Origin of the sequence: Bradyrhizobium sp. B097 (genome assembly GCF_038957035.1) — a bacterium.
Lineage (GTDB): Bacteria > Pseudomonadota > Alphaproteobacteria > Rhizobiales > Xanthobacteraceae > Bradyrhizobium.
The window spans coordinates 4,488,815-4,603,188 of record NZ_CP152412.1; the positions used below are offsets into that span (position 1 = coordinate 4,488,815).

102 protein-coding genes, 3 tRNA genes and 1 pseudogene (1 of these 106 cut by a window edge) are annotated in these 114,374 nt (G+C 65.1%); 66 read left to right on the plus strand and 40 right to left on the minus strand.

All coding sequences use genetic code 11. The features are described 5' to 3' along the window. The 9 genes from pdhA to AAFG07_RS21205 form a co-directional block, all read left to right on the plus strand. Window positions 1-271, plus strand: the final stretch of a protein-coding gene (gene pdhA / locus AAFG07_RS21165) for a pyruvate dehydrogenase (acetyl-transferring) E1 component subunit alpha (RefSeq protein WP_342728927.1). 749 nt of this gene lie to the left of the window's left edge; the window shows 271 of its 1,020 coding nt (coding positions 750-1,020); its start codon lies beyond the left edge, outside the window; the stop codon is at window positions 269-271. 45 nt (window positions 272-316) lie between these two features. Continuing rightward, entirely contained in the window at window positions 317-1,723 is a 1,407-nt protein-coding gene (locus AAFG07_RS21170; RefSeq protein WP_342728928.1) for a pyruvate dehydrogenase complex E1 component subunit beta, read from the plus strand. A gap of 5 nt (window positions 1,724-1,728) precedes the next feature. After that, window positions 1,729-2,034: a DUF5076 domain-containing protein gene (locus AAFG07_RS21175; protein ID WP_021079261.1), complete on the plus strand. Its 306-nt coding sequence runs from the start codon at window positions 1,729-1,731 to the stop codon at window positions 2,032-2,034. A gap of 2 nt (window positions 2,035-2,036) precedes the next feature. Then, window positions 2,037-3,404, plus strand: coding sequence for a pyruvate dehydrogenase complex dihydrolipoamide acetyltransferase (locus tag AAFG07_RS21180; RefSeq protein WP_342728929.1), 1,368 nt, complete (start codon window positions 2,037-2,039; stop codon window positions 3,402-3,404). 12 nt (window positions 3,405-3,416) lie between these two features. Beyond that, the gene (locus AAFG07_RS21185) at window positions 3,417-3,593 is read left to right on the plus strand and encodes a hypothetical protein (RefSeq protein WP_171947596.1); all 177 of its coding nucleotides are present in this window, start codon (window positions 3,417-3,419) and stop codon (window positions 3,591-3,593) included. Beyond that, a complete protein-coding gene (locus AAFG07_RS21190; RefSeq protein ID WP_342728930.1) occupies window positions 3,594-3,842 on the plus strand; it encodes a hypothetical protein in 249 nt (82 codons plus the stop codon). Between the two features lie 12 nt (window positions 3,843-3,854). Beyond that, window positions 3,855-5,276 (plus strand): dihydrolipoyl dehydrogenase, encoded by a 1,422-nt coding sequence (gene lpdA / locus AAFG07_RS21195; protein WP_342728931.1) that lies wholly within the window; start codon window positions 3,855-3,857, stop codon window positions 5,274-5,276. Between the two features lie 159 nt (window positions 5,277-5,435). After that, window positions 5,436-6,677, plus strand: a complete 1,242-nt coding sequence (locus tag AAFG07_RS21200) for a threonine synthase (protein ID WP_342728932.1) — start codon at window positions 5,436-5,438, stop codon at window positions 6,675-6,677. A gap of 128 nt (window positions 6,678-6,805) precedes the next feature. Continuing rightward, a complete protein-coding gene (locus AAFG07_RS21205; protein WP_342728933.1) occupies window positions 6,806-7,774 on the plus strand; it encodes a tripartite tricarboxylate transporter substrate binding protein BugD in 969 nt (322 codons plus the stop codon). 139 nt (window positions 7,775-7,913) lie between these two features. On the opposite strand, the gene AAFG07_RS21210 is transcribed toward AAFG07_RS21205, so the two are convergent. Further along, window positions 7,914-10,139 (minus strand): lytic transglycosylase domain-containing protein, encoded by a 2,226-nt coding sequence (locus AAFG07_RS21210; RefSeq protein ID WP_342728934.1) that lies wholly within the window; start codon window positions 10,137-10,139, stop codon window positions 7,914-7,916. Window positions 10,140-10,431: 292 nt separating this feature from the next. On the opposite strand from AAFG07_RS21210, the gene AAFG07_RS21215 reads away from it, so the two are divergent. Together AAFG07_RS21215 and AAFG07_RS21220 are read left to right on the plus strand one after the other, a co-directional pair. After that, entirely contained in the window at window positions 10,432-11,280 is an 849-nt protein-coding gene (locus AAFG07_RS21215) for an SMP-30/gluconolactonase/LRE family protein (protein WP_342728935.1), read from the plus strand. Window positions 11,281-11,390: 110 nt separating this feature from the next. Then, complete coding sequence (locus tag AAFG07_RS21220) at window positions 11,391-11,528, plus strand: hypothetical protein (RefSeq protein ID WP_158231348.1); 138 nt, start codon at window positions 11,391-11,393, stop codon at window positions 11,526-11,528. Between the two features lie 57 nt (window positions 11,529-11,585). Here the strand turns inward: AAFG07_RS21220 and AAFG07_RS21225 are convergent, their stop codons facing one another. Genes AAFG07_RS21225 through dctP form a run of 3 tightly spaced genes read right to left on the minus strand, consistent with a single transcriptional unit; the run spans window position 11,586 to window position 14,514 of the window. Next, window positions 11,586-12,944: a TRAP transporter large permease gene (locus AAFG07_RS21225; RefSeq protein ID WP_212314704.1), complete on the minus strand. Its 1,359-nt coding sequence runs from the start codon at window positions 12,942-12,944 to the stop codon at window positions 11,586-11,588. After that, window positions 12,941-13,495, minus strand: coding sequence for a TRAP transporter small permease (locus tag AAFG07_RS21230; RefSeq protein ID WP_342728936.1), 555 nt, complete (start codon window positions 13,493-13,495; stop codon window positions 12,941-12,943). The genes AAFG07_RS21225 and AAFG07_RS21230 overlap by 4 nt, the downstream gene beginning before the upstream one ends. Then, the gene (gene dctP / locus AAFG07_RS21235; protein WP_342728937.1) at window positions 13,492-14,514 is read right to left on the minus strand and encodes a TRAP transporter substrate-binding protein DctP; all 1,023 of its coding nucleotides are present in this window, start codon (window positions 14,512-14,514) and stop codon (window positions 13,492-13,494) included. Before dctP ends, AAFG07_RS21230 begins: the two co-directional genes overlap by 4 nt. Window positions 14,515-14,859: 345 nt before the next feature. Between dctP and AAFG07_RS21240 the strand changes: the two genes are divergently transcribed. Beyond that, entirely contained in the window at window positions 14,860-15,108 is a 249-nt protein-coding gene (locus AAFG07_RS21240; protein WP_342728938.1) for a pentapeptide MXKDX repeat protein, read from the plus strand. 56 nt (window positions 15,109-15,164) lie between these two features. On the opposite strand, the gene AAFG07_RS21245 is transcribed toward AAFG07_RS21240, so the two are convergent. Next, the gene (locus AAFG07_RS21245; RefSeq protein ID WP_212314696.1) at window positions 15,165-15,521 is read right to left on the minus strand and encodes a DUF6481 family protein; all 357 of its coding nucleotides are present in this window, start codon (window positions 15,519-15,521) and stop codon (window positions 15,165-15,167) included. Between the two features lie 203 nt (window positions 15,522-15,724). Then, window positions 15,725-15,946, minus strand: coding sequence for a hypothetical protein (locus tag AAFG07_RS21250; protein ID WP_342728939.1), 222 nt, complete (start codon window positions 15,944-15,946; stop codon window positions 15,725-15,727). Window positions 15,947-16,095: 149 nt separating this feature from the next. Between AAFG07_RS21250 and AAFG07_RS21255 the strand changes: the two genes are divergently transcribed. After that, window positions 16,096-16,308, plus strand: a complete 213-nt coding sequence (locus AAFG07_RS21255) for a hypothetical protein (protein WP_342728940.1) — start codon at window positions 16,096-16,098, stop codon at window positions 16,306-16,308. Window positions 16,309-16,448: 140 nt separating this feature from the next. Further along, window positions 16,449-16,754 carry a hypothetical protein gene (locus AAFG07_RS21260; RefSeq protein WP_342728941.1) on the plus strand — a complete coding sequence of 102 codons (306 nt, stop codon included), beginning with the start codon at window positions 16,449-16,451 and terminating at the stop codon, window positions 16,752-16,754. Between the two features lie 90 nt (window positions 16,755-16,844). Here the strand turns inward: AAFG07_RS21260 and AAFG07_RS21265 are convergent, their stop codons facing one another. Further along, window positions 16,845-17,021 carry a hypothetical protein gene (locus AAFG07_RS21265; protein WP_171947593.1) on the minus strand — a complete coding sequence of 59 codons (177 nt, stop codon included), beginning with the start codon at window positions 17,019-17,021 and terminating at the stop codon, window positions 16,845-16,847. Window positions 17,022-17,229: 208 nt separating this feature from the next. Between AAFG07_RS21265 and AAFG07_RS21270 the strand changes: the two genes are divergently transcribed. The 3 genes from AAFG07_RS21270 to AAFG07_RS21280 all read left to right on the plus strand — a co-directional run bounded on the left by AAFG07_RS21270 (window position 17,230) and on the right by AAFG07_RS21280 (window position 19,183). Further along, on the plus strand, window positions 17,230-17,445 hold the full coding sequence (locus AAFG07_RS21270) for a hypothetical protein (RefSeq protein ID WP_050402491.1): 216 nt from the start codon (window positions 17,230-17,232) through the stop codon (window positions 17,443-17,445). A gap of 176 nt (window positions 17,446-17,621) precedes the next feature. Next, on the plus strand, window positions 17,622-18,536 hold the full coding sequence (locus tag AAFG07_RS21275) for a 2-dehydro-3-deoxygalactonokinase (RefSeq protein WP_342728942.1): 915 nt from the start codon (window positions 17,622-17,624) through the stop codon (window positions 18,534-18,536). Window positions 18,537-18,547: 11 nt separating this feature from the next. Then, the gene (locus tag AAFG07_RS21280; protein WP_342728943.1) at window positions 18,548-19,183 is read left to right on the plus strand and encodes a 2-dehydro-3-deoxy-6-phosphogalactonate aldolase; all 636 of its coding nucleotides are present in this window, start codon (window positions 18,548-18,550) and stop codon (window positions 19,181-19,183) included. Between the two features lie 27 nt (window positions 19,184-19,210). Here the strand turns inward: AAFG07_RS21280 and AAFG07_RS21285 are convergent, their stop codons facing one another. Next, entirely contained in the window at window positions 19,211-19,516 is a 306-nt protein-coding gene (locus tag AAFG07_RS21285) for a hypothetical protein (protein WP_342728944.1), read from the minus strand. Window positions 19,517-19,775: 259 nt separating this feature from the next. On the opposite strand from AAFG07_RS21285, the gene AAFG07_RS21290 reads away from it, so the two are divergent. Beyond that, a complete protein-coding gene (locus tag AAFG07_RS21290) occupies window positions 19,776-20,189 on the plus strand; it encodes an SRPBCC family protein (protein WP_342728945.1) in 414 nt (137 codons plus the stop codon). 388 nt (window positions 20,190-20,577) lie between these two features. Here AAFG07_RS21290 and AAFG07_RS21295 read toward each other — a convergent pair whose 3' ends face one another. Further along, window positions 20,578-21,051 carry a hypothetical protein gene (locus tag AAFG07_RS21295; protein ID WP_342728946.1) on the minus strand — a complete coding sequence of 158 codons (474 nt, stop codon included), beginning with the start codon at window positions 21,049-21,051 and terminating at the stop codon, window positions 20,578-20,580. A 348-nt stretch (window positions 21,052-21,399) separates the two neighbouring features. Beyond that, window positions 21,400-21,867, minus strand: coding sequence for a DUF992 domain-containing protein (locus tag AAFG07_RS21300; protein WP_342728947.1), 468 nt, complete (start codon window positions 21,865-21,867; stop codon window positions 21,400-21,402). Window positions 21,868-22,737: 870 nt separating this feature from the next. Between AAFG07_RS21300 and AAFG07_RS21305 the strand changes: the two genes are divergently transcribed. Both AAFG07_RS21305 and AAFG07_RS21310 read left to right on the plus strand, forming a co-directional pair. Next, the gene (locus tag AAFG07_RS21305) at window positions 22,738-22,962 is read left to right on the plus strand and encodes a PRC-barrel domain containing protein (RefSeq protein ID WP_342728948.1); all 225 of its coding nucleotides are present in this window, start codon (window positions 22,738-22,740) and stop codon (window positions 22,960-22,962) included. Window positions 22,963-23,528: 566 nt separating this feature from the next. Then, entirely contained in the window at window positions 23,529-23,900 is a 372-nt protein-coding gene (locus AAFG07_RS21310) for a DUF1330 domain-containing protein (RefSeq protein ID WP_342728949.1), read from the plus strand. Between the two features lie 5 nt (window positions 23,901-23,905). Here AAFG07_RS21310 and AAFG07_RS21315 read toward each other — a convergent pair whose 3' ends face one another. Both AAFG07_RS21315 and AAFG07_RS21320 read right to left on the minus strand, forming a co-directional pair. Beyond that, window positions 23,906-24,304, minus strand: a complete 399-nt coding sequence (locus AAFG07_RS21315; RefSeq protein WP_342728950.1) for a hypothetical protein — start codon at window positions 24,302-24,304, stop codon at window positions 23,906-23,908. A 127-nt stretch (window positions 24,305-24,431) separates the two neighbouring features. Continuing rightward, a complete protein-coding gene (locus AAFG07_RS21320) occupies window positions 24,432-24,983 on the minus strand; it encodes a hypothetical protein (RefSeq protein WP_342728951.1) in 552 nt (183 codons plus the stop codon). A gap of 187 nt (window positions 24,984-25,170) precedes the next feature. Between AAFG07_RS21320 and AAFG07_RS21325 the strand changes: the two genes are divergently transcribed. Beyond that, complete coding sequence (locus AAFG07_RS21325) at window positions 25,171-25,377, plus strand: hypothetical protein (protein WP_342728952.1); 207 nt, start codon at window positions 25,171-25,173, stop codon at window positions 25,375-25,377. 23 nt (window positions 25,378-25,400) lie between these two features. Here AAFG07_RS21325 and AAFG07_RS21330 read toward each other — a convergent pair. Beyond that, window positions 25,401-25,477: transfer RNA gene (locus AAFG07_RS21330), tRNA-Arg, on the minus strand. 289 nt (window positions 25,478-25,766) lie between these two features. Between AAFG07_RS21330 and AAFG07_RS21335 the strand changes: the two genes are divergently transcribed. From AAFG07_RS21335 to AAFG07_RS21365, 7 genes are all read left to right on the plus strand, one after another. After that, a complete protein-coding gene (locus tag AAFG07_RS21335) occupies window positions 25,767-30,974 on the plus strand; it encodes an alpha-2-macroglobulin (RefSeq protein WP_342728953.1) in 5,208 nt (1,735 codons plus the stop codon). Then, a complete protein-coding gene (gene pbpC / locus AAFG07_RS21340) occupies window positions 30,971-33,184 on the plus strand; it encodes a penicillin-binding protein 1C (protein ID WP_342728954.1) in 2,214 nt (737 codons plus the stop codon). Before AAFG07_RS21335 ends, pbpC begins: the two co-directional genes overlap by 4 nt. A gap of 61 nt (window positions 33,185-33,245) precedes the next feature. Next, window positions 33,246-34,991 (plus strand): glycosyltransferase family 39 protein, encoded by a 1,746-nt coding sequence (locus AAFG07_RS21345; RefSeq protein ID WP_342728955.1) that lies wholly within the window; start codon window positions 33,246-33,248, stop codon window positions 34,989-34,991. Continuing rightward, complete coding sequence (locus tag AAFG07_RS21350) at window positions 34,992-35,837, plus strand: phosphatase PAP2 family protein (protein ID WP_342728956.1); 846 nt, start codon at window positions 34,992-34,994, stop codon at window positions 35,835-35,837. 40 nt (window positions 35,838-35,877) lie between these two features. Then, the gene (locus tag AAFG07_RS21355) at window positions 35,878-36,681 is read left to right on the plus strand and encodes a glycosyltransferase family 2 protein (protein WP_342729204.1); all 804 of its coding nucleotides are present in this window, start codon (window positions 35,878-35,880) and stop codon (window positions 36,679-36,681) included. Next, the gene (locus tag AAFG07_RS21360) at window positions 36,681-37,019 is read left to right on the plus strand and encodes a lipid-A-disaccharide synthase N-terminal domain-containing protein (protein WP_212314562.1); all 339 of its coding nucleotides are present in this window, start codon (window positions 36,681-36,683) and stop codon (window positions 37,017-37,019) included. The genes AAFG07_RS21355 and AAFG07_RS21360 overlap by 1 nt, the downstream gene beginning before the upstream one ends. A gap of 261 nt (window positions 37,020-37,280) precedes the next feature. Beyond that, window positions 37,281-39,023, plus strand: a complete 1,743-nt coding sequence (locus AAFG07_RS21365) for a peptidoglycan DD-metalloendopeptidase family protein (protein WP_342728957.1) — start codon at window positions 37,281-37,283, stop codon at window positions 39,021-39,023. Window positions 39,024-39,041: 18 nt separating this feature from the next. Here AAFG07_RS21365 and AAFG07_RS21370 read toward each other — a convergent pair whose 3' ends face one another. Beyond that, window positions 39,042-40,724, minus strand: a complete 1,683-nt coding sequence (locus tag AAFG07_RS21370) for a Na/Pi cotransporter family protein (RefSeq protein ID WP_342728958.1) — start codon at window positions 40,722-40,724, stop codon at window positions 39,042-39,044. Window positions 40,725-41,040: 316 nt separating this feature from the next. On the opposite strand from AAFG07_RS21370, the gene AAFG07_RS21375 reads away from it, so the two are divergent. Together AAFG07_RS21375 and AAFG07_RS21380 are read left to right on the plus strand one after the other, a co-directional pair. Beyond that, a complete protein-coding gene (locus AAFG07_RS21375) occupies window positions 41,041-41,286 on the plus strand; it encodes a PilZ domain-containing protein (protein ID WP_021079298.1) in 246 nt (81 codons plus the stop codon). Window positions 41,287-41,458: 172 nt separating this feature from the next. Beyond that, window positions 41,459-42,250, plus strand: a complete 792-nt coding sequence (locus AAFG07_RS21380; RefSeq protein WP_342728959.1) for a tetratricopeptide repeat protein — start codon at window positions 41,459-41,461, stop codon at window positions 42,248-42,250. A 27-nt stretch (window positions 42,251-42,277) separates the two neighbouring features. Here the strand turns inward: AAFG07_RS21380 and AAFG07_RS21385 are convergent, their stop codons facing one another. The 5 genes from AAFG07_RS21385 to metC all read right to left on the minus strand — a co-directional run bounded on the left by AAFG07_RS21385 (window position 42,278) and on the right by metC (window position 48,083). Continuing rightward, window positions 42,278-43,546: an AAA family ATPase gene (locus AAFG07_RS21385; protein WP_342728960.1), complete on the minus strand. Its 1,269-nt coding sequence runs from the start codon at window positions 43,544-43,546 to the stop codon at window positions 42,278-42,280. Further along, window positions 43,543-44,283 carry a CpaD family pilus assembly protein gene (locus tag AAFG07_RS21390; RefSeq protein ID WP_342728961.1) on the minus strand — a complete coding sequence of 247 codons (741 nt, stop codon included), beginning with the start codon at window positions 44,281-44,283 and terminating at the stop codon, window positions 43,543-43,545. The genes AAFG07_RS21385 and AAFG07_RS21390 overlap by 4 nt, the downstream gene beginning before the upstream one ends. A 27-nt stretch (window positions 44,284-44,310) precedes the next feature. Continuing rightward, a complete protein-coding gene (locus AAFG07_RS21395; protein ID WP_342729205.1) occupies window positions 44,311-45,699 on the minus strand; it encodes a type II and III secretion system protein family protein in 1,389 nt (462 codons plus the stop codon). A 91-nt stretch (window positions 45,700-45,790) separates the two neighbouring features. Then, window positions 45,791-46,594: a Flp pilus assembly protein CpaB gene (gene cpaB / locus AAFG07_RS21400; RefSeq protein ID WP_342728962.1), complete on the minus strand. Its 804-nt coding sequence runs from the start codon at window positions 46,592-46,594 to the stop codon at window positions 45,791-45,793. A 292-nt stretch (window positions 46,595-46,886) separates the two neighbouring features. Further along, on the minus strand, window positions 46,887-48,083 hold the full coding sequence (gene metC / locus AAFG07_RS21405) for a cystathionine beta-lyase (protein ID WP_342728963.1): 1,197 nt from the start codon (window positions 48,081-48,083) through the stop codon (window positions 46,887-46,889). Window positions 48,084-48,412: 329 nt separating this feature from the next. Between metC and AAFG07_RS21410 the strand changes: the two genes are divergently transcribed. The 4 genes from AAFG07_RS21410 to AAFG07_RS21425 are packed head-to-tail and all read left to right on the plus strand — an operon-like array spanning window position 48,413 to window position 52,928. Further along, the gene (locus AAFG07_RS21410) at window positions 48,413-49,429 is read left to right on the plus strand and encodes an amino acid ABC transporter substrate-binding protein (protein WP_342728964.1); all 1,017 of its coding nucleotides are present in this window, start codon (window positions 48,413-48,415) and stop codon (window positions 49,427-49,429) included. A 24-nt stretch (window positions 49,430-49,453) separates the two neighbouring features. After that, complete coding sequence (locus AAFG07_RS21415; protein WP_342728965.1) at window positions 49,454-50,659, plus strand: ABC transporter permease subunit; 1,206 nt, start codon at window positions 49,454-49,456, stop codon at window positions 50,657-50,659. Next, window positions 50,656-52,176: an amino acid ABC transporter permease gene (locus AAFG07_RS21420; RefSeq protein WP_342728966.1), complete on the plus strand. Its 1,521-nt coding sequence runs from the start codon at window positions 50,656-50,658 to the stop codon at window positions 52,174-52,176. The genes AAFG07_RS21415 and AAFG07_RS21420 overlap by 4 nt, the downstream gene beginning before the upstream one ends. An 11-nt stretch (window positions 52,177-52,187) precedes the next feature. Continuing rightward, window positions 52,188-52,928 (plus strand): amino acid ABC transporter ATP-binding protein, encoded by a 741-nt coding sequence (locus AAFG07_RS21425; protein WP_029083902.1) that lies wholly within the window; start codon window positions 52,188-52,190, stop codon window positions 52,926-52,928. Window positions 52,929-53,046: 118 nt separating this feature from the next. On the opposite strand, the gene AAFG07_RS21430 is transcribed toward AAFG07_RS21425, so the two are convergent. After that, a complete protein-coding gene (locus AAFG07_RS21430; RefSeq protein WP_092114509.1) occupies window positions 53,047-54,081 on the minus strand; it encodes a cysteine synthase A in 1,035 nt (344 codons plus the stop codon). Between the two features lie 639 nt (window positions 54,082-54,720). On the opposite strand from AAFG07_RS21430, the gene AAFG07_RS21435 reads away from it, so the two are divergent. From AAFG07_RS21435 to AAFG07_RS21460, 6 genes are all read left to right on the plus strand, one after another. Next, window positions 54,721-56,154, plus strand: coding sequence for an efflux transporter outer membrane subunit (locus AAFG07_RS21435; RefSeq protein ID WP_342729206.1), 1,434 nt, complete (start codon window positions 54,721-54,723; stop codon window positions 56,152-56,154). After that, complete coding sequence (locus AAFG07_RS21440) at window positions 56,144-57,595, plus strand: efflux RND transporter periplasmic adaptor subunit (protein ID WP_342728967.1); 1,452 nt, start codon at window positions 56,144-56,146, stop codon at window positions 57,593-57,595. Before AAFG07_RS21435 ends, AAFG07_RS21440 begins: the two co-directional genes overlap by 11 nt. A gap of 48 nt (window positions 57,596-57,643) precedes the next feature. After that, window positions 57,644-60,772: an efflux RND transporter permease subunit gene (locus AAFG07_RS21445; RefSeq protein WP_342728968.1), complete on the plus strand. Its 3,129-nt coding sequence runs from the start codon at window positions 57,644-57,646 to the stop codon at window positions 60,770-60,772. Further along, complete coding sequence (locus AAFG07_RS21450; RefSeq protein ID WP_342728969.1) at window positions 60,769-63,873, plus strand: efflux RND transporter permease subunit; 3,105 nt, start codon at window positions 60,769-60,771, stop codon at window positions 63,871-63,873. Before AAFG07_RS21445 ends, AAFG07_RS21450 begins: the two co-directional genes overlap by 4 nt. A gap of 37 nt (window positions 63,874-63,910) precedes the next feature. Continuing rightward, on the plus strand, window positions 63,911-64,636 hold the full coding sequence (locus tag AAFG07_RS21455; RefSeq protein ID WP_342728970.1) for a tRNA-uridine aminocarboxypropyltransferase: 726 nt from the start codon (window positions 63,911-63,913) through the stop codon (window positions 64,634-64,636). 55 nt (window positions 64,637-64,691) lie between these two features. After that, a tRNA-Cys gene (locus AAFG07_RS21460) sits at window positions 64,692-64,765 on the plus strand. A 43-nt stretch (window positions 64,766-64,808) separates the two neighbouring features. Here the strand turns inward: AAFG07_RS21460 and AAFG07_RS21465 are convergent. Both AAFG07_RS21465 and AAFG07_RS21470 read right to left on the minus strand, forming a co-directional pair. Next, on the minus strand, window positions 64,809-64,991 hold the full coding sequence (locus tag AAFG07_RS21465) for a hypothetical protein (protein WP_342728971.1): 183 nt from the start codon (window positions 64,989-64,991) through the stop codon (window positions 64,809-64,811). Window positions 64,992-65,331: 340 nt separating this feature from the next. Next, window positions 65,332-65,979 (minus strand): TetR family transcriptional regulator, encoded by a 648-nt coding sequence (locus AAFG07_RS21470; RefSeq protein WP_342728972.1) that lies wholly within the window; start codon window positions 65,977-65,979, stop codon window positions 65,332-65,334. Between the two features lie 92 nt (window positions 65,980-66,071). Between AAFG07_RS21470 and AAFG07_RS21475 the strand changes: the two genes are divergently transcribed. From AAFG07_RS21475 to AAFG07_RS21505, 7 genes are all read left to right on the plus strand, one after another. Continuing rightward, window positions 66,072-66,557, plus strand: coding sequence for an anthrone oxygenase family protein (locus tag AAFG07_RS21475; RefSeq protein ID WP_342728973.1), 486 nt, complete (start codon window positions 66,072-66,074; stop codon window positions 66,555-66,557). A 425-nt stretch (window positions 66,558-66,982) separates the two neighbouring features. Next, window positions 66,983-67,057, plus strand: a tRNA-Asn gene (locus AAFG07_RS21480). A 133-nt stretch (window positions 67,058-67,190) separates the two neighbouring features. After that, complete coding sequence (locus AAFG07_RS21485) at window positions 67,191-67,370, plus strand: hypothetical protein (protein ID WP_050404540.1); 180 nt, start codon at window positions 67,191-67,193, stop codon at window positions 67,368-67,370. A 135-nt stretch (window positions 67,371-67,505) separates the two neighbouring features. Then, window positions 67,506-68,171 (plus strand): protein-L-isoaspartate O-methyltransferase, encoded by a 666-nt coding sequence (locus tag AAFG07_RS21490; RefSeq protein ID WP_342728974.1) that lies wholly within the window; start codon window positions 67,506-67,508, stop codon window positions 68,169-68,171. Between the two features lie 215 nt (window positions 68,172-68,386). Continuing rightward, window positions 68,387-69,769 carry a TolC family outer membrane protein gene (locus tag AAFG07_RS21495; RefSeq protein WP_342728975.1) on the plus strand — a complete coding sequence of 461 codons (1,383 nt, stop codon included), beginning with the start codon at window positions 68,387-68,389 and terminating at the stop codon, window positions 69,767-69,769. 329 nt (window positions 69,770-70,098) lie between these two features. Further along, the gene (locus AAFG07_RS21500; RefSeq protein WP_342728977.1) at window positions 70,099-70,836 is read left to right on the plus strand and encodes a DUF2497 domain-containing protein; all 738 of its coding nucleotides are present in this window, start codon (window positions 70,099-70,101) and stop codon (window positions 70,834-70,836) included. Between the two features lie 235 nt (window positions 70,837-71,071). Continuing rightward, window positions 71,072-73,939 carry a valine--tRNA ligase gene (locus AAFG07_RS21505; RefSeq protein WP_342728979.1) on the plus strand — a complete coding sequence of 956 codons (2,868 nt, stop codon included), beginning with the start codon at window positions 71,072-71,074 and terminating at the stop codon, window positions 73,937-73,939. Window positions 73,940-73,957: 18 nt separating this feature from the next. On the opposite strand, the gene AAFG07_RS21510 is transcribed toward AAFG07_RS21505, so the two are convergent. Further along, complete coding sequence (locus AAFG07_RS21510; protein WP_342728980.1) at window positions 73,958-74,563, minus strand: DNA-3-methyladenine glycosylase; 606 nt, start codon at window positions 74,561-74,563, stop codon at window positions 73,958-73,960. A gap of 132 nt (window positions 74,564-74,695) precedes the next feature. Here AAFG07_RS21510 and lipA point away from each other — a divergent pair, with 132 nt between their 5' ends. The 3 genes from lipA (at window position 74,696) to AAFG07_RS21525 (ending at window position 76,742) form a co-directional block, all read left to right on the plus strand. Next, window positions 74,696-75,655 carry a lipoyl synthase gene (gene lipA / locus AAFG07_RS21515; RefSeq protein WP_342728982.1) on the plus strand — a complete coding sequence of 320 codons (960 nt, stop codon included), beginning with the start codon at window positions 74,696-74,698 and terminating at the stop codon, window positions 75,653-75,655. 89 nt (window positions 75,656-75,744) lie between these two features. Beyond that, window positions 75,745-76,284 (plus strand): DNA topology modulation protein, encoded by a 540-nt coding sequence (locus tag AAFG07_RS21520; protein WP_342728984.1) that lies wholly within the window; start codon window positions 75,745-75,747, stop codon window positions 76,282-76,284. After that, window positions 76,284-76,742, plus strand: coding sequence for an SRPBCC family protein (locus AAFG07_RS21525; protein ID WP_342728985.1), 459 nt, complete (start codon window positions 76,284-76,286; stop codon window positions 76,740-76,742). Before AAFG07_RS21520 ends, AAFG07_RS21525 begins: the two co-directional genes overlap by 1 nt. A 177-nt stretch (window positions 76,743-76,919) precedes the next feature. Here the strand turns inward: AAFG07_RS21525 and AAFG07_RS21530 are convergent, their stop codons facing one another. The 3 genes from AAFG07_RS21530 to AAFG07_RS21540 form a co-directional block, all read right to left on the minus strand. Then, window positions 76,920-77,306 carry a BA14K family protein gene (locus AAFG07_RS21530; RefSeq protein ID WP_342728986.1) on the minus strand — a complete coding sequence of 129 codons (387 nt, stop codon included), beginning with the start codon at window positions 77,304-77,306 and terminating at the stop codon, window positions 76,920-76,922. A gap of 173 nt (window positions 77,307-77,479) precedes the next feature. Then, entirely contained in the window at window positions 77,480-78,079 is a 600-nt protein-coding gene (locus AAFG07_RS21535; protein WP_342728987.1) for a CinA family protein, read from the minus strand. Window position 78,080: 1 nt separating this feature from the next. Then, window positions 78,081-79,277, minus strand: a complete 1,197-nt coding sequence (locus AAFG07_RS21540; protein ID WP_342728988.1) for a bifunctional 2-C-methyl-D-erythritol 4-phosphate cytidylyltransferase/2-C-methyl-D-erythritol 2,4-cyclodiphosphate synthase — start codon at window positions 79,275-79,277, stop codon at window positions 78,081-78,083. 285 nt (window positions 79,278-79,562) lie between these two features. Here AAFG07_RS21540 and dusB point away from each other — a divergent pair, with 285 nt between their 5' ends. The 9 genes from dusB (at window position 79,563) to mgtE (ending at window position 92,011) form a co-directional block, all read left to right on the plus strand. Continuing rightward, window positions 79,563-80,564, plus strand: coding sequence for a tRNA dihydrouridine synthase DusB (gene dusB, locus AAFG07_RS21545; protein WP_342728989.1), 1,002 nt, complete (start codon window positions 79,563-79,565; stop codon window positions 80,562-80,564). Then, a complete protein-coding gene (locus AAFG07_RS21550) occupies window positions 80,561-81,727 on the plus strand; it encodes a nitrogen regulation protein NR(II) (protein ID WP_342728990.1) in 1,167 nt (388 codons plus the stop codon). Before dusB ends, AAFG07_RS21550 begins: the two co-directional genes overlap by 4 nt. A 9-nt stretch (window positions 81,728-81,736) precedes the next feature. After that, window positions 81,737-83,179 (plus strand): nitrogen regulation protein NR(I), encoded by a 1,443-nt coding sequence (gene ntrC, locus AAFG07_RS21555; RefSeq protein ID WP_029084144.1) that lies wholly within the window; start codon window positions 81,737-81,739, stop codon window positions 83,177-83,179. A 177-nt stretch (window positions 83,180-83,356) separates the two neighbouring features. Next, entirely contained in the window at window positions 83,357-85,831 is a 2,475-nt protein-coding gene (locus tag AAFG07_RS21560) for a PAS domain-containing sensor histidine kinase (RefSeq protein ID WP_342728991.1), read from the plus strand. Window positions 85,832-85,848: 17 nt separating this feature from the next. Next, a complete protein-coding gene (locus AAFG07_RS21565) occupies window positions 85,849-87,219 on the plus strand; it encodes a sigma-54 dependent transcriptional regulator (protein ID WP_342728992.1) in 1,371 nt (456 codons plus the stop codon). 389 nt (window positions 87,220-87,608) lie between these two features. Beyond that, entirely contained in the window at window positions 87,609-87,857 is a 249-nt protein-coding gene (hfq, locus tag AAFG07_RS21570) for an RNA chaperone Hfq (protein ID WP_006020546.1), read from the plus strand. Window positions 87,858-87,934: 77 nt separating this feature from the next. Continuing rightward, the gene (hflX, locus tag AAFG07_RS21575) at window positions 87,935-89,263 is read left to right on the plus strand and encodes a GTPase HflX (protein WP_342728993.1); all 1,329 of its coding nucleotides are present in this window, start codon (window positions 87,935-87,937) and stop codon (window positions 89,261-89,263) included. Window positions 89,264-89,307: 44 nt separating this feature from the next. Further along, on the plus strand, window positions 89,308-90,483 hold the full coding sequence (locus AAFG07_RS21580) for an FAD-dependent oxidoreductase (protein WP_342728994.1): 1,176 nt from the start codon (window positions 89,308-89,310) through the stop codon (window positions 90,481-90,483). A gap of 157 nt (window positions 90,484-90,640) precedes the next feature. Then, window positions 90,641-92,011: a magnesium transporter gene (gene mgtE, locus AAFG07_RS21585; RefSeq protein WP_342728995.1), complete on the plus strand. Its 1,371-nt coding sequence runs from the start codon at window positions 90,641-90,643 to the stop codon at window positions 92,009-92,011. A gap of 503 nt (window positions 92,012-92,514) precedes the next feature. Here the strand turns inward: mgtE and mazG are convergent. Continuing rightward, window positions 92,515-93,369: a nucleoside triphosphate pyrophosphohydrolase gene (gene mazG / locus AAFG07_RS21590; RefSeq protein WP_342728996.1), complete on the minus strand. Its 855-nt coding sequence runs from the start codon at window positions 93,367-93,369 to the stop codon at window positions 92,515-92,517. A 128-nt stretch (window positions 93,370-93,497) separates the two neighbouring features. Between mazG and queC the strand changes: the two genes are divergently transcribed. After that, the gene (gene queC / locus AAFG07_RS21595; RefSeq protein WP_342728997.1) at window positions 93,498-94,211 is read left to right on the plus strand and encodes a 7-cyano-7-deazaguanine synthase QueC; all 714 of its coding nucleotides are present in this window, start codon (window positions 93,498-93,500) and stop codon (window positions 94,209-94,211) included. Between the two features lie 619 nt (window positions 94,212-94,830). Here the strand turns inward: queC and AAFG07_RS21600 are convergent. The 3 genes from AAFG07_RS21600 to nthA are packed head-to-tail and all read right to left on the minus strand — an operon-like array spanning window position 94,831 to window position 96,493. After that, window positions 94,831-95,208 carry a nitrile hydratase accessory protein gene (locus tag AAFG07_RS21600; RefSeq protein ID WP_212314486.1) on the minus strand — a complete coding sequence of 126 codons (378 nt, stop codon included), beginning with the start codon at window positions 95,206-95,208 and terminating at the stop codon, window positions 94,831-94,833. After that, window positions 95,208-95,867 carry a nitrile hydratase subunit beta gene (gene nthB, locus AAFG07_RS21605; RefSeq protein WP_342728998.1) on the minus strand — a complete coding sequence of 220 codons (660 nt, stop codon included), beginning with the start codon at window positions 95,865-95,867 and terminating at the stop codon, window positions 95,208-95,210. Before nthB ends, AAFG07_RS21600 begins: the two co-directional genes overlap by 1 nt. Next, a complete protein-coding gene (gene nthA, locus AAFG07_RS21610) occupies window positions 95,864-96,493 on the minus strand; it encodes a nitrile hydratase subunit alpha (RefSeq protein WP_342728999.1) in 630 nt (209 codons plus the stop codon). The genes nthB and nthA overlap by 4 nt, the downstream gene beginning before the upstream one ends. A gap of 74 nt (window positions 96,494-96,567) precedes the next feature. Between nthA and AAFG07_RS21615 the strand changes: the two genes are divergently transcribed. Then, window positions 96,568-97,374: an enoyl-CoA hydratase/isomerase family protein gene (locus tag AAFG07_RS21615; protein ID WP_342729000.1), complete on the plus strand. Its 807-nt coding sequence runs from the start codon at window positions 96,568-96,570 to the stop codon at window positions 97,372-97,374. A gap of 9 nt (window positions 97,375-97,383) precedes the next feature. On the opposite strand, the gene AAFG07_RS21620 is transcribed toward AAFG07_RS21615, so the two are convergent. Beyond that, window positions 97,384-98,631, minus strand: coding sequence for a DUF763 domain-containing protein (locus AAFG07_RS21620; RefSeq protein WP_342729001.1), 1,248 nt, complete (start codon window positions 98,629-98,631; stop codon window positions 97,384-97,386). 235 nt (window positions 98,632-98,866) lie between these two features. On the opposite strand from AAFG07_RS21620, the gene AAFG07_RS21625 reads away from it, so the two are divergent. Further along, entirely contained in the window at window positions 98,867-99,568 is a 702-nt protein-coding gene (locus AAFG07_RS21625; RefSeq protein ID WP_342729207.1) for a L,D-transpeptidase, read from the plus strand. A gap of 138 nt (window positions 99,569-99,706) precedes the next feature. Here the strand turns inward: AAFG07_RS21625 and AAFG07_RS21630 are convergent. Beyond that, window positions 99,707-99,784 (minus strand): annotated as a pseudogene (locus tag AAFG07_RS21630) (DUF892 family protein); the annotation flags it as partial. A gap of 550 nt (window positions 99,785-100,334) precedes the next feature. Here AAFG07_RS21630 and AAFG07_RS21635 point away from each other — a divergent pair. The 4 genes from AAFG07_RS21635 to AAFG07_RS21650 all read left to right on the plus strand — a co-directional run bounded on the left by AAFG07_RS21635 (window position 100,335) and on the right by AAFG07_RS21650 (window position 106,205). Next, window positions 100,335-101,354, plus strand: coding sequence for a TRAP transporter substrate-binding protein (locus AAFG07_RS21635; RefSeq protein ID WP_097671909.1), 1,020 nt, complete (start codon window positions 100,335-100,337; stop codon window positions 101,352-101,354). 35 nt (window positions 101,355-101,389) lie between these two features. Continuing rightward, a complete protein-coding gene (locus AAFG07_RS21640; RefSeq protein WP_342729002.1) occupies window positions 101,390-103,276 on the plus strand; it encodes a TRAP transporter large permease subunit in 1,887 nt (628 codons plus the stop codon). A gap of 25 nt (window positions 103,277-103,301) precedes the next feature. Beyond that, the gene (locus tag AAFG07_RS21645; RefSeq protein WP_342729003.1) at window positions 103,302-104,951 is read left to right on the plus strand and encodes an acyl-CoA synthetase; all 1,650 of its coding nucleotides are present in this window, start codon (window positions 103,302-103,304) and stop codon (window positions 104,949-104,951) included. A 312-nt stretch (window positions 104,952-105,263) separates the two neighbouring features. Next, entirely contained in the window at window positions 105,264-106,205 is a 942-nt protein-coding gene (locus tag AAFG07_RS21650) for a transposase (protein ID WP_342725362.1), read from the plus strand. A gap of 47 nt (window positions 106,206-106,252) precedes the next feature. Here the strand turns inward: AAFG07_RS21650 and AAFG07_RS21655 are convergent, their stop codons facing one another. The 8 genes from AAFG07_RS21655 to AAFG07_RS21690 form a co-directional block, all read right to left on the minus strand. Further along, window positions 106,253-106,720: a MarR family transcriptional regulator gene (locus AAFG07_RS21655; RefSeq protein ID WP_342729004.1), complete on the minus strand. Its 468-nt coding sequence runs from the start codon at window positions 106,718-106,720 to the stop codon at window positions 106,253-106,255. Further along, window positions 106,701-107,459: a nitroreductase family protein gene (locus AAFG07_RS21660; RefSeq protein ID WP_342729005.1), complete on the minus strand. Its 759-nt coding sequence runs from the start codon at window positions 107,457-107,459 to the stop codon at window positions 106,701-106,703. Before AAFG07_RS21660 ends, AAFG07_RS21655 begins: the two co-directional genes overlap by 20 nt. 147 nt (window positions 107,460-107,606) lie before the next feature. Next, window positions 107,607-108,413 (minus strand): MBL fold metallo-hydrolase, encoded by an 807-nt coding sequence (locus AAFG07_RS21665; protein WP_342729006.1) that lies wholly within the window; start codon window positions 108,411-108,413, stop codon window positions 107,607-107,609. Continuing rightward, entirely contained in the window at window positions 108,410-109,201 is a 792-nt protein-coding gene (locus AAFG07_RS21670; RefSeq protein WP_342729208.1) for a TatD family hydrolase, read from the minus strand. The genes AAFG07_RS21665 and AAFG07_RS21670 overlap by 4 nt, the downstream gene beginning before the upstream one ends. 14 nt (window positions 109,202-109,215) lie before the next feature. After that, window positions 109,216-111,174, minus strand: a complete 1,959-nt coding sequence (gene metG, locus AAFG07_RS21675; RefSeq protein WP_342729007.1) for a methionine--tRNA ligase — start codon at window positions 111,172-111,174, stop codon at window positions 109,216-109,218. A gap of 73 nt (window positions 111,175-111,247) precedes the next feature. After that, window positions 111,248-112,288: a DNA polymerase III subunit delta' gene (locus AAFG07_RS21680; protein ID WP_342729008.1), complete on the minus strand. Its 1,041-nt coding sequence runs from the start codon at window positions 112,286-112,288 to the stop codon at window positions 111,248-111,250. Continuing rightward, window positions 112,285-112,971: a dTMP kinase gene (tmk, locus tag AAFG07_RS21685; protein ID WP_342729009.1), complete on the minus strand. Its 687-nt coding sequence runs from the start codon at window positions 112,969-112,971 to the stop codon at window positions 112,285-112,287. Before tmk ends, AAFG07_RS21680 begins: the two co-directional genes overlap by 4 nt. A gap of 1 nt (window position 112,972) precedes the next feature. Further along, a complete protein-coding gene (locus AAFG07_RS21690) occupies window positions 112,973-114,232 on the minus strand; it encodes a D-alanyl-D-alanine carboxypeptidase family protein (RefSeq protein WP_342729010.1) in 1,260 nt (419 codons plus the stop codon). Window positions 114,233-114,374 lie beyond the last annotated feature (142 nt).

A 114,374-nucleotide genomic window follows, 5' to 3' on the forward strand; every position in this document is an offset into this window, starting at 1 on the left:
AATCATCCTCGAGATGCAGACCTACCGTTACCGCGGCCACTCGATGTCCGATCCGGCGAAGTACCGCACCCGCGAGGAGGTCGAGAAGGTTCGCCACGACCAGGACCCGATCGAGCAGGTGCGCAACCGCTTGCTGGCGGCAGGCGCGAGCGAGCAGGATTTGAAGGCGATCGATGCCGAGGTGCGCGAGATCGTCAACGCAGCCGCTGACTTCGCGCAGCACGATCCGGAGCCGGATCCGGCCGAGCTTTACACCGACATCTACCGCTGACCCCACCCGCGCAGAAGAATCTCAAGACCGATTTCGGGAGCTGATATGCCCATTCAAGTGCTGATGCCTGCGCTGTCGCCCACCATGGAGAAGGGCAACCTCGCCAAATGGCTGAAAAAGGAAGGCGAGACCATCAAATCCGGTGACGTCATCGCCGAGATCGAGACCGACAAGGCGACGATGGAGGTCGAGGCGACCGACGAGGGCACGCTCGGCAAGATCCTGATTCCGGAAGGCACCGCCGACGTTGCGGTGAACACGCCGATCGCCACCATCCTGGCCGACGGCGAAAGCGCCGCCGACCTCGCCAAGGCACCTGCCGCGCCGGCGCCGCAGCCAAAGGCCGCGGAGGCGCCTGCCGCGGAAGCCAAGGGGGATACAAAGGCGGAAGCGCCGCAGCCCGCGGCGAAGGCGCCGGCCGCGCCGGTCAGCGAAGCATTGCCCGACCCGGAAATTCCGGCGGGTACCGAGATGGTCACCCAGACCATTCGAGAGGCGCTGCGCGATGCGATGGCCGAGGAGATGCGGCGCGACGGCGACGTCTTCATCATGGGTGAGGAGGTCGCCGAGTATCAGGGCGCCTACAAGGTGACGCAGGGCCTGTTGCAGGAGTTCGGCGCCCGGCGCGTGATCGACACGCCGATCACCGAGCACGGCTTTGCCGGCGTCGGCGTCGGCGCGGCGATGGCCGGGCTGAAGCCGATCGTCGAGTTCATGACCTGGAACTTCGCGATGCAGGCGATCGATCAGATCATCAACTCCGCCGCCAAGACGCTGTATATGTCCGGTGGCCAGATGGGCTGCTCGATCGTGTTCCGCGGCCCGAACGGCGCCGCCGCGCGCGTCGCCGCCCAGCACAGCCAGGACTACGCCGCCTGGTACTCGCAGATCCCGGGCCTCAAGGTGATCGCGCCGTACTCGGCCGCCGACTACAAGGGCTTGCTCAAGGCCGCAATCCGCGATCCCAATCCGGTGGTCTTCCTCGAGAACGAGATGCTGTACGGCCACACCGGCGAGGTGCCGAAGCTGCCCGATTTCGTGGTGCCGATCGGCAAGGCGCGGATTGCGCGCGCCGGCAAGGACGTCACCATCGTCTCCTGGGCGATGGGCATGTCCTATGCGCTGAAGGCCGCCGATGAACTCGCCAAGGAAGGCATCGAGGCCGAGGTGATCGATCTCCGCACCATCCGTCCGATGGACACCGAGACGATCATCAACTCGGTGAAGAAGACCGGCCGTGCGGTGACGGTGGAGGAGGGCTGGCAGCAGAGCGGCGTCGGCTCCGAGGTCGCTTCGCGCATCATGGAGCACGCCTTCGACTATCTCGATGCGCCGGTCGCGCGCGTCTCGGGCAAGGATGTGCCGATGCCCTATGCCGCGAACCTCGAAAAGCTCGCTCTGCCCTCCGTCGCCGAGGTGGTCGCAGCCGCCAAGGCCGTGTCGTACCGGTAACGACGATGGCCGGTCCGAAGGAGCAGCCGCTGCCGCCCGACGTGATGGGCCGCGACGACGCCGTCGAGGTGCTGCGCGCCTTCGTCGTCGACGGCGGCCTGTCGATCGCGTTCCAGCGCGCCTTCGAGGAGCCGGACATGTGGGGGCTGATGCTCGTGGACATCGCCCGCCACGCTGCACGCGCCTATTCGCGCGAGAGCGAATACACCGAAGACGAGGCGCTCGCGCGCATCGTCGAGATGTTCGAAGCCGAAATCGCCCGGCCGACCGACATGGGCCAAACCAAACCGCGGTCGCAACAAGGTCACTGACAATGCCGATCAATATTCTCATGCCCGCGCTGTCGCCGACGATGGAAAAGGGCAACCTCGCCAAGTGGCTCAAGAAAGAGGGCGACAAGGTCAAGTCCGGCGACGTGATCGCGGAGATCGAGACCGACAAGGCGACGATGGAAGTCGAGGCGGTCGACGAAGGCACAATCGCCAAGATCCTGGTGCCCGAGGGCACCCAGGACGTGCCGGTCAACGACGTCATCGCCGTAATGGCAGGTGACGGCGAGGATGTGAAGGCGGCGGCCAGCGCCGGAGCGGGCGCTGCACCAGCCGCCAAGCCCGCCGAGGCTCCGAAGCCTGCCGCCCAGGCCGCGCCTGCCTCGGCTCCCGCACCGGCGGCTGCGCCCGCGCCGCAGCCGGCCGCAGCGCCCGCAGCCGCGCCGCAGGCTGCTGCACCGGCCGCGCAGGCCAATGGCCACGCTCGCGTGTTCTCCTCGCCGCTCGCGCGCCGGCTTGCGAAGGAAGCCGGCATCGATCTCGGCCGCATCACCGGCACCGGTCCGCACGGCCGCGTCATCGCGCGCGACGTCGACGACGCCAAGTCCGGCAAGGGCCTGAAGGCGCCGGCGGCTGCGCCGGCCGTCACAGGTCCCAGCATCGCACCGTCGATGTCCGACAAGCAGATCCTGGCGCTGTTCGAGCCGGGCTCCTACGAGGTCGTGCCGCATGACGGCATGCGCCGCACCATCGCGCAGCGTCTCACCGCTTCGGTGCAGAACGTCCCGCACTTCTACCTCACCATCGACTGCGACATCGGCAAGCTGCTCGCCGCGCGCGAGGAGATCAACGCCGCTGCGCAGAAGGACAAGGAGAAGAAGCCGCTCTACAAGATCTCGGTCAACGACTTCGTCATCAAGGCGATGGCGGTCGCGCTGCAGAAGATCCCGAACTGCAACGTCAGCTGGACCGAGGGCGGCATGCTCAAGCACAAGCATTCCGACGTCGGCGTCGCGGTGGCGATGCCGGGCGGCCTGATCACGCCGATCATCCGCAAGGCCGAGACCAAGACGCTCTCGACCATCTCCAACGAGATGAAGGATTTCGCCGCGCGCGCCCGTGCCCGCAAGCTGAAGCCTGAGGAATATCAGGGCGGCACCACCGCGGTGTCGAACCTCGGCATGTACGGCATCAACCACTTCACCGCCGTGATCAACCCGCCGCATGCCTCGATCCTTGCGGTCGGCACTTCGGAGGAACGTCCGGTGGTGCGTGGCGGCAAGATCGAGATCGCGCACATGATGAGCGTGACCCTGTCGTGCGATCACCGCGCGATCGACGGTGCGCTCGGCGCCGAGCTGATCGGCGCCTTCAAGCAGCTGATCGAGAATCCCGTGATGATGATGGTGTGACGGGCATCCGCCATGTACGCGATCTACGGTCCGTACGTCCTGCTCGCCGCCATCGCCGTCGCGTTGCTCTTCGCTGTCAACCGCGACCTGATATCGACGATCCAGTTCAGGATCATGATGATCGGCGCCGCTGTGCTGGCGCTGGCGTGGACCGTGTTCCTCGGTGCGGTATGGCAGGAGTACGGATAAATGGGCGGCACGGCTCGCACGCGCTGGCCCTGGATCTCGCTATTGCTGTCGGCCGCACTGGTGCTCAATCCGGTTGGACTGGATTTTCTGCACTCCGCGTTCTTCGCCGGCGAACAGCTGGCGCGGAACATCGCCCAGCCGATCGTGCTGACGGCCCTGGCCATCATGGCCGTGGTGATCGGGCTCGAATGGCTGGTCAGGTCGTTGATCGCAAGAAGCCGCGCGCGCGGCGTCACAAAATTGAGTTGAACGGGAGCCGCCATGGCCGACACATCCTTTGACGTCATCATCATCGGCTCCGGCCCCGGCGGCTACGTGACCGCGATCCGGGCCGCTCAGCTCGGCTTCAAGACTGCGATCGTGGAGAAATCCTATCTCGGCGGCATCTGCCTGAACTGGGGCTGCATCCCGACCAAAGCGCTGCTGCGCTCCGCCGAGATCTATCACTACATGCAGCACGCCAAGGATTACGGGCTGTCGGCCGACAACGTCTCGTTCGACCCGAAGGCGGTGGTGCAGCGCTCGCGCGGGGTCTCGAAGCGTCTCAACGACGGCGTCGGCTTCCTGATGAAGAAGAACAAGGTCACGGTGATCTGGGGCGATGCCACGATCGACGCGCCCGGCAAGATCACGGTGAAGAAGTCGGAGGTCGAGGCGCCGAAGGGCGCGAGCGGCGAGGGCGTCTATCAGGCCAAGCACATCATCGTGGCGACCGGCGCGCGGCCGCGCGTGCTGCCTGGGCTCGAGCCCGACAAGAAGCTGATCTGGACCTATTTCGAGGCGATGGTGCCGGAGCGGATGCCGAAGTCGCTGCTAGTGGTCGGCTCCGGCGCGATCGGCATCGAGTTCGCCTCGTTCTTCCACACCATGGGCTCTGACGTCACCGTGGTCGAGGTGCTGCCGCAGATCTTGCCCGTCGAGGACGCCGAGATCGCGGGGCTGGCGCGCAAGCGGTTCGAGAAGATGGGCATCAAGATCATGTCCTCGACCAAGGTGACAAAGCTGGAGAAGAAGGCCGACAGCGTGGTCGCGACCATCGACGACGGCAAGGGCCAGCCGCAGACCAAGGAATTCGAGCGCGTGATCTCGGCGGTCGGCGTGGTCGGCAACATCGAGAATCTCGGGCTGGAGAAGCTCGGCGTCAAAACCGACCGTGGCTGCATCGTGATCGACGGTCTCGGCAAGACCAACGTCCCCGGCATCTACGCGATCGGTGACGTCGCGGGACCGCCGATGCTCGCGCACAAGGCCGAGCATGAGGGCGTGATCTGCATCGAGGCGATCAAGGGCCTGCATCCGCATCCGATGGACAAGCTGCTGATCCCGGGCTGCACCTACTGCAACCCGCAGGTCGCCTCGGTCGGCCTCACCGAAGCCAAGGCCAAGGAAGGCGGCCGCGAGATCCGCGTCGGCCGCTTCCCGTTCGTCGGCAACGGCAAGGCGATCGCGCTCGGCGAGGACCAGGGCCTCGTCAAGGTGGTGTTCGACAAGAAGACCGGCCAGCTGCTCGGCGCGCACATGATCGGCGCCGAGGTCACCGAGCTGATCCAGGGCTATGTGGTGGCGATGAATCTGGAGACCACGGAGGAGGAATTGATGCACACCGTGTTCCCGCATCCGACTTTGTCGGAAATGATGAAGGAAGCCGTGCTCGACGCCTACGGGCGCGTGCTGAATATCTAGTCTCTGCTCCGTCATCCTGAGGCGCTCGCGCAGCGAGCCTCGAAGGATGCACGGCCCGGACCGAGCAGCGGGGCTCGTCGCCCTTCGAGACGCGCTTCGCGCTCCTCAGGGTGACGGGTCTGATATGAGTGAACCCAAGAACAAGAAAGAGCGCATCTCGTGAAAGACAACGACAACCTCACCATCGAACGCCCGACCTTTGTGACGCATCTCGAATGCGCGATGGAGGGCGACCACTACGCGGCCGACCAGGTGCACAACCTCTCGAAGGCCGGCAAGCCGCTGCTGGTGCGCTACGACCTTGCCGGCGTGAAGAAGGCGCTGACCAAGGACGCGCTGGCCGAGCGCCCCGCCGACCTGTGGCGCTACCGCGAGCTGTTGCCGGTGCGCAAGTGCAAGGACATCGTCAGTCTCGGTGAAGTCACGACGCCGCTGATCCGGCTGCCGAAGCTCGGTGCCAAGCTCGGCGGCGGCGAGATCATCGTCAAGGACGAGGGACGGCTGCCGACCGGCTCGTTCAAGGCGCGCGGCCTCGTGATGGCGGTGTCGATGGGCAAGGCGCTCGGCATCAAGCACATGGCGATGCCGACCAATGGCAACGCCGGCGCGGCGCTCGCGGCCTACGCCACCTCGTGCGGGATCAAGACCACGATCTTCTGCCCCGCGGATACGCCGGAGGTGAATGTCAGCGAGATCGAGCTGCAAGGCGCGACCGTCTATCGCGTCAACGGCTACATCGACGACTGCGGCAAGATCGTCGGCGAAGGAAAAGCAAAAGTCGGCTGGTTCGATACCTCGACCCTGAAGGAGCCGTACCGGATCGAGGGCAAGAAGACGATGGGGCTCGAGCTCGCCGAGCAGCTCGGCTGGGACGTGCCCGACGTGATCTTCTATCCGACCGGTGGCGGCACCGGCCTGATCGGCATGTGGAAGGCGTTCGACGAGCTCGAGAAGATCGGTTTCATCGGTTCGAAACGCCCGCGGATGGTCGCGGTGCAGGCCTCCGGCTGCGCGCCGATGGTGCGCGCCTATGAGGCCGGCTCCGAGCATGCGGCGCGCTGGGAGGACGCTCACACGATCGCCTCGGGCATCCGCGTGCCGCAGGCGATCGGCGACTTTCTGATCCTGCGCGCGGTGCGCGAGAGCAAGGGATTTGCCATCGCGGTCGACGACGACAAGATCACCACCGCCCTCGACGAGGTCGCGCGCGAGGAGGGACTGTTGCTGTGCCCCGAGGGGGCCGCGACCTATGCCGCCTACAAGCAGAGTCTTGCCGACGGCAGCGTCACCAAGGCCGACCGCGTGATGCTGTTCAATTGCGCCAGCGGCCTGAAATACCCGCTGCCGCCGGTGACCCGCACGCTCGACAGGCACAAGCCGATCGACTTCTCGCAGTTCTGACGCTGCTACTGCGTCGTCATTGCGAGCGTAGCGAAGCAATCCATTGCACCGCTTGCGCTGAAGCATGGATTGCTTCGTCGCTTCGCTCCTCGCAATGACGGCCAAAAATCTTTGGAGAGGTGGGAATGATGCGTAGAGCAATTGTGACTGTGTTGGCGATGCTAGCACTTACAGGTTTTGCGCGTGCGGAAACCTGGCCCGCGCACCCGATCACCATCGTCGTGCCGTTCGCCGCCGGCGGTCCGTCGGATGCGATGGCGCGCATCCTCGCCGAGCGCATGAAGCAGTCGCTGGGCGAGGTGGTTCTGATCGAGAACGTGACCGGAGCGGGCGGCTCGCTCGGCGTCGGCCGTGCGGTGCGCGCGGCGCCGGACGGCTACACCGTCTCGTTCGGCCATCTCGGCACCCATGTTGCGAATGGCGCGATCTACAAGCTCGGCTATGACCTCGTCGATGACCTCGAGCCGGTGGTGCTGCTGCCGAGCAATCCGATGATCATCGTCAGCAAGAACGCCGTGCCGGCGAAGTCGCTGAAGGAACTGTTGGATTGGCTGAAGTCGCGGCCGGCGCCGCCGACCGCGGGCACCGCCGGCGCCGGCAGCGGCAGCCACATCGCCGGGCTCTATTTCGAGAACGTCTCCGGCATCAAGCTGCAATACGTGCCGTATCGCGGCACCGGGCCGGCGCTGAACGACCTCGTCGCCGGCCAGATCGATATCATCGTCGACCAGACGTCGAACTCGATCAACCAGGTCCGCGCCGGCAACATCCGCGCCTATGCGGTCACCGATTCCAAGCGGGTCGCGAACGCGTCGGAGGTCCCGACGGTCGACGAGGCCGGCCTGCCGGGCTTCCACATGACGCTGTGGTCCGGCCTCTGGGTGCCGAAGGGCACGCCTAAGGAGATCGTGGACAAGCTCAACGTCGCGGCGATCCAGGCGATGAACGATCCTGCGGTGAAGAAGCAGCTTGAAAATCTCGGCTTGCAGATGCCGCCAAAGGACCAGCTCAAGCCGGACGCACTCGGCGCCTGGCAGAAGGCGGAGATTGCAAAATGGTGGCCGATGATCAAGGCCGCAAACGTGAAGGTGGAGTGAGACGCGCTCTCTCCGCGTCGTCCCGGCGAAAGCCGGGACCTATACGCCGCGGCCGACGTAAGGGGCAATCGGCTCAACGATCTGCGAACAGCTTACAACGGTGGTTATGGGTCCCGGCCTTCGCCGGGACGACGCTGCATTATTGCGGCGCAATTGCCTCACCGGGCGCCGCGTTGCTCTCCTGCGTCACGACGCGCTCGCCGCTCTTTGCCGCCAGCGCCGTGCCTGCGTCCTCGAACCGCGCCTGATAGACCGCGAAATTCTCCATCACGCGCTGCACGTAGTTGCGCGTCTCCGAGATCGGAATTCGCTCCACCCAGTCGACCGGATCGACCTTGGGATCGCGCGGGTCGCCATAGGCCTTGATCCAGTCGCGAACGCGGCCGCGGCCGGCGTTGTAACCGGCAAAGGTCATGATGTGGCAGCCGCGATATTCCGCCAGCAGCGCACTCAATTCGGCCGCGCCCATCTGGGTGTTGTAGACCGGATCGGAAACCATCCGGCTCCAGTCGTAGCTGACGCCGAAACGCTTGGCGGTGTCGCGGCCGGCTTCGGGCGTCACCTGCATCAGGCCGACGGCGTTGGCCGCCGACTTGTCGCGCTGGTCGAACGCGCTTTCGGTGCGCGCGATCGAGTAGGTCATGCTGCGCCCGATATCCGGGGCGATCGGGGTGTGCTTGGGAATGCCGATGACCGGGAACGCGTAATGGTCGAAGGCAAAGCCCCGCGCCAGCGCGATCTTGCCGATCTGCAGCATGGTGCGGGCATCGTTGCGGCGGCCGGTGAGCTCGCCGAGCGCCTCGAGCATCCCGACATCGGCGCTCTCCTCGGCGAGGTCGGCGGCGAAATAGAGCACGATATCGGGCTCGCCGATCGCATAGAGCATGTCCGCGGCACGCACGCGCTCGTCAGCCGCCATGCTGGCCGCGCTCGCCGCCGGCGAGGGCGCGCGCAGCTCGATGCCGTCACGGCCGAGCCTGGCCAGCGCGAGCTGACCGTAATAGGCGGTCGGGTAGCGCGCCGCGGCCTGGTAGTCGGCCCGCATCGCCACGCTGTTGCCGAGCGCTTCGGCGGCGCGACCGCGCCAATAGGCGGCGCGCGCCAGCACGGTCGGATTGGTCTGGCCTTCGTCGATCCGTGCGAAATGCGCGGCTGCGGTCCTGGCATCGTCGAGATAGCGCAGCGCGATCCAGCCGCGCATGAAGTGCATGTCGGAACGGTAATACGGATTGTCCGGCGGCGCCGCGCCGCGGATGACGTCATAGGCCGCCTGGTACTCGCCTTGGTCGAGCAGCTTGCGGGAGAGGATGCGGCGCTCGCGCCACCACTGGTCGGTGTCCTGCTGCGCCATCGTCTCGGGCGCCGCCGCAATCGTCACGCGCGCCGCGTCGTCGATCCTGTTCTTCGCGAGCAGCCACTGGATGCGGCACAGCGTGTAGCCGAGGTCGCTGCGGGCGTCCGCCGGCACATCGTTGAGCGTATCCTCGGCCTTGCTGGATTGCCCGCGGACCGCGCCGCAAGCCTTCACGATGGCCAGCTCGTCGCTGCCGAGGTGCTGCGCCGCGCGCCGCGCGCCGACGAGATCCTTGGCGCCGATCCGCTTGTCCATGCGCGCGCGATGATCATCGCGCGTCAGCAGGTCCTTGAATGCGTCGTAGGCGTCGCTCTCGGTACGGTCCAATAATTCTTCCGAGCGCCAGGCGTCGCGCACCAGCCGCGCGGCGCCGTCGCGGTCGCCTTCGGCGAGCAGCGTGCGTGCGAGCGCGAACTTGCCCTTGGCGCTGATCGGTTGATCGAGCGTGAAGTCGTGTACCGTTGCCGGATCGCTGCGCTCCTGCCACATCCTCGCTTCAGCCCGCTTGCGCAACAGCGTGACGCTTGGCCAGTCCGGGTTGGCCGTGACGAATGCCGCATAGCGGCTGAACAGCGCATTCGACTCCGAGTGGCGCAGCAGATACCACTCGACGAGCTTCCGCCCGACGGGATCGGTGATCTTTGCCTGGATATCGGATGCGTCGCTGGTCTTGCCCCGGCGTGCCGCGACGATCGCGTCCCTGACCGCGGCGAGATCGCCCGACAATTGCGGTCCGGCGGGCTTCTCCGGCTCGAGCGCCTTGGTGGTCTCAGCCGATTTGGACGAAGCGGATTTGGCCTTCGCTGATTTACGCTTGTCGGCGCCATGCCTGGCATGGCGGCGCTTGCCGGCGGCGCTCTCGCGCGTCGCCTTGGCGCCGTGCGCCTTCTTGTCCCCGTGGCCGCTCTTGGCCTGGTGCTGATGATGCGGTTTGGCGCCTGCCTCAAGCGGAAGCAGCGCGAGCACGGCCACCGTGGCGAGGCACGCCAGCGGACGTAGGCAACGGTTCATTCCCTGGCCCCCCTGAAACGATCAGGCACAAACGGAACGCGTCGTACGCGGCACATCCGCCGCAGATTACTACCACCCTCGATTCTCGAGTATTAACGCTGCCGCAACTCAACAGGGAAAACGCGACAAAATAAGGCGTACAACGTGTGGAACCCCGCGGGAACCGGGGTTTTGCGGGACTTTTTAAGGGGCCGAGGCGCCAGTTTGACCGGTCCCAGCGGGGATATATTCTCGCCAAACGTGCGGCGGGGCGCTTTCTCATGTCAGATCTGTTCTTTCAAGCCGGTGCGTCATGACGGCTCGGCTCAGAACCATCCTGGATGGCGGCCGCTATTTCGAGGGCCCGCGCTGGCATCGCGGGCGGCTCTGGTTCGTCGACTGCATGGCGCGGACGCTGCTGAGCATCAGCCCGTCAGGCGAACGCCAGGAGCATGCGGCGGTGACCGACGACACGCCGTGCGGTCTTGGCGTGCGGCCTGATGGCGACATCGTCGTGCTGACGATGTTCAGGAAGCGGCTGCTGCGGTTTTCCGGCGGCGCGCTGTCGCTGTATGCCGATCTCTCCGGGATCGCGACCGGTACGATCGACGACATGATCGTCGACGGGAAGGGTCGTGCTTACGTCGGCGATCTCGGCTTCAATCTGCCGCCGCCGGAGGGCCGCGGCGCCGTCGGCCGCGTCATCCTGGTGATGCCCGACGGCAGCGCCCGCGTCGTCGCCGACGGCTTGCGCTTTCCCAACGGCATTGCCGTCTCCTCCGACTATCGCCGGCTCGTCGTCGCGGAGATGGATGGTGGTAGTCTCGCCGATTACGACATCGCGCCGGACAGCGGCCTCAGCCTTCGCGGGCGGTTCGGTCGCGTCAATGATCCTGACGGCATCTGCCTCGATGGCGACGGCGCAGTCTGGGTCGCGTCGTTTACCGAAGACGCATTCGTCCGGATCGATCGCGATGGTGTGGAGCGTGCGCGCATCGCGGTGCCCGGCCGCCGCGCTCTCGCCTGTGCGCTCGGCGGCGCGGACCGCAGGTCGCTGTTCTGCCTGAGCGCGGAGACGTCCTACGAGGAGCTCCGGAAGGGCAAATCGGTGTCGCGGATCGACGTGGTCGAGGTCGATACACCGGGCGACGGCTATCCCTGACGGAGCCAGTCGCACGGGCGTCGTCCTGGTTCCAGTGCCAGCGAAGGCATCTTGCGGACTTGAGTTGCGTTCTTGTTTCGTTCATATTGGGCATCCCGGAGAATGCCGCCATGGACGCCGAGCGAGACCGCGAAATCATCAGGCTATGGAATGAGCTCCGCCGGCTGCAGCGCGAGGGACGTCCGACGGCGTTGCTGGTCCGCCGGATCGAGCAGGCTCTTGCGGCGCGCGAGCAGGAGGCGGCCTGAAGCTCCGGCTTGGGCGTTTGCTTCAGGCGAACCGGTATCTGCTTCGTCTGAACGCGCTTAGCGCCCGCCGTCCGGCCCCATCACCAGGTTCGGCAGCCAGGTCGATATCTCCGGGAAGAAGCACAGCATCAGCACGGCGAACATCATCAGCAGCACGAAGGGCAGCGTGCCCCAGATCACCTCGCTCAGCGGGATGTCGGGCGCGACGTTGCGGATGACGAAGATGTTGAGGCCGACCGGCGGGTGGATCAGGCCCATCTCCATCACGATGGTCATGACGACGCCGAACCAGATGATGTCGAACTCGGCGGCGCGGAGCGGCGGCAGGATGATCGGCGCGGTCATCAGGATGATCGAGACCGGGGGCAGGAAGAAGCCGAGCACGATCACCATCACGAGGATCGCAAACAAGAGCTCCCAGCGCGGCAGGTGCATGGCGACGATCGCCTCCGCCGCCGACTGCGAGATGTGCAAATAGCTCATCACATAGGAATAGAGCAGCGACATGCCGATGATCAGCATCAGCATGGTCGATTCACGAATGGTGGATTTCAGGATCGGCGACAGGTCGCTGGGTTTCCACACACTGTAGATCACGGCGATCAGCCCGAGCGCCAGGAGGCCGCCGAGGCCGGCCGTTTCCGACGGCGTGGCGTAGCCGCCATAGAGCGCGATCATCACGCCGGTGAGCAGCAGCACGAACGGGATCACGCGCGGCAGCGCGCTGAAGCGCTCGGCCATGGTGAATTCGTCGCGCTGCAGGATCGCGGCATCCTTGCCGGTCGCGTCATAGACGGCGCGGGCCATGGCGTATTCCTTGCGGAAGCGGAACACGGCGTAGACGCCGAACAACGACACCAGCAGCAGTCCGGGGCCGATGCCGGCGAGAAACAGCCGTCCGAGCGACTTCTCGGCGGCGACGGCGAACAGGATCATCGTGATCGAGGGCGGCAGCAGGATGCCGAGCGTGCCGCCGGCGGCGATGATCCCCGCGGCAAAGCCGCCGGAATAGCCGCGCTTGCGCATCTCGGGGATGCCGGCCGAACCGATCGCCGAGCAGGTCGCGGGCGAGGAACCGGCCATCGCCGCAAACAGAGCGCAGGCGAACACGTTGGCGACGCCGAGGCCGCCGGGCACACGGTGCAGCCAGGCATGCAGCGCCGAGTAGAGATCCTGGCCGGCGCGCGATTTGCCGATCGCCGCGCCTTTCAGGATGAACAGCGGGATCGACAGCAGCGTGATCGAGGCCATCTCCTCGTAGACGTTCTGGGTCACCGTATCGAGCGAGGCCGCCGGCATGTAGATCGCCATGAAGACGACGGCGACCGCACCGAGCGCGAATGCGATCGGCATGCCGGAGAACATCGCAAACAGGGTGGCAAGCCCGTAGGAGATGCCAATACCAAACACGGTCATCGGCGCGCGCCACCGGTCAACGGAATGAGGATTTGCAAAAGGAGCTGCACGCAGAGCAACGTCATGCCCAGCGCCATCAGCCCGTAGGGGATGGCGAGCGGCGGCGACCACATCGAGTTGGACACCTGGCCGTCGACATAGGCCTCGTGCGCCAGGGTCCAGGACTTCCAGGCGAAGAAGGTGCAGAACGCGAAACTCGCGACGTCGACCAGCCACAGTCTGATGCTGTTGGCGCGCGCCGAGAGCAGGCCGACGAACGCCTCGATGCTGACATGACCGCGCTGGCTCTGCACATAGGCCGCGGACATGAAGGTGGCGCCGACCAGAAGGAACACGGCGGCCTCGTCCTGCCAGTAGTTCGGGCTGTGGAACAGGGCGCGGCCGAGCACGCTGTAGCTCAGGATCATGCAGGCCGCGATCAAGGCGAGCGCGGCGAACACCACGATGACGTTGTTGCAGACGGACAGCGCCCGCCCGAGCAGCGCCACGGGTGTATGGCCCGTGGCGATGCTTGGGGTTTCGGCTTGATCCGCGGCCGGACCATGCATCATGCGGCGACGTCGCTTGCGAGCTTCAGCAGGTTGGCTGATGTCACCGTCTTGGCACCGTAGTCCTTCCAGGCGGTGTCGCGCGCGATGTCGCGCCACTTGCCGACGATGGCGGCGTCGAGTGCGCTGACCTTGGCGCCGGCCTTCTCATAGACCTTGGTGACTTCGGTATCGTCGTCCTGCGCCCCCTTGCGGCCGAACGCCTCGAGCTCGGCGCCGACGGCGAGGATGATGTCCTGCTGGTTCTTCGGCAGCTTGTCGAAGATCGCCTTCGACATCATCAGCGGCTCCAGCATGAACCAGTAAGAGGCGCCGGCGCCCGAGGTCAGCGACTTCGCGACCTCCTCGAGGCGGAACGAGATCAGGCTGGTGGAGGAGGTGATGCCGGCATCGCAGGCGCCGGTCTGCATCGCCGCGTAGATCTCGTTGGACGGCACCGACAGCACGGCGGCGCCGGCGGTCTGCAGCACCATGTCCATCTCGCGCGAGCCGCCTCGCACCTTGAGGCCCTTGGCGTCTTCGGGCGCCACGATCGCCTTGGAGCGGCTGGCGACGCCGCCGGCCTGCCAGACCCAGGAGATCAGCAGAATGCCCTTGTCGGCGAGGAAGTCGCTGAGCGCCTTGCCGACCGGCTCCTTCTTCCAGCGCAGGCCCTGGTCGTAGGTGGTGACCAGGCCCGGCATCAGGCCGATATTGGTCTCCGGCAACTCGCCGCCGGCATAGGGCATCGGATAGAGGCTGAGATCGAGCGCGCCCTTGCGCATCGCCGAGAACTGCGCGTTGGTCTTGATCAGCGAGGAGTTCGGATAGACCTCGGCAGCGAGGTCGCCGCCCGAGCGCTTGGCGACCTCGGCCGCGAACATCCGGCACAGCCTGTCGCGGAAATCGCCCTTGTCGATGGTGCCGCCGGGGAACTGATGCGAGATCTTCAGCGTGGTCGCGGCATGCGCAGTCCCGACACCCATCCGCAGGGCGGCGGGGGCGGCGAGGGCGGAAGCGAGGACGTGGCGACGTGTGAGCATGGTTCTTCCCCTGAAGAGCTTCTTGAGCGGCTGTTAGGCTGGCGCGGAGCTTTAGCTTAGCCGGTCTTCGCGCGAAACTTCTCTCATCTGATAGTTCGAGGCGCCCTGATAGTGCGGGCCGATATCAGGCCGCAAGTCGTCAGGCCGCAAGTCTTGCCGTTGCTGCGGCGCACACAGCGTGCCGACGCAGCGTTGCCAGTCGACCCTCGCACGACGAACCGTCGAGCGTACGCCGGCACGCTTCAAGAATTTGTTATTGAAGGTAACAACCGGCCGCGCAAGTGCGTCGAGGAGAGAGCGGCAAGTCGTCGCGCTCACATTTGACCACACAAGGGATCACTCATCATGACCACCAAGACCCGCCTCGGCCTTTCCGCCGCGTTGCTCTCGTTCAGCCTTGCGCTCGCCCCCGCCGCCTTCGCTCAGGACAAGATGGGCAAGGACGACGCGATGAAGAAGGAAGGCACGATGTCCAAGGATGCGATGTCCAAGGATGCCATGAAGAAGGACGATGGCATGATGAAGAAGGACGACGCCATGAAGAAGGACGGCGGCGCGATGATGAAGAAAGACGACGGCATGAAGAAGAACTGACCGCCGCCACCGCTCATCGTTCACGGGCCCGCCGTCGTGGCGGGCCTGGTTACGCCTCAGCGCTTCTTCTTGCCGCGCTCCTTGCGCGCCGCGTAGCGGGCGTCACGCTTGGCCTTCTGCTCGGCCTCGAGCGCAGCCAGTCGTGCGGTTTCCTCTTCCTTCTCCCGCGCAATGCGGATGGCCTCGGCTGCGGCGGCCTCTTCCTCGCGACGCTTCCGTTCGGCCTTCTCGATTTCACGGGCTTCCCTGGCCTTGGCGCGGCGTTCGGCGATAGCCGCGCGCTCCTCGGCCCGTGCCTTCACGGTCGGATCGTCAGCGCCCGGCTGGGTGCGAAACTTGTTGAGGAGGTTTTGCCGCGCCTGCAGGGCCGCTTTCTGGCGGTCGGCAAAACCCGGTTCCTTGAAGCCACTCATAGAGGAAGCCTGCTGCTTTCTGTTCGTTGATGGATGGGGTTCGGTCGGCGTTCAATAAGTGAATGGCGGCGAAAAGGCCAGCGGTGAACGAGGGGCTGTGGAGCAAAGGAGATATGAGCGGACCGCAAATGGCCGACGGCGGTGTTTGCACCCGGCTTTCGGCCGGCGTGGTGAGTGGTTGGTCACCGAACCCGCCGACAGGCCTATCCGCGTTGAAACTGCTCGCGCCGGCCGTTGCCGAGCACCTTGGCGACTGTCTCGGCGGTCATCGCGCTCCGGTCCGAGGCGCGCTGCGCTTCCAGCCTGTCGCGCGCCTTTTCGGTGATCAGGAGGCTGATCAGCCGCAGTCTGCTGGATTCGTCGACAGCTTCCGAGAGCAGCTGCCTGTAACGCTGATAATCGTAACTCGCTTCTTGTTCGCTCACCGGCACGCCCCGCACACGCGCTCAACTCAGCGGGCAGTTTTTCCCGAGTCGCGCCAGCCCGCAATTGAATTGCAGGGCCGATCGCTGCCGGCGCGCATTTCATTGTGCGACTGTTGCAGAATTGATCGCACGCAACCGTGCAAACGGTCATGATGCGGCGATGGCAAAAGGGAACCGAAGCGGCCATGAGCGAATCCGAAGACGGAGGTAACCGCCGCGGGGCGCTGATCGGACTGCTGGTCGCGGTGGTCATGCTCGCGGTCGGTCTCTGGCTTGCGCATGACCTGACGGCGGCGAGCAAGATGCAGGACTGCCTGATGTCGGGCCGGACCAACTGTAATGTGATCGAGCCGGCGCGCTGATCCTGCCTTGCGGCAGTGCAATATCGCTCCCACATCAAGCCCAAAGATTCGGGCTGAACTGTTTGGTCCCGGTTGTGATTCCGGTCACACGCGGACAGGCGGGCTGCCTCGACTCCCAGAGATCGGCGGGAACCAAGGCCATGATGTCCAAGCTGTGGTCCGGAACGGGCGCGGCACTGGCTGCCGCAGCCGCGGTGGGTGCCGTTTTGGTAGCGTATCTATCCCTGACGCTGGCGTCGCCAGAACCGGTGTCGAGCGCAGCGCTCGGGCCGGCCTGGCAATGCAGCCGGGTGGCTTTTGTGCTGACCACCTGCACGCGGGCGGGCGAGGATGAACAAGAGGCCAGAGCTGAGCGCGAGGTGAAGGCTGAGCCCGAGGTCAAGACCGAGGGCGAGGTCAAGGCGATCCCGGTGCGGGCCAAGGACGATTGTCCGCCGGAACCCTAGATCTGACGCGCCGTCGTTAGCGGAGTTCGGTGGCCACTTCGCTCAAACGCGCTCTGGCCGGCCGGGCTGCGGCCGCGGCCGTATTTCAAACTATTTCTTTGTGGCACCACGCGGCTTGATGGAGAGGCCAAGGCGCATCGCCATCTTCTTGATGCGCTCCGGCGAACGGCCGGTCGCCTTCACGACCTCCTCGAGCGACTTGGAGGAGCGCGCCAATTCCATCAGTCGTCGGTCCTCCTTGAACGACCACCGCGGCTTTCGGGCCATCTTGTTGGTATCCTTGTGCATTGCTGGGCAACAAAGCCGCCAGGCGGGGTCGCCTGACGGCCTTGCCGGTGTGGGCCCGGACCTTGGGGAAATGTCCGGTGGATAAGCAATACTGCTTCCGGATCAGGTCGCAATTGAAACCGGAATTTAACCTAACCTATCAAGGTTACTTGCAAGGATACTTGGATAGAGCGTGGCAGGAGGCCTTATGCGCAAGGTCGCCATTTTGAGTGCCGCAGCATTTTTACTGTCCGGTTGCTGGTCCGACCCGGAGGTCACGGGATCGACCAACAGCTGCGCGGCCAATCTTTACAGCCAGTACAATCCCAAGGTCATGGATCAGTGCGTCAACGCCTGCATCAAGTGTGACCATGGCAACGTCACGACCTGCACGACCTCCTGTACGCTGAAGGGCGCGCGGTAACCGATCCGCGCACGCACTGACGCGGACAGGGCCCGGCGGTCGCATGCGCGCGCGTTCGCGTGATCGCGTGGCGGCGCGATATTGGCGCGCCTTGCGCGGCGTCATGAACGCCGTTATCGCGTCTGTTCGGCGGCGCCATCGCCGAGCCGGAAACCAAAAGCGTGGAACAGAGCGCGATGAGCGGGCCTTCCTATGTCGCGGTCGATTGGGGCACCAGCAGCTTCCGGCTCTGGCTGATGAGCGCTGGCGGCGAGGTGTTCGGCGAACGGCGCAGCGACGAGGGCATGATGGCGGCCGCCAGGGCCGGCTTTGCGTCGGTGCTGCAATCGCATCTCGACGCGCTGGGCGCGGCGGCCAATCTGCCGGTCGTGATCTGCGGCATGGCCGGCGCGCGGCAGGGCTGGGTCGAGGCCGGCTATGTCGACATACCGGCGCATCTCTCCGCTATCCTCAAAGGCGCCGTCGTGGTCAGGGGGCAGCCGCGCGATATCCGCATCCTGCCCGGGATTGCGCAGCGCGATGCTGCGGCACCCGATGTGATGCGTGGCGAGGAAACCCAGTTGCTGGGCGCGCTCGGTCTGGATGCGCCGGGTGAGGCCCTCGTTTGCATGCCGGGAACCCATTCCAAATGGGTGCGCCTGCGCGGTGGAGCGGTCGAGCGCTTTGCGACCTTCATGACCGGCGAGTTGTTCAGCGCAGTTGCGCGCGACACCATTCTGTCCCATGCCGTCGCCGGTGCGGAAAAGGCCGTTGATGCCGATGCGTTCCGCTCGGCCGTCGTCGAGGCGTTCGCAGCGCCGGCGCTTTCTGCCAATTTGCTGTTTCGGGTGCGATCCCGGCAGTTGCTGTTCGGCGGCAGCGCGCAGGCGGCCCGTGAGACGATCTCCGGCACGTTGATCGGTGCCGAGCTGGCGGCCGGCCTTGCCGAGCTGGAGCGAGCAACGCCGGTGACGCTGATTGCATCGGGCCGGCTGCAACGGCTCTATCGGATCGCGCTCGAAAGCCTTTCGATTCCGCTCAACGTGATGGATGCGGAAGAGGCGGTTCGCCGTGGCCTCGCCGGCGCCGCGGCGGCGATCTGGAACAATTGAGGGATCAACGCATGAGCATTCAGTTTCCGCCGATGAAGCGTCCGCTGGTTGCAATCCTGCGCGGCGTCCAGCCGGACGAGGCCTTGGGCATCGTGAGCGTGCTGCTCGAGGCTGATATGACCGCGATCGAGATTCCGCTGAACTCCCCCGAGCCGTTCCGTTCGATCGAGATTGCGGCGAAGCGGGCGCCCGCTGATGTTCTGATCGGCGCCGGCACGGTGCTGACCGCGGCAGACGTCGATCGTCTCCATGACGCCGGCGGGCGCCTCATGGTGTCGCCGAACGTCGATGTCGACGTGCTGGCGCGCGCCCGGCACCACGCGATGATCACGATGCCCGGTGTGTTCTCGCCGACGGAAGCGCTGCTCGCCGCACGCGCGGGCGCCTCGAGCCTGAAGTTCTTTCCGGCAAGCGTGCTCGGCGCTTCCGGCATCTCGGCGATCCGCGCCGTGCTGCCGCGGGATGTGATGCTCGCCGCCGTCGGCGGCGTCTCGGACCAGAATTTCGCGGAGTATGTGAAGGCGGGCATTCGCGCCTTCGGTTTCGGCAGCAGCCTCTACAAGCCGGGCATGACGGCCGCGGATGTTGCGGTCCGCGCAAAGGTGACAATCGAGGCGTATGACAGGGCCGTGCAGGGCGCGAGCTAGGCCCGGTCCGTAATTCCTGACCGCGGGCTAGTCGTCGCGCTTTCCGCCGTCGATCACCCTGAATAGCGGGGCTGCCTCGCGAGGATTCTCCAGCAGCTCTTCGACCATGGCGATCGCGGCCGCAACGTATTTCCCGGTCGCGACGTCCAGCGGCCGTTCCGCTTCGTCTGCCAGCGCGAGCTTGGCGCCTTCGAGCAGTTTGCGGGTGCGGATGGCGGACTCGTCGCCGGAGGTCAGCGCGGCGCGCGCGATCGATCGCAGCACGAACAGCTCGCCCTCCAGCCGCAGCAGGCGGTCGTTCAGCTTGCTCAGCACAGTATTCAGGTTCCGCATGTCGTCCTCTCCGGGCGTTGGACCCGTCTTCCATACACGGTCATTCCTGACGAAATTCTTGTGCCGGCCACACACCATTTGGTTTGTTGAACGGCGTCGCCGGCCACCTCATGTTCCCGGCGGCTCTGGCAGGCGCTGTCGTCCGGCGGAGCGGTTTGTGGATCACGGCGAATAGCCCTAGTAGAGTGTCCGCGGTCAGGCGCCCCGGCCGGGCGCCGTGGGCGCATCCGCTTCATTTAGGAACGACGAAGGAACGCATATGAAGATTGCCGTCGAAACGACCGTTGCCGCGCCGATCGCAGATGTCTGGCACGCCTACACCACGCCCGACGACATCAAGCAGTGGAATGCGGCCTCCGACGATTGGCACACCACTGCTGCGACCGTGGACCTGCGCGCCGGTGGCGCATTCTCGTCGCGGATGGAAGCCAAGGACGGCAGCATGGGGTTCGATTTCGCCGGCACTTACACCAAGGTCGAGGCGCCCCGGCTGCTCGAATATGCGTTCGGCGACCGCACCGCGCAGGTTGCGTTCACGCCTGAGGCGGGCGGCGTCAAACTGCAGGTCAGCTTCGACGGCGAGGATACTCATTCGGTCGAGCAGCAGCGCGGCGGCTGGCAGGCGATCCTGGATAGTTTCAAGCGCTACGTCGAGGCAAAGCAGCGGTCCTGATCCGGCCGCTGCCACCAAGCGCAAGCGGATCGACCAGATGCTGGAAGAATTGACAGCCGGCGGGGTCTATATGGGAATGGCACATCGGCCGAGCAAACGGGCGAGGTGATCGTTCTCTCGGCGCGGTCGCGATGGTCGTCAGGAGCAAATGCGATGCGTTGTGTCTTGGCACTTGGCCTGTTGGTCATCCTGTGCGTGTCGGCGAACGCCGCAACACGGCGTCACTCCCACACACGCCAACCCGCAACCGTTCGTTCGCCCGGGGCTGCAACGCCGGCGGCGCGCTTCGCCGTTCCTGGCTGGAGTGACGAGGCGACGCGGCAATGGCTCGACCGTGCATCGGAAAATGCCGGCCGAGGCGGATAGTGCGGTAGCCCCTGGCGCCAACTCAATCGGCGTCGTCGTCCTCGGTTCCCCGAGAGTTCGATGCCGAGCGGCCGCCGTATTGCCGGGGAACGCCCGCGGCCTTTCTCGCGCTCACGCCCTCGCTCTCGCGCAGTTCCTTGCGTGCACGCCGCGCGGTTCGCATCGCGCGCTTGATATTTGAATCGTGCGAATCCTCGTCGAAGAAGAGGACGATCTCGCAGCTCGGGCACTGACGCGAGTAACCGTTCTGCAGCCGCTTGGCGCGATCACGAAAGACGTTCTTGCAGCGAGTGCAACGGATCTGGACGGAGTCTTCCATATCGATCCCAAAATGTCGGCGAACAATGAGAACGCTGGCAATCTCTTTGAGGAGGCAATTCCAGATTAGGATATCACGAAGCACGCCGCCCAAGATCGCTGCGAGAATCGGAACCTGCAACGTGACGAACCAAATACGTTCGGCATCTCGAGCGCTGTCGGAACTTTGTTCACGCACGGAGAACTACGGAATCGTTTCGTGCGCTGAATGATAAAGAACACGGCGCGATTTCAGAGCAGACCGTGGATATCAAAAAAGAAAGGCCTCAGCGCGTGGGCCACGCTGAGGCCAAGTTGACACTTTGGTCGTGAGGCTCCGTCACCGGCGCCTCGGTTCTTAACCTACATTCGTTTTTCTGCAGCCAAATAGCCCATATGGACCATGATCGTTGGCACAGAACGTGCACTCTTGGAGCTGTCAGGATTTTGCATCACCTTCCTGGGGCTAGGAGCAGCGCCGTCCGCGTATATTTCAAGCGGGCGGCGTTGTGCATTCCGGCAGCCGGTACGCGGCTTTGATTAGGGATCAGCGATCCACCGGCCGAATTTCCAGGCTCTCGATTTTGACCGGCGGACTAGAGAAAGCATCCTCGTTCAACGGATGCAGCGTGATCGGAGTATTCGTGCCGCCGGTGAGGACATTGTCGCCCGCGCCGCTTGCGTGGGTGTAACCGCCGGCGAGTTGGTCGAGCCCGATCCACGGCACTGGCGCCATCACCTTCCAGGTCAGTGCGACTTCCTGGTCGCCGATGAAAATGCCGAGGTTGGGAATGGCTGCGACGTAACGACTGTCCGGTGCGCTATCGGCCTGCAACACGCAATCGAGATTGGTCACCGGGCCCAGGATGAAACCGGTATCGGGGCCGCCGCGACACGCGAGCGTTCCGGCCTGCACCTGTTGCGCCTCGGCGGTTGCGATGGGCGTGGCGAGAACGGCCGCGCCCCACACCGCAACGATGACCCAATGACCCGTTGTACGCATGGCGCTGTACAACGCGAACGGACGCGCAATCGGTCCACGCTCTCGCGAGCGGCCTTCGTTGGTGGTTAAGAGAACCTTAGAATTGGGGTCGCCAACGAAACTACGCCGCCGGGCTCGAAATGAATTGTCCCGGCGGCGGTCTGTTTCAACCTGGGCCCGCAATCCCAGTGATGTTCTGTCTGCAAGACCGGCGCCAAGGTTCGAGGACCCCGTATTCATACGGGCGTTAGCGTCTCGCGACAGTCTGGGGTTGGCTGTTGACCTTTTTGTGCCCCGGCGGAGGTCCGACTGTCGCCCAAACCACCGCGGCAATCACCATCGCCGCCAGGATGGCGCCGGCCAAGGGCCGATCGTTATCCATGGTCCGTGCCTGTTCAGATATGATGCTCCAGCTTCCGCATCTCCTGCAGGCGTGCCAGGCAGAAATCCCGATACAATTCGTTGATGAAATCCCACATGACCGAATCCCCTCTTGGTCCAATGGCGGGACGCTACCCCGGGTTTGTTTCCGGCCGGCTTCGCGGCTTCCGGAAAATGGTTTCGCCGAAGGGGAGTGGCATGGCGATCCCGGCAGAAGGGCCAGAACCAAGTCAAGTCAATGGGTTAGGGCGGCTAACAGAACTTAACGGCACCTAGCGCGGTCAAAGGACATCCGAGCGCAGTGGCCAACGGGCGAGGGCAGGGAGAGCCCACGGCCGATACTCATACGTGCGCCCCATGACTTTGGGCACTTCCGGGCTGTTCAGCCCGTGGATGACATTGGATGGCCAGCGTGGTGGAAAGCGCGGTCCCGGCCACCCCACGACTACCCCATGGCCGGGATCGCGCCCCCACGATCTTCAGGCCTATCGCGAGCATGGTGCCGCAACGAGGTGCATGGCAATGCCGGATGAACTTCCGATCGTGCGCGCTCCAAAGCTAGCAGCGGATATCCTGCGCGACTTGCATGCCGCTGAGGAAGAGTTGGTCGGCAAGGCGGCCGTTCTCACCGACGGCAAGGCCGGCACAATCGATCACGTTTATCTCGACGACATGCACGGCCTTCGTTTGTCGATCAGGGGGCACGATGGCAGGTGGCCGGTTTCGACCATCAAATTTATTCTGTGAGGGAGAAGAGTTTCCGCCCAGGAGATGATCTTTGTCGAGAGAGAGACAGTCTAAGGACTCGGCGGACGCTTTTCGACTCTTGTTGGCGTTTCGTAAAATCAAGGATCGGAGTTTAAGACAGGGCGTCATCGAGGCGATCGAGGCGATGGCGGCGCGAAACCGCGCCGGTCATAATGCGGAAGATGAACAAGAGCGCTGATGTGCTGCCGTCCTAGCGCGTCATGGTTCAGCCTGAATCCAAACCGCTCTATAATAGGACGCGATCAGGGTCCTACACGTGGCGCCCGTGATCTTCGGGCGGTCTCGGCGACTTCTCGGCCCCCAGCAAGTCGAGACCCGTCCACCATCACGAAAAAGGCCGCCGGTGACGGCGGCCTCGTCTCATGATGGCGCAGACTCAGCGGGCGATGTTGATCCGCGCACAATGCAATTGGCCTGAACCTTCAGAGCGCCAGCCCGACTTACGTCGGGGGCAATTCATTTTTTAAAGAAATTATCGAATTTGTAAGCCAAAACCGACGGAGGAGAATGCCATGAGATCATCTGGTACTCGACTCGGAATGGTAATGCTCACCGGCGCCGCCCTTGGCGCCCTCGCACTTGAAGGTCTTCACGCACAAGCTCAGGCCCCGGTCTATTTCGTAGCCGAAATCGACGTGAGCAATCCTGACGCTTATGCTGCCGAATACGCGCCAAAGGCCCAAGCGATCATCAAGGCCGCAGGCGGCCGTTTCCTGGCCATCGGAGGAGCCGCCGCAGCTGGCGGAAAGGTGACGACATTTGAGGGGGACCCACCCAAGCGTGTGGTCGTGCAAGTGTGGGATAGCATGGACAAGCTCAAGGCGTGGCGTGCCAATCCTGAATATCTTGCGATCCGTAAGATCGGCGAAAAATACGCGAAGTTCCGCTCTTACGCGGTCGATAGCGTGCCACAATAGAGCGCTCAGAGCGCCCCTCCATAAAACAAAAAGCCCCGCCACCATGGCGGGGCTTGATTTTTCCCGGTGTGCGGCGGCCTAGGCGGCGGCTTGCTCGGCCGGCGCCGCCGGGCCTTGATCCGCTCGCTGTCATGCACGGCCATCCTGTTCAGCACCAGATCGCGCTCGCAGCCTTCGCACCGGGCTACGCGCCACTTGGCGTCAAGCACGGCCTTAGTGTGTGCTGGTGTCGCGATGATCGAGATCGCCAACTGTTCGGCCTCGTCCGCGAGCGCCTGATGCTCCGCGCAACGCTCACGGGCGATCGTCTCGCAGAACACTCCAATCCGCGCGAACATGACATCATAGCGCGCGATCATGTCGAGTAGGGCGGCCTCGGAGTTGGTGGTGGCAGTTTTGATCATGATTTTCTCCTCTAGGGTTTGACACAACGGCGTTGAGCGGCGCGTGCGCCACCCCTCGATCTCGTCGGCCTCCTTTGAGAAAACCCGGGCCTGCGAAACCCGAGTCCATCTGGACCAGGATAGCGTTTCACCAATTTGGCAAACCATCAACTGAAATACAGAAATGCACCGGATTGGTGAAATCGCTCGGTAGCGAAACCACGGTGTCCCGGGTGGGTTCTGGAAGGCGCGCCAGCCAGCGAGCCGGCGGCGCCCATGCGTCTATCCTGGTCGGCCGGACATCAGGGCGGCGAGCGGAAGGCGTATCACGTGGCTCGCCACCCCTGTGAATAAGCGGGATAAGCGTGTAATTGGCTCCAAAAACTCGGGGAGCGTGAAAGGATCGAGCGACACCGCGAATCAAACGAGTGGTCCGCGCGGGCAAATTTTTTCCTTGGGTGATTGAGTCTTGAACACCCCCAAATTTGGAGCCCTTGAACAGCGCGGTCGAGTCATGATCGGCGCGCTGTTTGGCAAACGCGAGGTCGACTTTTCGAGCAATCAGGAAGCAATCCAATTTTGTGAGCGGCAGCCAGATTTGTGGAGGAGATTGCTGACGCAGCTCGCCCAGCAGAGTGCCAATCCGCTTTTCCGCAATCTGAGAATGAGATTGATCAGGCCAAATTCGAAACTGCGTCACGATCGGACGGTGGCTTTGTTGTACGGGCCCGAATCCCCCTTCTGGTCATGCTCAATGCGATTTTCCGACCACTGCCGGGCTCTCAGAGCGATGAAGTAGCCCCGCCGACAATTCTTAATTTCATCAACAAGGGGTCTCACAGCTGAGCGCCCCCCCCGGTCACGATCCAGCATAACCGCTGCGATGCGTGGCGCTTTCCCTCACTTCAACAATGATGGCGATCAGCGGTCACGCCACGCTCGCGCAGGTGCAAGTCTATATCGATGAAGTCGAGCAAGAGACCATGGCCGATGCGGCCACGAACAAGCTTGCAAACAGCGCCCTGCGAACAGCGCAGGAACAACCAGTGGCTAACGCCACAGGTGCAGTGGCTAACATCGGCGTAAGTGATTGAAAAATAAGGGGACGATTCTGATTTGGCGATCCCGGCAGGATTCGAACCTGCAACCCGCGGAGTAGAAATCCGCTACTCTATCCAGTTGAGCTACGGGACCGTGGCCGCCTTGTAGCATCCGCAATATGAAAAATCCGCCTTTCCGCCAAGTCTGTCCGAACCGATTTTTGTGGTCGGACGACAAAGGCGAGCAGGGGTCTCGTCCTGCGTTGGCCAGACCCGCCCGCCGAGCCGGCATGACGCTGCCGCCGGGGCTGGTCGAAGGAATGTCGGCAATGCAATCTGCGACGTTTTCGTCCGTTCATGTCAGCGCCTTCACTCCGTCACCTTTTCGCGCATTTTTTTGCCCCAACGCGGCGTTCGACCGCGGGGCGTTCAGGAGCTCCATCATGATCGGTTTGGTTCGTGCGGCCGCACTTTGCGCCACGCTGGCGCTCGGCCTGGTGAGCGCCCAGGCTGCGGACAAGGCCTTCAAGCGCGACGATCTCGCGGATTCCGCGATCAAGCTGGAGGCCCAGATCAAGAGCGAGGCGGGCGCGGTCAACAAGTCGGCCGCGACCTTGCGCACCGACGCGGACGCAGCCTTCAAGCGCAATGATTTCCGCGGCGGGCTCACGATCCTCGGCCAGATCGCGGCAACCGCGCCCGAGGACGGCGCCAACTGGCTGCGGCTTGCCAGGACCGTCTTCCAGATCCGCTCCGCAAGCTCCAGCGAACAGACCTTTCTGATGGAGCGTGCCTCCACCGCCGCCTACATCGCCTATCAGCGCGCCGGCAATGCGGGCGAGGAGGCCGATTCGTTGGCCGTGCTCGGCAAGGCGCTCGCGGAGCGCAAGCTGTGGCGTCCGGCGCTCGACGCGCTGCGGCTGTCGCTCGACCTGCGCGAGGTCGCCGATGTCCGGGGCCAGTATGAGAAGATGCGCGACGAGCACGGCTTCCGGCTGCTCGATTATACCGTCGATTCCGATGCGGCCTCGCCGCGGGCCTGCTTCCAGTTCTCCGAGGAGCTCGCCAAGCGCGTCGACTTCGCGCCGTATCTCGCACTGGCCGGCACCGACAAGCCGGCTTTGTCGGCGGAAGGCCAGCAGCTCTGCGTCGACGGGCTGAAGCACGGCGAGCGCTACAACATCAATCTGCGCGCCGGCCTGCCGTCTACCGTTAAGGAGACCCTGCCGAAATCCGCCGAGTTCAACATCTATGTCCGCGACCGCAAGCCGTTCGTGCGGTTCACGGGGCGCGCCTACGTGCTGCCGCGGACCGGACAGCGCGGTATCCCGGTGGTCAGCGTCAACACGCCGGCGGTCACGGTCAACGTGTTCCGGATCGGCGACCGCAACCTGATCAACACCGTGATCGACAGCGACTTCCAGAGCACGCTGAGCCGCTATCAGCTCTCCGATCTCGGCGACCAGCGTGGCGTCAAGGTGTGGTCCGGCGAGCTCGCCACCGCCACTACGTTGAACCAGGACGTCGTGACCGCATTTCCGGTCGACCAGGCGCTCGGCGACCTGCAGCCGGGTGTCTATGTCATGACCGCTGCGGCCAAGGGGCCGGGCAGCGACGACGACGGCACGCTGGCCACGCAATGGTTCATCGTCTCCGACATGGGCCTGTCGGCCTTCTCCGGCAACGACGGTATCCACGTCTTCGTCAACTCGCTGGCCTCGACCGAAGCGGCCGCCAATGTCGAAGTGAAGCTGGTCGCCCGCAACAACGAAATCCTGGCCACCCGCAAGACCGACGCAGCAGGCCATGTGCTGTTCGAGCAGGGGCTGGCACGCGGCGAGGGCGGACTGTCGCCGGCACTGCTGACGGTGACGGGCGAGAAGGCCGACTACGCCTTCCTGAGCCTGAAGACCAACGCCTTCGACCTCACCGATCGCGGCGTCGCAGGGCGCGCGATCCCGACCGGCGCGGACGCCTTCGTCTACGCCGAGCGCGGCGTCTACCGCTCCAACGAGACCGTCTACCTGACCGCGCTGCTGCGCGACGGGCAGGGCAACGCCCTGACCGGGACGCCGCTGACCATGGTGATCGAGCGGCCCGACGGCGTCGAATTCCGCCGCACCGTGCTGCCCGACCAGGGCGCCGGCGGCCGCATGCTGGCGGTGGCGCTGAACTCCGCGGTGCCTACGGGAACTTGGCGGGCGCGTGTCTTTACCGATCCCAAGGGCTCGTCGGTCGGCGAGACCACCTTCATGGTCGAAGATTACATCCCCGAGCGGATCGAATTCGACCTGACCAGCAAGGAGAAGGTGATCAAAGCTGAAGTTCCAGTGGAACTTCAGGTCTCCGGCCACTTCCTCTATGGCGCGCCGGCCTCGGGCCTGCAGCTCGAAGGCGACATGCTGGTCGCACCTAGCGCAGCCGGCCGGCCCGGCTATGCCGGCTACCAGTTCGGCGTCGACGACGAGCAGACCGCGAGCAACGAGCGGACCCCGATCGAGGATCTGCCGGAGGCCGATGCCAATGGCGCGGCGAGCTTCCCGGTCAAGCTCGAGAAGGTCCCGGCCTCGACCCGGCCGCAGGAAGCCCAGATCTTCATCCGCATGGCGGAGACCGGCGGCCGTTCGGTCGAGCGCAAGATCGTGCTGCCGGTGGCCCCGGTGGCCTCGTTGATCGGCGTCAAGCCGCTGTTCGGCGACAAGAGCGTGGCCGAGGGTGACAAGGCCGAGTTCGACGTCGTGTTCGTCGCACCCGACGGCAAGCAGCTGTCGCGCACCGGACTGCGCTACGAGCTGTTGAAGCTGGAGTCGCGTTACCAATGGTACCGGCAGAATTCGTCCTGGCAGTATGAGCCGGTCAAATCGACCCGCCGCGTCGCTGACGGCGACGTCAACCTCGCGGCCGACAAGGCGATGCGGCTGACCTTCCAGCCGCAGCCCGGCCGCTACCGGCTCGATGTGAAATCGACCGATGCCGACGGTCCGGTGACTTCGGTGCAGTTCGATGTCGGCTGGTATTCCGACGGCAGCGCCGACACGCCCGACCTGCTCGAAACCTCGATCGACAAGCCGGAATATCAGTCCGGCGACACCATGACGGTGTCGGTCAACGCGCGCACCGCCGGGAAGCTCACGGTCTATGTGCTCGGCGACCGCCTGCTGACGACCCAAAGCGTCGACGTCAAGGAGGGCACCCAGCAGGTCAAGCTCCCGGTCGGCAAGGACTGGGGCACCGGCGCCTACGTGATGACGACGCTGCGCCGTCCGCTCGATGCCGCCGCCGGGCGTATGCCGGGCCGCGCGATCGGGCTGAAATGGTTCGGCATCGACAAGAAGACACGCACGCTGGCCGTCGAGCTTTCGCCGCCCGCATTGGTGCGGCCGGGCACGACGCTGAAGATTCCGGTCAAGCTCGGCGGGCTCAATCCCGGCGAAGACGCGAAGGTGGTGCTGGCCGCGGTCGATGTCGGCATCCTCAACCTGACCAATTACAAGCCGCCGGCACCGGACGACTATTATCTCGGCCAGCGCCGCCTGACCGCCGAGATCCGCGACCTCTATGGCCAGCTGATCGACGGCATGCAGGGCACGCGGGGTCAGATCCGGAGCGGCGGTGACGCCGCCGGCGCCGAGCTGCAGGGCTCGCCGCCGACGCAGAAGCCGCTTGCGCTCTATTCCGGTATCGTCACGGTTGGCCCCGACGGCACCGCCGACGTGAGCTTCGACATCCCCGAATTCGCCGGCACGGCGCGGGTGATGGCGGTGGCGTGGAGCGCCACAAAACTCGGCCGCGCCAATGTTGACGTGATCGTGCGCGATCCCGTGGTGGTGACCGCGACATTGCCGCGTTTCCTGCTGACCGGTGACAAGGGCACCATCAGCATGGATATCGACAATGTCGAAGGCGCCGCCGGCGATTACGCCGTCAGTGTCAAGGCGAGCGGCCCGATCAAGGCTTCGGGCAATCCGACCACGACCGTGAAGCTTGCCGCCAAGCAGCGCACGTCGCTGTCGCTCGGCCTCGAGGCCGGCGGCGCGGGTCGTGCCGATTTTGACGTCGACATCTCCGGGCCGAACGGGATGACGCTGGCGCGGCACTATGCACTCGACGTCAAGCCGGCGACCCAGGTGCTGGCGCGCCGCTCGATCCGCACCCTGGCGAAGGGCGAGAGCCTGACGCTGACCTCCGACATGTTCTCCGATCTGGTGCCGGGCACCGGCAGCGTCTCGGTCTCGGCGAGCCTGTCGACCGCGCTCGATGCCGCGAGCATCCTGAAGGCGCTCGACCGCTACCCCTATGGTTGCTCCGAGCAGATCACCAGCCGTGCGTTGCCGCTGCTCTATGTCAACGATCTCGCGGCCGGCGCTCATCTTGCGATGGACACCGCGGTCGACCAGCGCATCCGCGACGCGATCGAGCGGCTCCTCGCCCGACAAGGCTCGAATGGTTCGTTCGGCCTGTGGTCGGCGGGCGGCGATGATGCCTGGCTCGACGCCTACGTCACCGACTTCCTGACCCGGGCCCGCGAAAAGGGCTTTGCGGTGCCGGACGTGCTGTTCAAGAACGCCCTCGACCGCGTCAGGAATTCGGTCGTCAACGCCAACGAGCCGGAGAAGGACGGCGGCCGCGATCTGGCCTACGGCCTCTACGTGCTCGCCCGTAACGGCGCCGCGCCGATCGGCGACCTGCGCTATCTCGCCGACACCAAGCTGAACAATCTGGCGACGCCGATCTCCAAGGCGCAGCTGGCCGCGGCGCTGGCGCTGGTCGGCGACAAGGCGCGGGCGGAGCGGGTCTATGGTGCCGCGCTCGATGCGCTCAACCCCAAACCGGTGATCGAGTTCGGCCGAGTCGATTACGGCTCGGCGCTGCGCGATGCGGCGGCGCTGGTTTCGCTCGCAGGCGAGGGCAATGCGCCGCGCACCACGCTGACCCAGGCCGTGCTGCGGGTCGAAGCGGCGCGGGGGCTGTCGCCCTACACCTCGACGCAGGAGAATGCGTGGATGGTGCTGGCGGCACGCGCGCTCGCCAGGGAGACGATGGCGCTCGACATCAACGGCCAGCCGGTCAAGACCGCGGTCTATCGCAGCTACAAGGCTGAGGAGATGACGGGCCAGCCGCTCAAGATCACCAATACCGGCGATGCGCCGGTGCAGGCGGTGATCTCGGTGTCGGGCTCGCCGGTGACGCCGGAACCCGCGGCCTCCAACGGCTTCAAGATCGAGCGCAGCTACTTCACGCTCGACGGCAAGCCGGCGGACGTCAGCAAGGCGAAACAGAATGACCGCTTCGCGGTTGTGCTGAAGGTGACGGAAGCCAAACCGGAATTCGGTCACATCATGGTGGCCGACTATCTGCCGGCCGGGCTCGAGATCGACAACCCGAACCTGGTGTCGTCAGGCGATTCCGGCACGCTCGAGTGGATCGAGGACGGCGTCGAGCCGAAAAACGCCGAGTTCCGCGATGACCGCTTCACTGCGGCGATCGACCGGGGCGCCAACGACAAGTCGGTGTTCACGGTCGCCTATGTCGTGCGCGCGGTGTCACCGGGCAAATACGTGCTGCCGCAGGCCTATGTCGAGGACATGTACAACCCCTCGCGCTACGGCCGCAGCGGCACGGGTGCGGTCGAGGTCAAGCCGGCGAAATGAGCGATCGTGGAATGAGCAAGGACGCGCGTCCAAAACTCTTCTGGTCATGGCCGGGCTTGACCCGGCTATCCAGGGACGCGTCCGCTGGCAAGAAAGACGTGGATGCCCGGGTCAAGCCCGGGCATGACAAGCGTAGCGGGCGGTTGGTGCTTCGCATCGCCGGCGCTGTTGCGATCGTGGTCGTCATGGTTGCTGCGGCCTTCGCCGCCTGGGTGGTCTCGCTCGGGCCGCTGCCGCTTGCGCAGGCGCAGCAGGTCTCGACCACGGTCATCGACCGAAATGGAAAACTGTTGCGCGCCTATGCGATGGCGGATGGGCGCTGGCGGCTGCCGGTCGACGCCAAGGCATCGGTCGATCCCACCTATCTGAAGCTGTTGTTCGCCTATGAGGACAAGCGCTTCTACGCGCATCACGGTATCGATCCGCTGGCGCTGTCGCGCGCCGGCTTCCAGCTGCTCACGCGCGGCCATATCGTCTCCGGCGGTTCGACGATCACGATGCAGCTGGCGCGGCTGATCGAGCCGCGGCACCAGCGCTCGGTCTACGCCAAGCTGCGGCAGATGGTGCGCGCGGTTGAACTGGAGCGGCAGCTCTCCAAGGACCAGATCCTCGATCTCTACCTTGCGCTGGCGCCGTTCGGCGGCAATCTCGAGGGCGTGCGCGCCGCCTCGATCGCCTATTTCGGCAAGGAGCCGAAGCGGCTCTCGCTCGCCGAGGCCGCGCTGCTGGTGGCGCTGCCGCAATCGCCGGAGCGGCGGCGGCTCGATCGCTATCCCGAAGCCGCGCATGCTGCGCGCGACCGCGTGCTCGACCGCATGGTCGAGGACGGCGTGGTGTCGAAGGACGACGCTGCGCAGGCCCGCGCAACGCCCGTGCCGAAGATGCGCAAGCAGATCCCGATCCTGGCGCCGCATTCGTCCGATCAGGCGATCGCGACAATGAAGGATGCGCCGGTCATCAAGCTGACGCTGGACGCCGCGCTGCAACGGAACCTGGAGGCGCTGGCGCGCGATCGCGCCATCGCGCAGGGGCCTGACGTCTCGGTTGCGATCGTCGTCGTCGACAATGAGACGGGCGACGTGCTCGCGCGCGTGGGCTCGGCGGATTATTTCGACGAGCGGCGCGCCGGGCAGGTCGACATGACGCGCGCGGTGCGCTCGCCGGGCTCGACACTGAAGCCGTTCATTTATGGCCTCGCCTTCGAAGACGGCTTTGTTCATCCCGACAGTCTGATCGAGGATCGGCCGATCCGCTTCGGCACTTACGCGCCGGAAAATTTCGACATGACGTTCCAGGGCACGGTGCCGATCCGCAAGGCGCTGCAATTGTCGCTGAACGTGCCGGCGATCGCGCTGCTCGACCGGGTCGGTGCGAGCCGGCTGTCGTCGCGGCTGAAGCAGGCCGGCACCAACCTTGTGCTGCCGAAGGACGAGGCACCTGGTCTTGCGATGGGCCTCGGCGGCGTCGGCATCACGCTGCAGGATCTCGCCCAGCTCTATTCCGGTCTGGCGCGGCTCGGTGCGACCAAGCCGCTGCGCGAGATCGTGCTAGCGAATGACAGCCGCGACACGATGCGGCTGATGGATCAGGCGGCGGCCTGGCAGGTCGGCAACGTCCTGCTCGGTACACCGCCGCCGGAGAACGGCGTGCACAACCGGATCGCGTTCAAGACCGGCACCAGCTACGGCTATCGCGATGCCTGGTCGGTCGGCTTCGACGGCCGTATCACCGTCGGCGTCTGGGTCGGCCGTCCGGATGGCGCGCCGGTGCCGGGTCTGGTCGGCCGCACGGCCGCGGCGCCGATCCTGTTCGACGCCTTTTCGCGCACCGGGAAGATCCCGGCGGCGTTGCCGAAGCCGCCGCGCGGCGTGCTGGTCGCCTCCAACGCGAAACTGCCGCCACCGCTGCGCCGGTTCCGGCCGCTCGGCGAACTGGTCCGCAGCGGCAACGACCAAGCGCCACATATCCAGTTTCCGCTGAACGGCTCACGCATCGACGTCGATCAGTCCGAGGGCGGCAGTCATGCGGCAATGCCGGTCAAGGTCGCCGGCGGGGTGCTGCCGCTGACGGTACTCGTGAACGGTGTCTCAGCGGGGGACATCGACAGCAGGCGGCAGCGCCTGATCGACCCGCCCGGGCCGGGCTTTGCGCGGCTGACCGTCATCGACGCCACGGGGGCAGCGGATACCGTTGTGATCCGCGTGCAATGATCGCGCGGGAAAGCGGAACAGCACGGTTGTTTGCGCTGCGGTTTCATCGTATGCGAAACCCATGGTGGATAGCCTCCAACCCCGGCGCTTCGGAGCAGGGCAACAGTCTGTAAAACCTGCGCATTCGAGCCGCAGGCTGTTCATGGCGTTTGAGTTCGCGACGGCCAGCCAATGGCGTTCGATCCTGTTCCTGACGCTGACCTGCCTGGTGCTGTTCCTGCCGGGCTTCTTCACCATCCCGCCGATCGACCGTGATGAGGTTCGCTTTGCCCAGGCGACCAAGCAGATGGTCGAGAGTGGCGACTTCGTCGATATCCGCTTCCAGGACGACGTCCGCTACAAGAAACCGGTCGGCATCTACTGGATGCAGGCGGCGGCGCTGAAGACGATCTCCGCGTTCGGAGTGCCGCGCGCCCAGGTCCGCATCTGGGTCTACCGCCTGCCGTCTCTGATCGGCGCCATCGGCGCCGTTTTGCTGACCTATTGGACGGCGCTTGCCTTCGTGACGCGACAGGGCGCGGTGCTGGCTGCCTTGATGATGGCAAGCTGCGTGCTACTCGGGGTAGAAGCGCGGCTCGCCAAGACCGACGCCATGCTGTTGCTGACGGTCACCGCGGCGATGGGCGCGATGGCGCGGGTGTATCTGTCCTGGCAACGCGGCGAGGATCCGGCGCATCCATCATGGGCGCCGCCTGTGATCTTCTGGACGGCGCTGGCGGTCGGCATCCTGATCAAGGGCCCGCTGATCCTGATGTTCGTCGGCCTTGCCATGGCCGGGCTCGCGATCCTCGATCGATCGGCGGCCTGGTTCTGGCGCATGCGCCCGGTCTGGGGCCTGATGTGGACCCTGGTGCTGGTGCTGCCGTGGTTCGTGCTGATCTTCCTGCGCGCCGGCGAAACCTTCTTCGCCGACTCCGTCGGCGGCGACATGCTGAGCAAGCTCGGCGCACAGGAATCCCACGGCGCGCCGCCCGGGCTCTATCTGCTGCTGTTCTGGATCACGTTCTGGCCCGGCGCGCCGCTCGCAGGCCTTGCGGCGCCGGCGGTCTGGCGCGCGCGGCGCGAGCCGGGTGCGCAGTTCCTGCTCGCCTGGTTGATCCCGTCCTGGATCGTGTTCGAGGCGGTGCTGACCAAGCTGCCGCACTACGTGCTGCCGCTCTATCCGGCGATCGCAATCCTGACCGTCGGCGCGCTGGAGCGGCGTGTGCTGTCGCGCTCCCCTTGGCTGTTGCGCGGCGCTGCCTGGTGGTTCGTTATCCCCGCGTTCGGCGCTGTGCTGGTGATCGTCGGCGCCATCAAGGCGATCCATCAGCCGGTGTTTCCGGCCTGGCCGTTGTTCGCGGTGGCGATGGTGTTCGGCCTGATCGCCTGGTGGATGTTCGAGGACAGCCGCGCCGAGCGCTCGCTGCTCAATGCGGTGATCGCCGCGGCGCTGATGGCGGGCGCCACCTATGGCGTGGTGCTGCCGCGGCTCACCACCGTGTTTCCGAGCCAGGAGGTCGCGCGTGCGCTGCGCAATGTGACCTGCGTCGGCCCGAAGGCGGCGGCTGCCGGCTTCCACGAGCCGAGCCTCGTATTCATGACCGATACCTCAACGCTGCTCACCGACGGATCCGGTGCCGCGGATTTCCTGGGGCAGGGCTCCTGCCGCTTCGCGCTGGTCGAACAGCGCTCCGAGCGCGCCTTCGTGCAACGCGCCGAGGCGATCGGCCTGCGCTACAACGCGCCGGTGCGGATCGAGGGCTACAACATCTCGCAGGGCAAGGCCGTTTCGATCGCGATCTTCCGTTCCGAAGGGACGGAGTGAATGCCGGCGCCGCCAGCCACCGCGGAATCCGTCAACTATTTCGGACGATTGCTGACGCTGGTCTGGCTATCCTTTGCCCAGCTCGTGCGCGCGCCGTCGCATTCGCGCCGGGCCGAGGCGGCGCGACGCTCCGCGCGCCATGGACTCCTGCTCGTCGTCGTCACTGGTGCCGTGATCATCACTCTGATGTATGCGGTCGATGTCGCCGAGATCAGCCTGATGCCGCCACGCGGCACGCCGGGTCTCTGGTGGGTGAAGACGCTCACCGATTTCGGCAAGGACGAGTATGTGCTGTGCGCGCTTGGCTTGCTGCTGACTGCGGTCGCCTTGGCGGCGCCTGCGCTGCGCGGTGTGCCGCGCGCGACTTTGCTCGGGCTAGGAACGAGGCTGCAATACCTGTTCCTGTCGGTCGTGTTGTCGGTGGCGGTCGGTGAACTGATCAAGTGGATCGTCGGCCGCGGGCGGCCGTTTGTCGGCGGCAAGGCCAACGCGTTCAACTTCCAGCATTTCGCCGGCACCGAGGCCTATTCGAGCTTTCCGTCGGGACATTCGATCACGGCATTTGCGCTGGCCTTCGCCGTGTCGGCTGTGTGGCCACGTGCACGGGGCGTGATGCTGGTCTATGCGCTGATCATCATCGCGACACGGCTTGTGCTGCTGGCCCATCATCCGAGCGACGTGCTGGCCGGCGCGCTGGTTGGCGTGATCGGCGCAATGGCCGTGCGCTACTGGTTCGCCGCCCGCCGCCTTGGTTTCGCCATTGATCGGGATGGCACCGTGTTGGCGCTGTCGGGACCGTCGGAAGAGCGCCTTAAAAGGGTTGCGAGGAACGCCTTCGCCCCATAAAAGCGGTCGCCCGATGGCCGGATCGGGCGGGTTCCATCCGCTGCCAACACCAACCACGAGTGCCGATTTGCCTGCTTCCGACCAGACGCCGGTCGCCGTTTCCATCGTCGTGCCCGTGCGCAACGAGGCGGACAATATCGCGCCGCTGATCGCCGAGATCGCGGCGGCGCTCGACGGCCGCTGGGCCTACGAGATCGTCTACGTCAATGACGGCTCGACCGACGCCACCGGCGAACGCCTGAGCGCGATCATGGCGCAGCGGCCCAATCTCCGGCAACTCCGGCACACCGTCTCGTCGGGCCAGTCGGCTGCCGTGCGCAGCGGCGTGCGCGCCGCGCGCGGGGCGATCGTGGCAACGCTTGACGGGGACGGCCAGAACGATCCGGGCTTTCTGCCCAACCTGATCGCGGCGATCGAGAGCGGCAACGGCCGGGTCGGCCTCGCCGCGGGCCAGCGTGTCGGACGCAAGGACACCGGCTTCAAGAAGCTGCAATCGCGGATCGCCAACGCCGTGCGCAGCATCATCCTGCGCGACGGCACCCGCGACACCGGATGCGGCTTGAAGGCGTTTCCGCGCGAGGTGTTTCTGGCGATGCCCTATTTCGACGGGCTGCATCGTTTCCTTCCGGCGCTGGTCCGCCGCGAGGGGCTGGCGATCGCCTACGTCGACGTCGTCGACCGCCCGCGCCATTCCGGCGTGTCGAATTATGGCTTCTTCGACCGGCTCTGGATCGGGATCATGGATCTCGGCGGCGTGTGGTGGCTGATCCGCCGCAAGAAGCCGACGCCGGTCGTCACTGAAGTGACGGGCACTGAAGTGCCTGACGTGACCGAGGTGAAGTGATGCTGATTCAGTTCGGCCAGGCGCTCAGCGCCTATTTCTACGAAGTGTTCATCGCCAAGTTCGACTTCTGGCTGGCGTTCGGCCTGATCGCGCAATTGTTCTTCACCGCGCGCTTCCTGGTGCAGTGGATTTCCAGCGAGCGCGCCGGCCAGAGCGTGGTGCCGATGGCGTTCTGGTTTTTCTCGATGGGCGGCGGGTTGATGACGCTGATCTACGGGTTCGCCAAACGCGAGCCTGTCATCATCATCGGGCAGGGCCTCGCGACGCTGATCTACATCCGTAACATCATGCTGATCGTGAAGAACCGCGCCAAGGCGTCGAAGACGCTCGACAGCTGATCCTCGTGGTCGTCAGTGCGACGAGCGGCATGCTGGGCCTCCTCGACAATCTCGATGGAGTTCAGCACCGGGCTCCGCTCGACATTGTGATCGAAACAAAGCGACGGTCAAACAATCGCCCCAAGGCGTATGGCATCTACGCTTCGTTGTGGGCGTGGCTGCATCCCGAGACAATGCGCCAAGGGATGCGGGGCGTTGATGACCAGCCGTGGCGAACCGACCAAAGCGCGTGGCTATCGATCGGGTGTCCATGATGTTCCGATGCTTGACGAGCCGCCGCTGACCGGCGAGCGCGGCCTGCCGGACCGGCGTGCAGTCAGTATGCGCTGGATGGCGGGGACGATTCTGATCGGGACCGCGGCCGTCGCGCTCCTTGGTGGCGCGCTGCGCGGTGCATTCGGCTATCGCACGCGATTCGCAGCATCGCCGGTCGTTTCACTTCCGCGTTTCACCGGGCAGGTGGTTGACGAGGCGCGGCGCGGCGATCGTCTGGATCGGCGACCAGGCTCGCAAGGCAGTCCGTCGGCGCTCAAGATCGAGCAGCTCAGCGATGCCGGCTCGGTCCGTCGATTTACCCGTGTGTCAGCGCGGCTCGCGGAGATCGATCCCGAACCACAACAGGATCGTCGTCGCGAAGCACCGGCAGACGGCAAGGACGAGCAGCGAGCCAACGTGCAATTGCTGTCGGAGTTACCGGCGATCATACGGGCGGGTCCATCACGCCGCGGGCTGCCGGGCCGCACCAGCTCCTATGCTGACGGTGAAGATGTGCCGCAGCCGCATTCTCCGATCGGGGAGGCTGTCAACGTAACCAACCTTCCGAAGTCGCCTTCCTCGTCGCGTCACCATCGACATGTCGTTATCGCAAGGAGCGGTGACACGCTGTCCGCCATTCTGCGGGCGTTGGCCGCGGCTGCCGAGGACGCGCCGTCGATCCTTGCCGCTTTCCCGTCGCCTGGCAGTCAAGAGACGCTGGCTGGTGGCGAGAAGATCACGATCACCGAACAGGACGGAGACGCCGGGTCGCCCCGCGGCCACGTCGCGAAGGTGTCGATCGAACGGCCAGACTCCAGAGTGTCCGCGGTCGGTCGCACCGACAGCGGCCAGTACCAGGCGATCGTGCCGGAACAGCCGGATGTCGCCGTGTCGAGCGGGAAATTGTTGCGTCAGTCGATCGACACCCACTCCGTCTCCGGCGAGACGCTGCGTGACGGGCTCAACGCGCTTGCACGCTCCAATCATGTCGACGAGGGGATCGTTGCTGAACTCATGCGGCTTTGCGGCCGCGATTTCGATCTCGACGAGCCGCTCGGCGATGCCGACGTCGCCAACATCATCTATGCTCCCAACGAAATCGGCCAGCCGGAGCTGGTCTTCATCGACTTGACGGCCGGCGGGCAGGCGCGCCGCTACTATCGGTTCACGGCCCCGGACGACGGCAGCTCCGACTTCTACGATGAGGATGGTCAGTCCATCACCAAATTCCTGTTGCGCAAGCCGGTGGTCAGCGGGCGCCTTGGCGACGGCTTTGGCTGGCGTATCCATCCGATCCTCGGCGACCGCCGCTTTCATGAGGGCGTCGATTTTGCAGCACCCTATGGTTCGCCGATTGCGGCCGCCGGCGCCGGCGTCGTCGAGACCGAAGGCTTCGAGCACGGCTACGGGAAATATATCCGCGTGCGGCACGATCGCGGCTATGAGACCACCTACGCCCACGTCGCGAATTTCCCGCCCGGGCTGAAGATCGGAGACCGTGTTCGTCAGGGCGAGACGATTGCCTATGTCGGATCGACCGGGCTCTCGACCGGACCGCATCTCTATTATGAGGTGCGGATCAACGGCCATAACGTCGACCCGCTGCGGATGAAATTGTCAGGCGGCCGGCTGCTGCAAGGCGACCTGCTTGGGGCTTTCGATCGCCAGCGGGACAGCATCGACCAGCTCGCGGCGGCCTCCGCGTTTCCACAGCGGCAGTTTGGCTCCGAACACCGGCCGCCGACGTAGCCTCGAAGGCACGTCCGATCAAAGCCGCCCGGGCGCCGGCAGTTCGGCCGCCTCGACCGCATTCGCGCGATCGGCCGCAGTCTCGCCGGCGGCATCGAGCACGGGATAGGCGACCGAGCAGATGTGCGAATGGATGCGGCGAAGGTCGCGCAGCACGTCGAGATGCAGCGAGGTGGTCTCGATGGTCTCGGGCCGGCCTTCGCGCAGACGCTCCAGATGGCGCTCGACGGCGGCAAGCTCGGCCGCGCGCAGCGCCGCCTTCTCCGTGAGCAGCTTGCGCGCCTCGGCGGCGTCGCCCGACATGAACACACCGAACGCGAGCCGCAGCGAGTCGATCGTGCGCTTGTGGAACGCCGACAATTCCTCGGCGCCTTCGGCCGAGAATTGCAGGCGATGCTTGATCTTCTTGGTCGCGAGCTCGCTCAGATTCTTGTCGATGATGTCGCCGATATGCTCGAGATTGATCGCGAATGCGACGATCTCCATGGCGCGCTGACCCTCGCGCTCGTCCAGGCTGCCCCGGGTAAGCTTCGTGACGTAAAGCTTGATCGCCTCGTTCAGCCGGTCGACGGTGTTGTCCATCTTCGACACCTGGTCGACCATTGCGCGATCGTTGGTCAGCATCGCCGTCATCACCTTGCGCAACATGGCCTCGGTGTGGTCGCCCATATGCAGCACCTCGCGCGCGGCATCGGCCAGCGCGAGTGACGGCGTCTCCAGCGCGCTCTCGTCGAGATAGCGTGGCCGTGACGGATCGGTCTCCTGCGCCCGCTTGGGCAACAGCCGCTCGAGCAGACGCGCCAAGTGGTCGAGCACGCCGATGAACAGCAGCGCGGTCACAACGTTGAAGGCAATGTGGAACAGCGCGGTCGCCTTGGCGAGATCCGGCTGCCAGGCGTAGATATGCTCGGTGATCGGACGCAGGAACGGCGCCACCAGCAGGATACCGATGACGCGGTTGACGAGGTTGCCGACCGGCAGCCGGTAGCTCGCCGGATTGTCGCGCCGCGCCCCCTCCATCAACGGATTGACGGCGCTGCCGAGATTGGCGCCGAGCACGAGGGCGAACGCGGCATAGGGCGAGATGAACTGCGAATAGGCCAGCGACATCACCAGCAGCACGCTGGCGACGCTGGAATGAACCAGCCAGGTCACGATTGCGCCGATCAGGATGCAGAGCACGGGATCGCCGGTGATCGCGTTCAGGAAAACGCGCACGCCCGGGGCATTCTCGGCCGGCGCCATCGTGTCGAGCAGGATATGCAGCGCGAGCAGCATCAGACCGAGGCCGATCGAGACGCGGCCGAGATCCTTGATCCGGGAGCGCGGCCCGCTGCGGAATGCGACGAGGCCGACAATGAACAGCACCGGCGCCACGGCGGCGACGTTGAACGACAGCACCTGCGCGATCAGCGTGGTGCCGATATTGGCGCCGAGCATGATCGCAAGCGCCGGCACCAGGCTGACGATCTCCTCGGCGGCGAAGGAACTGGTGATCAGGGCGGTCGCGGTCGAGCTCTGGAGCAGGGCGGTCAGGCCGAGGCCGGCGCCAAGGGCACTGAAGCGGTTGTTCAGCGCCCGAGCCAGCAACAGCCGCAAATCGGGCCCGAAGGCCCGCAGAATCCCGCTGTGGACCATATGCAGGCCCCACAGCAGGAGCGCGACGCCCCCCATCAGATCAAGCAGAACAAGACTTCCCATACTTCCTGGATATCCCGGCAAATTCGAGTCGAAGGGGTCACGCTATCGTCAAATGACCTGGGATCAACCCCTTTTGTTCCTGTCGGAACCGGCTTGTCGGAAGGGCCTGTAACGAGCGCGGGCCGCCAATTGAGGCACTGAGTTCAACTGAGCCGGCCTCATGGTTCAACGGTGAGGCCCGGTAAATGAATCTCGAACATGACCGCTCAATTGCGATTGGTTCCGCTAGGCAGTTTCCAATCTTTCCCCGTTATGACAGTGGGAACGAGAAGCTGTCCAGCCGAGAAGCTATCCAGAAAAGGGCTTGGGGATCAGAATGTTTGTCAATCGCCGCAAGAGCGAACGCCGTGAGTGCCGGAGCGTCGCCAAAATTCAGTTGGGCACAGGGTCGCTGCCACGCGACTGCATGATCACCGATATCTCGGCCGGCGGCGTCAAGGTGATCGCTGAATATCTGGAGATTCCGCCGGAATTCACCATCATCCTGTCGAGCGGCAGTCCGCGTCAGTGCCGCCTGGCCTGGCGGATCGGGCACGAATTCGGCGCCCAGTTCGTCGACTGATCCGGCCGCCAAGCTGGCGGCTCGGGCTGCATCCGGCACCGCTTCTGGGCCGGATGACGGCGAGATGATGGCATCCTTAACCGGAACTTAGGGTTAAGCTGTGAGCATCCCGGAACCTTCGCTGTTCCGAGTCTCATTGATGTCTGACAAACTACCCCGACCTGCAGGCCGCATGCACCGTCTCGCCGGCTCGGCATCTGCCGTGCTCCTGCTGATCGGGCTGTCTGCCTGTCAGACCTCGGGTCCGTCCGATATCACTGGGTCATTGGGCGATACGGCGGAGTCCACGCCGGCCCCAGCCGACCCGCGGCGCGACATCGCGACCTACCACGAGCGCGTCCGCGCCAACCCCAAGGACACCGACTCCGCGCTGAAATACGCCCGGGCGCTGCGCGCCACCGGCCAGCGGGCGCAGGCGGTCGCGGTCATGGAGCAGGCGGTGCTGGCGCAGCCCAGCAACAAGGCGCTGCTCGCCGGCTACGGACGGGCGCTCGCCGACAACGGCAATTTCCAGCAGGCATTCGACGTGCTCGGGCGCGCCCACACCCCGGAAGACCCGGACTGGCGCATCCTGTCGGCGCAGGGCGCCGTGCTCGATCAGCTCGAGCGCCACGACGAGGCCCGCCAATATTACGCGAGCGCCCTGAAGATCGTGCCCGACGATCCATCGGTGCTCTCCAATCTCGGCCTGTCCTATCTGCTGTCGAAAGACCTGCCGAAGGCCGAGGAAACGCTGCGCCGGGCTCGGGATCGCGCGCCCGACGACATGCGGGTGCGCACCAATCTCGCCGTCGTGGTCGGCCTGCAGGGCCACCAGGCCGAGGCTGAAGCCATCATGAAGGCAGATCTGCCGCCCGATCAGGGATCAGCCAATGTCACCGCGCTGAAGCGGCTGTTGACGCGCAGGGATGCGAGCCGCAGCGATACGGACAAGATCCCGGTCGCAGCCAGCCGCCGCGACTAGAGCGCTCTCACGCGAACGTCTGGAAGGCTAGCCGGCGGCGCGGCGTCCATCGCTTCGACGCGACTGCAGCTTCCTGAGGATCGGCGACAGGAACGACTCGCGCGTCTCGGCCAGATCGGGGCGGCCGGTCAGGCGTTGCGCGATCTGCAGGAAGGTTTTTGTGGTGCGGTGACGCGCGGAGACTTCCGCGATCATCTGACCGTTGTTGGCGGCCTCACCGAACAACCTGCAATCGAACGGGATGGTCGCGATCGGCTGGCTCTCGATCGTCTTGGCGAAGTCCTTGACCTCGATCTCGGGCCGCTTCGACATGCCGACCTGGTTCAGGCAGTAGAGCGGCGGGCGGTCGTTCGGACGCGCGGTCCGCAACAGGTTCATCATGTTCTTGGTGTTGCGCATGTTGGCGAGATCTGGCTCGGCGACGATCAGGATGTCGTCGGCGCCGACCAGCACACGTTTGGTCCAGGCGGTCCATTGATGGGGAACGTCGAGCACGATGCAGGACGTGGTCATGCGCATCGTATCGAAGATGGCATCGAATGCTTCGGCGCCGAAATCGTAGACCTGGTCGAGCGTTGCCGGTGCCGCCAACAGGCTCAGGTGATCGCCGCATTTTGCCAGCAGGCGCTCCATGAAGGCGCTGTCCGGGCGCTCGGGTGCGAACACGGCGTTGGCGATGCCCTGCGTCGGATCCTGGTTGTAGTCGAGGCCTGCGGTGCCGAAGGCGAGGTCGAGATCGACCACGACCGAATCCAGCCCGAGGTCGCGCGCGATGGTCCAGGCGACATTGTGAGCGATGGTCGAGGCGCCGACGCCGCCCTTGGCGCCCGCGACCGCGATCAGGCGGCCCACAGAGACTGCTTCCGAGGACGAGAACAGGCCGCAGATCGAGCGCACGACGTCGAGCACCTTGACCGGCCCGATGACGTAGTCGTTGACGCCGCGCCGGACCAATTCGCGATACGGTGCAGTCTCGCCGGGCATGCCGAGCACGACGACGCGGGTGCCGGGATCGCAGACCGTGGCGAGTTCGTCGAGACCGGCGAGCAAATCAATGTCCGGCTCGGTCTCCAGCATGATGACGTTGGGCGTCGGCGCCTTGTGATAGGCGTCGATGGCGGCGGCGATGCCGCCCATATGGACGGAGAGGTGGGCCTTGGCGAGCCGGCGGTCTTCGGCGGCAGCGCGCGCCGTCGTGGCGGTCGCGACGCTGGCGCAGAAAGCCTGCACGGAAATCCGTGGCGCCGGCGCGATGTGGTCGTTGGCGTGCTGCGGCTCGTCTTGTTGTTCGGTCATTTCCCGGCGTCGCTCAGCTTGGCTCTATCGGCTTCGGGGTAGGTGGTCGCGGTGGACTCACCCTTGCTGTATTTCTGGAACGCGACCGACCGGCGCGGCGTGTAGGATGCGGTTTCGGTCCGCGGCTGCACGAGGTCGGACGGATTGGCGACCATCGCAGCCAAATTGTGCTGCGTGGCGCAGCCGAAATTGTCCCACTGCTTGTTCTCGTTGTAGCTCGGATTGTAGATCGAGGGACCCAGGTCGCTCGGCCACAAGCCGCAGGGTCCGGCGACCGCGGCCATCTTCGAATAGCTGAGGCGAATGGTCGGCAGCGCGCGCGGATCGTCGACGCGATAGGAACGCCTGACGATGGCGTGGGCGGGCACGCCCATCGACGCCAGCACGCCGCGGATCTCCTGATACACCGCCTGCGCCGAGCGGGCATTCGAGGTGTCGGCCGGCACGTCGATCGCGATCGCGCCGGTGCCGTCGCGGCGCCAGGTGCGGGCCATCCCCATGACGTCGTCGCGTTGCGTTTCGGTGAGATTGCCGCGGGCGCGGCCCACGAACACGACGATCGACTGCTCGCCCTCGGTGACGGCGATCGGATGCCGCTCCCGGTAGTCGTCGGGCACCGTGCCGGTGGCAATATTGTCGCCGGTCAGATTGCAGCCGCCGAGCGCGATCGCGGTGGCAACGAGGGCGCCGGACAGCGACAGCGTCCTCGCATGGCCGGCTCGTGTGTTGCGGGTCATCATGGCATCCCCCAATCCTTCAGCGCCTCAGTCGATGATGAAGCCGAAATTGACCGGCGTGGCGCCGATCGGCTCGGCACGGGCAGCAACGCCGTAGATGCGATTGACGCGCGCCAGCAGCGCCGACTGCGCGTCGGAGGCCGGGGCGAACCCGTCATCGGGACGGGACAATTCCTTCTGCGCAACCGCGCGCACCACATAGGGCGTCACGATGACCATGAGCTCGGTCGCGTTGTTGACGAAGTCCTGGCTCCTGAACAGCTGTCCGAGCACCGGGATCTGATCGACACCGGGCATTCCGTTGATGGCCTGCTTGGTCTGCTCCTGGATCAATCCGGCCATCGCGATCGAGCCGCCGGAGGGCACTTCCAGCGTGGTGTCAGCACGGCGGGTCTTGATCGAGGGAATGGTCGTGCCGCCCTGGCCGCCGGTCAACGCGTTGTCCATCGAGACTTCGGAAACCTCGGTCATCACCTTCAGGCTGATGCGCCCCTCGGACAGCACTACCGGGGTGAAGTTGAGCGAGATGCCGAACTTCTTGAAGCTGACGGTCTGGACGCAATTCCCGATCGTGCCTGTCGACGAAGTCTGACAGGTGACGCCGGTCGGAATGGGAAACTCGCCGCCTGACACGAAGGTCGCGGACTCGCCGGAGATCGCCGTGAGGTTCGGCTCGGCCAGCGTCTTCACCACGCCCGCGCTTTCCATTGCGCGCAGCGTCGCGGTGACGGTCGGCACGCCGAGCTTGTTCAAGGCCGCGCCGGTCAGCAAGTTGTTGGCGAGCGGTCCGTTGTTGGCGGTGAAGGCGTTGGTGTTGTTGAAGACCACCGCGGCGGTACCGTAGTTCATGTTGGCACTGAGATCGACGCCGAGTTGCTTGACGACATCGCGCCGCACTTCGGCGACGGTGACCTTCAGCATCACCTGGTCGCGGCCGCGCACCACGATCGAGTTGACGACCTTGTCGGGGCCGCCGACCAGCTTGGCTGCGATGTCGCCGGCCTGCTGGGCCTCGACCGGGCTTGCGACCGTGCCGGTCAGCACCACGCTCTCGCCGACGCCCTCGATCTGGACGCCCGGCAGCATCTGCTTCAGCGCGGCACGCATGCCGTTGAGATCGCGCTTGATCGCGATATCGTAGGACGCGACCTGGTTGCCGTCGGCGTCGAAGAACACCACGTTAGTCTGGCCGACCGCGGCGCCGATGATATAGGCGCGCTGCGCCGAGCGGATCACGGCGTTGGCGATCTTGGGATCGGCGACCAGGACGTCCTTGGCTTCGCGAGGCAGGTCGACCACCACCGACTTGCCGACGCCGAGCGAGACGAAGCGCGTCTTGGCGGCGATGCTGCTCGTCACCGTGACGTCCGCGTTCTTGTCGGGATCGGTCGCGCTGGCGAGGGCGGGGATCAGCATCAGGGCGGTGACCGCCGAGACGGACAGCGAGCGGACCAGTGTGGTCCGCCTCGCCAGTTGTTTTGCAGCAATTGTCATATCGAAGCCCCCATCACTTCTGTGTCGTCTGAGAGCTCGGGATGCCGAAACGCACCACCCGAATGCTCTCGCCCCGCTTCGGGGCCTGATCTCTGGTCTCGTCGGTCTTCTCGTTGACGTCGGCGATGCTGCGCAGCGCCAGCGCCAGCGTGCCGCTCTGCCGTGCCCGCGCGAGCGTCTCGGCCTGTTCGGGCTTGAGCTCGAGCGTCACGGTCTTGCCGATGAGGGAGTTGTTGCCGTCCTTCTCTTTCGGCGCCTGGTCGATCGCCAGCACGCGGACGTTGGACAGCAGGATTTCGGTGGTGATGATGTCGCGGCTGCCCTGTTGCTGATCGGGATTCTTGTCGCGTCGCGACAGGATCACGTCGACGCGGTCGTTCGGCAGGATGAAGCCGCCGGCGCCGGTCTCCGGCGAGATTTCCGTGGAGATCGCGCGCATGCCGGAGGGCAGGATCGCGGCCATGAATCCGCTGCCATTGGCCTTGACCAGCTTTTGCTCGCGGATCGGCTCGCCGACGATGAAGGGAGCGCGCGCGATCGAGCCGATGACGTCGTTCATGGCGTCGGCATTGGTGTCGTGGCGGATGAACGCGCTGCTCGCGGTCTCGGCCGGCCAGCGCTGCCATTGCACGTCTTCGGGCTTGACCGACTGACCGAGCCCGATATCGGACTTCGCCACCAGCACCTCGACGGTCGGCAGCTGTACCACTGGCGGCGCGACCGGCGCCGGTTTGCGATCGCCGACGCTCGCGAGATACATGGCCGCGAGGCCTGCGACGCCGGCGATGCCGAGGACCACGATGCGTGCCGTCTTCATGCGATTGTCTGAATGCCCTTAACGCAGAGCAGTCACGTCCTTGCGGCACTGACAGCCCTTCCCGGGAGCATCAGTACGGCCGCAAAAGTATAAGGGAACTTGATGGAAGGTCCGGACAATTAAGGGATTGGTGGGGATGGTGAACGGCGAGTTATCGGCGCCGTCGCATCTCCGCAGAATCCCGGAGATTGCGCGTACGCGACGCGTGCGACGTTAGTCGCAACGCGGCGGCGGCAGCGTCCTGGCCGGTCGGTCGTGGTTAATGTCGCCTAACGCAGCCGGCGCGGAAGGATCAGAGCGCGGCCTTCAACGCGGCGAAGCCGCGATCGAGATCGGCCTTGAGGTCGTCGAGATTCTCGAGCCCGATATGCAGCCGCAGCGTCGGCCCGCCCGGCGACCATTTGGTCGCGCTGCGATAGTCGCTGCAGTCGAACGGGATGGCGAGGCTTTCAAAGCCGCCCCAGGAAAAGCCCATGCCGAACAGCGTGAGTGCGTTGAGCATCGCATCGACCGCGGTCTGCGGCACAGGCTTCAGCACAATGCTGAACAGGCCGGAGGCGCCGGTGAAGTCGCGCTTCCAGATCGCATGCCCCGGGTCGGTCTCCAGGGCGGGGTGCAGCACATGATCGACCTCGGGCCGCGCGCCAAGCCAGCGCGCGATCTCGAGCCCGGAGCGGTGGTGCTGCGCCAGCCGCACCGACAACGTCCGGACCCCGCGCAGCGCGAGATAGACGTCGTCGGGGCCGGCGCAAACGCCGAGCAGGCGGATCGCCTCCTGCACCAGCGGCCAAGCCTTCGCATTGGCCGAGATGGTACCGAACATGATGTCGGAGTGGCCGCCGATATACTTCGTGCCGGCCTGCATGCTGATGTCGACGCCCTGTTCGAGCGAGCGGTGATAGAGCGCCGTCGCCCAGGTGTTGTCGTCGATCATGAGCGCGCCGCGGGCGTGCGCCACGGCCGAGATCGCGCGGACGTCGGGTATCTCGAAGGATTGCGAACCGGGCGCCTCGACCAGCACCGCGCGGGTATTCGGCTTGAACAGCGTCTCGATGCCGGCGCCGATCAGCGGATCGAAATAGCTGGTCTCGATGCCGTAGCGCTTCAGCATGTTGTCGCAGAAATTGCGGGTCGGCCGATAGGCGTTGTCGCACACCAGCAGGTGATCGCCGGCCTTCAGCACGGCGAGCAGCGTGGTGCTGATCGCGGCCAGTCCCGACGGGGCGAGGCCGACGCCGGCGCATTGCGGGCCCTCCAGCGCCATCAGCACGTCCTGCAGCGCCCGCGTGGTCGGGCTGCCGTGGCGGCCATAGGTAAATTCGGCGCGATGGGCGTGGAGGTCCTCGGCGGTCGGATAGAGCACGGTCGAGCCGTGAAACACCGGCGGATTGACGAAGCCCTTCTGGGCCTTGGTGTCGCGGCCGGCCGTGACCAAGCGGGTCGCGGCGTCGTGCGGGCGGGAGGGCGTGGAGCCGTCGGAGGAGGTCATGGTTTGCTGCCGTTGGATTTTAGACTTTTTGCCGCGGCCGTACCGCGTCGGGAAGACAGGGCCACGCCGGGAGGTGTTACTAACAAGACGTAGAAGACGTGCGTCAACCCCTTGACCCGGCTCGTCAGTCGCTATGTGATGCGCCGCAACTACCAGTCGCCGCACGTTGAGGGGCCTGCCGCGACCTACGATCCGTTGCCTGGCCGGTTTGCACGTCAAACTGACTGTCAGATCAGCATCTTTTGCTGCAAGGGATCATTGGGATGGCCCGTGAACGCGAGGCGATCACAAAGCAAAACGTCCAACGGACGACCCTGAAAGGCCTACCCATGAAACGCGTATCCTTGGCTGTTCTCCTTGCCGCTGCCGCTGCCTTGTCGGTCCAGTCCGCCTCGGCGCAAACCCTCAAGACGGTCAAGGACCGGGGCCAGCTGTCCTGCGGCGTCAGCCAGGGCCTGCCTGGCTTTTCATCACCGGACGACAAGGGGAACTGGACCGGGATCGACGTCGACGTGTGCCGGGCCATTGCCGCCGTGGTGCTCGATGACCCGACCAAGGTCAAGTTCGTGCCGCTGTCGGCCAAGGATCGCTTCACCGCGCTGCAATCCGGCGAGATCGACGTGCTGTCGCGCAACACCACCTGGACGGTGTCGCGCGATACCTCGCTCGGCGCCAATTTCACCGGCGTGACCTATTATGACGGGCAGGGCTTCATGGTGAAGAAGTCGCTCAAGGTCAATTCGGCGCTCGAACTGAACAGCGCGTCGGTCTGCGTGCAGACCGGCACCACGACGGAGCAGAACCTCGCCGACTTCTTCAAAGGCAACAACATGAAGTACGAGGTGATCGCATTCGGCAGCATCGACGAAGCCGTCAAAGCCTATGAATCCGGACGCTGCGACGTCTTCACCGACGACGCCTCCGGGCTCTATGCCAGCCGTCTGAAGCTCGCGAACCCGGCCGATCACATCGTGCTCCCGGAAATCATTTCCAAGGAGCCGCTGGGGCCGATGGTGCGCCACGGCGACGACCAGTGGTTCGACATCGTGAAGTGGACGCTGTTTGCGATGATCAATGCCGAGGAGCTCGGCATCACCCAGAAGAATGTCGACACGATGCTCAAATCGGACAAGCCGGAGATGAAGCGGGTGCTCGGCACCGACGGCAATCTGGGTGAGCAGCTCGGCCTGACCAAGGACTGGGTGGTGCGCATCATCAAGGCGGTCGGCAATTACGGCGAGACCTTCGAGCGCAATGTCGGCACCGGCTCGCCGCTCGGCATCGCCCGTGGCGTCAACAATCTCTGGAACAAGGGTGGGATCCAGTACGCGCCGCCGATCCGCTGATCGGTCCGGCCAACGGCTGCCGCGATGAGCATCGCGCCCCGCAAACCACCGCTGCAATTTGCCCTCAGGCTGAAGCGTGCGCTTGGCGGCAAGACCGGCTGGAACGGATTGGCCGCCCAGATTGCCTTCGCCGCGATCCTCGCCTGGATCGCCTACGAGATCGTGGCGAATGCGCGGACGAACCTGGAGACCCAGCACATTGCGTCGGGCTTCGGCTTCCTCAATTACAATGCGGGCTTTGACGTCAATCAGAGCCTGATCGCCTACAACAACTCCGACACCTATTGGCGGGTGTTCTTCGTCGGCTTGTTGAACACGATCCTGGTCTCGGTGATCGGCATTGTCTTCGCCACCGTGATCGGCTTCGTCGTGGCGCTGTGCCGGTTGTCGCCGAACTGGCTGCTGTCGCGGATCGGCGGCATCTATGTCGAGATCGTCAGGAACTTGCCGGTCTTGTTCCAGATCCTGTTCTGGTACCTCGCTGTGCTCGCGGCGCTGCCGGCTCCGCGGCAGAGCGTCTCGATCCTCGGTACGTTCTTCCTCAACAATCGGGGCCTGATCGTGCCGCAGCCGGTCAGCGAACCGGGGCTCTATCCGTTCCTGGCCGCGCTCGCGGTCGGCATCGTCTTGGCGCTGGGCTTGCGGCACCACGCCCGGCGTGCCCTGTTCCAGCGCGGGCAGATGATCAGGATCTGGCCCTATGTGCTGGGTTGCCTGATAGGTCTGCCGCTGGTTTCGATGCTGATCTTCGGTTGGCCGTTGAAGTTCGAGCTGCCGCAGCTGAAAGGCTTCAACTTCGCCGGCGGCGCGCGGGTCATCCCCGAATTCGTTGCGCTGACGGTCGCGTTGTCGACCTACACGGCGGCCTTCATTGCCGAGATCGTGCGCGCCGGCGTCATGTCGGTCCACAAGGGACAGATGGAGGCGGGCTCTTCGCTCGGCCTCAGCCGTGCCGCGACGCTGCGGCTGATCGTGGTGCCGCAGGCGATGCGGGTCATCGTGCCGCCGCTGACCAGCCAGTACCTCAATCTTACCAAGAATTCGTCGCTGGCGGTGGCGATCGGCTATCCGGATCTGGTCTCGGTGTTCGCCGGCACCGCGGTGAGCCAGACCGGGCAGGCGATCGAGATCATCGCCATGACGATGGGCGTCTACCTGCTGCTCTCGCTGATGACGAGCGCGCTGATGAGCATCTATGGCTGGCGCATTAACCGGAGCATGGCGGCATGACGGATCTATCCGCCCCGTCCTTTGTCCGGCAGGATCTGGTCGCCGAGCGTGCGGCGCCGGCCAGGACCACCGGCTTCATCGGCTTCGTGCGAACGCGGCTGCTGAATTCGCCGGGCAACATCCTGCTCACGATCCTCGGGCTATTGCTGGCCTGGTACATCGTTGTCCCGACGATCAAGTTCCTGCTGGTCGACGCGGTCTGGGCCGGCAAGGATCGCACCGCTTGCCTCGCCGAAAAGGCGGGGCACGAGGTCGGCGCCTGCTGGCCCTATATTGAGGCCAAGCTGACGCAGCTGATCTATGGCTTCTATCCGGAAGCGCAGCGCTGGCGGGTCAATCTGACCTATGGGCTCGGCGCCGCGCTGTTGTTGCCGCTGCTGCTGCCGCGCCTGCCGGCCAAGGGCATCAACTCCGGCCTGTTTTTCTTCGCGTTTCCGGTGGTGGCGTTCTTCCTGCTGCATGGCGGCGGCATCGCGGGCTTCGGCGTGAGCTGGACCGCCGGCGTGTTGCAGCTGTTCGAGCAGAGCGTTGGCGGCGCCGGCGATCTCTTGGTCAATCTCAGCAAGAGTTCGGCGATCGCCCCGCTGCCATGGGTACTGGGCAAGCTGCTCGTCCTGGTCGGCTTTCTGTTCCATTGGCTGATCTTTCCGCTGACCTGGCTGCGCGACCAGTTGCAGCTCTCGTCGCTGCCGGTCTGGGGCGATTTCCTGGTCACCGCCGTGATCGTCTCCGCCGTGCTGTTTGTGCTCGGAGGCGGCATGCGGACCGGCCGCAGGGCGCTGATCGGCAGCCTGCTGACGTTCGCCGGGATCGCCGTCGGCATCAAGCTGATGGGGCTCGATCGCGGCGGCTTTCCCATCGTCGACACGCGACTGTGGGGCGGCCTCCTGGTGACGCTGGTGATCGCGATCACCGGCATCGTTGCCTCGATGCCGATCGGGATTGCGCTCGCGCTCGGCCGCCGCTCGAGCATCCCGCTGATCCGGATCTTCTCGATCGCCTTCATCGAATTCTGGCGCGGCGTGCCGCTGATCACGGTGCTGTTCTTCGCGACCTACATGCTGCCGCTGTTCGTGCCGGGCAATTTCGCCGTCGACGGCCTGTTGCGTGCCCTGATCGGCGTGGCGATCTTTACCGGCGCCTATATGGCCGAGGTGATTAGGGGCGGGTTAGCCGCGGTGGCGCGCGGGCAGGCGGAAGCCGCATCGGCACTCGGCCTGTCCTGGTGGAAGACGACGTCGCTGATCGTGCTGCCGCAGGCGCTGCGCTACGTCATTCCCGGCATCGTCAACAGCTTCATCTCGCTGTTCAAGGATACCTCGCTGGTGTCGATCGTGGCGCTGTTCGATCTGTTGGGTTCCCTGCGAGCGTCGTTCTCCGACCCGAACTGGTCGACGCCGACGACGGCCTTTACCGGCTTCGCCTTTGCGGGAATGATCTACTTCGTGTTCTGCTTCGGAATGTCGCGCTACTCGCTGTTCGTCGAACATCGGCTCAACGCTCACCGCCGCCACTGAACAAGGTCACCATGTCCACAACCCCGATCGTCAACATCTCCACGCTCAACAAATGGTACGGCGACTTCCACGTGTTGCGCGACATCAACCTTGAGGTCGGCAAGGGCGAGCGTATCGTGATCTGCGGCCCGTCCGGCTCGGGCAAGTCGACCCTGATCCGCTGCATCAACGCGCTGGAGGAATTCCAGGAGGGCGAGATCGTGGTCGACGGCATCGAGCTCGGCCCGAACCTGCGCCGGGTCGACGAGGTGCGGCGCGAGGTCGGCATGGTGTTTCAGAGCTTCAACCTGTTCCCGCATCTCACCGTGCTCGACAATTGCACGCTGGCACCGATCTGGGTGCGCAACATCCCGAAGAAGGATGCCGAGGCGGCCGCGATGAAGTTCCTCGAGCGGGTCAAGATTCCGCATCAGGCCAACAAGTTTCCCGGCCAGATGTCGGGCGGTCAGCAGCAGCGCGTCGCGATCGCCCGCGCGCTGACCATGAACCCGAAGGTGATGCTGTTCGACGAGCCGACCTCGGCGCTCGACCCGGAAATGGTCAAGGAGGTGCTCGACACCATGGTCGATCTCGCGAGGGAAGGCATGACCATGCTGGTCGTGACCCACGAAATGGGCTTTGCCCGCGAGGTCGCCAACCGCGTCGTGTTCATGGATGCCGGTCAGATCATCGAGTCGAATACGCCGCAGGAATTCTTCGCCAACCCGCAGCATGCGCGGTCGAAGCTGTTCCTGAGCCAGATATTGCGGTGACGTTTGTCGTCATTCCGGGGCGATGCGAAGCATCGAACCCGGAATCTCGAGATTCTCGGTGCGCAGTTGCGCACCTGAGGGTTCGGTCCTGCGGACCGCCCCGGAATGGCGATACCGGTCAGACGAACGGCAGCTCGATCTTGCTGCGCTTTTCCAGCCATTCCGGGACCGGCAGATTCTTCGAACGCATGAAGGCCGGGTTGAACAGCTTGGACTGATAGCGGTTGCCGGAGTCGCAGAGAATGGTGACGATGGTCTTGCCGGGGCCGAGCTGCTTGGCGAGCTGGATCGCGCCTGCGATGTTGACGCCGGTCGACCCGCCGAGGCACAGGCCTTCGTGCTCCAGCAGCTCGTAGATGATAGTCACAGCTTCCTCGTCGGAGACCAGGAACGCATCGTCGACGTTCGCTGTCTCGATCACCGGCGTCTTGCGTCCGAGGCCGATGCCTTCGGTGATCGAGTCACCGGGCGTCGATTTGACCTGGCCGTTCTTGAACAGTTCGTACATCGCGAAGCCGTGCGGATCGGCACAGGCGGTGACGATGTCCTTGTTCTTTTCCTTCAAATAGCGGCTGATGCCGGCGAGCGTGCCGCCGGTGCCGACCGAGCAGATGAAGCCATCCACCTTGCCGTTGGTCTGCTGCCAGATCTCCGGTCCGGTCGAGTCGTAATGTGCCTTGGGATTGTCGAGGTTGTTCCACTGGTCGGCGAACAGCACGCCGTTCGGCTCGGTCTTGCGCAGCTGCTCGGCAAGACGCCTGCCGAGATGCTGATAGTTGTTCGGATTGGAGTAGGGCAGCGCCGGCGCCTCGACGAGCTCGGCGCCGCACAGCCGCAGCATGTCCTTCTTTTCCTGGCTCTGCGTCTCCGGAATCACGATCAGGGTGCGGTAGCCCCGCGCGCTCGCCACGACCGCAAGTCCGATGCCGGTATTGCCCGCGGTCGATTCGACCACGAGCCCGCCGGGCTTCAGATCGCCGCGCTTTTCGGCCTCCAGGATCATCCCCTTGCCGGCGCGATCCTTCACGGATTGGCCGGGATTCATGAATTCGGCCTTGCCGAGAATAGTGCAGCCGGTCAGTTCGGATGCGCGTTTCAGCTTGATGAGGGGGGTGTTGCCGATCGCTTCAATGACGTCTTTGTTGAATGCCATGTCGGGGAATTTCTTTGCCGGTCTGTGTCTTGCTCGCGGCGAACCTAGTGTGCTGATCGAAAAAGGGAAGGGCTTTCGCACTGCGGCAAATTACAGGTCACCACGCTGAACCCGACTGGCACGCACCACATGGGCATCTCGGAGGAGGCTGTTTTGCAGCGGCCGGGTCGTCTGGCAGAATCGTTCTGCGGCCAGCGCTTTTGCGTCAGTTGCGCGCGACCGACCGCGTCAAGGCCTGATGAGGCGGGACGCCGCGCGTCGCTCCGGCGCATGTTGCGGATTCGGAGCAACAGGGCCGAGAAATCCCCATGAAATCTTCGTAAGAAAGATGACTTCCGGCACCGGTCTGAAGCGCGCGGAAATGCCGTAAAAATAGGGAAAAGTCGGCATTCCTGGTAGCCACGAATCGCTTGCGATGCGACGTCGCACAATCGTGACAGGGCTGTCCGCCCTATCGTCCCAAGGATAGGATGGGACAGCCAGGTTCCATTGGAAGCATTACTCCGTGCACGTCACCCAGACCATTGCTGACTGCGTCATTTGTGCGCCACGGGCGAAGTCTGGCTTTGGCGGAGAATGGGTGTGACCCAGCCCGCGTCCGTGATGGCGCCTGGAGGCCGGTTCGGCCTCGCCGTCCGCATGCGACGGCTCGCGGGACGATCGCTTGTTGCGCTCGGCCTGGTCGCGGGTTCAGCCGGCTGCATTCTGACCCAGGACATCCCCGATCCCGCGCTCGACGTGCCGCAGGGCTACAAGGCCGCCCGGCTGGGCCGACCGGGCGACGCGCTTCCGACGCTCGACTGGTGGCGAGGCTTCCGATCCAGGGAGCTGACGCAGCTGATGGAGGAGGCGCAGACCGTCAACCTCGACATCGCCGCCGCCGTGGCGCGTTTCCGGCAGGCTGACGCGCTGGCGCGGCAGGCCGGCGCGGCGCTGCTGCCGACCGTTAATCTCAACGGGTCCGAAACCTATTCACGCACCTCCGGCTCCAGCGCCAGCGGCCTGACCAATGGCGGGCGCGAGGTGGTGAACTACAGCGCCTCGCTGAGCGCGAGCTACCAGCTCGACTTCTGGGGCCAGAATCGCGACGCCGCGCAGGCGGCGGAGGAGACCGCCGTCGCCAACCGGTTCGACCGCGAGGTGGTGGCGCTGACCACGCTGGCGAGCGTCGCCAACACCTATTTCACGGTGCTCGCCGCACAGGACCGGCTGCGCACCGCACAGCGCAATATCGCCAGCGCAGAGCGTATCCTTAATGCGATCCGGGAACGCTTCAAGGCCGGCACCGGCTCCGATCTCGACGTCGCGCAGCAGGAGAGCGTGCTGGCGAACCAGCGCGCGCTGGTGCCGCCGCTGCGGCAGGCGCTCGACCAGAACATCAACGCGCTCGCGGTGCTGGTGTCGCGGCCGCCGGAGCGCGTGCGCCTCGCCGGCGGCTCGCTCAATTCAGTCGCGATTCCGCGCGTGACGCCGGGCCTGCCGTCCGAATTGCTCACCCAGCGTCCCGATATCCGCAGGCAGGAGGCGCAGCTCGCATCCGCCACCGCCAATGTCGGCAGCGCGCGGGCGCAGTTCTTCCCGAGCATCCAGCTGACCGGGACGGGCGGCTACCAGAGCCAGGCGCTGGTCTCGCTGTTCCAGCCGCATGCGGCCTTCTTCAACCTGGTCGGCGGCATGACCCAGCCGATCTTCGATGGCGGCCGGATCCTCGGCAATTTCGAGAACGCGAAGGCGCGGCAGGATGAGCTGCTGCAGACCTATCGCAAGACGGTCGTGCAGTCGTTCACCGATGTCGACAATGCGCTGGTCGCGATCCGCGAGACCACGCGGCGGCTGCAGCTGCAGCGCGACGTGCTGTCGTCGTCGCGGCGCGCCTTCGACCTGGCCGAGCAGCAGCTCAAGGCCGGCACCGCCGACATCGTAACTGTGCTAAACACGCAGCTGACCCTGTTCCAGGCGGAAGACGCTTATTCCCAGGCCCAGCTGGCCCGGCTATCGGCGATCGTGAGCCTGTATCAGGCCTTGGGGGGCGGCTGGGAACCGAAGATGGAAAGACCGGTCGATGCTCTTTAAGCCCGACTCGACGGACGACGAGAAAAGCTCAGCCCCACGCAAGCGAAGCCTGGTCTCGCGTCTGCTTGGGCGCATGGTATCGCTGCTCATCACACTGGTGATCCTCGGCGGGCTCGGCTATCTCGGCTGGCTTGCTTTCCAGCCCAAGCAAAATGGAGGCGGCGGGCGCGGCGCGGGCGCGCGGCCCGATCTGCCGGTGCCGGTGCTCGCGGCCACGCCGCAGGTGCATGACGTGCCGGTCTATCTCGACGGCGTCGGCTCGGTGAAGGCGCTCAACACCGTCACGGTGCGGTCGCAGGTCGACGGCAAGCTGCTCAAGGTGAATTTCGTCGAGGGCCAGGACGTCAAGAAGGACGATGTGCTGGGCGAGATCGATTCCGCGATCTATCAGGCGCAATACGACCAGGCGGTGGCCACGAAGGCCAAGGACGAAGCGCTGCTCGCCAATCAGAAGATCGACCTCGCTCGCTATGAGCAGCTCGCTGCGACCAACGCGGGCTCGAAGCAGCAGGCCGATACGCAGCGTGCGCTGGTCGCGCAGCAGGAAGCCATCATCAAGGCTGATCAGGCCCAGGTCGACAATGCGCACGCCACCCTGAGCTACACCAAGATCGTCGCGCCGATCTCCGGCCGCGCCGGCCTACGCCAGGTCGACCAAGGCAACATCATCCACGCCTCCGACACCACCGGGCTCGTGATCCTGACCCAGCTGCAACCGATCGCGGTGTGGTTCAGCCTGCCGCAGCAGCAGATCATGCGGGTCAACGCCGCGGCCGCGAAGGGCCAGCTCGCGGTCGATGTGTTCGGCAATGACGGCGTCACGGTGATCGATACCGGCAAGCTCACCGGCATCGACAACCAGGTCGATCCGACCACCGGCACGCTGAAGCTGAAGGCCGAACTGCCGAATGCCAGCTACCAGCTCTGGCCCGGCCAATTCGTCAATGTGCGCCTCAAGGTCGAGACCCTGCCGCAGGCGATCGTGGTGCCGACCTCTGCTGTGCAGCGCGGTCCGGCCGGGACCTTCAGCTATGTGATCGGCGCGGACAATACCGTCACCGCCAAGCCGGTGACGGTCACGCAGCAGAACGAGCATGAAGCCGTCATCGCCAGCGGCCTGACCACGTCGGACCGGGTCGTGACGACGGGCTTTGCCAATCTCGCGGATGGCTCCAAGGTCGTGGTCGGCAAGGACGACGGGCCGCCGGCCGCCGATCTTGCGCCGCGCAAGCGCGGCCGTACTCCGGACGGCAAGCGCGGGACGCAAGGCGAGGGCCAGAGCAAGGACCAGAGCAAGGACGCCAAGCAGGACGGGCAGGGCGGCGAGCATCGCGGCCGGCGCGACCACAGCGAGGGCGATCCGAAGGGGCAGACCGGACCGGCGCCCGCGCCGGCGGCAGGGGGCGAACAGTCGGGCGGCGCGCCGAAGGCGCAGCCATGACCGACATCTTGACCTCGTAATGTCCGACCTAACAGCGAGCACGCAACCATGAGCGTCTCCGAACCGTTCATCCGCCGGCCGATCGCCACCTCGCTGCTCGGCATCGCCCTGATGATCGGCGGCGCGCTGGGCTATTGGGCATTGCCGGTCTCGGCGCTGCCGCAGGTCGACTTCCCGACCGTACAGGTGACGACGCAACTGCCGGGCGCGAGCCCCGACGTGGTGGCCTCGCTGATCACGGCGCCGCTGGAGCGGCAGCTCGGGCAGATTCCGTCGCTGTCGTCGATGAACTCGACCAGCTCGTTCGGCGTCAGCCAGATCTCGCTGCAATTCGACCTCAACCGCGATATCGACGGCGCCACTCAGGACGTCCAGGCCGCGATCAATGCCGCCGCCGGCATCCTGCCGAAGACACTGCCGTACCCGCCGGTCTACGCCAAGGTGAATCCGGCGGACGCGCCGGTCATGACCCTGGCGCTGACCTCGGACACGATCTCGCTGCGGGCGATGAGCGATCTTGCCGATACCATCCTCGGACAACGCCTGAGCCAGATTTCCGGCGTCGGCCGGGTCTCGATCCTCGGCGGATTGAAGCCCGCGGTGCGCGTGCAGGCCGACCTGGCGCGGCTTGCGGCCTATGGCATCGCGATGGAGGATCTGCGCAACGCGATCGCCGGCGCCAACGTGTCGGGGCCGAAGGGTTCGCTCGACGGCGCCCAGCAATCCTACACCATCGCCGCCAACGACCAGATCGCCGCCGCCGACGCCTACCGGCCGATCATCATCGCCTATCGCAACGGCTCGCCGGTGACGATCGGCGACGTCGCGCAGATCGTCGACGGGCTCGAGAACGATCGCACCGGCGGCTGGTACCAGGGCACGCCGGCGGTCATCATCGATATCCAGCGCCAGCCCGGCGCCAACGTCATCGACGTCGTCAAGCAGATCCGCGGCGAAATCCCGCGGCTGCAGCGGGCCGTCCCGGCCGGCGTCAAGCTGACCATCGTCTCCGACCGTACCGTGACGATCCGCGCTTCGGTCCACGATGTGCAGTTCACGCTGGTCCTGAGCGTGGTGCTGGTGACGCTGGTGGTGCTGTTGTTCCTCCGGTCGCTGCGCGCGACCCTGATCGCCGGCGTCGCCCTGCCGCTGTCGCTGATCACGAGCTTCGGCGTCATGTATTTCGCCGGCTTCAGCCTCGACAATCTGTCGCTGATGGCGCTGACCATCGGAACCGGTTTCGTGGTCGACGACGCCATCGTGATGATTGAGAACATCGTCCGCCACATGGAAGGCGGCGAGACTGTCATGGAGGCCTCGCTGAAGGGCGCCAGCGAAATCGGATTCACCGTGATCTCGCTGACGGTGTCGCTGATCGCGGTGTTCATTCCGCTGTTGTTCATGTCTGGCCTGGTCGGCCGCATGTTCCGCGAGTTCGCGCTGACCTTGACGATCGCGGTCGTGACCTCCGCGATCGTCTCGCTGACGCTGACGCCGATGATGTGCTCGCGGTTGCTCAAGAACATCCATGAGGAGATGGCGGTCCCGGGCCTTGCCGCGGTCAGCCGCTTCATCGACCGCATGGTGGAGTTCTACCATCGGACGCTGCTTTGGGTGCTGCGGCGGCAGCGCGCGACGCTGCTGGTGACGTTTGCGACCATCGCGCTGACGCTCATCATGTATGTGCTGGCGCCGAAGGGCTTTCTGCCGCTGCAGGACACATCCTCGATCACGGCGGTGACCGAGGCCGGCCCCGACGTCTCGTTTGCCGAGATGCAGCGCCGGCAGAGCGAGGTCTCCGACCTCATCAAGGCCGACCCCGACGTGGTCGGCGTGGTCTCGGTGATCGGCGCCGGCTCGGTCAATCCGACCACCAACGTCGGCCGCCTGGTGATGACGCTGAAGCCGCTCGATCAGCGGCGTGACGGCGTCGTCAAGGTGATCGAGCGGCTGAAGCAGAAGATCGCGACGGTCCCCGGCATGACAGTCTACTTCCAGCCGGTGCAAGACGTGCAGATCTCGACCCAGTCGAGCCGCTCGCAATACCAGTACACGCTGACCGCGACCGATGCCGGCGAGGTCTCGCAATGGTCGCAGAAGCTCGTCGCCGAGATGCGGCGCGATCCGATCTTCCGCGATGTCTCGTCGGAGGCGCAGGATGGCGGTCTGCGTGCGGCGCTCGACATCAATCGCCAGCGCGCCGGCCAACTCGGCGTCAGTCTGCAGGGCGTCACCGACACGTTGAACGACGCCTTCGCGCAGCGGCAGATCTCGACGATCTACGGCCAGGCCAACCAGTACCGCGTGGTGCTCGAGGCGTTGCCGATGTATCAGCGCGATCCCTCGATCCTCGACAAGCTCTATCTGCCCGGTGCGAGCGGGGCGCAGGTGCCGCTGTCGGCGGTCGCGACGCTGGTTCGCACCACGGCGCCGCTCGCGATCTCGCACCAAGCGCAATTCCCGTCGGTCTCGCTCAGCTTCAACCTGGCGCCCGGCGAGGCGCTCGGCGATGCGGTCGAGGCGGTAAAGGCGATCGAGACCCGGATCGGCATGCCCGGCAGCATCGTTGGCATCTATTCCGGCGACGCCGCCGAATTCGCGCGCTCGCTGGCCGGACAGCCCTGGCTGATCCTGGCGGCGATCATCACGATCTACATCGTGCTCGGCGTGCTCTACGAGAGCTACATCCATCCGATCACGATCCTGTCGACGCTGCCCTCGGCCGGCGTCGGCGCCATCCTGGCCTTGATGCTGTGCGGGCAGGACCTCTCGGTGATCGGCCTGATCGGCATCATCCTGCTGATGGGCATCGTCAAGAAGAACGCGATCATGATGATCGACTTCGCACTGGAGGCCGAGCGGCACCAGGGCATGTCGTCCTATGACGCGATCGTGCAGGCCTGCCTGTTGCGGTTCCGGCCGATCATGATGACGACGCTGGCGGCGCTGTTCGGTGCGCTGCCGCTCGCGATCGAAAGCGGCACCGGCGCCGAGCTGCGCTTCCCGCTCGGTATCTCGATCATCGGCGGCCTGCTGCTGAGCCAGCTGCTGACGCTCTACACCACGCCGGTGATCTATCTCGCGCTCGACCGGCTCAACCGCCGGATCGAGCGGGCCGTGCCGGAGGCAGGTCCCAGCGGCCCGCCGATCGCGGGCGCCACCGAGGGCATGCAGTGATCTCGATCTCCGAGCCCTTCATCCGCCGGCCGGTGGGCACCACCTTGCTGGCGATCGGGCTGTTTCTGGTCGGGATCGTCGCCTACGAGTTTCTGCCGGTGTCGTCGGTCCCGAATGTCGACTTCCCGACCATCCGGGTGTCGGCGTCGCGGCCCGGCGCCGATCCCTCGGTGATGGCTGCGACTGTCGCGGCGCCGCTGGAGCGCAAGCTCGGCACCATTTCGGGGGTCGACCAGATCACCTCGACGAGTTCGCTCGGCACCACCAGCATCCAGGTGCAGTTCTCGATCGGCCGCAACATCGACCGCGCCGCGCGCGACGTGCAGGCCGCGATCAATGCCTCGCTCGCCGATCTGCCGAGCGACCTGCCGTCGCTGCCCAGGTTCCGCAAGGCCAATCCGGCCGCGGCACCCGTGTTCGTGCTGGCGCTGACCTCGAAGACGATCTCGACCAGCGCGATGTACGACGTCGCAGATACCGTGCTGGCGCAGCGCATCTCGCAGGTGCCGGGGGTCGGCGAGGTGACCGTCAGCGGCGCCGACCAGCCGGCGGTGCGCATCGCGCTCAATCCGGTGTCGCTGGCCAATGCCGGGATCGCGACCGACGACGTCCGGCTCGCGATCATCAATGCCAATCCGCTGGGCCCGGTCGGCATCTTCAATGGCGACCGGCTGAGCGAGACGCTTTCGATCAACAAGCAGATGCGCACCGCGGCCGAATTCCGCGACATCATCATCAAGAGCTCGAACGGCAATTTCGTCCGCCTCTCGGATGTCGCCGAGGTCGAGGATTCCGTTCGCAACTCGCGCTCAATCGCCTGGTTCAACAAGCAGCCGGCGGTGCTGATCCAGATCACCAAGCAGGGCGACGCCAACGTCATCGATACCGTCGACGGCGTTCGCAGGATGCTGCCGGAACTGAAGCAGTGGATCCCGGCCGGTGTCGAGATCTCGACCCTGGTCGATCGTACCGGAACGATCCGCGCCAGCGTCGAGGACATGCAGTTCACGCTGCTCGCGACCGCCATGCTGGTCATGGTGGTGGTGTTCGTGTTCCTGCGCAGGATCGTACCGACGATCGCAGCCGGCGTCTCGGTGCCGCTGGCGCTGGCCGGCACCTGCGCCGGCATGTGGCTCGCCGGCTTCTCGATCGACAATCTGTCGCTGATGGCGCTCGCGATCTCCGTCGGCTTCGTGGTCGACGACGCCATCGTGATGATCGAGAACATGTACCGCAATCTCGAGCAGGGTATGGCGCCTTATCCGGCCGCGGTCGAAGGCGCCAAGCAGATCGGCTTCACGGTGCTGTCGATCTCGCTGTCGCTGATCGCGGCCTTCACGCCGCTGATCTTCATGGACGGGATCGTCGGCCGCCTGCTGCGCGAGTTCTCGCTGACCCTGACGTTTGCCATCATCGTGTCGACCCTGGTGTCGGTGACGATCACGCCGATGATCTGCGCGCACTACATCAAGGAGGCGACCTCGGATCGTGCCACCTGGTACGATCGCATCATCGAGGGCACGCTGTCGCGCGTCGTGGCGTTCTATGCGTCGACCCTGCGGATCGTGCTCGGCTATCCCTTCCTGACCCTGGTGGTGTTCTTCGCCACCGTCGCGCTGACGGTGGTGCTGTACGTCAAGACGCCGAAGGCCTATTTCCCGACCGACGACAGCGGTTTCGTGATCGGGGCGACCCGCGCTTCCGCCGACATCTCGTTCCAATCGATGCTCGGTCTGCAGCAGCGGCTCGCCGACATCGTGATGGCCGACCCTGCGGTCGCCGGCATCGGCTCGTCGGTCGGCTCCGGCGGCGGCCCGGGCGGCGCGACCTCCAATCGCGGCACCATGTTCATCAGCCTGAAGCCGCCGGAGGAGCGCGGAGGCCTGTCGACCGCGCAGGTGATCGACCGGCTGCGCCGTAACCTGTTCATGGTGCCGGGCATCCGCCTGTTCATGTTCGCCGCCCAGGACATCCGCACCGGCGGCCGGCAGAGCGATTCCGACTACCAGTACACGCTCGCCTCGACCGATCTCGATCTGTTGCAGAAATGGGCGCCGCTCGTCGCCAAGCGCATGGAGACGGTGGAGGGCATCACCGATGTCTCCGCCGACCGCGATCCCGGCGGCTTGCAGCTCAACCTCGTGATCGACCGCAAGATCGCCTCCAGCCTCGGCGTCCGCGTGCAGGACATCGATAACGCGCTCAACAACGCGTTCTCGCAGCGGCAGATCTCGTACATCTACACCCAGCGCAACCAGTACGTGGTGGTGCTGGAGATCGACCCGAAATTCCAGAGCGACCCGTCGAACCTCGAGCGCATCTACGTCGCCGGCGCCAATGACGTGCAGGTGCCGCTCTCGGCGCTCGTGCACTACCAGCGCGGACTGTCGGCGCTCGCGGTCTATCACTCCGGCGGCTTCCCCTCGACCACGGTGTCGTTCAACCTGCTGCCGGACGTGCCGCTGGAGGTCGCGACCACGAACATCCAGCAGGCGGTCGACGAGCTGCATATGCCTGAGGGCATTCGCGGCAGCTTCGACGGCAATGCCGGCGACTTCAACAAGACCAGCGGGCGGCAGCCGCTGCTGATTCTCGGCGCGCTGGTCGCGATGTATATCGTGCTCGGCGTGCTCTATGAGAGCCTGGCGCATCCGATCACGATCATCTCGACCTTGCCGTCGGCCGGGCTCGGCGCCTTGCTGGCGCTGCAGGTCACCAACACGCCGCTGACCGTGATCGCCTTTGTCGGCATCATCCTGTTGATCGGCATCGTCAAGAAGAACGGCATCATGATGGTCGACTTCGCGCTCGAGGCCGAGCGGCATCAGGGCCTGTCGTCGCGGGATGCGATCTTCGAGGCCTGCCGGGCGCGCTTCCGCCCGATCCTGATGACGACCATGGCCGCGCTGTTCGCCGGCATTCCGCTGGTCATTGCAACCGGCCCGGGCACCGAGCTGCGCCGGCCGCTCGGCATCACCATCATCGGCGGCCTGTTCGTGTCGCAGATCCTGACGCTCTACACCACGCCGGTGATCTATCTGCTGATCGACCGGTTGCGCCGGCGCCCGGCGCCGTCGGGCGTGCACGCGCCGGCGGAATAGGTTGGATTGAATGGCTCCGCACGCGTATAGCGGAGCGATGTCCGAACCGACCGAAGCAAAGACCGAACTTGCCACCGAGATCCCGGAGTGTCCGCATTGCGGCAAGCCGATGCCGCTGTGCATCTGCGACAGCGTCACGCCGATCAAAAGCCGGATCCGGCTCCTGATCTTGATCCATCCGCAGGAGCAGGACAGGGCGCTCGGCACCGCGCGACTGTTGGCGCGGCATTTCGAGAACGCCGTGGTGCGGATCGGGCTGTCCTGGCCGAGCCTTGCCAAGGCGCTCGGTCGGCCGGTGTCCGATCCGTCGCGCTGGGCGGTGCTCTATCTCGGTTCGGCCAAGGTCGAGGATCTCGATACCGACGCCGAGATCGTCGCGATCAACCGCAAGGGCGAGCTGGAGCCGCACCAGCGCGCGCTTCTCTCCGACATCGAGGGCATCGTGCTGCTCGACGGCACCTGGAGCCAGGCCAAGGCGCTGTGGTGGCGCAATGCTTGGATGCTGAAGTGCCAGCGGGTGATTCTCGGGCCGAAACGGCCCTCGCTGTACGGCAAGCTGCGCCGGGAACCGCGGCGCGACGGCCTGTCCACCATCGAGGCGGCCGCGATCCTGCTGGCCGGGCTGGAAAAGCGGCCGGATATCGCGGCAGCGTTAACTGATAGTTTCGAGCGAATGCTGGCGAGATTCCGCGAAGTGCAGGCCGAAATGCCGGAATTGGCGCCAAAACCGAAGAAGCGGGACTTCCGGAAGCGCCGACGTTAGCTGTCCGGCTTGGTTGCCTATCGCAGACAGGGCGTATATGAAGTGCGCCGCAAGGGGCCACGTGGCGGAGTGGTTACGCAACGGTCTGCAAAACCGTGTACACCAGTTCAATTCTGGTCGTGGCCTCCACTCATCTCATCAATGGCTTGCAGCCGACAAATGAGAAGCCGCATTAGCTTGCGGCGTACCAGCCTTCAGGAAACGGAATCAGCGGCCACGGCGCCTGGTTGTCATTCGCGGCGCGCGGCGGCGGCTGCATGCGGGGCGACGGTTGGGCCACGAAATCCTCCTGAGCAATAGGCGCGATCGCCGTTCGCACGGCGTCCAGCAGCAGATCAAATTCGACTTCGCTCATCGCGCTCTCCGAGGTTCGAGAGCGCCATGGTCGCAAAACTGTCTTCGGTTCGGATTGAGCGATTCGTTCGAATTTTATGAAAAGAACGATGGCGCCCGCTTTGGTAAATAAATGTCTGATGACCCCTCGGGGAACCTAGGTCGGCAAGGCCGCTCCTCGTGTGAGACAAATCACATCTTGCGAAAAACTCTTCATGGACTTCCCGGCAATATTCATAGCCGTCAAATATCGCAGGAATTTTAGGGAGACGTGACAGTGAAGGCCCGAACGGCGTAGATCGTCTACGCCGGCTGTCTATCGCATCAGTGCCGGGGAAATCCCGACATCGGCGTGGTCGCGGTCATGCCAGCCCGGCGAGGTCTCCCGGCAGCATGGTCTTGAACTGCGTCAGCACCTGCCGTGCTTTCCGCGGCGGCAGCGTGATCGCGTGACGCACGGCGGCTGCGATCAGCGTCATCGTCAGTCCCGAGAAGGTGCTGAGGGTGGCGGCCGGCATCGTGGGCGCAACCCGCCTGACCGCGTCGGACAACAGGCCGGCGAGCACGGCCATGTCGTCCGCATCGAGCTTCTGCAGGGCGCGGTTGGCCTGGGTCGCCTGCCAGATGTCGCGCATGACAGGCTCGCGCATGAACATCTCGTAGTAACTGTCGACGATCCGGCATAGCGCCGGATGCAGGTCGCGCGCGGACGAGACCGCGGCCAGATCGCGCCTGACGCAATCGCGGCCGACCGCGTTATGCCGTTCCGCCAGCGTGCCGATGATCGCGGCCTTGTCGGGGAAATATTGATACAGCGAGCCGAATGCGACGCCGCTGCGTTCGACGATGTCGCTCATGCGGAAGGCCTCGCTGCCTTTCTCCGCCATGATCTCGGTCGCGCAGGCGAGGATGCGTTCGAACCGCTCGCGGCTGCGCTGCTGCGTCGGGGCAAGCCGCGCCAGCCCGGGCAGGGGGGCTTCTGCTGCGGGCGCGGCCTTTCGTCTCGCCATCTGTCTCCTCCGCAATCGGGGTTGACGTCTCAAATACGAGAGTTTATCGCATTTTACAAATACGAGTATCCCTCGCTTTTTGAGGTGGTGCGATGCGCAATATCCTGACCTCGGGCTTGCTGTGGTTTTCCGCGCTCGGCTGCGGCCTGCTTGCCGGGGTCTATTTCGCGTTCTCGGCGTTCGTCATGACCGCGCTCGGCCGCATCGACCAGGCCGCCGGCATCTCGGCGATGAACGCGATCAATGTCGACATCGTGCGCTCGCTGTTCATGCCGGTCTTCCTCGGCACCACGCTGTCTTGCGCCGGGCTGGTCGTGCTCGGCGGGCTGCGATGGCAGGAGCCGGGCGCGCTTGCGATGATCTGCGGCGGCAGCCTCTATGTCGTCGGGATGTTCGTCGTCACGGTCGTTTTCAACGTGCCGCTGAACGATCAGCTTGCGGTCACAGATCCCGTGAGCACCGCGGCCGCGCCGGTCTGGGCGCGCTACCTGACCGACTGGACCATCTGGAACCACGTGCGGACCATCGCCTCGCTTGCGGCGACGGCGCTGTTGATTGCCGCCATCGCTGCGCGATAGGGCGCAACGACGACGATGGCTGCGTCTGGAACATCAAGGTCGACTGGTCCAACCACAATGAATCGGTGCTGTGGAAGAACGTCAATCTCTGCAAGCTCAACGTCCTGAGGCTGCGCTACGACCCCGGCACCAAGACCACCTCGTTCATCGCGGAATGACGTCAGGGGCGGAGCGTGCCCGCGGAAGAATCAGCGGCGCGGCGAAATGGCCGCGCCCGGCGGTGTTTGACGGTGTTTCCTTGCGCCCGCGGCGCCGATAACGGGACAGCCGGGACAGGCCTGCATCACCCTGGAACGCCGGCAAAGCCTTGCGCCGCAGAGGTTTACCGTGCCCCGCTAAAGTTTCGCCGGAGCCCCATTTGGTTCTTTGCAAGGCCGAAAGGCTTTGTTATACGCTGCCCGCTCGCGAACGTTTGGTTCGCCTATTCCTCGGTAGCTCAGCGGTAGAGCATTCGACTGTTAATCGAATGGTCGCTGGTTCGAATCCAGCCCGGGGAGCCAGTTTTGGCCCCATCAAGACCCGTTCAACGCCCATCACAAGCCTGTGGTCCGCTACGGACAGACAAGAAACGTCGTCAAATCGACTCAATAACCGTCAACACTTCGTCCTGCCGGGTCCTGAGAGGTGATTTTGATGGCCATTAACCTGATCGACCTGTCGATGCCGCAGCCGACGCTTGTTCCGAGCGATGCTCCCGACATCAGTGACGATGAGTGTGTCCGCCGGCTCGCGAGGGCCGTCGAGGAGCATGATTCCGAGCATCTCGATGAAGTGGCTCGCCTGATCGGCCGGCTTGCCGTCACGATCGAATAGAGCGCACCACGGCGCGCATTTTTGGAGCGGGTTTTGCACGCCAACGGCGTGTTGCGTTTTGGCGGAGCTTGTTCCAAAAGATGGCCCTGTTCTAGCTTCTCCAGCGGCAATGCCGCGACTTGCAGGATCCCGCCAATGACCGGTTTTTCGACCGCGCGCCAGTACATGGTGGATGGTCAGGTGCGTCCGAGCGACGTGACCGACGATCGTATTCTCGAAGCCATGCTGACCGTGCCGCGCGAGGTGTTCGTGCCGGCCGGCAAGCAGGCGCTGGCCTATCTGGACCTCGATCTCGACGTGACCGAGGGCGGCGCGGCCAGGCGCTGCCTGATCACGCCGGCGCTGCTCGCCCGGATGCTGCAAGCCGCCGAGATCAAGGCAACCGACCGCGTCCTGGTGGTCGGCTGCGCGACCGGCTACGCCGCTGCCATCGTGGCGCGCTTTGCCCGCGAGGTCAGCGCAACCGAGAGCGATCCGGCGCTGGCCGCAAAGGCCTCCGCAGCGTTCGGCCAGCTCGGCATTCAGAACGTGACCGTCAAGACCGCAGCCGCTGCCGACGGTGACGCCGCCGGCGCGCCGTATGACGTCATCGTTCTCAACGGTGCGACCGAGGTTATCCCGACCGGACTGTTCGGCCAGCTCAAGGAGGGGGGCCGGCTGGTCGGGGTGTTCGGCCTGACGCCACCGCCGCGTGCCACGCTCGTGACTCACTCCCACGGGGATTTCGGCCATCGCGAGCTGTTCGACGCCACGGCCCCTGTGCTGCCCGGACTCGAGCGGGTTCCGGCGTTCGTCTTCTGACCGCTACCGCGCTGCGCCAGCTGATAAAATCCCGTTCTGAATCAGAAGTGTGGCCCGTTTGCCCCATGTGAAGAGTTTCCACCGCGTTCCGTTGCGGGGTAGTTCCGTTGCCCTTAGCTGCGGACTAAGGTGAGGCGGGACTCACTTCGTCTGAAGCGACCGCCGGAACTGACTTGCTTGTGGAGACGGCGACTACAATGATTGGATTACCGGGGATGCGTGGGGTGAAGCTTATCACCGCGGCTGCGACTGCCGTCCTTCTGTTGGCGGAGATGGGCCCCGTGCCCGCGCTTGCCGATACTATCGAGGCCGCGCTGGTGCGGTCCTACCAGAACAATCCCCAGCTGAATGCGCAGCGCGCACTGGTGAGGGCAACTGACGAAAACGTTCCCCAGGCGCTCTCAGGCTATCGTCCGAGAGCCGCGCTGACCGTGAGCGGCGGATATCAGTACACCGACCAGCAGCCGACAGGCATCAAGGACGCGATCCACGGCACCCAAAATCCGGCCAGCGCCGGTCTGACGGTGAACCAATCGCTGTACAACGCGCAGACCCCGAACAAGGTGCGCGCGGCCGAAAGCCAGGTATCGTCGGCGCGCGAAGGTCTGCGCGTGCTCGAGCAGACCGTGATCCTGAGCGCCGCCACCATCTACATGGATTATCTGCGCGACGCTGCGATCGTCGAGGTCCAGCGCAGCAACACGCGGGTGCTGGAACAGACGCTGAAGCAGACCCAGGATCGCTTCAACGTAGGTGAGGTGACGCGCACGGACGTTGCGCAATCCGAGGCACAGCTTGCGGCCGGCAAGACCCAGCAGCTCACCGCGGAATCGAACCTGACGACGACGCGGTCGAACTTCCGCCGCATCATCGGCAACGAACCGCAGAATCTCGCGCCCGGCTCGCCGGTCGATCGCTTCCTGCCGACGACGCTTGCGGCCGCCGTCGAGCTCAGCCTGACCCAGAATCCGAACGTCACATCCGCGATGTACGGCGTCGACGTCAACTTCCTGCAGACCAAGGTTGCCGAAGGCGCGCTGCTGCCGACGGTTGGGTTGCAGGCGTCGGTGACCGAAGGCTACCAGCAACAATTGTCGGTGAACCGCAGCTTCAATGCGGCAGCGCAGGTTCAGGTGTCGGTGCCGATCTATCAGGGCGGTGCTGAATACTCGCTGATCCGGCAGTCGAAGGAATCACTGGCGCAGCAGCGTCTGGTCCTGGAACAGACCAGGGATCAGGCGCGCGCCAACGTCGTCACCGCTTGGGGCCAGCTGGTCGCCGGCAAGTCCCAGGTCGCGTCGGCGCAGGCGCAGGTGACCGCGTCCGAAATCGCGCTGAACGGCGTCCGCGAAGAGGCCAAGGCCGGCCAGCGCACCACGCTCGACGTGCTCAACGCGCAGCAAGCGCTGGTCAATGCGCGCAACGCACTCGTCACCGCGCAACACGACCGCGTCGTTGCATCCTACAACGTGCTGAGTGCGATTGGCCGGCTGTCACCGCAGGTGATGGGCCTTTCGACCAACGTCTATGATGCCAGCGTGCACTACCAGCAGGTGCGCGACAATTGGGCCGGCGTGCGCACGCCCGACGGCCGCTAAACACCTTCACGTCAACATCGCTTGTCGCGCCATGTTTGTGGTTCTGAGTTAATCAGGACCACAGACTGGCGCGTTTGCTTGCAATCGATAATTGGCCTGACATACCGTTTTGTCGGGCAGCAAGGCGATTCGCGCCGGCGTTGCGTGATGGCAGGTGCGACGCCACCTGTGATCACGCTGCATTGGGCGACACGAAGCTTGCACAAAGCCTCGGGCGGGCTTGATCTGGGGACAAGTCGGGCGGGAGCAATGAAAATCTCCGCCCGCTTCATCGGAACCGGCGAATCCTCTCGGGCTTGATGTAAAATAAGTTCGATGTGGAGTCGGAGATGACGCAGCCTGCGAAGGTCCAAGAGCCCTCGATGGAGGAGATTCTGGCGTCGATCCGTCGCATCATCGCCGACGACGAGGCGAAGCCGGCCGCGGCCGAGAAACCTTCGGCAGCCGCTGCGCCGCCGCCGAAGGTTGAACCGCCGCCACCAGCAGCCAAGCCCGCGATGAAGAGCCCGCCGCCCGCAGCGCCCCCGGCCGCGAAGCCCACCGCGTCAGCGCCGAAATCACCGCCGCCAGCGCCGGCGCCGGCCAGCAACAATCAGGATGACATCGACTCGCTGCTCGCCAGCCTCGACGAGGCGACACCCGCGTCCGAGATCAGGCCGTCGCCGCAGCCCGAAGCCGACGTATTCGAGCTCACCGACGACATGGCGCTGCCGGAGCCGGCGGCGACGCCGTCGTTCCGCAAGGTCGAACCGCAGGACGACGTCGAGTTCACGGAAGCCCGCACACGGGCGCCGGAGCCCATGCGAGAACCGGTTCGAGAGAGAGAACCGCCGGCAATCGAAACCGCGCCGATGCAGCAGATCATCTCGGGAACCACGATGCGGGCGGTCGAATCCGCCTTCAATTCGCTGGCCAACACCGTGCTGAGCAACAATGCTCGGACGCTGGAGGATCTGGTCAAGGAGATGCTGCGGCCGATGCTGAAGTCCTGGCTGGACGACAATCTGCCGGGGCTGGTCGAGCGGATCGTCAAGGCCGAGATCGAGCGGGTCTCCCGCGGGCGGTAGCTCCTGCCGCAGGGGGCTTGGCAGCCCTCATTCAGCCCCCAAATGCCCCAGAGTTTCGGTTCTGATAGGATCAGACCCGAAACGCCAGTTCCCTGTTTGGACGCGTTTTCTTCACGCGAACCTGCGTCCACTTCGCTCGAAAACGCTCTCAATGCCGTTTTGACGTGCCGGTCCGGTTGACTCGGTGCGTTCTGGCGGCTTTCTACCCTTTCCCCATGGTCCACAGCGCATTGTCATGATCGAGAAAAACTACCAGCCTGCCGATATCGAGCTCCGGATGGCCCAGCTCTGGGAGGAGAGCGGTGCGTTCAAGGCCGGCCGGCCCGAGCGCAAGGACGCCCAGCCTTTCACCATCGTGATCCCGCCGCCGAACGTGACCGGCTCGCTGCACATGGGCCATGCGCTCAACAACACGCTGCAGGACATCCTGTGCCGCTTCGAGCGGATGCGCGGCCGTGACGTGCTGTGGCAGCCCGGCACCGACCATGCCGGCATCGCCACCCAGATGGTGGTCGAGCGCCAGCTGATGGAACGGCAGGAGCCGGGCCGGCGCGACATGGGCCGCGCCAAGTTCCTCGAGCGGGTCTGGCAGTGGAAGGCCGAGAGCGGCGGCACCATCGTCAACCAACTCAAGCGCCTCGGCGCCTCCTGCGACTGGTCGCGCGAGCGCTTCACCATGGACGAGGGCCTGTCGCGCGCCGTCGTCAAGGTGTTCGTCGAGCTGCACCGCCAGGGCCTGATCTACAAGGACAAGCGCCTGGTCAATTGGGACCCGAAGCTGCTCACCGCGATCTCCGATCTCGAAGTGCAGCAGGTCGAGGTCAAGGGCCATCTCTGGTACCTGCGCTATCCGATCGAGGGGCGCAGCTTCAGCCCCGAGGATCCCAAATCGTTCATCGTGGTCGCGACCACGCGTCCGGAGACGATGCTCGGCGATACCGCGGTCGCAGTGCATCCGGACGATGAGCGCTACACCGATCTGGTCGGCCAGCATGTGATCCTGCCGCTGGTCGGCCGCAAGATTCCGATCGTCGCCGACGACTATTCAGATCCGGAGAAGGGCTCGGGCGCGGTCAAGGTGACGCCGGCGCACGACTTCAACGATTTTGAGATCGGCAAGCGTCATGGCCTGCCGCAGATCAGCGTGCTGGACCAGGAAGGCTGCCTGAATCTCACCGGCAACGAGGACTATCTGCGCGGCCTGCCGGCGGGCGCCGACGAATTCGCGGCAGAGTTTCACGGCATCGAGCGCTTCGCCGCGCGCAAGAAGATCGTCGCAAGGCTGGAGGAGTTCGGTTTCCTCGAGCGGATCGAACCCAACACCCACATGGTGCCGCATGGCGACCGCTCCAATGTCGTGATCGAGCCGTACCTCACCGACCAGTGGTATGTCGACGCCAAGACGCTGGCGCAGCCGGCGATGGCGGCGGTGCGCTCGGGCGAGACTACGTTCGTGCCGAAGAACTGGGAAAAGACCTATTTCGAGTGGATGGAGAACATCCAGCCCTGGTGCATCTCGCGCCAGCTCTGGTGGGGCCATCAGATCCCCGCCTGGTACGGGCCCGACGGCAAGGTGTTCGTCGCCGAGACCGAGGAAGAGGCAGTCGGCAACGCGCTCGGCTACTACGTCGAGCAGGAAGTCATCACGCCGGAGCAGGGCCACGACATGGCGGTCGAGCCCGCCAAGCGCGAGGGCTTCATCACGCGCGACGAGGACGTGCTCGACACCTGGTTCTCCTCGGCGCTGTGGCCGTTCTCGACGCTGGGCTGGCCGGACGACACGCCGGAGGTCGCGCGCTACTACCCGACCAACACGCTGGTCACGGGCTTCGACATCATCTTCTTCTGGGTCGCCCGCATGATGATGATGGGCCTTCATTTCATGAAGGAGGCGCCGTTCTCGACCGTCTACATCCACCGTCTCGTCCGTGACGAGAAGGGCGCCAAGATGTCGAAGTCGAAGGGCAACGTCATCGACCCGCTCGGTGTGATCGACGATTTCGGCGCCGACGCGCTGCGCTTCGCGCTGACGCGCGAGGCGGCGCAGGGCCATGACATCCGCCTGTCGCCGCATCTGGTCGAGACCAACCGCAACTTCGCGACGAAGTTCTGGAACGCCTGCCGCTTTGCCGAGATGAACGAGTGCGTGAAGCCGGACGGTTTCGATCCGAAGGGCGCCAAGGAGACGTTGAACCGCTGGATCGCGCACGAAACCTCGCGGGTCACCCGCGAGGTGACCGAGACGATCGAGGATCATCGCTTCAACGATGCGGCCGGCGCGATCTACCGCTTCGTCTGGAACGTGTTCTGCGACTGGTATCTCGAGCTGGCAAAGCCGGTGCTGATGGGTGAGGAGGGAGCGGCCAAGGCCGAGACCCGCGCCATGATCGCCTGGACCCGCGACGAGATTCTCAAGCTGCTGCATCCGTTCATGCCCTTCATCACCGAAGAGCTGTGGGCCGTGACCGCCAAGCGCGACGGCCTCCTGGTGCTGGCGCCCTGGCCCCGCAAGCAGGGCGTGACCGGCGAGCAGCTGGCGGCGATCGCAACCGCAGGTCCGATTGTCGATCCGATCATTCCGCCGGTCATTGCCGCGCTCGACGCGGACGAGTTCAGCGATCCCGCAGCCGAAGCCGAGATCGGCTGGGTGGTCGATCTCGTCACCGCGATGCGGTCGGTGAAGGCGGAAATGAACATCCCGCCGTCGACGCTGACGCCGCTCGTGATCGTGACCACCTCCGACGAGACGCGCGACCGCGCCCAGCGCTGGAACGACACCATCAAGCGCCTCGCGCGATTGTCGGAGATTTCCTTTGCGAACGCCGCGCCTGAAGGCGCCATGCAGCTGCTGGTGCGCGGCGAAGTCGTCGCGCTGCCGCTGAAGGGCGTAATCGATCTTGCTGCCGAGCGGGCGCGGCTGGAGAAGGAGCTCGGCAAGGCCGACGCCGACATCAAACGGGTCGACGCGAAACTCTCCAACGAGAAGTTCGTCGCCAACGCGCCGGAAGACCTCGTCGAGGAAGAGAAGGAAAAGCGCGCGGCAGCAACGGAGCGCCGGGCCAAGATCCTCGAGGCGATCGAGCTGCTGAAGCGGGCATCATAGCGGGCAACGCGGTGACGCTCAGAACCGCTTGCTGAGGAATTTCGATCCCTTCAGCCCGTAGCGCCAGGGCAGGTCGACGGCTTTGGTGATGCCGATCCGCAATCCGGTGACGATGTCGGGCACCTCTAGCCGCGCGTGGAGCGCGATCGGCGGACGGTCGAGTGGCAATTCGCTATGTGCGATGGTGATGCCGAGCGCCTCGCAGAGCTTGCCGGGCCCCGAGCACAAGGCGCGCTCATCCTCCAGCCCGCGCCGCCGGCGCATGGCCGCCAAGCCGTGGGTCGGCTCGAGCGCGCGGATCAGCACGGCGCTGGCCGAGCCCGGCGCCTCGCAGACGAAGTTGACGCACCAATGGATGCCGTAGGAGCGGTAGACATAGGAGAAGCCCGGCGGGCCGAACATGATCTGGTTACGCGGGGTCGGTCCGTTGAAGGAGTGGGCCGCCGGCTCGGTGTGATGGTAGGCCTCGATCTCGGTGATGATGCCGCCGACACCGCCGACCAGGAAGGTCGCGCCGATCAGGTCGGGCGCGACCTCATGAACGCTGCGATCGAAGAAGGCGCGTTTCAGAGCTTTGCCGAGGCGCGGCGCGGTCGCACGGGTCGATCGGGGTTTTTGAGCCATTTTGAGGTGGGAATCGGCGTGGAACAGACCGCAAGACTGCCAATATATGGGCTGATCTGCTAGGGTCGCAGGGCGGGTTGCGAGCCGCGTCAACACCGATTAGCTATGGCCTCTCGCGACTTGCAGGCACAAATGGTCACCATCGTCGACACCATCTCCACCACTCAGCTCCGCCCGCGCCACCCCGAAAAGGTGAACCGGCCGGATGCCGTGTCGCCGCCGAAGCCGGACTGGATCCGGGTCCGCGCGCCGAACACGCGCGGCTATGCCGAAACGCGCCGGATCGTGAAGGAGAACGGCCTCGTCACGGTGTGCGAGGAGGCGGGCTGCCCCAACATCGGCGAATGCTGGGACAAGAAGCACGCCACCTTCATGATCATGGGCGACACCTGCACCCGCGCCTGTGCGTTCTGCAACGTCAAGACCGGCATGCCCGGCGCGCTCGATGCCCATGAGCCCGAATACGTCGCCGAGGCGGTCTCGAAGCTGGGTCTGACCCATGTCGTGATCACATCGGTGGATCGCGACGATCTCGCCGACGGCGGCGCCGAGCATTTTGCGCAGACCATCCGCGCGATCCGCGCGCGCTGCCCGACCACCACGATCGAGATCCTGACACCGGACTTCCTGCGCAAGGACGGGGCGCTCGAACGCGTGGTGGCGGCGAAGCCCGACGTCTTCAACCACAATCTGGAAACCGTGCCGTCGCGCTATCTGACGGTCCGTCCCGGCGCGCGCTATTTCCATTCGATCCGGCTGCTGCAGCGGGTCAAGGAGATGGACCCGACCATCTTCACCAAGTCGGGCATCATGGTCGGCCTCGGCGAGGAGCGGCACGAGGTGCAGCAGGTGATGGACGATCTGCGCTCGGCCGAAGTCGACTTCCTGACCATCGGCCAGTATTTGCAGCCGTCGCGCAAGCATCACGCCGTGATGCGCTACGTGACGCCGGACGAATTCGCGGGCTACGAGCGTGTCGCCTATACCAAGGGTTTTCTGATGGTGTCGGCGAGTCCGCTGACGCGCTCGTCGCATCATGCCGGCGAGGATTTTGCGAAGCTGCAGGCGGCGCGCACGGCTCGCGGCCGCTAGATTTTGTAAACGGCAGGAGGCCGGCGCCGCCACGCGCCGTTGCCTGATCGAGCCTCGACCGAACCTTGACCGAATCTTGGACGGGACCAATGCAACGCGTGCTGGTGATGGGATCGTCGGGGTCCGGCAAGTCGACCTTTGCGCGACGGCTGTCCGCCATGACGGGCATCCCGACCGTGTCGATCGACGCGTTGTTCTGGAAGCCGGGCTGGGTCGAGTCCGACAAGGATGAATTCGAGCGCCGCATGATCGAGGTCACGCAAGCGCCGCGCTGGATCATGGATGGGAACTACATGAGGAGCGGTGCAGGCGAACTGCGCCGGAAGCTCTCCGATACGATCATCTGGTTCGATCTGCCACGGCTGACCTGCATGCTCGGAATCCTGGGGCGGATCGCCGGCAGCTATGGCCAGGTTCGCCCTGAGATGGCGGAAGGTTGCCCGGAGAAGATCGATCTCGAATTCTTCCGCTATGTCTGGACCTATCGTCAGCAGCAGCGGCCGAAGCTGATCGAATATTTTTCGGGCTTGCGCGCCGATCAATCGCTGGTCTGCTTCACCGATCGAGCCCAGGCGGACGACTATCTGAAGCGTCTCGCGCGCCAGCAAAACCGTGCGAGTATCCACTGATGCCACGATTCTCAAGCAAGCGGCGGGTCCGCCACACCGCACCTCAAATGTTCGATTTGGTCGCCGACGTCGAGCGCTATCCGGAATTCGTCCCGCTGTGCCAGGCGCTCAAGGTCCGCCAGCGGACGCCCAAGGACGACGGCACCGAGGTCGTGGTCGCCGACATGACGGTCTCGTTCAAGCTGGTGCGGGAAACCTTCACCAGCAGAGTGACGCTCGACCGGCCCAACCTGAAGATCCTGGTCGAATATCTGCGCGGCCCGTTCAGCAATCTGGAGAACCGCTGGAGTTTTGAGCCGAAGTCGGACACCGAATGCGATGTCGGCTTCTTCCTGAACTACGAATTCAAAAGCCGGATGCTGGCGATGCTGATGGGCTCGATGTTCGACGCCGCATTCTCGCGCTTTGCCGCCGCGTTCGAGAAGCGCGCCGACCAAGTCTACGGCAAGCCGGCCTAGCCAACGTCTCCGTCATTGCGAGGAGCTCGCGACAAAATTGCAGAGCAATTTTGCGCGGAAGCGACGAAGCAATCCATGCCGTCGCAGGTGATGAAATGGATTGCTTCGCGGAGCCTGTCATCGGGCGCGCGTTCGCGCGACCCGTTGGCTCGCAATGAAGGAAAGGATGGTTGTTCTTTACGGGCAGGAACGCCGCACGCCGCCGGACGCGATGTAGGTCCCCGAAGCCGGGTCGTAGGTGCGGAAACGCTGGGAGCAGTAGGCGTCGTTGTTGGCTTTGGCCTGGCTCGCCGCGATGGCGCCGCCGATGATCGCGCCGGCTGCAAGCCCGCCGATGATCGCCGCGCCGTTTCCACCGCCGCCATGGCGATAACCGTAGTAGCCGCCGCGGTAGCCGTGACGCGGGCCGCCATGCCAGTGACGATACTGCACGTGCTCGACGGAGGTCGGCCGGTCCTGCAACCGCGCGGGCGCGAGCGGTGCGGCAAACGAGGGGGCAATAGTCGACAGCGTCATGGCGCCAGAGGTGATTGCGGCCACGACCAAAGTTCCCAACTTCATCATTTTCTCCTTGTTGTGGGATTTTGCTGTTTGCACAAACAATTCAAACAGCAGAGTTGGAACAATAGAAAACGGCGAGGCGACGTCGCAGTTCCACCTGAGATAGGCGGCACTGGGTCGCAGTTGACTTGAGGGGTGTGTGAGGTTGGCCTTCGCGCGACTCGCCTTGCGCAGGCCTATCCGCGTGGCGGCCGCCGGCGCTTCGCGGCGTGGCTTCGCGGCGACCGGGCCACGCGCGGCCGCAATCGGCTGGCAGCCTCGCGCCGCGGCTTTGCGGCCTGCGGCGGCCGCGCGAGCTCCATCAGCATGCGGAGCGCCTCGACCACCGAGCGCTGCCGCACCGTGCTGCGGCCGATCGCGCCAAATCGTTGCTCCCGATGAACGATGCGGCCGTCGCGCGCGGCGACGGCGAAGTGCACCAGGCCGACCGGCTTGCCCGGCGTCGCGCCGCCAGGGCCCGCGATCCCGGTGATCGAGACCGCAAGGTCGACGCCGGCCTTTTCCAGTGCGCCGATCGCCATCGCGGTCGCGGTTTCCTTGCTGACCGCGCCGAACGTCTCCAGCGTTGCCGCCTTGACGCCGAGCATCGCCCGCTTGGCCTCGTTCGAATAGGTGACGAAGCCGCGGTCGATCACGTCGGAAGAGCCGGGGATATCGGTGAGCGCGCCCGCGACCAGGCCGCCGGTACAGGATTCGGCGGTCGCGATGGTCAGCTTGCGCATCCGGCACAGGTCGAGCAGCGCGCGGGAGAGGGCACGAGCGTCGCTGCCGCCCATGTCAGGCACCCCAGCCTTTTTCATCCCAGGGCAAACGGACCGTGGCGCTTGCGGTTGCCGCGATGCCTTCCTCGCGGCCGGTGAAGCCGAGCCGCTCGCTGGTGGTGGCCTTGACCGCCACGCGCGAGATGTGGACGCCGGAGATCTCCGCGATCTTCGCCCGCATGGTGTCGCGCAGCGGCCCGATCTTCGGCCGCTCGCAGATCAGCGTCACCTCGAGATTGGCGATCCGGCCACCGCGCGCGGTGACGCGCTCGACGGCGTATTTCAGGAACTGGTCGGAGGAGGCGCCCTTCCACTTGGCGTCGCTCGGCGGGAAGTGCGAACCGATGTCGCCATCGGCCAGCGCGCCGAGGATCGCGTCGACCAGCGCATGCAGCCCGACATCGCCGTCGGAATGGGCCAGGAAGCCTTTGGTATGCGGCACGCGCACGCCGCAGATCATGACATGGTCGCCGTCGCCAAAGGCGTGCACGTCGTAGCCGGTGCCGGTCCTGATGTCGCCGAGCTGGCTTGCGAGCCGCGCTTCCTCGCGCACGAAATCTTCGGGGGTGGTGAGTTTCATGTTGGCAGCATCGCCTTCAAACGTCGCAACGGTCAATCCCGCCCATTCAGCAAGCGCGGCATCGTCGGTGAAATCGCTGCGGCCCTCGCGCGCGGCACGACGATGCGCCTCCAATATTACGTCGAAACGAAATGCCTGTGGCGTCTGCGCGATCCGCAAGCGAGCACGCTCCGGCGTCGCCTCGACATCGCCGGTATCGCCGGTGAGCTTGATCGTGTCGGTGACGGGAATGACGGGGATCGCAGCACCGGTCCGGCCGGCCGCGGCGATCGCGCGCGAGATCACGGCCGCGGTGACGAAGGGGCGCGCGGCATCGTGGATCAAGACGATGTCGGGCTTCTCGCCGGCGAGCGCCTCGAGCCCGGCATGGACTGAGGCCTGCCGGGTCGCGCCGCCCGGCGTCGGCGGTTGATGGCGGAGGCCAGCCACCGCTTCGTCGAACAGCGCGGCATCATCGGGATTGACCACCGGCTGCACCGCAAACACGTCGGGGTGTCCGGAGAACGCCTCCATGGCGCGGTAGATCACCGTCTGTCCGCCGATCGTCCGGTACTGCTTTGGTCCGCCTGTGCCGGCGCGCAGTCCACGGCCGGCTGCGACAAGGATGGCTGCGGTACGCTCAGGCTTCGACATATTGAACCAGTGACAGACGAATCGGGGATGAGGGGAGCGGCGGGGGACCGCCGCGCACAGCCCTTAGCATGACCGCTGCGCAAAAACAGAGCGTTTGCGATGACTGTGGGAAAAGCGGATTTTGTTGCAGTGCACCTGCACTGATGGTAGGAATGTCTAAACCGTAGGCATGAGCCTTGACTGCACAAGAATTGTGCGCAGAATAGACGGCGTCAGCTGCAATGGCGTGGCTGACAGAACGACGAGACGGCTGTGACCGGCGTGCAAAGTACTCCTCGTAACCCATTGAAGATAGGCGACATTGCTGTCGCCAACCGGGTTCTCCTCGCGCCCATGTCCGGCATCACCGACGCGCCCTTCCGGCGACTCGCCGCCAGTTTGGGCGCCGGGCTGGTGGTCTCCGAGATGACCGCCAGCGACGATCTGGTGAACGGCAAACCGACGTCGAAGCTGCGTTGTGAGGCAGCCGGGATCGGGCCGCATGTGGTTCAGCTCGCCGGCTGCGAGACCCATTGGATGGCGGAGGGCGCGCGGATCGCCGAGGGCGCCGGCGCCGACATCATCGATATCAATATGGGCTGCCCGGCGCGCCACGTGACCGGCGGCCAGTCAGGCTCGGCCCTGATGCGCGACCTCGACCACGCGGTGACGCTGATCGAGGCGACGCTGTCGGCGGTCAAGGTGCCGGTGACCCTGAAGATGCGGCTCGGCTGGGACGATCGCTCGCTCAATGCGCCCGAACTCGCGCGCCGCGCCGAGGCATCTGGCGTGCAGATGATCACCGTGCATGGCCGCACGCGCTGCCAGTTCTACAAGGGCGAGGCCAACTGGAACGCGGTGCGCGCGGTCAAGGACGCCGTCACGATCCCGGTCGTGGTCAATGGCGACATCACCTCGTTCGACAAGGCTCTCGGCGCGCTGGAGATGTCGGGCGCCGACGCCGTCATGATCGGCCGCGGCGCGCAGGGCCAGCCCTGGCTGCCCGGCCAGATCGGTCGCCGGCTCGAGACCGGCGTCGCCGAGGCTGCGCCGTCGCTCGCCGAGCAGCTCAAGCATGTTCGCGCGCTCTATGACGAGGTCTGCAGCCACTATGGCCTGCGCATCGGACTCAGGCATGCGCGCAAGCATCTCGGCTGGGCGCTGGAGACTGCTGCGACCTATAGCTGCGCGCCGGCGGCAACGTTGAAGACCTGGCGGCAGGCGATCCTGACCTCGGAGCAGCCGTCCAGCGTGCATCGCGCGCTCGAGGACGCCTATGACGACTTTGCCTGGAGTGCTGCCGCATGACGTCAGCCATGGAATTTCGCCGGCCCGTGCCCACCGACGGCGAGGCCATCCTCAACGCGCTGCCCAATCCGGTGCTGCTGGTCGCACCCGACGGACGGATCGTCGATGCCAACATCGCCGCCGAATCCTTCTTCGAGATCTCGACGCAGTTCTTGCGCCGGCAGTCGCTGAAGGAACTGGTGCCGTTCGGCAGTCCGCTGCTCGCGCTGATCGAGCAGGTGCGGGCGAGCGGCTCGCCGGTCAATGAATACAAGGTCGATCTCGGCACGCCACGGATCGGCGGCGATCGTCAGGTCGACCTGCACGTCGCGCCGCTGACCGAGCGGCCCGGACATATCGTGGTGATGCTGCAGGAGCGCACCATCGCCGACAAGATGGACCGCCAGCTCACCCATCGCAGCGCGGCGCGCTCAGTGATCGCGCTGGCCGCGATGCTCGCCCATGAGATCAAGAATCCGCTGTCCGGCATCCGCGGCGCCGCGCAGTTGCTGGAGCAGCAGGCATCCTCCGAGGACCGGCTGTTGACGCGGCTGATCTGCGACGAGGCAGACCGCATCGTGACGCTGGTCGACCGCATGGAAGTGTTCGGCGACGACCGTCCGGTGGCGCGTGGCCCGGTCAACATCCATTCCGTGCTCGACCATGTGAAGCGCCTCGCGCAGTCCGGCTTCGCGCGCAACGTCCGCTTCATCGAGGACTATGATCCGTCGCTGCCGCCGGTGCTGGCCAACCAGGACCAGCTGATCCAGGTGTTCCTCAACCTGGTGAAGAACGCGGCTGAAGCGGTTGCCGATCTCGGTACCGATGCGGAGATCCACCTCACCACGGCGTTCCGGCCCGGCGTGCGGCTGTCGGTGCCAGGCAAGAAATCGCGGGTCTCGCTGCCGCTGGAATTCTGCGTCAAGGACAACGGCAGTGGCGTGCCGGAAGACCTGTTGCCGAACCTGTTCGATCCCTTCGTCACCACCAAGCAGACCGGCAGCGGGCTCGGCCTCGCGCTGGTCGCCAAGATCGTCGGCGATCACGGCGGCATCATCGAATGCGAGTCGCAGCCGCGCAAGACCATCTTCCGCGTGCTGATGCCGATGTACAGCGCCGCCAAGCAACACGACCATAGCAACCGCGATGACGTTCCGGGTACGTCCTCGCCTGCCTCACGATGAGGAACAACAATGCCTGCAGGTAGCATACTTGTCGCTGACGACGACACCGCCATCCGGACCGTCCTGAACCAGGCGCTGTCGCGCGCCGGCTATGAGGTGCGCCTGACCGGTAACGCTGCCACGCTGTGGCGCTGGGTCAGCCAGGGCGAGGGCGATCTCGTCATCACCGACGTGGTGATGCCCGACGAGAACGCGTTCGATCTGCTGCCGCGGATCAAGAAGATGCGGCCGAACCTGCCTGTCATCGTGATGAGCGCACAGAACACCTTCATGACCGCGATCCGCGCCTCCGAGCGCGGCGCCTATGAATATCTGCCGAAGCCGTTCGACCTGAAGGAGCTGATCACCATCGTCGGCCGCGCGCTGGCCGAGCCGAAGGAGCGGGTCTCCAGTCCCGCCGACGACGGCGAGTTCGACTCGATCCCGCTGGTCGGCCGCTCGCCGGCGATGCAGGAGATCTACCGCGTGCTGGCGCGGCTGATGCAGACCGATCTCACCGTGATGATCTCGGGCGAGTCAGGCACCGGCAAGGAGCTGGTCGCCCGCGCGCTGCACGACTACGGCCGGCGCCGCAACGGCCCGTTCGTCGCGGTCAACATGGCGGCGATCCCGCGCGACCTGATCGAATCCGAATTGTTCGGCCATGAGCGCGGTGCGTTCACCGGCGCCAACACCCGCGCCTCCGGCCGCTTCGAGCAGGCCGAGGGCGGCACGCTGTTCCTCGACGAGATCGGCGACATGCCGATGGAGGCGCAGACCCGTCTGCTCCGCGTGCTGCAGCAGGGCGAATACACCACCGTCGGCGGCCGCACGCCGATCAAGACCGACGTGCGCATCGTCGCGGCCTCCAACAAGGATCTGCGCATCCTGATCCAGCAGGGCCTGTTCCGTGAAGATCTGTTCTTCCGCCTCAACGTGGTGCCGCTACGGCTGCCGCCGCTGCGCGAGCGGATCGAGGATCTGCCCGACCTGATCCGGCACTTCTTCTCGCTCGCCGAGAAGGACGGCCTGCCGCCGAAGAAGCTCGACACCCAGGCGCTGGAACGGCTCAAGCAGCACCGCTGGCCGGGCAACGTCCGCGAGCTGGAAAACCTCGCCCGGCGGCTCGCCGCGCTGTATCCGCAGGACGTCATCACCGCCTCGGTCATCGACGGCGAGCTGGCGCCGCCGGCGGTCACCTCGGGCAGCACCGCGACCGTCGGCGTCGACAATCTCGGCGGGGCCGTGGAGGCCTATCTGTCCTCGCACTTCTCCGGCTTCCCGAACGGCGTGCCGCCGCCGGGCCTCTACCACCGCATCCTCAAGGAGATCGAGATTCCGCTGCTGACCGCCGCGCTGGCGGCGACCCGCGGCAACCAGATCCGGGCCGCCGACCTGCTCGGATTGAACCGCAATACCCTGCGCAAGAAGATCCGCGACCTCGACATCCAGGTCTACCGGAGCGGCGGGTAGGGCTGACGGGGCGGGGTGCGAGCCTCGCTACCGTTTTTGAGCAGTCACAAATGGTTTTGAGGACACGGCGCCGCACCTCGGCTTGCGCCGCGGAAATGTCGCAATTCGGCAACATTGTGATATGATTGCATCAGTTCGCAATTCCCGCGGGCGATCGCACTCAGCTCAATTGCCGGTATGACCAGCGCAGAGACCACCGCTTCAACGTTACACGCGCCCCCGGCCGAGCCCACTGCAGAGGCGCGGGGCTTCCCGCTGCGGCGCTGGCTGGCGCCGTTTGCCGTGGCGATTGCGCTGCTGTCCGGCTTCCTCACCTTCGTGGTGCTGACCAACCTGACCCCGATCGAGCCGACGCCTGAGGTGGTCCGCTCCTTCCTGATGATCAATGCCGGCACAATCCTGCTGCTGGTCGGCATCATCGTCCGCGAAGTCTGGCAGATGGTGCAGGCGAGGCGGCGCGGCCGGGCGGCGGCGCGGCTGCATGTCCAGATCGTCGGCCTGTTCTCGGTGATCGCGGTGCTGCCCGCCGTGCTGGTGTCGATCGTTGCCAACGTCACCATCGAGCGCGGCCTCGACCGGCTGTTCTCGGGTCCCACCAAGGAGGTGATCCAGAACTCGCTGACGATCGCCAGCGCCTACATGCAGGAGCATGCGCAGCTGATCCGCGGCGACATCCTGGGCATGGCCAGCGACATCTCCCGTGCGCGCCTGACGCCGCTCTACGACCAGGATCGCCTCTCGTTTCGCGAGTTCCTGACCGCCGCCGCGGCCGCGCGCAATCTGCCGGTCGTGGTCCTGATGGACAAGAACGGCAACATCCTGGAGAGCGCCGAGACCGGGATCAGCCTGAGCTATGCGCTGCCGCCGCCCGAATTTCTGAGCAAGGTCAACGATACCGAGCCCGAAATCTCAGTGTTCCCGGAGAGCTATGTCGCCTCTGTGGTCCGTCTCAAGACCTTCGACGACACCTTCCTCTATGTGGCTCGCCTGCTTGATCCGGCGGTCGTTGCCCAGCTCAAGCAGACCCAGACCAGCGCCGCCGAATATGCCCAGCTCGAGACCCGCCGGCTGGGCATCCAGGTGGCGTTCGCGCTGATGTTCGCGGTGATCGCGCTGACCATCCTGATGGCCTCCGTGCTGATCGGCCTCAACTTTGCCAACGGGCTGGTGTCGCCGATCCGCCAGCTGATGGGCGCGGCGAGCGAGATTTCGACCGGTAACCTCGACGTCCAGGTGCCGGTCCACAGATCGGCAAGCGACCTCGCGCTGCTCGGCGAAATCTTCAACAAGATGACCCAGGAGCTGCGCACCCAGCGCAACGAGCTGGTCGATGCCAGCGAGACCATCGACAGCCGCCGCCGCTTCATCGAGGCGGTGCTGTCGTCTGCCAGCGCAGGGATCATCGGGGTCGACGCCTCAGGCACCATCGGCGTCCTCAACCGTTCGGCGGAGAAGCTGATCGGGCATGCCGAGTCGGAGACGCTCGGCCATCCGCTCTCGGACGTGCTGCCCGAGCTCGACGAGATGATGAAGACCGCGCGCGAGGGCACGCAGCGCCTGGTGCAGGGGCAGGTAACGATCCTGCGCGACGGCAATGAGCGCAATCTGTCGGTTCGCGTCTCGGCCGAGCAGACCAGCCAGTCCCGCGACAGCTACATCATCACGCTCGACGACATCACCGAACTGGTCTCCGCGCAGCGCACCTCGGCCTGGGGCGACGTCGCTCGCCGCATTGCCCACGAGATCAAGAACCCGCTGACCCCGATCCAGCTCTCGGCCGAGCGGATCCGCCGCAAGTTCGGCAAGACCATCACCGAAGAGAAGGACAAGTCGATCTTCGAGCAGTGCACTGACACCATCGTGCGCCAGGTCGACGACATCAGGCGCATGGTCGACGAGTTCTCGCGCTTTGCGCGGATGCCGAAGCCCGTGATGGAAGGCGAGGACGTCGCCGACGTGGTCCGTCAGGCGGTGTTCCTGATGAAGGTCGCGCATCCCGATCTCGACATCGAGGCCGACATCAAGCAGTCGCCGCTGCCGGCACAGTTCGACCGCAGGCTGATCTCGCAGGCGCTGACCAACATCATCAAGAACGCGACCGAGGCGATCGAGCAGGTTCCGCGCGAGGAGCTCGGCAAGGGCCGCATCGACGTCGTGGCGCAGCGCGAAGGCGACGACATCCTGATCGATGTCGTCGACAACGGCATCGGCCTGCCCAAGGTCGCCCGTGCGCGGCTGCTCGAGCCCTATGTCACGACGCGGGCCAAGGGCACCGGTCTTGGACTTGCGATCGTCGGCCGCGTTCTCGAGGACCATGGCGGCCGCATCGAGCTCAAGGACGCGTCCGATTTCCGCGACGGCCAGCGCGGTGCCTGGATGCGGCTGCGCTTTTCCGTCACGGGCCAGGCGGCCAAGCCCGAGAACAAGCCGGAGAACAAGGAACAAAAGCCGGACGTGAAATCATCCGACCCCGTCAGCGAAAAAAATCCGCTGCAAGAGCCGACCAACGGCCCGGCACAGGCGACCAACAATGAACCAAAAATCCAAGAACCGATCCAAGAACCCGATCAGCAAGAACCAAATAACCAAGAGCCAAATGCGCAACAGCCAAGAAGCCAACAGCCAAGACTCAAAGCCGCGACGGGCGACTGACAACGCAGGTGTAACCCATGGCAAGTGACATTCTGATTGTCGACGACGAAGCTGACATTCGTGACCTCGTTGCGGGTATCCTGGACGATGAGGGGTTCTCCACGCGCACCGCGCGCGACAGCGATTCGGCGCTTGCCGAGATCGCCAACCGCCGCCCGAACCTGATCTTCCTCGACATCTGGCTGCAGGGCTCCAAGCTCGACGGCCTGCAGCTGCTCGAGCAGATCAAGAAGGACAATGCCGATCTGCCGGTCGTGATGATCTCCGGCCACGGCAACATCGAAACCGCCGTCGCCGCGATCAAGCGCGGTGCCTATGACTTCATCGAGAAGCCGTTCAAGTCGGACCGGCTGATCCTGGTGGCGACGCGGGCGCTGGAGACCTCGCGGCTCAAGCGCGAGGTCAAGGAGCTCAAGCAACTGGCGCCGGCGGCGAGCGTGCTGACCGGCCGCTCGGCCTGCATGAACCAGCTGCGCCAGACCATCGACCGCGCCGCCAAGGCCAACAGCCGCATCCTGATCGTCGGCCCTTCGGGCGCCGGCAAGGAGCTCGCCGCGCGCACGCTGCATCACGCATCCGGGCGCGCCGAGGGGCCGTTCGTGGTGATCAATGCGGCCGCGATCACGCCGGAGCGCATGGAGATCGAGCTGTTCGGCATCGAGGGATCGAACGGCGAGCAGCAGCGCAAGGCCGGTGCGCTCGAGGAAGCGCATGGCGGCACGCTGTTCATCGACGAGATCGCGGACATGCCGCGCGAGACCCAGAACAAGATCCTGCGCGTGCTGGTCGATCAAACCTTCCAGCGCCAGGGCGGCACCGGCAAGGTCCATGTCGACGTCCGCATCATCTCCTCGACCGCGCGCAATCTCGAGGAGGAGATCGCGGCGGGCCGTTTCCGCGAGGATCTCTATCATCGCCTCTCGGTGGTGCCGATCCGGGTGCCGCCGCTGTCGGAGCGCCGCGAGGACATCCCCGAGCTGATCGACTATTTCATGGACCAGATCTCGGCGGCCACCGGCCTGCCGAAGCGGCAGATCGGACAGGACGCGATGGCCGTGCTGCAATCGCATGTCTGGCCGGGCAACGTCCGCCAGCTCCGCAACAATGTCGAGCGCGTGATGATCCTGGCCGGCGGCGGCCCAGAGGCGATCATCACCGCCGACATGCTGCCGCAGGACGTCGGCTCGATGGTGCCGGCGATGCCGACCTCCAACAATGGCGAGCACATCATGGGCCTGCCGCTGCGCGAGGCGCGCGAGGTGTTCGAGCGCGATTATCTGATCGCCCAGATCAGCCGCTTCTCCGGCAACATTTCGCGCACCGCGGAGTTCGTCGGCATGGAGCGCTCGGCGCTGCATCGCAAGCTGAAGGCGCTCGGGGTCGGCTAACGCTCGGGGTCGGCTGATCCGATACGCCCCGTCCGGCAATCGCCGGCGGTCTGGCGCGAAGCCTCGGCGGTCACCCGCCGGGGATGCAAGGCCAGGCTCGGGTCCGGGTGGGCCGGCCAGCGAGGTCAGGGCAGGGCGGGCACAGCCGGGGGATTTATCCACTCTCCACGAGAATATTCGTCTCTTTCCCTGCACTTTCTTAGAATTGCCACCGTGTTCCTCCCGACTGCACCGCGAACCGGCTTGCCTAAAAACCGCGCGTAGCCTCTAATCCTACCGCTACGCCTGCCAGAGGGGGATCTCAGGGCAGGTGGGCGGCTGGAGGAGGCTCCGTCAGAGAGCCGCAACCGGTTCAATAAAAAGAAGCACAAGCTTGCGGGACAAAAACAATGGCGGCAGACCGCGCACAAAATCTACAAGACACCTTCCTTAATCACGTTCGTAAAACAAAAACGCCACTGACGATATTTCTGGTCAACGGGGTAAAGCTGCAGGGCATTGTCACATGGTTCGACAATTTCTGCTTGCTGCTGCGGCGCGACGGTCACTCGCAGCTTGTCTACAAGCACGCGATCTCGACCATCATGCCCGGCGCTCCGATTCAGCTGTTCGAAGGTGGTGAGGACGCACCGGCTTGAGAGTGAACTGATTGGAACCCTTCAATCCTGAAGGGGGCGTCGACCGGACCAAGTCTAGGCCCGGGTCGGCGGGGGACTTGAGCACCGGGCGGGTGATCGTCATCGGCCCCTACCTGCGCACGCGCCGTGGCGACGGCGATGCGCAAACGGATTCCTCTATCCGCGACTACGAAGCGCGGATCGAGGAAGCGGCCGGCCTTGCCGGTGCGATCGACCTCACCGTGGTGGAATCCGTCGTCGCGCCGATCAGCCAGATCCGGCCCGCGACCTATCTCGGCAAGGGTAAGGTCGAGGAGATCAACGGCCTCGTCGCCGGCGACAAGGTTGAGCTCGTGGTGATGGATTGTGCGTTGTCGCCGATCCAGCAGCGCAATCTCGAGAAGGCCTGGAGCACCAAGGTGCTCGACCGCACCGGCCTGATCCTGGAAATCTTCGGCCGCCGCGCCAAGACCAAGGAAGGCGCGCTGCAGGTTGAGCTTGCCCATCTCAATTACCAGCGCAGCCGCCTGGTGCGGTCATGGACCCATCTCGAGCGCCAGCGCGGCGGCTTCGGCTTCATGGGCGGTCCGGGCGAGACCCAGATCGAGGCCGACCGCCGCCTGATTGGCGACCGCATCACGCGGCTTGAGAACGAGTTGAAGAAGGTGCAGGCGACGCGGCGGTTGCATCGCGCCGGACGCCAGCGCGTGCCGTACCGTGTCGTGGCGCTGGTCGGCTACACCAATGCCGGCAAATCGACCCTGTTCAACCGCCTGACGCGCGCCGACGTGCAGGCCGCCGACATGCTGTTTGCGACGCTCGACCCGACTTTGCGCGCGCTCAACCTGCCGCACGGCGGCAAGGCGATGCTGTCGGACACGGTCGGCTTCATCTCCAATCTGCCGACCCAGCTGGTGGCCGCGTTCCGTGCCACGCTGGAGGAAGTGCTGGAGGCCGACATCATCCTGCATGTCCGCGACATCTCCCACGAGGATGCGGAGGCGCAGGAGCGCGACGTCGAGGCGGTGCTGCACCAGCTCGGGATCGATCCCGATGCCGACGGCGGCCAGCGCATCATCGAGGTCTGGAACAAGATCGACCGCTTCGATCCGGAGGAGCGGGACAATCTGCGCAACATCGCCGCGCGCCGGCCGCCGGAGCGGCCGTGCTTCCTGGTCTCGGCCGTCACAGGCGAGGGGATCAATGAGCTCTTGACCGCGATCGAGGATCGCCTCGCGGCCAAGCGCATCACGCTCAATCTTTCGATCGATGCCTCCGACGGCGCCGGCATCAGCTGGCTGCATCGCAATGCCGAGGTCCTGAACAAGGAGCTCAATGGCGAGCGCTTCGACATGACGGTGCGGGTCGACGAGACCAAGCGCGACATCGTCATGTCACGATTCGATGCTCTGCCGCACGGGACGTAGCGTCCCGGACATCCGCGGCGGCAAGGGGGATCGAAGTGGGATCGATGTTCAACCGTCGAACAATTCTCGGCGGCGGCCTGGCAAGCGCTGCGGTCGCAGGAATCTCAACGCGTGGGGTTGCCGACAACGCTGCTTTCGTCGACCCGCCCGCGCTTCGGCCGGTTCTTGCGCGTCCGGACCGCATGTTTCGAGTCACGGTATGCCTGCGTCCGTTCCGCGCTGCCGGTCCGCGCATCGAAGCGGAATGGATCGACAGCAAATATGTCGTCCACAATTATGGGCACGGCGGCAGCGGCTGGTCGCTGTCCTGGGGCGCCGCGCAGGAGGCCGTGCCGCTCGCCCTGCAACTGAGCGCGCGCAACATTGCCGTCCTCGGCGCCGGCGCGATCGGTCTGACGACTGCGATCACCGCCCAGAGAATGGGCGCGACCGTCACGATCTACGCCAAGGAGCGTTTCCCGCAGGTGCGCTCGGCGCGAGCGACCGGAGACTGGTCGCCGGATTCGCGGATCGCGATGGAAGCAGACGTCGCGCCGGACTTTGCCGACCGCTGGGAGCGGATGGCGCGCACGACCTTTGCCACCCATCAGAGCTATCTCGGCCTTGCTGGCAATCCGATCGAATGGACTGATCGCTATTTGCTGTCCGACGACGCGCCCGACGCCGACGGCCGTCCGCACCGGCGCCAGCATGCCGCGGGCGACGGCCAGAAGAAATTCCTCGAATTGCGCGGCCGGATCAGGTCGCTCACGCCGCGATGGGATTTGCTGGCCGCCGGATCGAATCCGTTTCCGGCGCCATACGCCTGGAAGAGCGCCTCGCTGACCTACAACGTCACGGATCTCTACCGTCAGCTCGAAGCGGAGTTTCAGCGCGCCGGCGGGCTCTTCGTGCCGATCGAGTTGCACACGCCGTCCGATCTCTCGAAAATCCGCGAGACCGTCATTGTCAATTGCACCGGCTACGGCGCCCGTGCGTTGTTTCGCGACGAGAGCATCGTTCCGGTGCGCGGCCAGATCGCCTGGCTCATTCCCCAGCCGGATGTCAATTACGGCGTCTTCTATCGCAACCTCAGCGTGCTCGGCCGGCGCGACGGCATCGTCGTCCAGCCGGTCGGCGAAAACGACTATTTCGGCTTCAACGACGACAACGAAACGCCGGATCTCGCCGCCGCGCGCCAGGCAGTGGAAGACGCAGCCAAGTTGTTCAGCCGGGCCTGATCGGCGCTCCGGCACGGCACCGCGCAATCTCCCGAAATGTGACGGCGCCGTGACGCGGCCTCACTCGACCGCGCTGCGACGTGCCGCCGCACTTTCCGTTTGAAATCTGCGGCGCCTTGGTTCATTGCGCTGCTGGACGCAAAGCCGAGGCCGATCAATGCAGGACACCAGCGAAACCATCATCCACGACACACTCGCCGGCCCGAACGGGGATCTTGCCCATGTGCGGGCGCCCGAGATCGTCGATGCCCTCAATGCCCGGGAGCCGGCGGATGCGGCGAAGCTGCTGCAATCGCTGCCGGCCGAGAAGGCGATCGAGGTGCTCGACCTGCCCGGGCTCGACAACACCTGTGAGATCCTGGCCGAGCTGCCGAAGGACGCCGCGGTGTCGCTGCTGTCCGGCGTCTCCGACGACCGTGCCGCCGACATTTTCAAGGAACTGGTCGAGCCGCTGCGCACCACGCTGCTGAACGGCCTCAATCCGGATACTCGCAACGTCATCTCCGGGCTGCTGGCCTATCCCGAGCGCAGCGCCGGCAGCATCATGACGACCGAGTTCGTCAGCGTGCCCTCGAACTGGACCATCGCCGAGGTCCTGCATCACATCCGAATGGTCGAGCGCACCCGCGAGACCGTCTACTCGATCTTCGTTATCGACCCCGTCAAAAAGACGCTGATCCAGGCCGTGCCGCTGCGCCGCCTGATCTCGGCCGACCCGCATGCCAATGTGCTCACTGCGGCTCCCGCGCGGAAGCCGCTGATGATCTCGCCAGAGGCCGACCGCATGGAGGCGGCGCGGCTGATCTCGCGCTACGATCTGCTCGCTGTCGCCGTCGTCGACGGCCCCGGCCATATCCTCGGCATCGTCACGGTCGACGACGTCATCGACGCCATCGTCGAGGAATCGACCGAGGACGCCCAGAAGTTCGGCGGCATGGAAGCGATCGACGAGCCTTATCTGCGGATCGGCTTCCTCGAAATGATCAAGAAGCGCGGCGGCTGGCTGTGCGCGCTGTTCCTCTCGGAAATGCTGACCGCAACCGCGATGCAGTCGTACCAGAGCGAACTCGAGAAGGCGATCGTCCTGACGCTGTTCATCCCGCTGATCATGAGCTCCGGCGGCAATTCCGGCTCCCAGGCCACCTCGCTCCTGATCCGCTCGCTGGCGTTGCACGAGGTGCGGCTGCGCGACTGGTGGCGTGTCGCCATGCGCGAACTGCCGACCGGCATCGTGCTCGGCGCCATCCTGGGCTTGATCGGCATCGTCAGGATCACGCTCTGGCAGACCCTTGGCCTGTTCGACTACGGCCCGCATTGGATGCTGGTGGCCATCACCGTCGGCGCCGCGCTGGTCGGCATCGTCACCTTCGGCTCGCTGTCCGGATCGATGCTGCCGTTCATCCTCAAGCGCATCGGCTTCGATCCGGCGAGCGCGTCCGCGCCCTTCGTCGCGACGCTGGTCGACGTCACCGGCCTCGTGATCTATTTCGGCGTTGCTGCGGTCATCCTGCACGGCACGCTGCTGTGAGGTGAGGGAAGGGCAGAGGTCGTGACCGCGCATATTCGGGCTCAGATTGTTAGATGGGTCAGTGACGATTTCCCAGGGATTGTCGAATGCCGCTTCTCCGACCGGTTCGGCAAAGAATGGGCGATAATCGATAAGCTGCCAATCCTTACGGATGCCGATCTGCGGCCCGATAGCCAACTCCCGCAGCCTGTTCTTATTGCTTGCGAGGTCGTGGCAAGACGGCAAGATGAAATCGGGCGCGAAATCGTTGACATCTCCACTCTGACTCCTTGGGCCATACAAGCCACGGATGGAGCGACGAGCTTCCAGCTTTTCGCGGAGCAACTACAAACGAGCAGAACTCAGCCTTAGAGTAAGCGGGTGTCCGCATATTCGCCGTCGTCCCTGCGAAAGCAGGGACCCATAACCACCGGCCATCGTTATTGCGCTTGGTCGCAGTTCCGCACTACAACTTCGCCCGCCGATGACTTGCGCGGAACTGGCACTGCCTGCCGGTCGATAGATCACGCGGTATGGGTCCCTGCTTTCGCAGGGACGACAGCGGTGGTTGCGGTTTTCGCTTCGTTCCACAGCGCGTCCATCTCTTCCAGCGTCGCGCCGTCGAGCGAACGGCCCTTCGCGGCCAGGGCCTTCTCGATATAGGCAAACCGCCGCTCGAACTTCGCGTTGGTCGCGCGCAGCGCGGTTTCCGGATCGGCGTCGACGTGGCGGGCGAGGTTGACCAGTGCGAACATCAGATCGCCGGTTTCCTCCGCGATCTCCGCTCTGTCGTTGCGGTCAAGCGCGGCCTCGATCTCGTCGGCCTCCTCGCGGATCTTGGCGAGCACGGCGCGCGGATCGTTCCAGTCGAAGCCGACGGTGGATGCCTTGCGCTGCAACTCCATCGCCCGCGTCAGGGCAGGGAGGCCAGCCTTCACGCTGGCAAGCAAGGATTTGTGCGCGGTGTCTTCCGGCGGCCGCTTCGCGGCGCGCTCGGCCTTCTCCTCGGCCTTGATGCGCTCCCAGGCGCTCTTGACGCCGGCGGGCTGGATGTTGCCGTCCTTGTCGGCAAAGACGTGCGGATGACGGCGGATCATCTTCTTCGTGATCGCCTCGACCACGTCGCCGAACGCAAACGCGTTCTGCTCCTCGGCCATCCTTGCGTGATAGACCACCTGCAGCAGAAGGTCGCCGAGCTCCTCGCGCAAATCCTCGAAGTCGCCGCGCGCGATCGCATCCGCGACTTCATAGGCCTCCTCGATCGTGTAGGGCGCGATGGTCTCGAAATTCTGCACGAGGTCCCATGGGCAGCCGGTCACCGGCGTGCGCAGCGCAGCCATGATCTCGATCAGGCGGGAAATGTCGCGGGAAGGGGTCATGGGACACCGGCATCAGGGAGGTCCTGGCTTTATGCCAAAACACCCCTCCCGATCCCAGCAAAACACGCCGGAAACACGGCGCTGTCCACGGATTGGCCGCGGCATCATCAGGTGCTAAATCGCGTTCCATGACCGATCAGAACAATTCCGACACCGCGCTGGTGCTGTTTTCCGGCGGCCAGGATTCCACCACCTGCCTTGCCTGGGCGTTGGACCGCTTCGCCCGCGTCGAAATGCTCGGCTTCACCTATGGCCAGCGCCACGCGATCGAGCTCGACTGCCGCGACCGCCTGCTGGACGGCATCAGGGCTCTGCGGCCGGACTGGGCAGCAAAGCTCGGCGACAGCCACACGCTGGCGATCCCGACGTTGTCGGAGATTTCAGACACCGCGCTGACCCGCGACGTCGCGATCGAAATGGGCGCGGACGGGTTGCCGAACACCTTCGTGCCCGGCCGCAATTTGGTATTCCTCACCTTCGCTGGGGCGTTGGCCTATCGGCGCGGCATCCGCCACATCATCGGCGGCATGTGCGAGACCGACTATTCCGGCTACCCAGACTGCCGCGACGAGACCATCAGGGCTTTGCAGTCGGCGCTCAGCCTCGGCATGGCCAGGGACTTCGAGCTGCACACGCCGCTGATGTGGCTCGACAAGGCCGCGACCTGGCGGCTCGCGCACGAACTCGGCGGGGCAGGGCTGGTCGATCTGATCCGCGAGCATTCCCACACCTGTTACCTGGGCGAACGCGGTGCGCAGCACGATTGGGGCTATGGCTGCGGCGAATGCCCGGCCTGCAGCCTGCGGGCCAAGGGCTGGCGGGAGTATGTCGCGCAACCGTAACCGTGGGCTGATAGCCGTCCGCAGGGGCGCACTGACAAAATATCGAAAACAACCCCATGCAAAGTACCGGCGGCTGCCAGCGTTCGACACGGCAACTTGACACGTCGGGCAACTCAGCGGTATTCTTCTATTATTCCGAAGTCGTGCAGGCGCGGGTGCGCGTGGTCTGGCGCCTTGAATCGCGAACCCATCCTCATCGTCGTCCTGGCGAAAGCCAGGCCCCATTACCCCAAGCCTCAGTTGTTGTGCGACGCTGGGGCCGCGATCCCGTTCACAGGCAAATTCGGTGGCTATGGGGCCTGGCTTTCGCCAGGACGACGATCATATGTGTGGCACCCGCACTGTCATCGCCCGCGCAGGCGGGCGATCCAGTACGTCGCGGCCTCACGGCTCAAGCACCAACGTCTCTGGAATACTCATCACCTGCATACGCATGCGCGGGTGATGACAGCGCGTGGTGTGGCGCGCGAATCCATCCTCATCGTCGTCCCTGCGAAAGCAGGGACCCATAACCACAAATGGTTATTATTGCGCGCCGCTGGAATGACGAGTCCCCTCAACAATATCCGCCGCGGAGTATGGGTCCCTGCTTTTCGCAGGGACGACGGGGAGAGAACCGCTACTCGAAATCCTTAGCCGTCAGCACGATCGGCTGGCCGTGCGGGGTGCGGTCGGCGGCGTGGTCCCAGGCGTCGCGGTAGCGGTGCAGCGTCTCCGGTGTCGTGACGCCCTTGGCGGCAACGAGATGTTCGAGCGTCGCAAGCCAATGCTGGTAATAGGTCTCGCCGGTGTCGGGATCGCCGGCCGCCTGCGCGCGCTTGATCTGATCGGCCAGCGCAGCGGCCCATTCGGGCCAGGTGAACACGCCGCGGTCATGCAGCGTCAACGCCATGGCGAAGGCCTGCGCCTCCCACGGCGCGCGGAACACCGGGCCGTCCTGATCGCGCGGAATGCTGGACACGGCGCTGGTCGCGCGTGCGGCGGCGCCGGCATCCATCAGACCGCCTCCAGATACGGCTCGAACGCGTCGATCGAGACCTTGATGGTCGGATCGGAGTCCGGTCCCCACAGTTCGTGTCCATCGAACACGACGGTGTACAGCCACTGCGGATGCTCGCCGGCATCATTCGCCGCCGTGTCGGGAAACACGTGACAGCCATGATCGCGCTCGATCACCCCGACATGACCGCGCACGTAGCGCGGCAGCCGCGTGTGTGTGGCGGGATGGATGTTCTTCGCCCGCACCCGATCGCCGGCCTTGAATTTCGCCGGAGCTGGTGCGGCGCGGCCGAACTTGCCGCGCACCATGATGCGCTCGACATCGGGGATCGAAAACTTGCCGTGCTTGAGCGATTTCGCCGGCGCGACGGAATGTCCGGCCGCGATGTCGTCCTTGGAGATATAGCCCTTGTCGAGCAGCAGGGCCTCCAGCCCGAGCAGCCATTTCCTGTAATAGGAGCTCGACAGATAGACCTGCGGGGGCAGGGTCTCGCGATAGAACCGCGATGCATCGATGTTGAAGGCGCCGGCCGCGCCCATGGCACGGACCATGGCGAGCACCCGCGATTCCCATTCCTGGTGGAACATCGGCTCGTTCGGCTCGGGCTCGACCTTGCCGAACCCGTCCATGCCGCCCATGTCGTGGACCCCGTTCACGACGGGGCTCCCGGCGTTTTCGCGAATCCGGTGCCGATCATGGAATCGCGCGTCACGAGGTCGGCGAGCTGTTCTTCGCTCCAGCCCTCGGTGCCTGCGGGCCGCATGGGCAGCACCAGGAAGCGTGTTTCAGCCGTAGAGTCCCAGACCCGGATTTCGGTCTCCTTCGGCAGGCTGACGCCGAAATCGGCGAGCACGCCGCGCGGGTCCTTGACCGCGCGCGAGCGATACGGCGAGGCCTTGTACCAGACCGGCGGCAGGCCGAGCATCTCCCAGGGGTAGCAGGAGCACAAAGTGCAGACGACCATGTTGTGGCGGCCGGGCGTGTTCTCGATCGCGACCAGATGGTCGCCGACCCGGCTGACATGGCCGAGGGTGCCGACCGCCTTGCTGGCGTCCTCCAGCAGCGCCTTCTTGAAGGCGGGATCGGCCCAGGCCTTGGCGACGACCCTGGCGCCGTTGTGCGGGCCGATCTTGGTCTCATAGGCCTGCACGATGACGTCGAGCGCGGCGGCCTCGACATAGCCCTTTTCGGTCAGGATCGATTCCAGCGCGCGCACGCGCAACTCGGTCTCCGACAGTTCGGAATGGTCGTGATCGTGGTGGTGATGATCATGTTCGCTCATGCCCAGAGAATAGGCGAAATCGCCGTGCTATGTCGAGGCAAGCCGTACACAACAATGCGAGCAGGGAGGTATGCGTGGTTGACGATGTGACGATCGAAAAGGGCCTCGGACCGGAGGGGCGCATCGCGGTGGTCCGTTTCGACCGCGGCGACGGTATCAACGCGCTGTCGCCGGAGGCACTGCGGCAGTTGACCGATGCGGCGCGCAGCTTCGAGGACGATGGCGAGACCTCGGTGGTGGTGCTGACCGGCGGCGCCAAATCGTTCAGCGCCGGCTTCGACCTCAAGGATGCCGAGGGACGCTCGCGCCAGACCATGGATCTGGGCACGCTGCGCCGTCACCTGAAGCTCGGGCCGCGGCTGACGCGCGCCTGGCAGGAGATGGAGCAGGTCACGATCGCCGCGATCGAGGGCTTTTGCGTCGGTGGCGGCGTAGCGCTCGCGGTCGCGCTGGATTTCCGGGTCATGGCGCGCGATGCGCATCTGCGCGTGCCGGAGATCGCGCTCGGCATGAACATGAGCTGGCAGAGCGTGCCGCGCATGCTGCATCTGATGGGGCCGGCGCGCACCAAGCAGGCCGTGATCCTGGCCGACGACCGGATCTCGGCTGACGAGGCTTACGAATGGGGCCTGGTGGAGCAGGTGACTGATCCGGGCAAATCGTATGACGCTGCGATGGCGCTCGCGGCCAAGGTCGCCGCCCAGCCGCCGATTTCGGTGGCGATGACCAAGCTGACGGTCAACCGGCTGGCGCATGCGCTCGACGATCTCGCCAGCCACATGGATCTCGACCAGTTCGCGCTGGCGAGCCTGACCGACGACCACAAGGAGGGCGTCGCGGCCTTCCTCGGACGGCGCAAGCCGCGCTTCAGGGGGCGCTGACAGCTGCGCCTAAGGTTTGGTGATGCGGTCGCGGCCGGCGAGGTCGGCCTCCCAGCCGAATACCGAGCGGCCGTCGAGGTCAGGCGAACGGGCGCGCTCGTTGGCGACGTAAGCATCGAAGGACGGGCCGGTTGCGGTCAGCTCAAGCCTGCGGGCCTGGTCGTCCAGCCGCTTCAGCGCCTGCAGTTCCTCGTCGCGGCCGAGCTTGGCCTGCCGCACCGCCGACTTCAGCACGCCGATGGTCTCGTCATAGACCTTGATCGGCACCGGAAACGGATGACGGTCCTTGCCGCCATGCGCGAGCGAGAAACGCGCCGGATCGCGGAAACGGTACGGCGTCCCGTGGACGACCTCGGCGACCATGGCGAGGGACTCCACGGTGCGGGCGCCGACGCCGGGCGTGAGCAGCAGCTCGGGGAAATCCAGCGGCCCGCGCTCGGCCGCGGCGGCGAGGGTGCCGTGCAGGCGGCGGATGAAGACATCGCTCGAGCGCACATCGTGATGCGCGGGCATGATCAGGTGCAAGAGATCGCCCTGCGCCGCCACCTTCTCGGTCAGCTCGGCATATTCATGCGCGATGCCATCGGGACCGAGCGCGGCAAGCAAGTCGAGCTGCGCCTGGCGCGAGGCGTCGGCGCGGTGATCGGTGAGATTGACGATCTCGCCCTGCGCTGGACCATCGATCGCGCTGTGCGGCTCATCGACGAAGCTGCGCAGCCCCTCGGAATGCCAGTGGTAACGTCGCGCCTGGCGCTTGTGATCGTTCATGCCTTGCTGGACCACGGTCCATTGCCCGTCCGCGGTGACGAAGAAGCCATGCAGATAGAGCTCGAAACCGTCCTGGACCGCGGCGCTGTCGACCTTGGCGACCAGGCGGCTGGCGCGGGTGAGGGCGACGCCGTCGAAGCCGGTCCGGTCGCCCAGCGCCGTCAGCTCGTCCGGCGTGCGCCGCGAATGCTTGCCGCGGCCGCCGCAAACGTAGATGCCGAGCTCGTCCTGCAGTGGCGCGAGCCCGCGCTTGAGCGCGCCGATCACGCTCGTGGTGATACCAGACGAATGCCAGTCCATGCCCATCACGGCGCCGAACGACTGGAACCAAAACGGATGCGAGAGCCGCTGCAGGAACGCGTCGCGGCCGTAATGATGGACCACGGCCTGGGTGATGATCGCGCCCAGCGTCGCCATGCGCTCGGCCAGCCACGGCGGCACGCGTCCACCATGGAGCGGGAGATCGGCGCTGCCGGTACGTCGGGCCATCGGTCTCCAAGCCTCGAACTGGTGTCGTTGAGTCGGGGGCAGACTATCAGGCAAAGCCTTCGCGGGTTGTTGAATCCCCGCATAAGACCGACACACAGAACGGAATTCCTTAGCTTTTTCTTGAAAGTTTCCCTTCATAAAAAAGCGCGAAATCCTCCATAAGGGTGTCGTAACGGGGTGGTTCCCCGACATAAGATTGTCGCGCCGTCTGGAAAAGCTCGGAAAATCCGAAATCATGATCATGGACCGTGGAATTGCCGGTGCGATGGGCAAGGGCGCTCTGTCTGGGCCTCGGTCGCCGCGTCTCAACCGCCGGGCGTTTCTGTTCGGCTCCGCTGCCGGTCTTGCCGCACTGGGCCTGGCCGGTTGTGCATCCGACTACATGAGCCTGGCCGAGGCGGAGAAAGTCTACGGGCCCGTACCTGACGAGAAATTCCCGATCCCCGCGGTCGATGTTAGCAAGGTCAAACCGCAATATTTTCGCAAGACAGTGCACTACGACAGCGACGAGGCGCCCGGTACGATCATCATCGATCCGAGCAAGTACTATGTTTACCGCATTGAAGGTGAAGGAAACGCGACCCGCTATGGCGCCAATGTCGGCCGCGATGGATTCCGGTGGAGCGGGGAGGCTTATGTCGGGCGCAAAGCCGAATGGCCTATCTGGACGCCACCCAAGGAGATGATCGCGCGCCAGCCGGAGGCGGGCAAATATGCCCGCGGCATGCCGGGAGGTCTCGACAATCCACTCGGTGCCCGCGTGCTCTACCTCTATCAAAACGGGGCGTACACGCTGTACACGATCTATAGCACCAGCGACCCCGAAACGATCGGGAACGGCATTACGAGCGGCTGTACCGGCCTCCTCAGTCAGGACATGATCGACCTCTATTCGCGAACGCCGCTCAAAACGAAGGTGATCGTGCTCCCGGCCTAGGCAACGGCAGGCCGAAGATGCGCTCGCATCGGAGCAGGCGGCCGTCGCGGCGGGTCGCATTCACGCACGATGCGGACAAGAAAATACGACGCGCTTTCGGATCGAAGGCGCGCGTATCCGGTCAGCGCGATCCGGCTGTTCGCGCAGATGCTTGGTGAAAGCCTTCCGCAGGTCTTTCGATTGCGCCGCCTTCGCCATCTTCGGCAGCGTCTTCACCTGCGGCTATGACCGACACCGGCGTGTCGCAGACGTCGCAAGGATATTCGACCAACTCCGTGGTCAGCCGGACATACCAGGAGCGACCTTAGGGATCGCAGCGCCGATGATCGCTGCGCCCGAACGCGACGGTCTTATGGGATGCGTTGCGACGGCCATATGGGATGAAACGGCCTTATGGGATGAAATGCGAACCGTATAGGGGAAGCCACGCTGGGCCGCCAAACTGGATCGGCTTCCATATCCGAAATTCGCATAAGGTATATTATGGAATATTTATATCTACAATTAGATCAGATATTTAGTGGGAAATCTTCGCACCAGCCCGCAGCTTGGCGGCTGTCCGGGCTTGTCCCGATCGTTGCTCCTGCTGGTCCAGACGCGATAGCGATCCACGCGCACGCGTCTCGTCAGAAAGCCGATATTGCCGCGGCGTACGGACGCTGCAATAAGCGCCAGCTGTGCAGAGATCGCTGGTGACCCCGCGGCATCAGGTCCGTATAGGATGGCATCTCAGAACAACAACAAGCCTCTCGAGGGAGCAAACCCAATGAGCTTTTCACGACGCACGCTGCTGAAGGTCTCCGCCGCTTCCGCCGTCCTGGGCGGAATTGGCGCGCCGTATGTTGCGCGCGCCCAGTCGGCCGAGTTCTCGTACAAATTCGCCAACAATTTGCCGGAGTCGCATCCGTTCGTGGCGCGTGCCCGGGAGATGGCCGCGGCGATCAAGACCGAGACCAACGGCCGGTTCGACCTGCAGGTGTTCCCAAATAGCCAGCTCGGCTCCGATACGGACATGCTGAGCCAGGTGCGCTCCGGCGGCGTCGAGTTCTTCACGCTGTCCGGCCTGATTCTGGCGACCCTGGTGCCGGCAGCCTCGATCAACGGCATCGGTTTCGCATTCCCGGACTATCCCACGGTCTGGAAGGCCATGGATGGCGAGCTCGGCGCCTATGTGCGCGGCGAGATCAACAAGGCCGGCCTCGAGGTTATGGACAAGATCTGGGACAACGGCTTCCGCCAGACCACGTCGTCGACCAAGCCGATCACCGGTCCGGACGATCTCAAGGGCTTCAAGATCCGCGTGCCGGTGTCGCCGCTGTGGACCTCGATGTTCAAGGCGTTCGATGCATCGCCCGCCTCGATCAATTTCAGCGAGGTCTATTCGGCGCTGCAGACCAAGATCGTCGAAGGCCAGGAAAACCCGCTGGCGCTGATCTCGGCCGCCAAGCTGTATGAGGTGCAGAAGTACTGCTCGCTGACCAACCACATGTGGGACGGCTTCTGGTTCCTGATGAACCGCAGAGCCTGGGCGGCGCTGCCGGACGATATCAAGACCATCGTCGCCAAGAACGTCAACGCGGCCGCCGTCAAGGAGCGCGAGGACACCGAGAAGCTCAACGCCACCGTGAAGCAGGAGCTCACGGGCAAGGGCCTCGTGTTCAACCAGCCCGAGGTCGGGCCGTTCCGCGACAAGCTGCGCGCCGCCGGCTTCTACGCCGAGTGGAAGGGCAAGTACGGCGAGAAGGCCTGGGATCTGCTCGAGAAGTCCGTCGGCAAACTGTCCTGATCGATCACGCGGGAGGCTTGCCAGGAGGATTTGCCATGGCTCATGTCGAGATGACGCCGGCCGTGGCCGGCGAGGCGGCGTCACAGCCCCCTCGCCGCCGCTCTGTTCTCGGTTCCATCGAGGCTGCGCTCGGATGGCTGGTCGAAATCCCGGCGGCGATCCTTGTCGTCGCCGAGGTCGTCATCCTGTTCGCCGGTGTGGTGTCGCGCTACGTGCTGCATGCGCCGCTGATCTGGTCCGACGAACTGGCGTCGATCCTGTTCCTGTGGCTTGCGATGCTGGGGTCGGCGGTCGCGTTCCGCCGCGGCGAGCACATGCGCATGACTGCGCTGGTCGCGAGCGCCGGGCCGAGGCTATGGGTCTATCTCGACGTGGTCGCGACCTGCGCCGCGCTGGCGTTCCTGATCCTGATCGTGCGGCCGGCCTATGAATACGCCTACGAGGAAAGCTTCATCACGACGCCGGCGCTGCAGATTTCCAACACCTGGCGCGCGGCGGCGCTGCCGGTCGGCACCTGCCTGATGGCGCTGTTTGCGCTGCTGCGGCTGGCGCGGGTCGGCGACTTCAAAACCTTCCTGCTGGCCGCGCTGACGGTCGTCGCGCTGATCGGGGTGTTCTGGCTGGCGCAGCCGATGCTGCGGCCGCTCGGCAACCTCAATCTGATCATCTTCTTCGTCGGCGTGGTCGGCTTCTGCGTGTTCGCCGGCGTGCCGATCGGCTTTGCCTTCGGCATGGCGATCTTCGGCTATCTGGCGCTGACGACGCGGACGCCGCTGATGGTGCTGGTCGGCCGCATGGACGAGGGCATGAGCCACCTCATCCTGCTGTCGGTGCCGCTGTTCGTCTTTCTCGGCCTCCTGATCGAGATGACCGGCATGGCGCGCGCGATGGTGGCGTTCCTGGCGAGCCTGCTCGGGCATGTCCGCGGCGGCCTGCATTACGTGCTGGTCGGCGCCATGTACCTGGTCTCCGGCATCTCCGGATCGAAGGCCGCCGACATGGCCGCCGTCGCACCCGTGCTGTTTCCGGAAATGAAGGAGCGCGGCGCCAAGCCGGGCGATCTGGTCGCCCTGCTCGCCGCCACCGGCGCGCAGACCGAAACCATTCCGCCGAGCCTCGTGCTGATCACGATCGGCTCGGTCACCGGCGTCTCGATCTCGGCGTTGTTCACCGGCGGCCTGTTGCCGGGCGTCGTGCTGGCAATCACGCTGTCGGGATTGGTGTGGTGGCGCTACCGCGGCGAGAATTTGAGCCACGTGCAGCGCGCCACCGGCAGCGAGATCGGCAAGGCGCTGGTGTTCGCCCTGCCCGCATTGGCCCTGCCCTTCGTGATCCGCTACGCCGTGGTCGAAGGCATCGCGACAGCCACCGAAGTCTCGACCATCGGCATCGTCTACGCCTTCGTCATCGGCCTCCTGATCTACCGCAAGTTCAACTGGCGGCGGCTGGTGCCGATGCTGATCGACACGGCGTGCCTGTCGGGCGCGATCCTTTTCATCATCGGCACTGCGACCGGCATGGCCTGGGGCCTGACCCAGTCCGGCTTCTCGCGGGCGCTGGCCGCGTCGATGACCGGGCTGCCCGGCGGTTCGGCGACCTTCATCGCGGTCTCGATCCTGGCCTTCGTGATCCTCGGCAGCGTGCTGGAAGGCATTCCGGCGATCGTGCTGTTCGGGCCGCTGCTGTTTCCGATCGCACGGCAGGTCGGCGTCCATGAGGTGCACTATGCCATGATCATCATCCTGGCGATGGGCATCGGACTGTTCGCGCCGCCGTTCGGCGTCGGCTATTATGCCGCCTGCGCCATCGGGCGCGTCGATCCGGCCGAGGGTATCCGGCCGATCTGGGGTTACATGCTGGCGCTGTTGATCGGCCTGATCATCGTCGCCATCTTCCCCTGGATATCGATCGGTTTCCTTTAAAGCACCTTGCGGATGGGATAGAGCCATGAGTGCAGCTCAAAACCAGTACTCGATCGGGCTGGACAAGACGCCCGCCAACTACGTGCCGCTAACGCCGCTGAGCTTCCTGGCACGCTCGGCCGCCGTCTATCCCGACCATGTCAGTGCGGTCTATGAGGGCCGCAGCTTCACCTGGAAACAGACCTTTGAGCGCTGCAAGCGCTTCGCGTCCTATCTTGCAGACCGCGGCATCGGCCATGGCGACACGGTCGCGGCGATGCTGCCGAACATCCCGGCGATGAACGAATTGCACTTTGCGGTGCCGATGACCGGCGCGGTGCTGAATGCGCTGAACATCCGCCTCGATGCGGAATCGATCGCGTTCCAGCTCGATCATGGCGGCGCCAGGATCATCCTGGTCGACCCGGAATTCTCCGGCGTGATCGCGGAAGCCTTGACCCTGATGACGGGCGCAAAGCCGTTCGTGATCGACGTCGACGATGCCGCCTTCAGTGGCGGCAAGCGGATCGGCGAGATCGAGTATGAGGCGGCTGTCGCCTCCGGCGATCCCGGATTCGCCGAGCGGCCGCCGGCCGACGAATGGGATGCGATCGCGCTGAGCTACACGTCGGGCACGACAGGCAATCCGAAGGGCGTGGTGACCCATCACCGCGGCGCCTATCTCAACGCCGTCAGCAACATCCTCGCCGGCAATCTCGGCCAGCATCCGGTCTATCTCTGGACGCTGCCGATGTTTCACTGCAACGGCTGGTGCTTCCCCTGGACGATCGCGGCGACCGCCGGCGTCAATGTCTGCCTGCGCAAGGTCGATCCGGCAAAAATCTTCGAGCTGATCCCGCAGCACGGCGTCACCCACATGTGCGGCGCGCCGATCGTCTACAACACGCTGATCAACGCGCCCGATGCGCCGAAGGCCGGCAAGGCGAAGCCCGTCGTCGGCCTGATCGCCGGCGCGGCGCCGCCGGTTGCCGTCCTCGAAGGCGCCGAGCGCATCGGCATCAAGCTGACCCATGTCTACGGGCTGACCGAAGTCTACGGCCCCGCCTCGGTCTGCGCCGAGCAGCCGGGCTGGGACGAGCTGTCGGCCGATGCGCGCGCGCAGCTGAAGCGACGCCAGGGCGTGGCCTATCCGCTGCAGGAAGACGTCACCGTGCTCGATCCCGAGACCATGCGCGAGGTGCCGCGCGACGGCGAGACCATCGGCGAGGTCATGTTCCGCGGCAACATCGTGATGAAGGGCTACCTGAAGAACGAGAAGGCGACGCAGGAAGTCTTCGCCGGCGGCTGGTTTCACACCGGCGATCTCGGCGTGCTCGACGAGCACGGCTACGTCATCATCAAGGACCGCTCCAAGGACATCATCATCTCCGGCGGCGAGAACGTCTCCTCGGTCGAGGTCGAGGATATCCTCTACAAGCACCCGGCGGTGCTGTTTGCCGCTGTTGTCGCAAAGCCCGATCCGAAATGGGGCGAAGTGCCCTGCGCTTTCCTGGAGCTGAAGGACGGCGCCAAGGCGACCGAGGCCGAGATCATCGCCTATTGCCGCGAGCACATGCCGGGCTTCAAGACGCCGAAATCGGTGGTGTTCGGCGTGATCCCGAAGACATCCACCGGCAAGATCCAGAAATTCCTGCTGCGCAACCAGGTCGGGTCGGCCAAGGCGATCTCGGCCTGAACAAAAGCCGCCTTCAGTGTCGTGCAGCGCACTCTTGCCTCATAGACGCTGTCGTCCCGGCGAAAGCCGGGACCCATAACCACAGGGTTGCGTCGTTGGAGTGCGATGTGGCCCAGCGTTGCAACACAACTGGCATTCGTGGCTATGGGTCCCTGTGTCTTGGAAGTCTGTCATGATGGGGTGGGCGGGAAGCCGTTGGGTCCTTGGCGCTTGACGCCGTGAGCCGGCTCGGTCTCCCGCCCGTTCCATCTATCAACCTGAACAGTTGCACGAGGCTGCGCCAACAGACCTCGCATCACAGGGACAGGCACCGTGACCATAGCTCTTCGTTACGTCGGAATCGACATCTCCAAAAAATACCTCGATATCTTTGATGAGGCTGACGGCGTGCCGAGGCGCATTGCCAACGCGACACAGGCCATCACACAGCAGGTGGCGCGTTGGCAATGCGATGCGCTGGTCGTCTTCGAGGCGACGGGTATCTATGACCTCGCGCTTCGCGAGGCGCTGCGTCAGGCCGGCATCCGCTTCGCACGGATCAACCCGGCCCGTGCCCGCGACTTTGCGCGGGCGAGCGGCCTACTCGCCAAGACCGATCCGATCGATGCGCGGATGCTGGCAGCCTTTGCGCGGGCCATGCAGCCCGCCCCCGAGCAGGTCGCCGATCCTGCACGCAACGCCCTGGCGAGGCTTGCAAAACGGCGGGATCAGCTGGTCCTCATGCGCGCCCAGGAGAAGAACCGGCGCAGCGAGGCCGACGATCGCGCCATGGCCGAACGCATTGGCCGCCTCATCGAGGTCCTCGACCGCGAGATCGCCGAGATCGAGGCCGACATCAGCGCATTGATTAAAGCCGAAGCGGAGATCGCGGACGATGCGAAGTTAATGCGTTCGCTGCCCGGCGTGGGTCCCGTGGCCTGCATGCAGCTCATCGCGCAGATGCCGGAACTCGGGCGGGTCGGACCGAAGCAACTCGCAGCGCTCGCTGGTCTTGCTCCCTTCAACGTCGACAGCGGCACCTTCCGCGGCAAGCGCAAGATTGCGGGCGGCCGAAAGCGCGTTCGTGACGCCCTTTATATGGCGGCCCTCAACGCAGTTCGCAGAGCTGATCCGTTCAAGGCCTTCTATGCACGACTGCGACAAGCCGGAAAACCAGCCAAACTCGCCCTCATCGCCGTCGCCAGGAAGCTGCTGACGGTCCTCAATGCCATCATGCGAGACCGAAAGCCCTACCTGCAAACCAAACCAACATAACAGTTGCCGGGTCAAGCCCGGGACGACAGCGAGTATGTGGCGCCGGCTCAGCCCTCCGCAAGGCGGCCGAGCAATTCGTACAGCATTCGTTTCTGGTCGGCCTTGAGCGGCGCCAGCGTCGTCGCGGTGCACTCGATCTCGATCGGGATCAGCTGCTCGACCAGCGCCACGCCGGCTGTGGTCAGATCGATCAGGATCAGCCGCTTGTCGGTCGGGTCGCGCCGGGTCGCAACCAGGCGGCGCTTCTTCAGCCGCAGCACGACGTCGCGGATATTGGCCGGCTCCATGGCGACCAGCCGCCCGAGCAGGTTCTGCGACAGCGCCCCGCGCTCGTAGAGCCGGGCCAAGGTCGCATATTGCGGGGCCGTCAGGTCGTAGGACCCGATCCGGTCGACCAGGTTGGACGAGGCGCGCTGATAGGCCCGGCGGAGCAGGAAGCCGACCTGGTCCTCCAGCCTGTAGTCCGGCGCGCCCCGCCTGATCGGCGCCGCTGCTTTAGTCGACGTTCTCGGCATCTCGGTACATCACCTTGTGGCGCGTGGTCGAAACCCATTCGTCGATCTGCGCTTCGGTCATGAAGTGCTGATCATCGAACCTGTTCCAGTTGCTGATGTCGGCCAGGCTTTTCTTCCAGCGCTTGTACGGCGGCTTGGCCGGCGGACCGAAGCACATGATGTCGAGCACGGATAATTCCTCGGGGATGCCGAGCAGCGGCTTCATCGCCTGCTGGGCCTTCTCCTGCCCGATCGCCGTCACCCACCAGACGTTATAGCCGAGCGCGGCCGCCGCGAGATGCGCCGACATCGTCGCCGCCGCCACGCTCTGCAGCAGGATGCGCTCGGCATTCTCCTTGTACATCTTGTCGAGCTCGGAGCCGTCGTTGAGCACGGGAAACGCCTTGACCCAGCGGAAGTCGCTGGCGACGACGATGAAGCCGGGGGCCGACGCGAGGCCGCGATAATCGGGCGTCGGAAACTTCATCTTGAGCCGGGCGCGGGCGACCTGCTCCTCGCGGAAATATTCCGTGATCCTGTTCTTCAGATCCTGATCGGTGACGGCAATGAAGTGCCAGGGTTGCGCATTGGCGCCCGACGGCGCGTGCCGCGCGGCTTCCAGGATCATGTCGTAGTGTTCCGGCGGCATCACGTAGCTGGCGTCGAAGGCCCGGGTCGTCAGGCGGTTCTTCACGACATCCATCAGCGCGTCGTATCGCGTGCGATCGGTGTAATCGCGCGCTGCCACAGTTTCCGCCATCGAGGCCTCCCGATATCGTTATGATCATAACGATATCGAAACGGCGCAAAAGGTCAATGCCCGATAGCGGCGCCGGGCGATCATCTCGACGCGCGGAACCGTGCGCCCGCGATGGCGCTCAAGTCCGGCCCTGCGATGTGTGAGGTTTCAGCCAGCTCGATCGAGCGTTAGCCGCATGCCGTCATAGGCAGGGATCACGCCGGCCGGCAGGCTCTGCCGCAGCACCTCGTAGTCGAGGTCGGAATGCATGTTGGTGATGACCGCACGCTTCGGCTTGAAGCGCTCGATCCACGACAATGCGTCGGCAACGCTGAAATGGCTGGGATGCGGCGCATAGCGCAGGCCGTCGACGATCCAGAGATCGAGACCTTCCAGTGCCGGCCAGCTCGCCTCGGGAATGTCGTGCAGATCGGGCGTGTAGGCGGCGTCGCCAATGCGGTAGCCAAGCGCGGGAATCTGGCCATGCTGCACCAGGAAGGCCTCGAGCTTCAGCGGACCGCCCTTCCCCTGCACCGCGTGGCTCTCGCCGGCCTCGATCGAATGCCGGGTCAGGATCGGCGGATAGTCGCTGCCTTCCGGCGAGATGAAGCAATAGGAGAACCGCGCCATGATGTCCTTGGCGGTCGACTGGTTGAAGTACACCGGGATGCGGCGGCGTTGGTGCAGCACCACCGAGCGCAGATCGTCGATGCCGTGGGTCTGGTCGGCATGCTCATGGGTCAGGAACACCGCGTCGATGTGCTCGACATTGCCGTCGATCAGCTGCTCGCGCAGATCGGGCGACGTATCGATGACGACCCGCGTGGTGCCGTGCTCCATGGTGCGCTCGGCCATGATCGAGCAGCGGCGGCGACGATTCCTGGGATTGTTGGGATCGCAGGCGCCCCAGCCGAGCGCCGGGCGCGGCACGCCGGCGGATGAGCCGCAGCCCAGAATGGTCAGTGTCAGCGTCATGCAGCAACCTTCGGCGCCGGCACCTTGGAGAACAGCCGGAAGAAGTTTTCAGTGGTCTGCCGCGATATCTCCTCCAAGGAGACGCCGCGGGTTTCGGCGAGCACCTTGGCGACCTCGACGACGTAGGACGGCTCGTTGCGCTTGCCGCGGAATTTGCCGGGCGCAAGATACGGCGCGTCGGTCTCGACCATGATGCGGTCGGCCGGCAGCTCGGCGGCCAGTGCGCGCAGGGCATCCGACTTCTTGAAGGTCAGGATGCCCGTGAACGAGATCGATAGCCCGAGCCCAATCGCTTTCATCGCGAGCTCGCGGCCGCCGGTGTAGCAGTGCAGGACGGCCTTGAACGGTCCCTTCGCGACCTCATCCTCCAGGATGCGGCCGCAATCATCATCCGCCTCCCTGGTGTGGATGACGAGCGGCAGACCGGTCTCGCGTGCCGCGGCGATGTGGGCGCGAAAGCCGCGCTCCTGCGCCTCGCGCGAACCATGCTCATAGAAATAGTCGAGCCCCGCCTCGCCGAGCGCCACGACCTTCGGGTGCTTGGTCAGCTCGATCAGTTCGCTGGCCGGAATGCCGTCCTCTTCGTCGGCATGATGCGGATGAGTGCCGACCGAACAGTAGACGTCGGGAAAGCGCTCCGTGATCGCAAGCAGACCGCCGAGCCGCCTCACCCGGGTCGAGATCGTGACCATGCGGCCGATGCCGGCCGCTTCGGCGCGCCCGACGATCCCGTCGAGATCGTCGGCGAAGTCAGGAAAGTCCAGATGGCAGTGACTGTCGATCAGCATGAATTTCGAACCGCTCACTCAGTCTTCGGTTCCACGTAGCGCGGGAACACGCCGACCGGCGCCGGCAGAACCGTGCCCGGCTTGATCCGCTCGGCGACCGCCGCGAAGCTGCGCGCATCCGCTGGGATGCCGAGGCTGTCGAGCATCTTGGCGCAAGATTCCGGCATCACCGCCTGCGCCATGATCGCGATCTGGCGCACCACCTCGGCGGTGACATACAGCACCGTCTTCTGGCGCGCCGGATCGGTCTTCGCCAGGGCCCACGGCGCCTCGCCGGCAAAGTAGCGATTGGCTTCGGCGACCACGGCCCAGACCGTGTTGAGCCATTGATGGATCTGCTGCGTCGCCATCGCGGTCCGCGATGTCTCCAGCATGGCGTCGGCCTGCGCCAGGATCGCCTTGTCGCTGTCGCTGAACTCGCCGGGCTCCGGCAGCACGCCGCCAAGTTGCTTGGCGATCATCGACAGCGAACGCTGCGCGAGATTGCCGAAATCGTTGGCGAGGTCGGCATTGATGCGCGCGACGATGGCCTCGTGGTTGTAGTTGCCGTCCTGGCCGAACGGCACTTCGCGCAGGAAGAAGTAGCGCACCTGATCGACGCCGTACTGGTTGGCCAGATTGAAGGGATCGACCACGTTGCCGACCGACTTCGACATCTTCTCGCCCCTGTTGAACAGGAAGCCGTGCGCATAGACCCGCCTCTGCAACGGGATGCTGGCCGACATCAGGAAGGCCGGCCAGTACACCGCGTGGAAGCGGATGATGTCCTTGCCGATGATATGCACGTCGGCCGGCCAGTAGCGCCAGTGCTTGTCGCTCTCGTCGGGATAGCCGACGCCGGTGATGTAGTTGGTCAGTGCGTCGACCCAGACATACATCACGTGCTCGGGATCGCCGGGGACCTTGACGCCCCAGTCGAAGGTGGTGCGCGAGATCGAGAGATCCTTCAGCCCGCCGCGCACGAAGCTCATCACCTCGTTGCGGCGCGAATCCGGGCCGATGAAATCGGGTTGGCTCTCATAGAGGTGCAGCAGTTTGTCCTGGTAGGCCGACAGCTTGAAGAAATAGCTCTTCTCCTCGACCCATTCGACCGGCGTGCCCTGCGGACCACGGCGGACATTGTCCTCGCCGACTGTGGTCTCATCCTCGGCGTAATAGGCCTCGTCGCGCACCGAGTACCATCCGGCATAGGCGTCGATATAGATGTCGCCATTGTCCTGCATGCGGCGCCAGATTTCCTGCACCGACTTGTGGTGCGCGGGTTCAGAGGTCCGGATGAAGCGGTCGAACGAGACGTTCAGCCGCTCGTCCATCTCCTTGAACCGCGCAGCGTTGCGGGTGGCGAGCGCGTGCGGCGTCAGTCCCTCACCCTGCGCGGTCTGGATCATCTTCTGTCCGTGCTCGTCGGTGCCGGTCAGGAAGAACACGTCCTTGCCGTCGAGCCGCTGGAAGCGCGCCAACGCATCGGTCGCGATCGCCTCATAGGCGTGGCCGATATGCGGCTGACCGTTCGGATATGCGATCGCGGTCGTGATGTAGTAGGCGTTGCCGCGGTCCGCGGCAGGTGCCGGGACGGACGCGCGCGCAGCAGCCGTCGCTGCGGGTTTGGGTTGCTTGGGCGCGCGGACAATTGCCGCCTTCTCGGCAGCCGGAGCCTTCGGCACTGCGGGCTTCCTTGCAGCTGGAGCCACGGCCGCAGCGGCTGCCTTCGGAGCCTTGGTGGGCTTCGTGGCAACCTTCTTGGCGGTCTTCTTCGCAGCCTTCGTGACGGCCTTTTTGGCGACCTTCTTTGCCGCCGGCTTCTTGGCACCTGTCTTGGCCTTGGTGGCTTTCTTCGCCTTCTTGGTGACGCGTCCACCCTTTTTGGTCTTGGCAGCGCGCGACTTCGCGGTGGCTTTCCTGGTCGCGCGCGCGGGCGATGCCTTCTTCGTCTTCTTGGCCTTTTTCGACGATTTCTTCTTAGCGGTCGCCACCACGGAATCCTTTGCAGATCGAAACGAGATTGTCGGGAGTGTTGTCAGACGGATGTGTTGTTAGACGAGACGTCTATCGGGTCGCGTCCGCGAGCATCGAAAACACCGAGAAAACCAGCGGCTTGCGCTCCAGATTGTAGGCTTCGGTATCGCGCGCGGCGCGGACGATCTTTTCCCATACCTCCGCCAGCCGTGCAAGGCGCGGCAGATTGGCATTGGCGTCGCCGGCACGCACGCGCTCGCTCATCCAGCGATCGATGCCGTCGATGAAAGCGGCAAGCGCGACGCGGTCGCTGGTGCCGAGCGCATCGCCCAGCGCGTGCAGCTCGCGCGGATCGACGTTCGGAAGCGTTGCGAGCAGCGCGGCCGTGCGTTGCTGCAGCTTGAGCGCGTCGCCGCCGAGCAGCGAGAGCGCCCGCCCGACGCTGCCCTCGGACGCTGCCGCGGCTTCCGCCAGCGCCGGATCGTCGGCCTCGATGTCGGTCGCGGCCGTGGCCGCGCGGACCACATCGCCCGTCTCCAGCGGCCGCAGCAGCAATTTGCGGCAGCGGGACAGGATGGTCGGCAGCACCCGTGACGGCGCGTGGCTGACCAACAGGAACAGCGACTGCTGCGGCGGCTCCTCGAGGATTTTCAGCAGCGCGTTCGCGGCATTGGGATTGAGTTCATCGACGGTATCGACGATGCAGACGCGCCAGCCGTCGACCGCTGCGGTCGAGCCGAAGAACGAGATCGTCTCGCGGGTCTCGTCGACCGTGATCACGGTGCGCATCACGCCGCGGTCGTTGAGGCCGCGCTCCAGCACCAGCAGCCCGCCATGGGCGCCCGCCGTGATCTGGCGCGCCACCGGATCGGACGGATCAACCCGCAGCGTCGGCGCCGCCTGAACCTGGGACGACTTCGGATTGCGGAACGCCAGCACGAACCGCGCCATGCGATAGGCCAGCGTCGCCTTGCCGATGCCCTGCGCGCCGCCGATCAGCCAGGCATGCGGAATCCGACCGCTGCGATAGGCATCGAGCAGTGCGGTCTCCGCCTCGCGATGCCCGAACAAGTCGGGGGTTTCGCGCGGGTGGCGAGCGGGGTTCTCCTGTTCGACCTTGCGTGCGCTCATGCGGGACTGTCCGCCGTGAGCGTTGCGCGCAGATGCTCGCGCAGCGCGGCCCAGATCCTCGCCGCGACCGTGTCCGGTTCGGCAGTGGAGTCGATCAGCACGCAGCGCTGTGGATCGTCAGCCGCGATCTTGCGGTAGGCATCGCGCAAATCCTGATGGAACTTGATGCCCTCGGCTTCGAAGCGATCCGCCGTGGCATTGCCGCGGCGCAGGGCGGCGCGCTGCAGTCCGACCTCGACCGGCACATCGAGGATGAAGGTGAGATCAGGTTTGAGATCGCCGATGGTGACGCGCTGCATGGCATTGACGAGGCCGGGCGATACCTGCCCGAGCTGGCCCTGATAGGCGCGCGTGGAATCGAAGAAGCGATCGCACAGCACCCAGATGCCCTGGTTGAGCGCCGGCAGGATCACGGTGCGGACATGGTCGTCACGCGCGGCGGCAAACAGCAGCGTCTCGGCTTCCGGTCCGAGCAGCTTGCCCATCCCCGACAGCACGAGGTGACGGATGATCTCGGCCCCCGGCGAGCCACCGGGCTCACGGGTCACGATCGCGCGCAGCTTGGCGACATCGAGCCGTTCGGCGAGCTTGCGGATCTGGGTCGATTTCCCCGATCCCTCGCCGCCCTCAAAGGTGATGAAGCGACCGCGCAAGCTCGGCCGTTGGACTGCTGCTTCCGCCATGTCAGAGCTTCTCGACCCCTGCGCGGAACATTCCGATCACAAGCTCCTGGGCGCCGTCGAGCGCGCGGCGCATCGTCGATCCCGTGCCGACGGCATTCGCCGCGAACACCGGAGTCTCCATCGCGACATTGCCGCCGCGCCAGACCCGGACGACGCCGATCTGCTGGCCGGCGGTGATCGGCGCCTTGACCGGGCCGCTATAGATGACGCGCGCGAGCAGCTTGTCGTTGCCGTTCTTCGACACCATGACCTTGATCGGATCGGGGCTGACCAGCTTGACCGAGCGGGTCTCGCCGCCGAACACCCGGGCGTAGCCGACCGGCTGGTTGGCCGCGATCAGGACCCGGGTCTCGAAGCTGCGGAACCCCCATTCCAGCATCTTCTTGGCTTCGGTCGCGCGGTCGTCGGAATCCTCGAGGCCATTGACCACGACGATCAGCCGCGTGTCGTTCTGCACGGCCGAGCCGACCATGCCGTAGCCGCCTTCCTTGGTGTAGCCGGTCTTCAGGCCGTCGGCGCCGGGCAAAGCGTTCAGCAGCGGATTGCGGTTCTGCTGGCGGATCTTGTTCCAGGTGAATTCCTTTTCGCCGAACAGCTTGTACCGGTCCGGGTAAGTCAGGATGAGGTGGCGCGCCAGGATCGCGAGTTCCCGTACCGTCATCTTGTTGGTCGGGTCCGGCAGCCCGTTGGAATTGCCGAAGGTCGACTTGGTCATGCCGAGCTCGCGGGCGCGCTTGGTCATGAAGTCGGTCGCGAAGGTATGCTCGTTGCCGGCGATGCCTTCGGCCAGCGCGATGCAGGCATCGTTGCCGCTCGGGATGATCGCGCCATGCAGGAGATCGTCGACCGAGACCTTGCTGTTGATCGCGGCGAACATCGTGGAGGTCCCGGACGGCGCCCCGCCCCGCCGCCAGGCGTTCTCGCTGATCCGATACTCGTCGGTCAGCTTGATGTCGCCCTTCTTGATGGCGTCGAACACCACCTCGGCCGTCATCAGCTTCATCATGCTGGAGGGCGCGCGCAGCTCATCGGCATTCTTCTCGAACAGCACGCTGCCCGAGGAAGCCTCGACCAGGATCGCGGTCGGCGCATCGCCGTCGAACCCGCCATCTTCCTTCTTGGCGCCCTGGACGCTGTTGTTGGCGGCATAGACCACCCCGCCGCAGCCGATCGCCAGCACGACCGCGGCCGCGACCAGGCCACGCCAAGAACGCCCGGCGCGAGCGAACAACGTGCGGGGAATTGCGATCTGGGCTGCCATCGGCGATGTCCTGAAAGACTGCGTTCTAACAGCTGGAAGTATTGCAAACAACTGAGGTTTCGCCGCTTGTGCACGGCCGGCTGGATTGCCGGCTGCGCTGAACGCCCGTATCCTTGTTAGTAATCTTTGGAACCAGCTAACG

Coding starts and splice junctions, on each gene's coding strand:
- AAFG07_RS21360 (WP_212314562.1), top strand. CDS start 36,681: ATGCTGATTCAGTTCGGCCAGGCGCTCAGCGCCTATTTCTACGAAGTG.
- AAFG07_RS21510 (WP_342728980.1), bottom strand. CDS start 74,563: ATGGCTCAAAAACCCCGATCGACCCGTGCGACCGCGCCGCGCCTCGGC.
- AAFG07_RS21520 (WP_342728984.1), top strand. CDS start 75,745: ATGCAACGCGTGCTGGTGATGGGATCGTCGGGGTCCGGCAAGTCGACC.
- AAFG07_RS21240 (WP_342728938.1), top strand. CDS start 14,860: ATGACCACCAAGACCCGCCTCGGCCTTTCCGCCGCGTTGCTCTCGTTC.
- AAFG07_RS21275 (WP_342728942.1), top strand. CDS start 17,622: ATGAGCGGGCCTTCCTATGTCGCGGTCGATTGGGGCACCAGCAGCTTC.
- AAFG07_RS21500 (WP_342728977.1), top strand. CDS start 70,099: ATGACGCAGCCTGCGAAGGTCCAAGAGCCCTCGATGGAGGAGATTCTG.
- lpdA (WP_342728931.1), top strand. CDS start 3,855: ATGGCCGACACATCCTTTGACGTCATCATCATCGGCTCCGGCCCCGGC.
- AAFG07_RS21550 (WP_342728990.1), top strand. CDS start 80,561: ATGACGTCAGCCATGGAATTTCGCCGGCCCGTGCCCACCGACGGCGAG.
- AAFG07_RS21365 (WP_342728957.1), top strand. CDS start 37,281: ATGCTTGACGAGCCGCCGCTGACCGGCGAGCGCGGCCTGCCGGACCGG.
- AAFG07_RS21440 (WP_342728967.1), top strand. CDS start 56,144: ATGCTCTTTAAGCCCGACTCGACGGACGACGAGAAAAGCTCAGCCCCA.
- AAFG07_RS21690 (WP_342729010.1), bottom strand. CDS start 114,232: ATGGCAGCCCAGATCGCAATTCCCCGCACGTTGTTCGCTCGCGCCGGG.
- AAFG07_RS21655 (WP_342729004.1), bottom strand. CDS start 106,720: ATGCCGAGAACGTCGACTAAAGCAGCGGCGCCGATCAGGCGGGGCGCG.
- AAFG07_RS21490 (WP_342728974.1), top strand. CDS start 67,506: ATGACCGGTTTTTCGACCGCGCGCCAGTACATGGTGGATGGTCAGGTG.
- ntrC (WP_029084144.1), top strand. CDS start 81,737: ATGCCTGCAGGTAGCATACTTGTCGCTGACGACGACACCGCCATCCGG.
- AAFG07_RS21525 (WP_342728985.1), top strand. CDS start 76,284: ATGCCACGATTCTCAAGCAAGCGGCGGGTCCGCCACACCGCACCTCAA.
- AAFG07_RS21185 (WP_171947596.1), top strand. CDS start 3,417: ATGTACGCGATCTACGGTCCGTACGTCCTGCTCGCCGCCATCGCCGTC.
- AAFG07_RS21170 (WP_342728928.1), top strand. CDS start 317: ATGCCCATTCAAGTGCTGATGCCTGCGCTGTCGCCCACCATGGAGAAG.
- AAFG07_RS21315 (WP_342728950.1), bottom strand. CDS start 24,304: ATGATCAAAACTGCCACCACCAACTCCGAGGCCGCCCTACTCGACATG.
- AAFG07_RS21475 (WP_342728973.1), top strand. CDS start 66,072: ATGCGCAATATCCTGACCTCGGGCTTGCTGTGGTTTTCCGCGCTCGGC.
- tmk (WP_342729009.1), bottom strand. CDS start 112,971: ATGGCGGAAGCAGCAGTCCAACGGCCGAGCTTGCGCGGTCGCTTCATC.
- AAFG07_RS21280 (WP_342728943.1), top strand. CDS start 18,548: ATGAGCATTCAGTTTCCGCCGATGAAGCGTCCGCTGGTTGCAATCCTG.
- AAFG07_RS21335 (WP_342728953.1), top strand. CDS start 25,767: ATGATCGGTTTGGTTCGTGCGGCCGCACTTTGCGCCACGCTGGCGCTC.
- AAFG07_RS21635 (WP_097671909.1), top strand. CDS start 100,335: ATGAGCTTTTCACGACGCACGCTGCTGAAGGTCTCCGCCGCTTCCGCC.
- cpaB (WP_342728962.1), bottom strand. CDS start 46,594: ATGAAGACGGCACGCATCGTGGTCCTCGGCATCGCCGGCGTCGCAGGC.
- AAFG07_RS21580 (WP_342728994.1), top strand. CDS start 89,308: ATGTTCAACCGTCGAACAATTCTCGGCGGCGGCCTGGCAAGCGCTGCG.
- AAFG07_RS21215 (WP_342728935.1), top strand. CDS start 10,432: ATGACGGCTCGGCTCAGAACCATCCTGGATGGCGGCCGCTATTTCGAG.
- AAFG07_RS21220 (WP_158231348.1), top strand. CDS start 11,391: ATGGACGCCGAGCGAGACCGCGAAATCATCAGGCTATGGAATGAGCTC.
- AAFG07_RS21260 (WP_342728941.1), top strand. CDS start 16,449: ATGATGTCCAAGCTGTGGTCCGGAACGGGCGCGGCACTGGCTGCCGCA.
- AAFG07_RS21535 (WP_342728987.1), bottom strand. CDS start 78,079: ATGGGCGGCAGCGACGCTCGTGCCCTCTCCCGCGCGCTGCTCGACCTG.
- AAFG07_RS21485 (WP_050404540.1), top strand. CDS start 67,191: ATGGCCATTAACCTGATCGACCTGTCGATGCCGCAGCCGACGCTTGTT.
- AAFG07_RS21190 (WP_342728930.1), top strand. CDS start 3,594: ATGGGCGGCACGGCTCGCACGCGCTGGCCCTGGATCTCGCTATTGCTG.
- AAFG07_RS21680 (WP_342729008.1), bottom strand. CDS start 112,288: ATGAGCGCACGCAAGGTCGAACAGGAGAACCCCGCTCGCCACCCGCGC.
- AAFG07_RS21560 (WP_342728991.1), top strand. CDS start 83,357: ATGACCAGCGCAGAGACCACCGCTTCAACGTTACACGCGCCCCCGGCC.
- AAFG07_RS21640 (WP_342729002.1), top strand. CDS start 101,390: ATGGCTCATGTCGAGATGACGCCGGCCGTGGCCGGCGAGGCGGCGTCA.
- AAFG07_RS21270 (WP_050402491.1), top strand. CDS start 17,230: ATGCGCAAGGTCGCCATTTTGAGTGCCGCAGCATTTTTACTGTCCGGT.
- AAFG07_RS21600 (WP_212314486.1), bottom strand. CDS start 95,208: ATGGATGCCGGCGCCGCCGCACGCGCGACCAGCGCCGTGTCCAGCATT.
- AAFG07_RS21385 (WP_342728960.1), bottom strand. CDS start 43,546: ATGACCGAACAACAAGACGAGCCGCAGCACGCCAACGACCACATCGCG.
- nthA (WP_342728999.1), bottom strand. CDS start 96,493: ATGAGCGAACATGATCATCACCACCACGATCACGACCATTCCGAACTG.
- AAFG07_RS21455 (WP_342728970.1), top strand. CDS start 63,911: ATGTCCGAACCGACCGAAGCAAAGACCGAACTTGCCACCGAGATCCCG.
- AAFG07_RS21530 (WP_342728986.1), bottom strand. CDS start 77,306: ATGATGAAGTTGGGAACTTTGGTCGTGGCCGCAATCACCTCTGGCGCC.
- AAFG07_RS21205 (WP_342728933.1), top strand. CDS start 6,806: ATGCGTAGAGCAATTGTGACTGTGTTGGCGATGCTAGCACTTACAGGT.
- AAFG07_RS21265 (WP_171947593.1), bottom strand. CDS start 17,021: ATGGCCCGAAAGCCGCGGTGGTCGTTCAAGGAGGACCGACGACTGATG.
- hfq (WP_006020546.1), top strand. CDS start 87,609: ATGGCGGCAGACCGCGCACAAAATCTACAAGACACCTTCCTTAATCAC.
- AAFG07_RS21175 (WP_021079261.1), top strand. CDS start 1,729: ATGGCCGGTCCGAAGGAGCAGCCGCTGCCGCCCGACGTGATGGGCCGC.
- AAFG07_RS21540 (WP_342728988.1), bottom strand. CDS start 79,277: ATGTCGAAGCCTGAGCGTACCGCAGCCATCCTTGTCGCAGCCGGCCGT.
- AAFG07_RS21230 (WP_342728936.1), bottom strand. CDS start 13,495: ATGATGCATGGTCCGGCCGCGGATCAAGCCGAAACCCCAAGCATCGCC.
- AAFG07_RS21670 (WP_342729208.1), bottom strand. CDS start 109,201: ATGCTGATCGACAGTCACTGCCATCTGGACTTTCCTGACTTCGCCGAC.
- AAFG07_RS21370 (WP_342728958.1), bottom strand. CDS start 40,724: ATGGGAAGTCTTGTTCTGCTTGATCTGATGGGGGGCGTCGCGCTCCTG.
- AAFG07_RS21255 (WP_342728940.1), top strand. CDS start 16,096: ATGATGCGGCGATGGCAAAAGGGAACCGAAGCGGCCATGAGCGAATCC.
- AAFG07_RS21245 (WP_212314696.1), bottom strand. CDS start 15,521: ATGAGTGGCTTCAAGGAACCGGGTTTTGCCGACCGCCAGAAAGCGGCC.
- AAFG07_RS21290 (WP_342728945.1), top strand. CDS start 19,776: ATGAAGATTGCCGTCGAAACGACCGTTGCCGCGCCGATCGCAGATGTC.
- AAFG07_RS21305 (WP_342728948.1), top strand. CDS start 22,738: ATGCCGGATGAACTTCCGATCGTGCGCGCTCCAAAGCTAGCAGCGGAT.
- dctP (WP_342728937.1), bottom strand. CDS start 14,514: ATGCTCACACGTCGCCACGTCCTCGCTTCCGCCCTCGCCGCCCCCGCC.
- AAFG07_RS21395 (WP_342729205.1), bottom strand. CDS start 45,699: ATGCTGATCCCCGCCCTCGCCAGCGCGACCGATCCCGACAAGAACGCG.
- AAFG07_RS21470 (WP_342728972.1), bottom strand. CDS start 65,979: ATGGCGAGACGAAAGGCCGCGCCCGCAGCAGAAGCCCCCCTGCCCGGG.
- AAFG07_RS21225 (WP_212314704.1), bottom strand. CDS start 12,944: ATGACCGTGTTTGGTATTGGCATCTCCTACGGGCTTGCCACCCTGTTT.
- AAFG07_RS21210 (WP_342728934.1), bottom strand. CDS start 10,139: ATGAACCGTTGCCTACGTCCGCTGGCGTGCCTCGCCACGGTGGCCGTG.
- AAFG07_RS21380 (WP_342728959.1), top strand. CDS start 41,459: ATGCACCGTCTCGCCGGCTCGGCATCTGCCGTGCTCCTGCTGATCGGG.
- mgtE (WP_342728995.1), top strand. CDS start 90,641: ATGCAGGACACCAGCGAAACCATCATCCACGACACACTCGCCGGCCCG.
- AAFG07_RS21420 (WP_342728966.1), top strand. CDS start 50,656: ATGACGGATCTATCCGCCCCGTCCTTTGTCCGGCAGGATCTGGTCGCC.
- AAFG07_RS21645 (WP_342729003.1), top strand. CDS start 103,302: ATGAGTGCAGCTCAAAACCAGTACTCGATCGGGCTGGACAAGACGCCC.
- AAFG07_RS21435 (WP_342729206.1), top strand. CDS start 54,721: ATGCGACGGCTCGCGGGACGATCGCTTGTTGCGCTCGGCCTGGTCGCG.
- AAFG07_RS21415 (WP_342728965.1), top strand. CDS start 49,454: ATGAGCATCGCGCCCCGCAAACCACCGCTGCAATTTGCCCTCAGGCTG.
- AAFG07_RS21350 (WP_342728956.1), top strand. CDS start 34,992: ATGCCGGCGCCGCCAGCCACCGCGGAATCCGTCAACTATTTCGGACGA.
- AAFG07_RS21410 (WP_342728964.1), top strand. CDS start 48,413: ATGAAACGCGTATCCTTGGCTGTTCTCCTTGCCGCTGCCGCTGCCTTG.
- metC (WP_342728963.1), bottom strand. CDS start 48,083: ATGACCTCCTCCGACGGCTCCACGCCCTCCCGCCCGCACGACGCCGCG.
- queC (WP_342728997.1), top strand. CDS start 93,498: ATGACCGATCAGAACAATTCCGACACCGCGCTGGTGCTGTTTTCCGGC.
- AAFG07_RS21565 (WP_342728992.1), top strand. CDS start 85,849: ATGGCAAGTGACATTCTGATTGTCGACGACGAAGCTGACATTCGTGAC.
- AAFG07_RS21625 (WP_342729207.1), top strand. CDS start 98,867: ATGATCATGGACCGTGGAATTGCCGGTGCGATGGGCAAGGGCGCTCTG.
- AAFG07_RS21285 (WP_342728944.1), bottom strand. CDS start 19,516: ATGCGGAACCTGAATACTGTGCTGAGCAAGCTGAACGACCGCCTGCTG.
- AAFG07_RS21665 (WP_342729006.1), bottom strand. CDS start 108,413: ATGACGCTGACACTGACCATTCTGGGCTGCGGCTCATCCGCCGGCGTG.
- AAFG07_RS21430 (WP_092114509.1), bottom strand. CDS start 54,081: ATGGCATTCAACAAAGACGTCATTGAAGCGATCGGCAACACCCCCCTC.
- AAFG07_RS21425 (WP_029083902.1), top strand. CDS start 52,188: ATGTCCACAACCCCGATCGTCAACATCTCCACGCTCAACAAATGGTAC.
- lipA (WP_342728982.1), top strand. CDS start 74,696: ATGGTCACCATCGTCGACACCATCTCCACCACTCAGCTCCGCCCGCGC.
- AAFG07_RS21465 (WP_342728971.1), bottom strand. CDS start 64,991: ATGAGCGAAGTCGAATTTGATCTGCTGCTGGACGCCGTGCGAACGGCG.
- AAFG07_RS21495 (WP_342728975.1), top strand. CDS start 68,387: ATGCGTGGGGTGAAGCTTATCACCGCGGCTGCGACTGCCGTCCTTCTG.
- AAFG07_RS21620 (WP_342729001.1), bottom strand. CDS start 98,631: ATGGCCCGACGTACCGGCAGCGCCGATCTCCCGCTCCATGGTGGACGC.
- AAFG07_RS21180 (WP_342728929.1), top strand. CDS start 2,037: ATGCCGATCAATATTCTCATGCCCGCGCTGTCGCCGACGATGGAAAAG.
- pbpC (WP_342728954.1), top strand. CDS start 30,971: ATGAGCGATCGTGGAATGAGCAAGGACGCGCGTCCAAAACTCTTCTGG.
- AAFG07_RS21345 (WP_342728955.1), top strand. CDS start 33,246: ATGGTGGATAGCCTCCAACCCCGGCGCTTCGGAGCAGGGCAACAGTCT.
- AAFG07_RS21390 (WP_342728961.1), bottom strand. CDS start 44,283: ATGACCCGCAACACACGAGCCGGCCATGCGAGGACGCTGTCGCTGTCC.
- AAFG07_RS21375 (WP_021079298.1), top strand. CDS start 41,041: ATGTTTGTCAATCGCCGCAAGAGCGAACGCCGTGAGTGCCGGAGCGTC.
- AAFG07_RS21445 (WP_342728968.1), top strand. CDS start 57,644: ATGAGCGTCTCCGAACCGTTCATCCGCCGGCCGATCGCCACCTCGCTG.
- mazG (WP_342728996.1), bottom strand. CDS start 93,369: ATGACCCCTTCCCGCGACATTTCCCGCCTGATCGAGATCATGGCTGCG.
- AAFG07_RS21505 (WP_342728979.1), top strand. CDS start 71,072: ATGATCGAGAAAAACTACCAGCCTGCCGATATCGAGCTCCGGATGGCC.
- AAFG07_RS21310 (WP_342728949.1), top strand. CDS start 23,529: ATGCTCACCGGCGCCGCCCTTGGCGCCCTCGCACTTGAAGGTCTTCAC.
- AAFG07_RS21660 (WP_342729005.1), bottom strand. CDS start 107,459: ATGGCGGAAACTGTGGCAGCGCGCGATTACACCGATCGCACGCGATAC.